The following is a 111,088-nucleotide window of genomic DNA, read 5'->3' as shown; positions in this document are numbered from 1 at the left end:
CACCGAGTCCGACCACGTGCGCACCATCGAGGCGAACTACCTCAACGACCTGGAGGGCCTGGGCGTCGACGGCTTCCGGATGGACGCGGCCAAGCACATCAACCAGGCCGACATGGCCACCATCCTCGCCAAGGTGAACAACACCCAGTGGGGCGGCCGGCCGTACGTCTTCCAGGAGGTGATGCCCGGCGGCACCGGCCAGTTGGCGATGTCGGCCTTCGAGGGCAACGGCAGCCTGATCGAGTTCGACTACGCCACCGACCTGAAGGCCCAGTTCACCGGCAACATCGCCAACCTCCGGACTTTCGGCCAGAGTTGGGGCCTTGAGCCGTCCGACAAGGCCAACGTCATGGTGACCAACCACGACACCGAGCGCAACGGCTCCACGCTGAACTACAAGAACGGCGCCACCTACGACCTGGCGACCGTCTTCGAACTCGCCTGGGGCTACGGCACTCCGCAGGTCTACTCCGGGTTCGACTTCGCCTCCTCGGACGACTCCCCGCCGGCCGACGCCAACGGCTACGTCACCAACACCGACTGCGCGCACGGCTGGACCTGCACCGACCGCGACCGGGGCATCGCCAACATGGTCGGCTGGCACAACGCCGCCCAGGGGCAGGCGGTGGCCGACTGGTACGACGACGGCAGCAACCTGATCGCCTTCAGCCGGGGCGGCAAGGCCTGGATCTCGATCAACAACGAGGGCGCGACCGCCACCCGGACCTTCGCCACCGGCCTGCCGGCCGGCACCTACTGCGACGTCATCCACGGCGACTACGCCAACGGCTCGTGCTCCGGCCCGACGGTCGCCGTGGACGGCAACGGCAACGCGACCGTCTCGGTCGCCGCGCAGGACGCGGTGGCGCTCTACGGCCGGGTCACCCAGGGTGGCGGCGGCACCGGCTCGCCGTCGCCGTCCGCCTCGCCGTCCCCGTCCGCCTCGCCTTCGTCCTCGCCGACCTCGTCCCCGTCCGCCTCGGCCCCGGCCGGCCAGGTGGCCGAGACCTTCACCGTGACCGGCGCGCCCACCAACGCCCCGCTCTACCTGGTGGGTTCGGTGCCGAGCCTGGGCAACTGGGCGCCCGGCGCGGCGATCCCGCTGACCCAGTCGGGCTCGACCTGGAGCACCACCGTCAACCTGCCGCAGTCCACCGCGATCCAGTACAAGTACGTCGAGGAGGACGCCAACGGCAACGTCACCTGGGAGCCCGGCGGCAACCACTCCGCGACCACCGGCTCGGGCGGCACGGCGACCCTGACCGACACCTACAACGGGTCGAGCAGCACCGTCGCGCAGACCTTCGACGAGAACGCCACCACCTGGTACGGCCAGAACGTCTACCTGACCGGCTCGATCGGCGCGCTCGGCAACTGGAACACCGCCGACGCCGTCCAACTCTCCTCGGCCGGCTACCCCGTCTGGTCGGGCACCGTGACCCTGCCGCCGAACACCGCCTTCGCGTACAAGTACTTCAAGAAGGACCCGGACGGCACCATCGAGTGGGAGAGCGGCGCCAACCGCACGGCCACCACCCCCGCCGCCGGAACGGCGACCCTGAACGACACCTGGAAGTGAGGCGCGCTCCCTGACACCGCGCGCCGCACCCCAGGCGGGCGGCGGACCCCACGGTCCGCCGCCCGCCCTGGCGTTCCAGCCTGCCTTCCACCTCGCCCATCCACCCCGGACGGCCGATTCCGGCCGTCTACTGGCATGTTCCCGCCATGTCGTGTTCCAGCACGGGAACAGGCCTTTCCCAGCGAGCTCCCAGACTCCACGCTGGTCGGCAACGCGGAACCACCGGGCCTCCCACACCTTCCGGTGGATCCGTCAAACCCCCACAACTCCCAGGGAGTTCCCCAGATGATCCACGCACGCCTCCGGGCCGCCGCCGCTGCCGCCGCGCTCGCCCTGGCCGCCTCCGCCGCGGCCGCCACCCCGGCGTTCGCGGCCCCGGCCGGCCACGCCTACGGCCCCGCCCACACCCACTCGCACGGCCACCGGTACGACGGCGGCGTCTGGGGCGGCTACGTCGCCACCGGCAGCAACTTCCAGTCCATCTCGGGCTCCTGGACCATGCCCCAGGTCACCTGCAACACCAGCAACGACCTGTTCGCCCCGTGGGTCGGCATCGACGGCTACGGCTCGCAGACCGTCGAGCAGACCGGTGTCCAGGTGGACTGCTCCAGCGGCTCGCCGGTCTACTCCGCCTGGTACGAGATGTACCCGGCCGACCCGCAGTACTGGAGCGACCCGGTCAGCGCCGGCGACAACTTCACCGGCTCGGTCACCACCGACGGTTCGGGCAACTACACCCTGACCCTGACCGACAACACCGCGGGCTGGAGCGAGAACACCCAGCAGAGCCTGAACGGCCAGAACGTCAGCGCCGAGGCGGTGATCGAGTCGCCGAGCCAGAGCTACCCGTCCTTCAACGAGCTGGACTTCACCGGCGTGACCGTCAACGGGCAGTCCTTCGACCAGTCCAGCCCGCAGGCCATCGACAGCGGCCAGTACACCGAGACCGCGCTGCAGGGCGGCTCCTTCTCCATCGTGCCGGCCGGCGGCGCCGGCTTCGCCCGGGCCCACGCCACCCGCCCGGCGAACATCCACTACTGACGGGCCTTCCGCTGACGGACCGCCGGCGACCGCGGCGGTCCTGACCCTCGATCGGCTGGCGCCGGGCCACCTGGGTGGGTCCGGCGCCAGCGCAACGGTGAAGAGCCGAGGACGAAGCGCGGTCTCAGCGCCGCGACCGCCCGCCGCTCCACCCGTGCAGCACCCCCCGCCCGACGAACACCATCGGGTCCTGCGGCGCCACCCGCTCGGCCCGCGCGATGTCCTGCCTGGCCTCGCCCGGCCGCCCCAGGGTCAGCAGGATGAGCGCCCGCTGGACCAGCGCGCCGGCCTCCTCGGGCGCCAGCTCCACCACCCGGCCGAGGTCCACCAGCGCCTCCTGCCCGCGCCCCATCCGGCTGAACGCCACCGCCCGGCCGAACAGCGCCCGGACGCTGGCGGGTTCCAGCCCGATCGCGGCCGTCAGGTCCGCGACCGCCTGCGCGTAGCGGCGCTCCGCCAAGTGCTGACGGCCCCTCAGGGTGTAGGCCAGCACCCGCCCGGCCGGGTCGTAGCCGGCCTGACTGATCAGCAGGCCGAGCACCCCGGGCCCCGGCTGGGCGGCCGCCTTGCGCAACCGCCGCCCCCAGGAGCGCAGGCCGGAGTCCGCACCGTCCTCCCCCGCCTGCACCACCAGCCGCACCCAGCAGCGCAGTTCGCCGGCGCCGTGGTCGGCCGCGTCCAGCACGGTGCGCAGCACCTCGGGCAGCGCCTGCCGGGCGTCGGCGCACAGCCGGTGGTAGGCCTCGCGCCGGCGCAGCTCCCGCCAGTGCGGGTCGGTCCACCAGCCGGGCTCCCAGCTGCCGCCCGCCGGCCGGTCCCGCTCCTCCAGCTCGGCCCGCTGCTCGGCGCAGTCGTCGGCCAGCCTGCTGTGCAGCTCCCACCAGCCGGCCGGCGAGGAGGTGCGCAGCAGGCCGAGCAGCACGGCCCGGGCCGGCTCCTGGTAGCGGAACCCGCCCGCGTGCTCGGTGACCAGCGGCAGCGCGGTCAGCCAGTCGAACTGGGCGCCCGGCTCCTCGCCGGTGAGGGTCCGCCAGGCCCGGTGGTCCAGCTCCCGGGGCACTGCGCAGGCGAGCAGCAGCGCCTGCCGGTCCGGGTCGGGCAGGGCCCGCAGCAGCCGGCCGACCACGGCGGCCACCGCGTCGCCGGCCGCCGGGTCGACGGCCGAGGCGCGGATCGCCAGCCCGGGCGCGGCGGCGGGGCCGGCACCGGCGGAGCTCGCGCCGACCACCGGTCCGCGCCGGTCGCCGCCCACCAGCACCAGCGCGCGCCCGCCGGCCGGTCCGGCCGCCGCGGGCGCCTCCCGCGCGCTGCGGGCCGCCGCGCCCAGCGTGGCCGCGAGCAGCGGCAGCCCGCCGGCCAGCCGCACCGCCTCGTCCGCGGCCTCCGGCTCCGGCACCCCGCGCCAGACCAGCAGCTGCCGCACCTCCTGCTCGGTCAGCGGGGCCAGCGGCAGTTCGGTGACCAGGTCGGCGCAGTCCCGCCAGCGCTCCGCGTCCAGCGGCTCCCGGCCGGCCAGCACCACCAGCACGTTGCCCGGCAGTTCGCCGTGCCGGCCGGTGATCAGCAGCTCGTGCAGCCAGCCGTCCAGGGCCGGTCCGAGCACCTGGTAGTCGTCCAGCAGCAACAGCAGCCAGGGGTGCTGCTCGGCGGCCTCGGCCAGGTCGTGCAGGAAGACCGGGGTCAGCTCGGCCGCGCCGCTGCGGGCCGGGACACTCACACCACCGCCCGCGCCACCGCCCGGTCCGGCGGTGAGTGCGGCGGCGGACTTCGCGACCTCGCCGTCCAGGTCGTGCCGGCGCAGCCGGTAGCGGGCGAGCTCGCGGTCGAAGCCGACCAGCGGCGAGCCCTGGACGGCGAACTGCTCGCCGATCGCCCGCATCGCCTCCAGCGGATCGGCCGCGTCGCCGTCCAGCCGGGCGGTCAGCGCGCCGGCCTGCCGGGCGGTCACCTCGAACCGGCGGGCCAGCGCGGTCTTGCCGAGTCCGCTGGCGCCGTGCAGCACGAACAGGAACTGTTCGGCCCCGGTGGGCGGTTGCCGTAGCGCCGCCCGGAACTGTTCGAGCTCCGCCCGCCGGCCGACGAATCCGTTCCGCCGGTGCCGGCGGATCAGCTCCTGCCGTGTTGGGATCCGCCCCGCCACCCCGTTCTCCCCCCGTCCCGGGGCCCCCTCAGCCCCCGTGGGTCACCATCCTGCCCGAAGGGGCCCCCGGGCGTCGCGGGTCGCGTCGCGGGTCAGGCGCGGGTGGCGTCGCCGGCTCGGCGCGGGTGGACGGGATCGGCGCGGTGCGCTGCCGCACGCCGGGGCTCCACCACCCGGGTGCGTCTCGCACTGCGAACACTACCCGTCGACAAGTGTTGCAGCATGCAATACTTCGATCCGTGGATAAACCTTATGAACCGACCAACGGACAAGCTGATCAGAGCCCTCCGCCCCCCACGGACCAGGAGATCCAGGCCCTCCAGACCGCGACCCGCGACCTGATCGGCGTCGCCCTGCGCAGCCTGGACCTGCTGGCCGGCGAGGTCTCCCTGCCCCAGTTCCGGCTGATGCTGGCGCTCGGCGACCTCGGCCGGGTGCCCTCCTCCCAGGTCGCCGAGGCGCTCGGCGTCGGCGCCTCCTCGGTGACCCGGCTCGCCGACAAGCTGCACGCCTCCGGCCACCTGACCCGCGGCACCGACGAGCACCACCGCAGCGTCGTCACCCTGGAACTGACCGAGCGCGGCCACCGGCTGGTCGACGAGGTGCTGGCCTGGCGCCACGACGAGCTCGGCCGGCTGCTCGCCACCCTGCCCGCCGGGCTGCGCGCCGCCACCGCCGAGGGCCTCACCCTGCTGCACCACGCCATCGGCGAGCGCACCGAACTGCTCGCCCAGCACGGGCCGGTGCCGCTGTGAGCGCGGCGGGCGGCAAGGCCGCGCACCGCGGCGCGCACCTGGGCGACTTCACCGTCACGCCCCGGATGCTGCTGATCGCCGGCTGGGCGCTGCTGGTCGGCGCGGCCGGCGCGGGCGCCTCCTGGCTGCTGCTGCGGCTGATCGCACTGGTCACCAACCTGGTCTTCTTCCAGCGGGTGAGCACCGAGATGACCGCGCCCGGCGGCCACCACCCGTGGTGGCTGATCCTCTTCGCGCCGGTCGCGGGCGGCCTGGTGATCGGCCTGATGGCCCGTTACGGCTCGGAGAAGATCCGCGGCCACGGCATGCCGGAGGCGATCGAGGCGATCCTCATCGGCGGCAGCAAGGTCGCGCCCCGGGTCGCCGGGCTCAAGCCGGTCTCGGCCGCGATCAGCATCGGCACCGGCGGACCGTTCGGGGCCGAGGGCCCGATCATCATGACCGGCGGCGCGATCGGCTCGATCCTCGCCCAGCTGCTCCGGCTCAGCGCGGACGAGCGCAAGACCCTGCTGGTCTCCGGCGCGGCGGCCGGCATGGCGGCCACCTTCAACTCGCCGATGGCCGCGGTGCTGCTCGCCGTCGAGCTGCTGCTCTTCGAGTGGCGGCCGCGCAGCTTCGTGCCGGTGGTCGCGGCGGTCTCGGTGGCCACCGTCTGCCGCGGCTACCTGCTCGGCAAGGCGCCGGTCTTCCCGGTGCCGACCGCCGGGATGCACCTGACCACCTCGGCCGAGGCGCTCTGCGTGGTCGCCGGGCTGACCGGCGGAGCGCTCGCGGTGGCGGCCACCTGGCTGGTCTACCGGGCCGAGGACGCCTTCGCCAAGCTGCCCTTCCACTGGATGTGGTGGCCCGCGATCGGCGGTCTGATCATCGGCCTCGGCGGTCTGGTCGAGCCGCGCGCCCTGGGCGTCGGCTACGACGTGATCGACCAGCTGCTCACCGGCCGGGCCACCACCTCGCTGATCATCGGCATCCTGGTGGTCAAGACGCTGATCTGGTCGCTCTCGCTCGGCTCCGGCACCTCGGGCGGCGTGCTCGCCCCGGTCTTCATGATCGGCGGCGCGCTGGGCGCGGCCGAGGGCCTGGTCCTCCCGCACGTGATGCCCGGCTTCTGGGCCATGATGGGCCTGGCCGCCGTGGTCGGCGGGGTGATGCGCTCGCCGCTCACCGGCGTGGTCTTCACCCTCGAACTCACCCACGCCTGGTCGGCCGGCCTGCCGCTGCTGATCTCCTCCACCTCGGCCTACGCACTCTCCGCCCTGCTGCTGAAGCGCTCGGTGCTGACCGAGAAGATCGCCCGCCGCGGCCTGCACCTGACGAGGGAGTACTCCACCGACCCGCTGGAGACCTTCTTCGTCGAGGAGGTGATGGACCGCCCGGCCGCCCTGCCGCTCCAGCGCACCGGCGAACTGCCCGCGGTCTTCGTCCGCCCCGACGACACGCTCCGCCAGGTCGCCTACCTCTTCGCCGAACAGGGCGTCACGGAGGCGGCCGTGCTGGCCCACCACCCGGCCGACCAGCCGATCGGCGTGATCACGCTGCCGCACCTGCTGCACGCGCGCCGGCACGACCTGACGGAGGAGCACCACCGGGAGCGGGTGCTGGGGTAGGGGTCAGCCGCGCTTCCAGGTCAGCTTGGCCCGGGGAGTGATGGCGATACCGAAGAAATTCTCCCTAGCAGGGCCCCCTCCCCGTCGACACCTCATCGTGCTCCGCGGCCGTGAGCGTGCGGTCCAACCGCAGCCACCCGCGCCGATGGGCGTCCTCGCCGTACTGGGAAGCGAGCACATGGCCCTGCGCATCGTCGTACTTCCGCAGGAGCGCCAGCGGATCGACCCTGCGGAGCTCGTCGACCAGCCACTCCACCCCCCGCTCCCCCGACTCCGCCCACGCCAACTCGTCCAACAGCAAAGGCAGCTCCGCCGTCCCACCGCACTCGGAGGGACGACGGAGCTTGCGGTTGAGCTCATCGATCAGCAGCTCGCGGTACCCGGTCAGCCCGGCCCGCCGGTCTGACACCGTGTCAACGCTCATCCGGCCATGCTAAGACCGAACTCCCGCCTCAGCCCATGATCTTGCCGATAACCTCGGCGCCCAGCCCGAGCCCCGTGGTCATCCCGACGCCCGAGGTCACCGAGACCACGTGCACGCCCTCCGCCGGCTCGGCGATCAGGAACGGCTCCGTGCCCGAGGCGTACACCCCGCGCCAGCGCTCCAGCACGGTGAGGCGCTCGACGCCCAGCAGGCCGGCGATCTCCCGCTGGACGGCCTCGTCCAGGTGCTCCTCGTCGAAGAACTCGGGCGTGGTGTCGTAGGCGTGGGTGTCGCCGATGGTCAGGGTGCCGTCGGGGCGCTGGGTGAACATCAGGTTGAGCCCGATGTCGATCAGCTCGCCCTGCTCCCGCGCCAGGCGCTCGCGCACGGCCGCCAGCGAGGGGCAGGCGGCGAAGCCGTTGTAGCGCAGCAGGGAGAAGCCGGTCTGCACGGCGGGCTCGATCACCCGGTCGCCGTGCGGGTTCGCCACCCGCTGCATCCGCAGCACGCAGCGGCGCACGGCGGCCTTCGCCGCGAGTTCCGGGAAGTGCCGGTCCACGTCGTGGCCGGTGGCCAGCAGCACGGTGCCGGCGTGCACCTCGCCCCGGCTGGTGCCGACCAGCCCGGTCTCGACCCGGTGCACGTTGGTGGCCCAGTGGAACCGCACGCCGCGCCCGGCCAGGTAGCGGGCGATCGCGGCGACGGCCTCGCGCTGGTCCACCCGCAGGTCCTCGGTGAGGTAGGCGCCGCCGACCACGCCGGGGCCGACCGGCACCTTCTCGGCCACCCCGGCCGGGTCGAGCAGCCGCACCTGCTCGGCGCCGCGCAGCTCGGCGAACTCGCGCAGCACGGCCAGCTCGTCCTCGGCGCGGGCGACCAGCACGGTGCCGGTGCGGGCGGCCCAGAAGCCGGCGTCGTGGCTCAGCCGCAGCCAGCGCTCGCGGGCGGCGAGCCCGTAGCGCAGGCCGTCGCCGTCGAGGCCGGTCGCGCAGGCGTGGCCGAAGTTGCGCACCGAGGCGCCGACGGCCCGGTCGTTGCGCTCGATCACCGCTACGCTCAGGCCGCGTTCGACCGCCTCGTAGGCGTGCGCGAGGCCGATGATCCCGGCTCCGACGACGACCAGGTCGGCCGAGTCCAGCGTCTTGCTCACGTCTCTCCCTTGCCCAGTTGTATGAACAACTTTGTCACGGGAAACATAGATCCCGCCAGGGGACCTGATGACGGCCGAGCAGTGAACACCGAGTGAACTGACCCCTACGTTCCGGTGGTTCGCCCACGCCCGCGGATTCGCCGGGCCGAGCCCACCGTACTTGCCGGTAGGTCTAAGGTTGCTGCAGCTACCAGGGGCAGGAGTTGACGGTATGACGGACGGTACGACGACAGGGTTCTTCGACTCGGTGGACGAGGTCACCGACCGGCTCGCCGCGGCCGGCTACCTGGCCTCCACCGCGGTCGCCACCACCGTCTTCCTGGCCGACCGGCTCGGCAAGCCGCTGCTGGTGGAGGGGCCGGCCGGGGTCGGCAAGACCGAACTGGCCAAGGCGGTGGCCGAGGTGGCCGGCGCCCGGCTGATCCGGCTGCAGTGCTACGAGGGCGTGGACGAGGCCCGCGCGCTCTACGAGTGGAACCACGCCAAGCAGTTGCTGCGGATCACGGCCGGCCGGGACGAGGGCTGGGAGCAGGCCCGCACCGACATCTTCAGCGAGGAGTTCCTGCTGCCGCGCCCGCTGCTCACCGCGATCCGCGGCAGCGAGCCGACCGTGCTGCTGATCGACGAGACCGACAAGGCCGACGTCGAGGTGGAGGGCCTGCTGCTGGAGGTGCTCAGCGACTTCCAGGTCACGGTGCCCGAGCTGGGCACCATCACCGCCGAGCGCCGCCCGTTCGTGGTGCTCACCTCCAACGCGACCCGGGAGCTGTCCGAGGCGCTGCGCCGGCGCTGTCTCTTCCTGCACCTGGACTTCCCGGACCAGGAGCTGGAGCAGCGGATCGTCCGGCTGCGGGTGCCGGGCCTGGAGGCGGCGCTGGCCGAGTCGGTGGTCAAGGTGGTGGCCGCGCTGCGGGCGATGGAGCTGCGCAAGCTGCCCTCGGTGGCGGAGACCATCGACTGGGCCCGCACCCTGCTGGCGCTCGGCGCCGGCAGCCTGGACGACGCCCTGGTCCGGGCCACCCTCGGGGTGCTGCTCAAGCACCAGGAGGACATCACCCGCGCCGCCGGGAAGCTGACCCTCAGTTGACCACCCAGCCAGGACTGACCCAGCGGCTCACCTCCTTCGTCCACGCGCTGCGGGCCAACGGCCTGCGGGTCGGGCCGAGCGAGACGGTGGACGCGGCGGCCGTGGCCGAGGTGCTCGGCCTGGCCCACCGGGAGCGGCTGCGCGAGGGGCTGGCGGCGGCGCTGCTGCGCGGCGAGCGGCAGCGCGCGGTCTTCGACGCCACCTTCGACCTCTACTTCCCGCTGCGGGTCGGCGCGTTCCCACTGCGGGAGGGCGAGCCGGAGCCCGGCGCCGCTCCGGCGGCCGACGCGGAGCAGCTGCGCGAGCGGCTGGCGGCGGCACTGGCCGCGGGCGATCAGGCCCGGCTGGCCCAGCTGGCGGGCGAGGCGGTGGGGCTGCTCGGCCAGTACGGCTCGACGCCGGGTTCGGACGGCTACTCGGCCGCGCAGACCCTGGACCGGCTGCGCCCGGAGATCCTGCTCGCCCGGGTGCTGGCGGCGCTGCGCGAGGGGCGCCCCGCGCCGGACTTCACCGACCGGCTGACGGCGGACGAGATCCGGCGCCGGATCCAGGAGTTCCGCGGCATGGTCGGCACCGAGGCCCGGCGCCGGGTGGCCGAGCTGCGCGGCACCGACCGGATCGCGCGGCGGGCGGTGGCGCCCACGATCGACCAGATCGACTTCCTGTACGCGGGACGGGACCAGCTGGCCGAGTTGCGCAAGGCCGTCCGCCCGCTGTCCCGCAAGCTCGCCACCCGGCTCGCGGCGCGCCGCCGCCGGGCCTCGCACGGCGAGATCGACCTGCGCCGCACGCTGCGCCGCTCGCTCTCCACCGGCGGGGTGCCGCTGCGCCCGGCCTACCGGCACCGCCGGCCCCAGCGGCCGGAGCTGGTGCTGCTCTGCGACGTCTCCGGCTCGGTGGCCGGCTTCGCCGACTTCACCATGCTGCTGGTGCAGGCGCTCAAGTCGGAGTTCAGCCGGGTGCGGGTGTTCGGCTTCGTCAACCGGATGGCGGAGGTGACCGACCTGGTCGGCCGCGACCCGGGCTCCACCGCCGAACGGATCCTGACCACCGCCCAGGTGATGGGCTACCACAGCAACTCCGACTACGGCACGGCGCTCGGCGAGTTCGCCGACCGCCACCTCGACGCGGTCGGCCCGCGCACCTCGGTGCTGGTCCTCGGCGACGCCCGCAACAACCACCGCGACCCCAACCTGGCCGCCCTGCGCGCGATCGCGCTGCGCGCCCGCCGGGTGTTCTGGCTCAACCCCGAGCCCCCCGACCTGTGGACCACCGGCGACTCCGCCGCCCTGCGCTACGCCTCGGTGGTGGAGATGCACCCCTGCCGCAACGCCCGCCAGCTGGGCACCCTGATCGAACGGCTGCTGCCGGTATGAGCACCCGTTTCCCGCTGCCGGCCTCGATCCTGCTGCTCCGGGCCCGCGGCGAGTGGCGGCACAGCACCGTCGACATCAAGGGCGGGCGGACCTGCGGCGGTCTGGGCGGCCTGCCCGCCGACGCCGGCCCGGAGCGGGCCAGGGCGGCCGCCGAGGCGATGCTCGCCGGGCTCGGCGAGGAGTTCTTCGGCGGCCCGCTGACCGTCGACTGGGCGCCGGGCGGGCTGACCGGCGAGGTGACGCCGGCTCAGCGGTAGTCCAGCTCGGCCAGCTCGCGGGCCAGCTTGCGCTGGAAGGCCGGCACCCGGGAGAGCACCGGCATCACCGTGTTGCGCACCGCCCGCTTCGGACCGGTGAAGGTGGCGACCCGGGTCATCCGGTCGGTGAAGGCCACCACCCGCTGGGCGACCGGGCGGCGCCGGGCCTCGTAGCCGTCCAGGGTGCCGGTGGCGAAGGCCCGGCCGAGCGCGTAGGCGTCCTGGATGCCGGTGTTCATGCCCTGCCCGCCGGCCGGGCTGTGCACGTGGGCCGCGTCGCCGGCCAGGAAGAGCCGCCCGGCCCGGTAGTGGTCGGCGACCCGGTGGTGCACCCGGAACCGCGAGGACCAGACCACCTCGTGCACCACCGCCTGCCCCGGCGCCCGCTCCTCCATCAGCCGGCGCACGTACGCGAGGTCCGGCTCGGCCGGCGCGTCGGCGACCACGGCCACCACCCGGTAGCGGCCGCCGGGCAGCGGCGCGACCACGAACACCCCGGCGTTGCCGAAGGCCAGCGCGACCTCCTCGGGCCCGGGCGCCCAGTCCATCCGCACGTCGGCCAGCACGAACGACTCCGCGTAGGTGGAGCCGGTGAAGCCGATCCCGGCCGCCTCGCGCACCGTGCTGTGCATCCCGTCGGTGCCGACCGCGTAGTCGGCCCGCAGCCGCTCGCCGGTGGCCATGGTGAGGGTGACCCCGTCGGCGTCCTGCACCGCGCCGACCACCTCGAACGGCCGGTGCACGTCGCCGCCGAGCGCCCGCAGCCGCTCCAGCAGCACGGCCTCGGTGTGGTCCTGCGGGGTGAGCAGGGCGAACGGGTAGGCGGTCGGCAGCTTGGCGAAGGAGACCCGGGCCAGCCGCCGGGCGCCGTCGCGGACCGCGAAGTGATCCAGCGTCAGGCCGCCGGCCACCAGCTGGTCGGCGGCGCCCAGCTCGGCCAGCACCTCCAGCGTGCGGGCGTGCACCACGGCGGCCCGCGAGGTGTTGGCGCCCTCGGCCAGCCGGTCCAGCAGGACGCAGTCGATGCCGGCCTCGGCCAGCGTGACCGCCAGGGTCAGGCCGGCCGGACCCGCGCCGACGACGGCGACGGTGGTGCGCTCGGGAAGTGCGGTGCCGGTCATGGTGGTGCCCCCTTCAATCGATGCCAACGCTTGTTGGCCAACGCTTGTTGACAATAGTGGCCCCGCCCCGACACCATGTCAACAAGCGTTGGCATAGGCTGATCCGCATGACCGACAGCACCGGGGACGCCCCCGCCCGCCGCTCCGCCGAGACCACCCGCGCCGCGATCCTGCGCAGCGCCCGCGACCGGTTCGCCGCCCACGGCTACGAGCGCACCACCATCCGCGCGGTCGCCGCCGACGCGCAGATCGACCCCTCGATGGTGATGCGCTACTTCGGCAGCAAGGAGCAGCTCTTCGACGCCGCCCTGACCGTCGACCTGCACCTGCCCGACCTGTCCGCGGTGCCGCCGGCCGAGCTGCCGGAGCTGATGGTCCGGCACTTCCTGCACCGCTGGGAGCACGCCCCGGCGGACGACGCGCTGCTGATGCTGCTGCGCTCCGGCGTCACCAACGAGAAGGCGGCCGCCCGGCTGCACGAGGTCTTCGCCCGCCAGGTGGCCCCGGCGCTGGTCGCCGCGGTCGGCCCGCAGGCCGCCGCCCGGGCCGGCGGCGTGGTCGCCGCGCAGCTGCTCGGCGTGGCCGTCACCCGCTACCTGCTCCGGCTGCCGGGCGTCGTCGCGCTCGAACCCGAGCAACTGGTCGCCGCCCTCGCCCCGGCCATCGCGGCCACCCTCGGCATCACTCCGAAATCCGGGTGACCCGGCGTCGGTGACCAGCCAGAATGCCGGAATGCTGAGCGATCACTGGCCCCCGCTGGGGCTGCGCCTGACCACGCCCCGGCTCGAACTGCGGCTGCCCACCGAGCCGCAGTTGGCCGCGCTCGCCGAGCTGGCCGCCGCGGGCGTGCACGAGCCCGACCGGATGCCGTTCATCAACACCTGGACCGACCTGCCGCCGACCGAGCGGGCCCGCTCCGTCGTCCAGCACCACTGGCTGCGCCGGGGCAACTGGACGCCGCAGGACTGGAGCCTCAACCTCGTGGTGCTGCGCGACGGCGAGGTGCTCGGGCTGCAGTCGCTCTGGGCCAGGGAGTTCGCGGTCAAGCGGGAGGTGCACAGCGGCTCCTGGCTCGGCCTGGCGCACCACGGCCAGGGCGTCGGCACCGAGATGCGGGCCGCCGTCCTGCACCTGGCCTTCGCCGGGCTCGGCGCGTTGACCGCCGGCTCCGGCTACCTGGACGGCAACGAGGGCTCGGCCGCCGTCTCGCGCCGGCTCGGCTACCGCCCGGACGGCACCGACCACTACGTGGTGCGCGGCGCCCGGGTGGCCAGCCACCGGCTGCGGCTGAGCCGCGAGGACTGGGAGGCGCACCGCAGCGTGCCGGTGGCGGTGGCCGGCCTGACGCCCTGTCTGCCGCTCTTCGGCCTGACCGGCCACGACGACTGACGCGTCGTCGCCACATCACCGTTCAGCCACGAGAGCTTTCGGGCGCCACGAACCCCTTCACCTCCGCTGCGGGACCGGTACCTTCGTCCGTGTCACCGACACGGCGGAGGGTGGGGGCATGGAGGCACTGGGGCCGCAGGACCCGCGGCAGGTCGGCGAGTACCGGCTGCTGCGACGGCTCGGGGCGGGCGGCATGGGCACGGTCTACCTGGGCCGCAACACCGGCGGGCGGACCGTCGCCGTCAAGGTGGTGCACGGCGAGTTCGCGCAGGACGAGGAGTTCCGCCGCCGGTTCCGCCAGGAGGTGCGGGCGGCCCGCACCGTCGGCGGCCGGTGGACGGCGCCGGTGCTGGACGCGGACACCGAGGGCCCGCTGCCCTGGGTGGCCACCGGCTACGTGGCCGGGCCCGCGCTCGGCCAGGCGGTGCGCGAGTTCGGCCCGCTGAACGGCGCGGCCGTGCGCACCCTGGGCGCCGGCCTGGCCGACGCGCTCGGCGCGGTGCACGGGCTCGGCCTGGTGCACCGGGACGTCAAGCCGTCCAACGTGATGCTGGCGCTGGACGGCCCCCGGCTGATCGACTTCGGCATCGCCCGCGCGATGGACGCCGCCGGCGCGCTCACCCAGTCCGGCTACGTGGTCGGCTCGCCCGGCTTCATGTCGCCCGAGCAGGCCCGCGGCGACCAGGCCGGCCCGCCCAGCGACGTCTTCTCGCTCGGCGCGGTGCTGGCCTTCGCGGCCACCGGCACCGCGCCGTTCGGCGAGGGGGTGAGCGCGGCGGTGCTGCTCTACCGAGTGCTCAACGAGACGCCCGAACTCGGCCCGCTGGAGGGCGACCTGCGCCGGCTGGTGCTGGACTGCCTGGCCAAGGAGCCCGCCGACCGGCCCACCCCAGCCGAACTGCGCGAGCGGCTGAACGGCGGCCCGCCCGGCACCATGATGCTCGGTCAGGTCGGCTGGCTGCCGCCGATGCTGGCCGAGTCGATGGGCCGGCTGGCGGCGCAGCTGCTGGAGCTGGACACCGATCCGCGACCGGCCGCGCCGCCGGTGCACGACGCCGTGCCGCCCGGCGCGTTCGGCCCGCCGACCCCGCCGACCCCGGTGCCCGCCCCGCCCGCCACGCCCCCGCTCGCGCCCCGGCCCTCGCCGTACAGCGAGCTGCCGGCCGCGCCGACCACCCCGGCCGGCTACAACCCGGGCCCGTACCAGCCGCCGAACCCCTACCAGCAGAACCCGTACCAACAGCAGCCGTACCAACAGCAGCCCTACCAACAGCCGTTCCCGTCCCCGGCCCCGACTCCGTACCCTCCGACCGCCGCCCCGGCGCCCGGCGGCAACCGCACCCGCACCGTGCTGATCGCGGCGGGCGCGGCCGTGGTGGTGGCCGGCGCCGCCGTGCTCGCCTACTACCTGACCGGCCACCACGCCGCCCCGCAGCCGGCGCCCCTCCCGACCCCGACTCCGAGCCCGGTGGTCACCAGTGACAGCCCCACGCCGCCGCCCAGCCCGTCCCCCGACGGCGCGCTGGCCGCCGGGTTCCCCGGCAACTGGACCGGCTCGATGACCATCACGCTGAACGGGCGCTCCGACCCGGTGACTTACCAGATCTCCCTGGTCCAGGGCGCGGTCGGCCAGGTGGTGGGCCAGTCCAGCACCACCTACCCCACCGAGAACACCATCTGCAACGGCGCCGACACCCTGGTCTCGGCCGACGACACCACCATGGTGCTCTCGGAGGCCGGCACCACCGGCACCTCGGGCTGCGGTTCGAACACCGCGCCCGACACGGTGACGCTGCGACTGAACTCCGATGGCACCCTGGAGATCAGTCAGGACGGGTTCACTCCCGCCGCCCTGACCCGCCAACAGTAGGAGGAGCCGGATGGACCTGCGAGAGAGCGCGGCCGCGCTGCAACCCGAACTGGCCGCCCTGCGCCGGGAACTGCACGCGGTGCCGGAGCTCGGCCTGCGCCTGCCGCGCACCCAGCGGCTGGTGCTCGACGCCTTGGCCGGCCTGCCGCTGGAGGTCACCACCGGCACGGCGCTGGACTCGGTGACCGCCGTGCTGCGCGGTGCGGGCGACGGACCGACGGTGCTGCTGCGCGGCGACATGGACGGGCTGCCGGTGCACGAGCGCCCGCTGCCCGGCGGCCCGGTCTCCGAGCTGACCGGGCAGATGCACGCCTGCGGCCACGACCTGCACACCGCGATCCTGGTCGGCGCGGCCCGGCTGCTGGCCGAGCGGCGGACCGAACTGCCGGGCGACGTGGTGCTGATGTTCCAGCCCGGCGAGGAGGGCCCGGGCGGGGCGGAGCCGATGATCGAGGAGGGCGTGCTGACCGCGGCGGGCCCGGACCGCCCGGTCGCCGCCGCCTACGCGCTGCACGTCTCGTCCGGGCTGCTGCCCAGCGGCGTGGTGGCGGTGCGCGACGGCGCGATGATGGCCGCCGCCGACCAGTTGCAGGTGGTGGTGCGCGGGCGCGGCGGCCACGGTTCGGCGCCGCACGCCGCGCTGGACCCGCTGCCGGCCGCCTGCGAGATGGTCACCGCGCTGCAGACGGCGGTGACCCGCTCCTTCTCGGTCTTCGACCCGGTGGTGGTCACCGTCGGCACCTTCCACTCCGGGGAGAAGGAGAACATCATCCCCGACACGGCCCGGTTCACCGCGACCGTGCGGTCCTTCTCCGGTACGGCCCAGGAGCGCGCCGCCGAGGTGCTGCCCCGGGTGGTGGAGGGGATCGCCGCCGCGCACGGGCTGACCGCGGAGGTCGAGTACGTCCGCGGCTACCCGGTCACCGCCAACCACCCGGCGCACGCCGCCAAGGTGGCCGGGACGGCCGCCGCGCTGCTCGGCGCCGACCGGGTGGTGGCGATGCCGGATCCGCTGGCCGGCGCGGAGGACTTCTCCTTCGTGCTGGAGCGGGTGCCGGGCGCGTACTTCTTCCTCGGCGCCCTGCACCCGGAGCGGGAGTTGGCCACCGCCGCCTACAACCACTCCCCCGAGGCCGTCTTCGACGAGTCGGTGCTGTCCGACGGCGCCGCGCTGCTCGCCGCCCTGGCACTGGCCCCGCAGCCGTAGGCACTCCAACCAGGGGATCAGCCCGCGGGATGCCGTCCACGGGCTGATTCGCGGCGCCCGGCCGATCACTAGCATCGGCCGGGTGCCCCGACCTCCCGCGCTCCGCGCCCGCCCCGACTTCCTCACCCTGCTCAGCTGGAGCGCGGTGCCCGTCTTCGCGCTGGTGCTGCTCGCCACCACGCTCTGGCGGGTCCGGCCCGCGCTCTTCGGCGACGACCGGTACCTGCGGGTCGGCCCGCTCCCCGGCCTGCTCCTCGCCGTGCTGCTGGCGCTGCCGCTGGGCTGGGCGGCCAAGCGCGCGGTCCCGGTGCTCGGGCTGCTGCTGGCCGAGACCCTGACGGCCCGGCTGCTGGGCGCCAAGCTCTGGCCGCTGCTGCTGGCCTGCGCCGTCCTGCTGTTCTACGTCGCCGCCGTCCGCCCCCGGCGCACCGCGGCCTGGTCGCTGGTCGCGGTGCTGGCCGGCTGGACCGCCGTGCAGCTGCTGCCGCCGGCCGAGTTCGCCGCCCGGGTGACCGGGCCGAGCGGCACCCTGGTGGTCGTGACGGCCTCCTGCTGGATCGCCGGCTCCTGGCTGCAGCTGCGCCAGGAGCACGCCGCGACCCTGCGCAGCCAGGCCGCCGAGCAGGCGGTGCAGGCCGAACGGCTGCGGATCGCCCGCGAGTTGCACGACCTGGTGGCGCACTCGATCGGCGCGGTGGCGATCCAGGCCGGCGCCGCCCGCCGGGTGATCGCCAACCGCCCGGCGGAGGCCGCCGAGGCGCTCGGCGCGATCGAGCAGACCAGCCGGGAGACCCTGGCGGGGCTGCGCCGGATGCTGGGCGCGCTGCGCCGGGCGGACGCCGACCCGGTGGCCGGCGCGCCCGCCCCGGGCCTGGCGGACGTCGAGCGGCTGGCCGCCGCGGCCGGCGAGAACGGGCTGCGGGTGGCGGTCTCCTGGCACGGCGAGCGCCGGCCGCTGGCCCCGGAGGTCGAGCTCTCGGCGTTCCGGATCATCCAGGAGGCGGTGACCAACACCATGCGCCACGCGCGGGCCGGACTCTGCACCGTCTCGGTCGACTTCACCGCGACCGAGCTGGCCGTCGAGGTGCTGGACGACGGGCGCGGCGGCGGCGGCGGGGTCGGCACCGGGTACGGCCTGATCGGCATGCGCGAGCGGGTCGGCCTGCTGCACGGCTCGCTCACCGCGGGCCCGCGCCCCGAGGGCGGCTTCCAGGTGGTCGCTAGGCTGCCGATATGACGATCCGTTTGCTGCTTGCCGACGACCAGCCGCTGGTCCGGGCCGGGCTGCGCCTGGTCACGGCGGACGCCGAGGACCTCGAAGTGGTCGGCGAGGCCGGCACCGGCACCGAGGCGGTCGAGCTGGCCGAGCGCACCGCGCCGGACGTCGTGCTGATGGACATCCGCATGCCACAGCTCGACGGCATCGAGGCGACCCGGCGGATCCGCGAGCGCACCGCGTCGAAGGTGCTGATGCTGACCACCTTCGACGAGGACGAGAACGTCTACGCGGCGCTGCGCGCCGGCGCGGCCGGCTTCCTGGTCAAGGACATGGTGCTGGACGACATCCTGGCCGCGATCCGGGTGGTGGCGGCCGGCGACGCGCTGCTCGCGCCGGCCGTCACCCGCCGGCTGATCGCCGAGTTCGCCGCCCGGACCCCGGGGGCGGCCCGCAACCGCGAGCTGGCCGCCGCGATCACCGAGCGCGAGCGCGAGGTGCTCACGCTGATCGGGCGCGGGCTGTCCAACGCGGAGATCGCCGAGCGGCTCTTCATCAGCGTCGCCACCGCGAAGAGCCACGTCGCCCGGCTGCTGACCAAGCTGGACGCCCGGGACCGGGTGCAGCTGGTGATCGAGGCCTACGAGTGCGGCCTGGTCTGACGACCGGTCAGGCCGGTTCCGCGGATCCGTCGTTGAGCTCGGCCAGCCGCCGCAGCTCGGGGCCGTACTCGGGGTCGGCGAGGGCCGCCGCGAACTGGGCGGTCAGGTAGGCCAGCGGGTTGCCGGTGTCGTACCAGCGGCCCCGGATGACCTGGCCGTAGACGGCGCGCTCGGCGGCGTAGGCGTTGATCGCGTCGGTCAGGTAGACCTCGCCGGTGCGGTGCTCGTACCAGCGGGCGGTCTGCCGGCGCAGCTCCTCGATCACCGCGGGGGTGATCACGTAGCCGCCGATCGCCGCGTAGTCGGAGGGCGCGGTGGCCGGGTCGGGCTTCTCCACCAGGCCGGTGATCCGCAGCAGCCCGCCGCCCAGGTCCTCCTTGACCACCGGCACGCCGTACCGCTGCGCCTCGGAGCGGTCCATCGGCATCAGCGCGAGCACCGGGCAGCTCGTCGCCTCGTAGGCCTTGATCAGCTGCTGGGCCCTGGGCACCTCGGCGACGAAGACGTCGTCCGGCCAGAGCACCAGCACCGGCTCGTCGCCCAGGTTGCGGGCGGCGTTCAGCACCGGGGTGCCGTTGCCGTAGGGGCCGTGCTGGTCGAGGTAGGTGATGTGGCCGGCCCGGGAGAGCTCGCCGACCTCCTCGACGGCGTCCGCGTAGGCCTCCTTGCCGGCCGCCCGCAGCTGGTCCACCAGGGCGGGGTTGGGCCGGAAGTGACGCTGGATCAGGTCCTTGTTGTCCGACACCACGATGGTGATGTCGGTGATCCCGGAGGCGATCAGCTCGCGCACGGTGTGCTCGATCACCGGCTTGTCGCCGACCGGCAGCATCTCCTTGGGGATGGCCTTGGTCAGCGGCAGCAGTCGGGACCCGAGACCGGCGGCCGGGATGACGGCCCGGCGGATGGTGGTGGTCATGTCCCGACGCTACCAGCGCCGTTGGGTCAGGCCGACCAGCTCCGGGAGCAGAGCACCAGGCGGTAGCCGTCGGGGTCGAGCACGGTGACCCCGAAGCGGTCCCAGTAGGGGTTGTGCGCGGGCACCCGGCGGCCGCCCGCGGCCTCCAGCCGCTGGACCAGGTGTTCGTCAACCGGGGCGCCGAGATAGACCACGAACAGGTCGTCCACCGTGGGGGTGGGTTCGAGCGGCTGCTCGGGGTCGCGGGTCAGCTCGAAGTGCCAGGCGCCGCCGGCCGGGCCGACCATCAGCAGGTCGTGCTCGCCGGACACCCGCTCCGAGGTGCGCCAGAGCACGTCCAGCCCGAGCCCCTCGACGTAGAAGCGCTCGGCGGCGGCCAAGTCCCTTGAGGGGCGGGCGATTCGGATCTGCATGCTGGATTCGATCATGCCGCGGACGCTACCCCACGGAACACCTCCCCTACCGAATATGTCTGGTACCGATGTACTCTGTGAGAGACAGACAGTCGGACGGACGAGCGAAGAGGGGGTGCCCGGGTGAACGCCGTGCTCGCCCTGCTCACCACCGAGCGGGCCAGGCCCGAGCCGGTCCGCCGCGCCCCCTGGGCCTGGCGGCTGGCGGTCGGCACGGTCTGCTTCGGCGCCTTCATGGGCCAGCTGGACGCCAGCATCGTGACCCTCACCTACCAGCCGCTGCGCACCGAGTTCCACTCCACCCCGGCCGCCGTCGAATGGGTCTCGCTCTCCTACCTGCTGACCCTGACCGCAATCCTGGTCCCGGTCGGCCGCCTGTCGGACGCGCGCGGGCGCAAGCTGATGTACCTCTACGGCTTCGCCGTCTTCACCATCGCCTCCGCCGCCTGCGGGCTGGCCCCCGGCCTGGCCGCGCTGGTGGTCTTCCGGGTGGTGCAGGCGGTGGGCGCCGCACTGATGCAGGCCAACAGCGTCGCCCTGGTCACCACCAGCGCGCCGCCCGGCCGGATGCGCGCCGCGCTCGGCATGCAGGCGGCCGGGCAGGCGCTCGGCCTGGCGCTCGGCCCGACCGTGGGCGGCGCGCTGGTCAGCGCGGTCGGCTGGCGCTGGGTGTTCGGCGTCAACGTGCCGATCGGCGTGCTGGCCCTGGTGGCCGGCCACTACCTGCTGCCGCGCACCCGGCAGTGCACCGGTGGCGGGCGGATCGACCTGCCCGGCGTGCTGCTGCTCGGCGGCTCCACCACGGCGGCGCTGCTCGCCCTCTCGGTCGCCTCCGGCCTGGGCCTGCCGATCTGGTCCGCCGCGCTGCTCGCGGTGGCCGCGGTCGGCGCCGGCTGGGCCTTCCTGCGCCGCCAGCGCGCCTGCGCCCGGCCGCTGCTCGACCTCGCGCTGCTGCGCGAGCGGCGGCTCGGCCCCGGGCTGCTCGGCGGGCTCTGCGGCTACCTGGTGCTGTTCGGCCCGCTGGTGCTGGTGCCGCTGGCGCTGGCCCGCACCGGCAGCACGCCGCTGGCCACCGGGCTGGTGCTGACCGCCCTGCCGCTCGGCTTCGCGCTCGCCGCGACCGGCGCCGAGCGGCTGCTGCCGGCCGGCTGGAGCGACGGGCGGCGCGGGCAGCTCGGCGCGGCCGGGTGCGTGCTGGCGCTCGCGCTGCTGGCGGCGCTGCCGATGCGGGCCGACCTGCTGCCGCTGCCGCTCGGCCTGCTGGGCCTGGCGCTCGGGATCTACGTGCCCGCGAACAACACCCAGGTGATGCGGGCCATCCCGACCTCCTCGGCGGGCACCGGCGGCGGCATGGTCAACATGACCCGGGGCCTGGGCACCGCGATCGGCGTGGCCGCCGTGACCCTCGCGATGCACCTGGCCCCCGGCACCGGCCCCACCGCCGCGGCCCTGACCCTGCTGGCCTTCGCCCTGCTCGCGCTGGCCACCACGCTGCGCCCGCCACGCTGACCTGCCGACCGGTCAGGCCCGGCCGGCCGCCTTCTGGGTCCGGCGGGCCAGCGAGTCGATCACCACGGCGGCCAGCAGCACGGCGCCGGTGATCATGAACTGGATGGCGTTGGACAGCCCCTCGATGTTCATCCCGGACTGGATCGATCCGATCACCAGCGCACCGAGCAGCGCCGACCAGGTGGAGCCGCGCCCGCCGAACAGGCTGGTGCCGCCGATCACCGCGGCCGCGATCGCGTTCATCAGCAGGTTGCCGCCGCCCGAGGTCTGACTGGCCGACTGGATCTGCGCGGCCAGGAAGAGCCCGCCGACCGCCGCCATGGTGGAGCAGATCATGAACACCGTCATCCGGGTCCACGGCACGCTGATGCCGGCCCGCCGGGCCCCCTCGATGTTGCCGCCGAGCGCGAAGACCTTGCGCCCGTAGGTGGTGCGCCGCAGCACGAACTCCAGCACCACGATGAACACCAGGAAGACCAGCAGCGCCAGCGGCAGCCCCTTGTACTGGTTCAGCGTGTACGCCGCCAGGTAGGCCACCACCGCCAGCAGCACCGTGCGCAGCGCGATGTCCGTCACCGGCCGGGACGGCACCCCGGCCCGGCGCCGCCGCCCGGCGTCCACCAGCGAGGCGCCGAGGAAGAGCGCGACCCCCGCCGTGGCCAGCCCGTAGGCGGCGACCTGCTGCCCGTAGATGGTGCTGTAGAGCCGCGAGACGATGTCCTTGCCGGACAGGTTGACCGTGCCGCTGGAGCCCAGCACCTGGAGCATCAGGCCGTTCCACCCCAGGTTGCCGGCCAGCGTCACCACGAAGGCCGGCACCCCGACCCGGGCGAAGAAGAACCCCTGCACCAGGCCGACGGCGGCGCCGCCCAGCACCGCGCAGAGCAGCGCGACCCACTGGTTGACCCCGTGGGTCACGTCCAGCACCGCGAAGATCGCCGCGCAGAGCCCGCTGACCGAGCCGACCGACAGGTCGATCTCGCCGAGCAGCAGCACGAAGACCACGCCGACCGCGATCAGGCCGGTGCCGACGATCTGCTGGGACAGGTTGGACAGGTTCTGCGCGGACAGGAAGCTGCTGTTCAGGCTGCCGAAGACGGCCCAGATCACGACCAGCGCGACGATCACCGGCAGCGAGCCAAGTTCGCCACTGCCGATCCGCCGGCGGAACTCCCCCAGGTAGCCCTTGACGCCCTCCTGCCGGACGATCAGCCGCGGGTCGACCACCGGCGTGGCCTCGGCCGCCACCGGCACCGGCGCGTTCACCCCGCCGGACGGCATCGAGTCCTCGGGCAGGTGCCGGCGCTGCTCCTCGTACCGCCCGTCCGGGCGGGGTTCCTCGCTGCTCATGCGGAGCCCTCCGTGCCACGGGCCTGACGGCGGGTCACGGCGTTGTCCGTGGCGCCGGTGATGGCCGAGATGATCTCTTCCTGGGTGGTGGAGCGCCGCTCGAAGACCCCGTTGTTGCGGCCCAGCCGCAGCACCGCGACCCGGTCCGCGACCGCCATCACGTCCGCCATGTTGTGGCTGATCAGGATCACTCCCAGACCCTGGTCGCGCAGCCGCTCCACCAGGTCGAGCACCTGCGCGGTCTGCTCCACGCCGAGGGCGGCGGTCGGCTCGTCCAGGATCACCACCTTGGGCGAGCCGATCAGCGAGCGGGCGATCGCCACCACCTGGCGCTGGCCGCCGGAGAGCGAGGCGATCGGGATCCGCACGCTGGGGATCCGGATCGACAGGGTCTCCAGCAGCGCCCGCGAGCGCTTCTCCATGGCCACCTCGTCGAGCACCCCGAACCGGGTCAGCTCCCGGCCCAGGAAGAGGTTGCCGACGACGTCGAGGTTGTCGCACAGCGCCAGGTCCTGGTAGACCGTGGCGATGCCCAACTGCTGGGCGTCCTGCGGCCGGTGGATCCCCACCGGCCGGCCCTCCCACTCGATCACACCCTCGTCCGGCTGGTTCACCCCGGCGATCGACTTCACCAGGGTGGACTTGCCGGCGCCGTTGTCGCCGACCAGCGCGAGCACCTCGCCGGAGTGCACCTCCAGCTCGATGCCGGTCAGCGCCTGGACGGCGCCGAACCGCTTGGAGACCCCGCGCAGGGCCAGTACCGGCTCGCCTGCCATGGCCACCGCCCCCTCTCGGTCAGCTCAGGCCGGCTGCGGCGCAGGCGCTGGCGTAGTCGGGGGTGCAGATCTGCTGCACCGAGTAGAGGCCGTCGGCCACCACGGTGGTCTTGATGTTGGACTTGGTGAGCACGGTCGGGGTGATCAGCACGGCCTTGACGGTGGTGCCGCTGCCGTTGGTCGCGGTGGTCGGCGCGATCGAGGCGGCCAGCGCCTTGCCCTCGGCCAGGGTGACCGCCATGGTGCCGGCGGTGTCCGCCTCCGGCTTGTAGGGCTTGTAGATCGACATCGTCTGGGTGTTCAACAGGATCCGCTGCACGGCGTCCAGTTGGGCGTCCTGGCCGGTCAGCGGCACGCTCAGGTTGGCGGACTTGAGCGCGGTGGCGATGCCCGCCGCCATGCCGTCGTTGGCCGAGTAGACGCCGACCACGTTGGCCGAGCCGATCGCGGTGATCGCCGCGCTGGCCTCCTGGTTGGCGTTGTTCGGGTCCCAGTTCGGGGTGTCGTACTCCTTGCCGATCTTCAGCTTGCCGTCGATCGCGCTGTGCGCGCCGGCCTTGAAGTCGGCGGCGTTGGGGTCGGTCGGCGAACCGTTGATCATGATGATCTGGCCACTGCCGGACTTGGCGCCGACCGCCGCGACCAGCGCCTGGCCCTGCAGCTCGCCGACCTTGTGGTTGTCGAAGGAGACGTAGGCGTCCACCGGGCCCTGGGCCAGCCGGTCGTAGGCGACCACCTTGACGCCCGCGTCGTGCGCCTTCTGCACCGAGGACTGGATCGCCTTGGCGTCCACCGCGTCCAGGATCAGCACCTGGTCGCCCTTGGTCAGGGCGGTGTCGACCTGGGTCTGCTGCTGGGTCGCGTCCTGGTTGGCGTTGTAGTAGTCGATGGTGGCGTTCGGGGCCAGCTGCTTGATCCGGGCCTCGATCAGCGGGCGGTCGAACTGCTCGTACCGGGTGGTCTTGGACTCCGGGAGCAGCAGGCCGATCTTCAGCGCGGCGGTCGAGCTGCTGGCGCCGGCCGAGCCTCCGGACGACTGCTTGGCGCTGCCGCAGGCGGCGCTGGCGAGGGCCAGCGCCGCCACCGTGGTCGCGAGCGCGGTTCGGCGCAGGGCCTTGTTCACGTGGTTCCTCCCGGTCCGGGTTCGCCCCCTTTCCGCCGAGTCTGCGAACCCGCGCCGCCGCACCACGAGGCGGACTGCGCCGAACGGGCCCGATTGCCCCCGTCCGGCCCAGTCGGGGGGCCGTCCGAGCACCTTGAGGCACCGTCAGGACCGCCGGACCGCGGGGTGCCGCTGAGCGCCCGTCAGCCGGCCAGCGCCCGAGCCGCCTTGTCCCAGTTGGCGTGCAGGGTGTCCAGGTAGCCCTTGGCCTGCGGGCCGACCGAGGTGCCGCGGGCGAAGGCGAGCATGTTGCCGGCCCCGGCGTTGTAGCCGAGCGCCAGCAGCTCGTCCCGGTCCAGCCCCGCGGCCGGGTGGGCGGGCAGCTGGGCGGCCAGGTCGTGCAGGAACCAGGCGGCGGCCTCGATCGCCAGGTCCGGGTCGTCGGGCAGCTCCTCCCACTGCCGGCCCGCGAAGTCCCGGCCGGCCTTGGTGTCGTCGAAGGCGGCCTTGTGCATGTTGGCGATGCCGAAGGCGGAGTCCGGCTTGAGCTTCTGCCAGGCCCGCTCGAAGGCCGGGTCGTGCGGCTTGTAGCTCTCGTTGTAGAGGATCGCCATCAGCAGCTGCGGGTCGATCCCGGCCTGCCCGGCCCGGGCCTTGACCTGGGCGGCGTACCGCGCGGGGTCGTAGGCGCCCGCGCCCGCCGACGGCAGCGGGGACACCGCGGCCCCGGCCGGGGGCGAGGCCGTGGCCGACGCCGAGGCCGATGCCGTGGCCCCCGGTTCGGCCCGGGTGCCGTCGTGCCGCACCGCGTGCACTACGAAGCCCAGCGCCAGCACCACGGCCACCCCGACCGCCGTCCGCCCGTTCCTGCCCACCGTCTCCACCCTCCGCCGCCGGCCGTCCTCCCCCGCCATCCTGCCCCGCGCGGCCGCCGGGCTCCCAGCACCTGCCGGACTAGAGTCGAAGATCACCGCCGAGTCCGCCTGGGGAACGCATGCCCGAGAGCACCGACCGCTACGTCTTCGACCGCGCGTGGGAGCGCGAGCACGAGCGGCTCGCCGCCCTGGAGGCGGTCTACGACCCCGGGACCACCGAGCGCCTGGCCGGGCTCGGCGTGGCGGCGGGCTGGCACTGCCTGGAGGTCGGCTGCGGGGCCGGCAGCATCGCCCGGTGGCTGGCCGACCGGGTCGGGGAGCGCGGGCGGGTGCTGGCGATCGACCTCGACCCGCGGTTCGCCGAAGGGCACGGCCGGGCCAACCTGGAGGTGCGGCGCCAGGACCTGCTGGCCGATCCGCTGCCGGCCGGCGCCTTCGACCTGGTGCACGCCCGGGCGGTGCTGGAGCACCTGCCGGACCGCGAGCGCGCGGTGCGGCGGCTGGCCGCGGCGGTCCGGCCGGGCGGCTGGCTGGTGCTGGAGGACTTCGACATCGAGGGCCCCGCGGTCGAGCTGATCGCCCGCTACTGGCCGGACGGGCAGCACGAGTTGGCCGAGCGGCTGTACCGGGCGCTGGAGGCCGCCTTCGGCCGGGCGGGGGCGGACCCGGGCTACGGGCGCCGGCTGCCCGACGCGCTGGCCGGGGCCGGCCTGACCGAGGTGGGCGCCCGGCTGCAGGCGCCGGTGCTGCCGGGCGGCACCCCGTTCCTGGCGCTGACCCTGCGTCAGCTGCGGGCGCCGCTGCTGGCCGGCGGCCTGGTCGAGGAGGCGGAGCTGGACCGGGCGGTCGAGCTGATCCAGCGCCAGGACGTGCGGTACGTGCCGAACGTCATGGTCACGGCGTGGGCGCGCAGGCCCGACTGAGCGTCACGGCCACGGTCACGGCATCGGCTCGTCGGCTCGACCGACCAGCTGCCGCTCGCAGGCCCGGGTGAGTTCGAGCACCCGCTTGACCAGCTCGGGCGCGCCGCCCGCGCTGCCGGTGGTGTAGGGGCTGTCCACGGTGTAGGCCTCGCGGACCAGGCGCAGGTGCCGGCCGCGGAAGACCACCATCGAGCGGAGCAGCTCGGCCACCGTGCGGCCGGTCAGCAGCAGTTGCGGCGAGGCCTCCTGACCGGCCGCCAGCAGGGCCCGGACCACCCGGGTGACCACCGACTCGGCGCCCTCGCGCTCGTGGTGGAGCCGGCTCCACTCGGGCAGGCCGTAGTCGAGCATCTCCCGGGTGAGCTCGGCGTAGGCCGGGTCGACCCGGTCGCTGCTCCAGAGCAGCTGGTCGACCAGGTGGAGCGGCACGTGGGCGGCGGCCGGCCCGTAGTACGAACGGTCGCCCACCCGGACGTCCTCGAAGTACGGCCGCAGCCGCGCCATGAAGAACCCGGCCGGCGCGACCTTGCCCGCCACCACGCCGATCTGCTCGGGCAGCACCTCGAAGTCCCGCACGGCCTGCCGCAGCACCCGGAAGTACTCGGGGGTGCCCGGGTCCGCGCCGTCGAGCTCGGCCAGCCCGAGCGCGGCGCGCTCGACGGCCACCGCGCCGAGCCGCACCGACTGGATCAGCACGTCCTCCTCGGGCGCCCCGAGGTACATCCGCTGCCGGTCGCCCCGCGGGTTCCAGGCGCCGTAGTGCAGCACGGTGTCCCGGGGCACCATCTCGGCGCGGGCGCCGAGGCGCCGCAGCACCGGCCCGGCGGCCGGCACCGCGCTGAGCGGTTCGACGCCGTGGCGCTTGAGCGAACCGAGGGTCATCCCCATGTCACGCATCGCGGCCAGCCGTTCGGCCGCGGACTCCAGCGGCGCCCGGTCCGCCGCCCCGGCCAGCGCCGCCAGCAGTTCGCCGAGCGGGCGCGGGTCCGCCCGCGCGTTGAGCGCGGGCAGCTCGGCGAGCAGCCGGTCGGCCCTCAACGGGTCGGCGGCGGCCACTTCGGCACAGAACCCGTCAGTCAGCCGCAGGGCTCCCACCTTCCTTGTCCACTGCCATGGTAGGCACGGCCCCGGTCCCCGGCCGGACGGTCCCGTCAGTAGACGTCCCGCACGTAGCGGTGCTCCTTGGCCAGGCGCTCCAGCTCGGCGCCCGCCTGTTCCGCCGTCAGACCGCCGTGCCGGGCGATGATCTCCCGCAGCGCCCGGTCCACGTCGCGGGCCATCCGCGCCGCGTCCCCGCACACGTACAGGTGGGCCCCGCCGCGCAGCCACTGCCAGAGCCGGGCGCCGTGCTCCCGCATCCGGTCCTGCACGTAGACCTTGGCCCGCTGGTCCCGGGAGAACGCCAGGTCCAGCCGGTCCAGCCGGCCGGCCGCCCGCAGCTCCTCCAGCTCCTCCCGGTAGTAGAAGTCGGTGGCGGCCCGCTGCTCGCCGAAGAAGAGCCAGTTCGGCCCGGTGTGCCCGAGTGCCTGCCGCTCCCGCAGGAAGCCGATGAACGGTGCCACGCCGGTGCCCGGGCCGACCATGATCATGGCCGTCGCCGGGTCCTCGGGCGGCCGGAAGTGCGGGCTGGCGCGGACGAACACCCGCACCGGGCCGTCCAGCGCCCGGTCGGCCAGGTAGCCGGAGCAGACGCCCGAGCGCTCGCCGTAGCGCACCACCGAGACCGTCAGGCTGACCGTCCCCGGGTCGGTGCGCGGGCTGGACGATATCGAGTAGAGCCGCGGCTGCAGCCGCTTGAGCACCGCCGTCCACTCCCCCGCCTCGGCCCGGACCGGGAGCGCGGCCACCACGTCCACCGCCTGCCGTCCCCAACTCCACTTCGCCAGCTCGTCCTTGTTGTCCGAGCGGAGCAGTCTTCGCAGCTCCCGGTCACCGCTGCGCTCGGCCACGAAGCGCAGCAGCTCCGGGGTGATCCGGGCGATCTCCAGCCGGCCGGCCAGCGCCTCGGCGAAGCTGGTGGCCTCGCCGCCCACGGTGACCGGCTCGCCGCCGCCGAGCTCGGTGACGGACAGCCACTCCTTGACCAGTTCGGGCGAGTTGACCGGCCAGACCCCTAGTGCGTCACCGGCCCGGTAGGCCAGCTCGCCGCCGCCGGTGGCGAAGCTGAACTGGCGCACCTCCTTGGTGGCACCGGGCAGGCTGAGCAGCCGGTTGCCGACCAGCTCGGTGGTGTAGGGGGCGTCCCTGGTGAAGCTCGGCGCGGGCGGGCCGGCCAACTCGGCCAGCACCGAGCGCAGCCAGCCCTCGGCGGTGTCCCGGTAGTCCGGTTCGCAGTCGGCGCGCGGCACCAGCCGGGTGCCGCCGAGCTCGGCCACCCGGGCGTCGAGGCGCCGGCCGTGCCCGCAGAAGTCCTGGTAGCTGGAGTCGCCGAAGGCCAGCACCGCGTAGCGCAGGCCGGCCAGCGAGCCCGGGGCGGCCGCCGCCAGTGCGGACCAGAAGGCGGCGCCGTTGTCGGGGGCCTCGCCGTCGCCGGTGCTGCTGCTCAGCAGCAGCACCGGCACCGCCGGGTCCAGGGCCTGCGGGGTGTGCTCGGCCATCGGGGCCAGCACCGGGCTCAGGCCCTCGGCGGTCAGCCGGGCGGCGCAGGCGGCGGCGAACTCCTCGGCGGTGCCGGTCTGCGAGGCCCAGAGCACCAGCACCCGCGCACCGGCCGGCCCGCCTGCCCGAGCCGGCTCGGTCGACTCGGCCGGCTCGACCGGATCGGCCGGCTCAACCGGCTCAACCGGCTCCACTCGCCGCGAGTAGAGGCCGGCCAGCAGCCCGTCCACCCAGCTGCGCTGCTCGACGGCCAGTGGCGCGCCGGGCGGCAGCACCGGCACCGCGCCGACCGGCGGCGCGGCCCGCAGGCCGGCCAGGAACCCGGCCAGGTACCGCTGTTCGTGCTCGCCGAACGCGGGCTGCGCGAGCGCCTGGCCGGCCAGCCCGAGCGTTCTGACGGCCAGCTCGACTGGATCTGATGCATCGTCAGCAACTCTCTCCGGTGCGGCGACCGGGGTAAGCGCCACCGCGCAGGCCTTCAGCTCGGGCTGGAAGGAGATCGGGTCGACCGCGTCGTTGGTCACCGCGTTGATGCTCAACTCCGCGCCGAACAGGTCGTTCCAGTGGAAGGGCGCGAAGCAGGTGCCCGGCCGCACCCGGTCGGCGACCACGGCGGGCAGCACGGCCCGGCCGCGCCGCGAGTCGATCGCCACCCGCCCGCCCTCGGCGATGCCGAGGCGCTCCGCGTCCACTGGGTGCAGCTCGACGAAGGGCCCCGGGTTGAGCCGGTTCAGCTTGGCCACCTTCCCGGTCTTGGTCAGGGTGTGCCACTGGTGCGCCAGTCGACCGGTGGTGAGGGTGAACGGGTAGTCCTCGTCCGGCAGTTCGGCCGGCGGCAGGTGCGGGCGGGGGAAGAAGACGGCCCGGCCGCCGGGGGTCGGGAAGGCCAGTCGGGGGCGGGTGCCGTCGGGACGGACCAGCAGGGTCTGGCTCACCCCGTCGTTCAGGTAGCGGATCGGGTTGCGGTCCGCGCCCGCCGGGTCCGCGCTCGGCCACTGCACCGGGCCGCGGCGCAGCCGCGGGTAGCCGATGCCGCGCAGGTCCCAGCCGGTGCGCGGGTTCCAGGCCCGGCGCAGCTCCTCGAAGACCTGCTCCGCGCTGTCGAAGTCGAAGCCCTCGGCGAACCCCATCGCCCGGGCCACCCGGGCGATCAACTCCCAGTCCGGCAGGGCCTGTCCGGCCGGCTCGACGGCCCGCCCGGCCAGCGTCAGGTTGCGCTCGCTGTTGACCATCACCCCTTCGCCCTCGGACCACGGCGCGGCCGGCAGCACCAGGTCCGCGTAGGCGTTGGTCTCGGTGTCGGGGTAGACGTCCTGGGTGACCACGAACTCGGCCGCGGTCAGGCCCGCGATCACGGTCGCGCGGTTCGGCACCGAGGCGACCGGGTTGGTGCAGATGATCCAGCAGGCCTTCACGCTGCCCTCGGCCAGCCGGCCGAACAGCTCCACCGTGCCCTGCCCCGTCCCGGTCCGGATGGTGCCGGGCGCCAGGCCCCACAGCTCCTCGCAGAACGCCCGGTCCGCCGGGTCCAGCACCGAGCGCTGGCCGGGCAGCCCGGGGCCCATGTAGCCCATCTCCCGGCCGCCCATCGCGTTGGGCTGGCCGGTCAGCGAGAACGGGCCGCTGCCCGGGCGGCAGATCGCCCCGGTGGCCAGGTGCAGGTTGACCAGCGCGTTGGTGTTCCAGGTGCCGTGGGTGCTCTGGTTCAGGCCCATGGTCCAGCAGCTCGTCCACTCCCCGGCCTCGCCGATCCACCGGGCCGCCCGGCGCAGGTCCTCCTCCGGCACCCCGGTCAGCTCGGCCACCGCGGCCGGCGGGTAGTCGGCCAGGAAGGGCGGCATCGCCTCCCAGCCCTCGGTGTGCTCGGCGATGAACTCCGGGTCGGTGTGCCCGTTCTCGACCAGCAGGTGGAGCAGGCCGTTGAGCAGCGCCAGGTCGGTGCCGGGCCGCAGTTGCAGGAAGAGGTCGGCCTTCTCGGCGGTGGCGGTGCGGCGCGGGTCCACCACGATCAGCTTGGCGCCGGCCTTCACCCGGTCCATCATCCGCAGGAAGAGGATCGGGTGGCAGTCGGCCATGTTGGCGCCGGTGACCAGGAAGAGGTCGGCCCGGTCGAAGTCCTGGTAGGAGCCGGGCGGGCCGTCGGCGCCCAGCGAGAGCTTGTAGCCGCTGCCCGCACTCGCCATGCAGAGCCGGGAGTTGGACTCGATCTGGTTGGTCCGCACGTAGCCCTTGGCCAGCTTGGTGATCAGGTACTGGGCCTCCAGGGTGAGTTGGCCGGAGACGTAGAAGGCCAGCGCGTCGGGCCCGTGCTCGTCCAGCAGCGCGCGCAGCCGCCGGCCGGTCTCGGCGATCGCCTCCTCGACGGCCACCGGCACCGGCGGCGCGCCGCGACCGGTGCGGCGCAGCGCGGTCTCCAGCCGGCCGCCGGCGGCCAGCAGGTCGGCGCTGGTGGCGCCCTTGGTGCAGAGCCGGCCGGCGTTGGTCGGGTGCTCCTTGTCGCCGGCCACCGCGAGCACGCCCGGCCGGCCGCTGCCGGGCAGCGGGCCGACCTCCAGCACCATGCCGCAGCCCACCCCGCAGTACGAGCAGGAGGTGCGCAGCCTCTTCGACGACGGTCGCGGTGCTGACACGCCCTGCCTCCCCGGGACGGGCGGCCGGTCCGGGCAGGCCGGCCGCCGACGGTTCTCTGATGCTTGTCCGCACCGTAGGAACCCGGTGTAACGCGCGCATGACGGAAGGTGGGACGCGCGCGTTACATCTCCCGCATCCGGCCCGCTGCGCGGGCGTCAGATCGGCGCCAGCTCGCAGGCGTGCACGAGGTAGTTCCCGAGCAGTCCGGTCCGGTCGCCGTTCTTGTGGGCCGCGACCCGGCCGACCAGCCCCTCGCCCCGGCGGTTGAGCCCCAGGGCGAGCTCCGGGCTGGCCACCCGGGCATCGGCCGTGGGCAGCTGCAGGTCGAGCGCGGCGCGCAGTTCGTAGTCGCTCCCGGCGGACGCCTCGGCGGTCACCGACGGTCCGTCACCGAGCGCCACGGTGATCCGACCTTCCGTCAGAATAGCGACTCGGATGGGGACTTGACCCTCGGATGTGAAGATCTGACCGGCCCACCGGCCTTCGGGCAGCGCCGGCGGCCGGGCCGGATCGGGCGGGAAGGGGGAGATCGTCCGGGGGTCGTAGCCGGGCACCAGCTCGGTCAGCAGGTGGTCCAGGATCGCGTCCCGGGCCGCCTTGTTGGTGCTGTTGCAGAGCACCCCGAGCGAGAGGTCCAGCTCCGGGACGGCGACCACCATGGCCGCCACCCCGCCCATGCCGCCGCCGTGGCTGCGCACCTGCGGGCCGGGGCCGGTGGAGATGATCCAGCCGAGGCCGTAACCGACGTGCTCGGTGATCGCCAGTGCCTCGCCGGCCGCGGCGGCGGTCTCCGGCCGGAGCAGCCCGGGCGCGCCGTGGCCGAACCGGGCCAGGTCGCCGGCGGTGGCCCAGGCCGCACCGGCGGCGGGCGTGCCCATGGTGCAGACCGGGTACCGTCGGCCGTCCGCCGTGTAGCGCTCGGCGGTCGGCGCGCTGCCGGGGTACGCGGCGCCGTAGAAGGTGTCGGTCATGCCGAGCGGCAGCAGCACCCGCTCGCGCAGGAAGTCGCCCAGCTCCCGGCCGGTGGCCCGCTCCAGCAGCGCGCCGAGCCGGCGGTAGCCGAGGTTGGAGTACTCGAAGCCGCTGCCGGGCTCGGCCAGCGGCTGCGCGTAGCGGTCCGGGTCGATCGGGCTCGGGGTGCTCGGGTCGTAGTGGAAGTCGTGGTAGCCGCGCAGGCCGCTGCGGTGCTGGAGCAGCTGACGCACCGTCGGCACCGGGCCGCCGCCCGGGCCGGGCGCCGGGTCGTCCAGGCCGAGCAGTCCGTCGTCGACGGCCAGGCAGACGCCGGTCGCAGTGATCGCCTTGCTGATCGAGGCCAGCGCGTAGGCGGTGCCGGGGGTCGCGGGTCGGCCGGTGGCCGTGTCGGCGAAGCCGTGCGCCTGTTCCAGCACGATCTCCCCGCCCCTGGCGACCGCGATCGAGACGGATGCGCACCCGTGCTCCGCCAGTTCCTCCGTACAGAAATCCGCCAGCCCGTCGAGCATGCCGGCTCCCTCCCCTGTCGCCGTCCGGTTCATGATCGCCAGGCTAGCCGGGCGGTTCCGCGGCCCGGTGAGCGGGACGTGCCGCCCGCGCCGGTTGAGGCCCGCGCGGCCGGGTAGGCGGCTCAGTGAGGTGACCTCTGATGAGCATCCCCTTCCCGTCCGACCCGGACGCGGCGCCGCCGCACCCGCCGATGCCGCCCGACCCGCTGCCCCCAGTGCCCGGCCCGCCGCCCCCGCACCCGCCGGTGCCGCCGCCCGACCCCTCCGAACCGGAGCCCGGCGGCCCGTCCGACCCCGAGCCGCCGGTGATCCGCTGAGGAGCCGAGCAGGGGCTGAGCCGACCGGTGGCTGAGCCGATCGGACGACGTGGCGTGCCGGAGCACGGCTGCGCCCGCGCGGCTGCCTAGCGTGGGAGCTCCCCGTCCGCGCGCACCCCGGAGCCGCACATGACCACGCCCCCGCTCACCGAGCTCACCGGCCGCTACGACATCGACCCGCACCACAGCAGGATCGGCTTCGTCGCCCGGCACGCGATGGTCACCAAGGTGCGCGGCCACTTCAAGGAGTTCGAGGGCAGCACGGTGATCGACGGCGCCGACCCCGCCAAGTCCTCCGCGACCGTGACCCTGAAGACCGCCAGCATCGACACCGGCGTCGAGCAGCGCGACAACCACCTGCGCACCAACGACTTCCTGGACGCGCCGGCCTTCCCGGAGATCGTCTTCCGGTCCACCGGCATCGAGGCGCGCGGCGGCAACGAGTACCGGCTGAACGGCGAGCTGACGGTCAAGGGCACCACCAAGCCGGTCAGCCTGGACGTGGAGTTCGACGGCACCGCCACCGATCCCTACGGCAACCAGCGGCTCGGCTTCGAGGGGAGCACCACGATCAGCCGCAAGGACTTCGGGGTCACCTGGAACGCCCCGCTGGAGGGCGGCGGCGTGCTGGTCGGCGACAAGATCACGCTGGAGTTCGACGTCTCGGCCATCCGGCGCAAGGACTGACCCGCCGACCGGACCGATCCGCCGGCCGGAGCGACCCGGCCGACGACGCGCAGCGGACGGTGGTTAGCATCGCTGGGTGTCCACACCGAACCGTCCGCTGCGCGTGCTCCGGGAGCTGCCCGCCCCGGTGCGCTGGCTCAGCCTGCCCGCGGTGCTGGCCGCATGCGCGGCGGCCGTGCTCTGGCCCGGCGACTACCAGCCGCCGACCACCGCGCCGGTGCCCGCCGCCGACGCGGTCGGCCCGTGCCTGGCACTGATGAAGCAGTTGCCGCAGCAGATCGAGGGCCACCCGCGGACCGACCCGTCCGCCTACGTGGCGGTCTGGGCCAGCTCGCCGCGCACCGTGCTGCGCTGCGGGGTGCCGCGCCCGGCCTCGCTGGACACCCACGGCAGCGAGCTGGGGCCGAACGTGGACGGCGTCCAGTGGTACATGGAGGGCGACGGCCACGGCGGCAACAAGTTCACCCTGACCCTGCACCAGCTGTACGTCGAGGTCGCCGTCCCCGAGGGCGCCACCCCCTACCCCGCCGATCCGCTGGCCCCCGTGTCGCCCGCCGTGCTGGCCACCATCCCGGACCTGAGCGGCGAGCTGAACAATCCGAGCGACTGAGGGCCCAGCGACTGACTGATGATCCGTCAGATCAGGTCAGCGGCCCGGTGATCGGCAGCACCACCTGGCACGGGATCGGCTGCGGGTGGGCCGGGTCCAGCGCGTTCAGCACGTCGGTGAGCGCGATCGGGTCGTAGGCGATCTCCACGTGCTCGGTGGCGTCCAGCGCGCACTGGTCCTGCACGGTGATGTCCGTGACGTCCGGACCGGCCGGCAGGAAGGCGTTGGTGTACGGGGTGACCACCTCGTCGTCGACGGTGGCGATCACCGTGTAGCGCACCCCGGGCACCGTCTCGCCGCCCGCGTTCAGCGCCGTCATGAACGGGCTGCCGATCTCCTGCTCGACGCAGGCCGGGCAGCCGACGGTACTCAGGAAGGCGTTGGCCGGCTCCAGCAGGCCCAGCTGGGTGCCGAGCGCGGTCAGGCCGTCCAGCGTGGTGCCCTGGTTGCTCGGGGCCAGGCCGATCAGCTGGTCCACCTTGGCCGCGCCGCCGAGGTTCTTCAGGTAGTAGCGCGGCATCATGCCGCCCTGCGAGTGGCCGACCAGGTCGACCTTGGCCGCGCCGGTGTGCGCCAGCACCTGGTCCACGAAGCCGGCCAGCGCGGCGGCGCCGTCCTCGATCGGCCCGGTGCCCTGGATCCACGCGCCGTCCGAGCCGCCGCCGTAGTTGAAGGTGTAGACGCAGTAGCCGTGGTCGGCCAGCAGCGGGGCGGCGGCGCGCCAGTTGTCGTTGCGGTTCTCGAAGGTGCCGTGCACCAGGACCACCGGGTCGGGGTGCGCCGCGCTCGGGCGGCAGGCCGGGTCGTCGGCGCCGGGCGGGGCCTGCTCCGGGGTGGTGAAGCCGGCCACGAAGCCGCTGCTCGCGTGGTAGTCGATCGGGTAGTCGTCGGCCGCGGCGGCCGGTCCGGCGGTGGCGGCCAGCAGGCCGGCCACGGCGGTGGCCGCCAGGGCCAGGCTGTGGTGGAGTCTCATCTTCCCAGTACCGTCCCTCGTCTGGAATTCCGATACCGGCCGTAGCGCAATTCGGGGGAATTACCGGCGGCCGGTGCCCGGGGATGCTAGGAGCGCTCTCGGAAGGGGGTCAACGGATCGCGCGGGACCTCGCGAAAACCCTCAACCGGGTGCCAGGAATTCCCTCGCCCGCAGCCGGTTCCTGTCACCGGCGCACGGGCCCCGCGGGTTCTCCCGAGCGGCCGTCAGATCTATTGACTGGCCAGTAACTTCGGGCTCATACTCCGGTCTTGTGAGGTCGGCAGCATTTCGTGACGGCCGGCCGCAGAAGAGCCGAATGGAGAGGGAGGGGCCGTTGACCGCGCCCCGGCAGACGCTGCCCAGTCAACTGGCCACCGAGCTCCGCCGGGAGAACCGGGCGATCGCCGCGGAGATCATCCGGGAGATTCGTGCACAGGTCCCGGAATTCTCCCGGCCATTGGCCGGAAAGTTCGGCGCGGGAATCCAGCAGGGCGTGGAGACGGCGCTGGAGGAATTCGCCGACCTGGTGGCCGGCGCCGAACCCGGCGGCCCGGAGCGGCTCAAGGTGTACCGGGCGCTGGGCCGCGGCGAGCTGACCGAGGGCCGCAGCCTGGACGCGCTGCAGGCCGCCTACCGGCTGGGCGCCCGGGTGGCCTGGCGGCGGTACGCCCGGGTGGTGCGCCGGGCCGGGGTCTCCACCGAGGTGGTCGCGGCGCTGGCCGAGGCGGTCTTCGCGCACATCGACGAGGTCGCCGCCGCCTCCGTGCAGGGCTACGTGGAGGCCCAGGCCGACCAGGCCGGCAGCCTCGGCCGGGCCCGGCTCCAGCTGCTCCACCTGCTGGTCGGCGGCGCCGAGCCGGCCGCGCTGGCGGCCGCCGCCGCCCGGGCCGACTGGCCGCTGCCGACCGAGCTGGTCTGCGTGGCGCTCGGGCCGGCGCAGCCGCAGCCGGGCGCGCCGGACGGACCGCTGGGGGCCGGCGGCGGGCGGGAGCGGCTGCCGGCCGCCGCGCTGGCCGACTTCGAGGCCGCCGAGCCGTTCCTGCTGCTGCCGGACCCGGCCGCGCTGCTCGACGACGAGCGGGTCCGCCAGGTGCTGCGCGGCCGGGGCGCGGTGATCGGCCCGGCCGTGCCGCTGGACGCCGCCGCCGACTCGCTGCGCTGGGCCCGCTCGGTGCGGGCCCGGCTGCCGCGGCCGGGCCCGGTCGAGCCGGTGGACTGCTCGGCCCGGCTGGCCGAGCTGCTGCTGATCGGCGACGAACCGCTGGTCCGGCTGGTCGGGGCGCGCCGGCTGGCACCGCTGGAGGGCCTGACGGCCAAGCAGGCCGAGCGGTTGGCCGCCACCCTGCTGGCCTGGCTGCAGGCCGGCCGGGGCAGCGCGCCCGAGGTGGCCGCCCGGCTCGGCGTGCACCCGCAGACCGCCCGGCAGCGGCTGCACCAGGTGCAGCGGCTGTTCGGCGCGGCGCTGAGCGATCCGGACGCGCGCTTCGAGCTGGAGGTGGCGCTGCGCTACCGGCGCCTCACCGACGGCCAGTCGGACTGACCCGGACCCCGGCCCGATCCGCGCGTCACCCTCATCCACGCGTCACCCCCGTCCGCGCGTCAGGCGGACTCCCGCACCACCAGTTCGGTGGCCAGCACCTGTTGGCGCCTGGCCCGCCCCGGTTCGGCGATCTCGTCCAGCAGTTGACGGGCCATCAGGCGGCCCATCCCCTCGATCGGCTGGCGCACGCTGGTCAGCGGCGGGTCGGTGTGCCGGGCCACGATCGAGTCGTCGAAGCCCACCAGGGCGACGTCCTGCGGCACCCGGCGCCCGGCGGCGCGCAGCACCTGGAGGGCGCCGGCCGCCATCACGTCGGAGGCGCAGAAGACCGCGTCCAGCTCCGGTGCCCGCGCCAGCAGTTCGGTCATCGCGGCGCGGCCGCCGCGCTCGGTGAAGTCGGCGTAGCCGACCAGCTCCTCGCGGAACGCCATGTCCTGCTCGGCCAACGCCTCCCGGTAGCCGGCCAGTCGGGCCTGCGCACCCTCCATGTCCAACGGGCCGGTGATGGTGGCGATCCGCTGGCAGCCGCGGCGCAGCAGGTGGCGCACGGCCATCCGGGCGCCGCCGGCGTTGTCCGCCGCGACGTAGCCGAGCGGTTCGTGCTCGCCGCGGCGCCCGGCCAGCACGGCCGGTATGCCCAGGTCCTCCAGCACGCCGGGCAGCGGGTCGTCGCGGTGCACCGCCACCAGCAGCACCCCGTCGACCCGTTGGGCCCGCAGGTAGGCCGAGAGCCGTTCGCGCTCGCGCTGGTCGCGCACCAGCACCAGCAGCAGTTGCATGTCGGTGTCGGCGAGTTCGGCCGACACCCCGCTGATGATGTCGGCGAAGTACGGCTCGGAGAACAGCCGGGTCTCGGCCTCCGGCACCACCAGGGCGATCGCGTCGGTGCGCGAGGTGACCAGGGTGCGGGCCGCCCGGTTGGGCACGTAGCCCAGCTCGGCCACCGCCCGCTCCACCGCCGCCCGGGCCCGCTCGCTGACCCGCGGCGAGCCGTTGATCACCCGGGAGACCGTGCCCCGGCCGACCCCGGCGAGCGCCGCGACCTCCTCCAGGGTCGGCCGGGCACCCGGCCCGCCCGCGGGTCGCTGTGCGCTGCTGCTCATCCCTCACCTCGTACGGTCGCGGTGGAACGGGGGCCATCATGACAGGCACTCATGAGCCGGCGGCTCCGGCCTCGAACAGCACCAGGGTGCCCCGACTGCCGGCCGCCACCCGGTGCTCGGTGCCCGCCGGGACGACGAACAACTCCCCGGCACGCACCGGGAGCTCACGGCCCGCCAGCTCCAGCAGCAGCTCCCCGTCGAGCACCAGCAGGGCCTCGGGCAGCTCGTGCACCTCCGGCGGCAGCGGCTCGCCCGACATCCGCAGCACCCGGATGCCCGCCCCGTCGACCCGGCCCACCTCGCTGGACACCCACTCCAGCGGCAGCCCGGCCGCCACCTCCCGCAGATCCACCACCTGCACGCTCGCTCCCCCGCCCTGTCCCGTTCCGCACGCCATCGATTTCCCAGGACGCTAGCCGATCCCCCGCCCGAGTTGGTTGACCGTTCGGCAAAATCCGCCCCATCCATCCCCCTCGGCCTACGCTGGCCCGATGGTGATCAACGGGTTCGGCCCCACCGAGTTCCAGCTGGTCCTGCTGCGGCGGATGGCCGACTTCCAGCCCGTACTGGTCGAGCGGGCGGTGCGCGAGCTGGGCGCCACCCGCGCCGAGCTGCGCGAGGCGAACAAGCGCTGGCAGGCGATGGTCCGCGCGCCCCGCTTCCCGCGCGGCCCCCGCCGCTACACCTCGGTGCTCGGCCCGCCCGCCGCCACCCTGCCCCGGCGGATCGGCGACCTCACCTGCACCGCGCCGCAGTGGGCGCTGCCGCTCTGGCCCGAGCTGCGGTTCGAGGTGCTGATCGGCCCGGGGCAGTCCGTGCTCAACGAGTGGCTGGTCCGCGCCCCGGGGTCGCCCGCGCCGGCCCTGCGCTCGCTCGCCGACCTCGCGCCGTGGAGCTGCGTGGTCGCCGACCTCGGCGCGGCCTTCCCGCCCGCCGTCCCCCGCGAGGGCAGCGCCCCGACCCGCTGGCAGCTGGACTTCACCGCTCCCGACGCCGCCGGGCACCCCACGGCGAGCACCGCCGACTTCACCTGGGGCCTGCTGCAGGAGGTCCGGCGCCGCCCCTACTGAACCGTGGTCCGCCGGTGCAGTTCGTCCCGCCCCAGCGGCGCCACCCGCACCGCCGGCACCGTGCACGCGTGCGCGCCCGCCACGGCGCCGTACCGCGCGCACCGCGCCAGCGGCTCACCGCTCAGCATCCCGTACAGGAACCCGGCCGCGTAGGCGTCCCCCGCCCCGTTGGAGTCCACCACCGGGGCGGGCGGCGCGACGGCCGGCTGGTGCCGCGGCTCGCCGTCCGCGGCCGTCAGCACCCGGCTCCCGTCGGCGCCCGCCGTCGCCACCACCACCTCGGCCCGCCCCTCCCGCAGGATCCGGCGCATCGTCGGCTCCGGGTCGCCGAGCGCCGCCGCCGACAGGAACACCACGTCGGCCGCCAGCGCGAACGGCTCGTGGTACGGGTTCACGCCGTCCCAGTCGTGCAGGTCGGTCGAGAGCGGCACCCCCAGCGCGATCAGCTCCGGCAGTGCCGCCGCGCACGGCCGGGTGATCGCCACGTGCACGTGCCGGCTGGCCCCGGCCAGCTCGCGCAGCACCGGCGCCGGGAAGCGGTCCTCCGCGGAGCCCCGGCTCGCGTCGTAGAGCGAGAGCCGGCGCCCGTCCGGGCCGACCAGGTTGACGGCCCGTCGGGTGCCGCGCGGCAGCGCGAAGGCGGTCAGCGGTATCCCGTGCGCCGCGTGCAACTCCCGTACCAGCGAGCCCTCGTGGTCCTCGCCGAGCAGGTCCAGGTGGTGCGTGCGCAGGCCGAGCGCGGCGAGCCCGAGGGCGACGAAGTCGCCGGTCTGCCCGGCCCGGGTGACCACCTCGGGCACCTGGTGGCTGTCCGCGAACGGCAGCGGCAGCTCCGGCACCGGGACGATGGTGTCCACGCCGGCCCCACCTAGCACCAGCACGTCGATCGGCTCTTGCAACATGTTTCCGCAACTTACCGCAAGGCCCGCCCCTGCAGTAGGGGCGGGCCTTGGGGTGGCCGTCGGACCGTCAGACCCGGGGCGGCGGCGTGCGCAGCAGGTCGCGCATCTCGGTGAGCAGCTCGACCTCGGTCAGCGGCTCCTCGGCCGGCGGCAGCCCGGCCTTGCGCCGCTTGCGCTCGGCCAGGTGGTTCAGCGGCGCCACCACGAAGAAGTAGAGCGCGGCCGCGATCAGCACGAAGGCGATCAGCGCGTTGATGAACGCGCCGTACCGGAAGGTGCTGTGGTTGACCGTGAAGGTCAGCGCGGAGAAGTCCTGCTTGCCGAAGATCGCGGCGATCAGCGGCGTCAGCAGGTCAGTGACCAGACTGGTGACCACCGCCACGAACGCCGCGCCCATCACGAACGCGACGGCCAGATCGACCACGTTCCCGCGCATGATGAACGCCTTGAACCCCTTGAGCATCACTGCCTCCTCGAAGTCGCCACCCCTCCAGGTTTCGGCCCCGGCGACCCCACGGCCCGTCGGAGCGGTCCGTCCGGGTGAGCCCGCTCCGCCGTTCGAGGCAACCCGTCTGAGGCCGCGTCAGCCGCCGCTCCACGGCGCGACCGCCGGGTACAGCGCCCAGGTGATCGCGAGGAACCCCGGGATCAGCAGGTGCACCAGCAGCGCGCCCTCCGCCGCGCAGCGCAGCCGCCGGGCCCGGGAGGCCAGGTACCCGGCGGCCATCAGCCCGATCCCGGCCCCCACTCCCACCAATAGCACCAGTACCACCGTCAGCTGCTCGGCCGCACTGCCGCCCAGGTCGCGCGCCCAGGCCACACCGAGCACCGAGCAGTCGACCGTCACCACCGCCGCGGCGCACAGCACCGCCCCCCGCAGTTCCCCCCTCCGCCGGGCAGCGGAGTCCCCGTGCTCCATCCCCCGTCCCCCTTCGCCGCCATTGGCTCAGGTCCAACGATCGGACCTGGCGCGGGCCGACAGCAATACCCGGATGCCAGGTGAATACCCGTCAATCGCCCGCACCGAACTGGCCGGTGGCCGGTGTACGGATCTGGACGGGGTACGGGCCCCGGACGGTCGACCGCTGTCATCGTCGTCGACAGGGCAAGGCAAGGAACAGCAAGGAACAGCAAGGAACAGCAAGGAACGGTCCCACTCGACGCACGATGAAGGAGAGTCAGCGATGAACAAGCACCTGAAGTCGGCGATCGCCGCGACGATGCTCGCCATGATCGCGGTGCTGGGTGTCACGGGCACGGCCAGCGCCGCCGCGCAGCGGCCGATGTGCCCGGCCGCCCAGGTCTGCGCCGAGTAGTCCCCGGCGCCGTCAGTAGGCCGGGCGGTGGGCCGAGCACCACGGGGGCGCTCGGCCCACCGCCCGGGTCACCGGTCCTCGGGGGCGTGGACCAGGCGGTAGAGCGCGGCGGCCGCCCGCCGGTGGCGCTCGGCCGCCGCCGGGTCGCCGTGGCACCGGGCGAGCAGGCCCAGGATGTGCTGCAGGCGGGCCTCCTCGTGGGCGTGGTACGAGGGGGACCAGAGCTCCACGGCCCGGGCGAGCTCGGTGTCGGCCGTCGGCAGGTCCTCGGAGTGCAGGGCCAGCCGGCCGAGCCGCAGGCGGGTCGAGGCCTCGGCCTCGGTGTGGTGGTACCGCTGTGCGATGGCGAGCGCGGCGCCGAGCCGCTGGTGAGCGGTGGCGTGGTCGCCCGCCGCGGTCGCGGCGTCGGCCCAGAGGTTGAGGGTGAGGGCCTCCTGCGCGCGGTCGGTGATGGCGCGCGCGGCGGCCAGCGCCTCGCCGAGCACCGCCTCGGCCGCGGGGTCGCCGCACCGCAGGTGCAGGCCGCCGAGGCCGGCCAGCGCGTAGGCGGCGCCGCGCTGGTCGCCGCCGGCCCGGCTGAGCTCCACCGCCTCACCGAGCACCTCGCGCGCCTCGGCGCCGCGGCCGAGGCAGAGCAGCGGCGCGGCGAGGTTGCCGAGCGCCATGGCGAGTCCGCGCGGCTCCTCGGCCTGCCGGTAGTACGCCACCGCCTGGGCGTAGGCCGCCGCCGCCTCGTCGTAGCGGCGCAGTTGGGACAGGGTGCGGCCGAGGATGTTGTGGCTGCTCGCCTTGGACCTGAACGGCCCGGTGCGGTCGACGAGTTCGACCGCGCGCTGGGCGTGGCCGAGTGCTTCGGCGGGGCGGCGGACGTTGAGGCAGTGCGCCGCGTAGGTCGCGTGCATCAACCGCTCGGCGGCCGGGTCGCCGAGCAGCAGCGCGGCGTCGAGTCCGGCCTCGGTGATCGCGAGTGCCTGCACCGGCCGGATCCGGTCCAGCGCGCCGGCCAGCAGGTAGCTGGTCTGCCAGGCGGCCGTCCGGTGCCCGTGACGGGTGATCAGGCGCAACATCGGGGCGAGGCCGTCCAGTTCGGCGCCGACGAAGGCGATGGCGCGGTCGCTCGGGGAGTCGGCCGGGTCGGTGTGGGGGAGCCGGGCTGCGCGGCCGCCGGCCGGCGGGGGCACGGCGGCGTTGCCGGGGCTGACCGCCGTGTTGATCGCGGCGGCGGTCAGCTGCAGCCAGTCGGCGAGTCGGCCGACGGCGGCTTCGCGTGCGGGGGCGAAGCCCGGTTCGGCGCAGAGTTCACCGGCGTAGCGGCGCACCAGGTCGTGCAGTCCGTACCGCCGGCCCGGCCGTTCGAGCAGCAGGTGCTCGTCCTGCAGCCGTTCCAGCAGGCCGCGTGCGGCCGCCTCGTCGATGCCGGCCAGCGCGGCGGCGGTGCACGGGGCGAAGTCCTCGCCGGGGTGCAGGCCGAGCGACCGGAACAGGTGGCGGGCCGGCGGTGCCAGCCCCTGGTAGGAGAGGTCCAGCGCCAGCCGCAGTGACCGGTCGCCGGCCCGGACCAGGTCCAGCGGGTCGGTGTCGAGCTGTGCGGCCAGTTCCGCCAGCGTCCAGGACGGCCGGCTGCGCAGCCGGGCCGACACCAGGGCGACGGCCAGCGGCAGCAACCCGCAGGCCCGCACGATCACTTCGGCGGCTGCGGGCTCGGCCGCGACCCGGTCCGCTCCGGCGATCCGGGCCAGCAGGGCGACCGCCTCGGCGGGGCTGAAGCCGCCGAGCAGCTGCACGGTGGCGCCGTCGAGTCCGGCCAGGCTGCGCCGGCTGGTGATCAGCACGACGCAGTCCGGGCCGGCCGGCAGCAGGTCGCGCACCTGCTGCTCGTTCGCGGCGTTGTCGAGCAGGACCAGGGCGTCGCGGTCGTGCAGGCGGTCCCGGAACATGGCCGCCCGGGCGTCCCGCCCGGGTGGGATCTGCGCTCCGGGGATGCCGAGTTGGCGCAGGAAGGCGTCGAGGACGGTGGCGGGGTCGGCCGGCGGCTGCTCGGGGTCGAAGCCGCGCAGGTCGGCGTAGAGCTGGGCGTCGGTGCAGCGCCCGGCGGCCACCAGGCGGTGTGCGGTGTGCACGGCGAGCCGGGTCTTGCCGATCCCGCCCATGCCCTCGATCACGCGGACCACGGCGGTGGCCGCGCGGTCGGCGCCGGGTTCGGTCACCGCCGCCAGGAGCTGGGCGAGTTCCCGCCGGCGGCCGGTGAAGGTGGCCAGGTCGCCGGGGAGTTGCCGCAGTACGCCGCTCGGTCCGCCGCGCTTCGCCTCGCTGTGCACCCGCACGCAGGCCGTCCGCCAGCGGGCGACGGCCGGCTCGTCGACGCCGAGGGCGCGGACCAGGGCGAGCACCAGGTCGAGGTCGAGGCGGCGCCGGCGGCGTTGGAAGAGGTCGGAGACGGTGGTGTGCGAGAGCGTCTGGGGCGGGCGCAGCCGCGGGCCGATCCGGGCGGCCAGGGTGCGGTAGGAGGGCTGGCCGGAGCAGATCCGCAACTGTCCGAGCAGGTCGATGAATTCGGGCAGGTCGGCCGCGCTCTCGGGATCCGGGTACGCCTCGCCCGATCTACCGGCCACCGCCGACCGCCCCCGCCCCGTGTCGCCTGGCATGATCCGATCAGTCTACGGAGTCCTCCCCCAGCACCTCCAGCGTCCCGGTCAGCCACTCCACCCAGTACTGCTCCAGCCCGATCCCCGCCCGCAGCACCCGGTGCTGGAGTGCCGGCCGCCGGTCCCCCGCCGCCAGCCGCTCGGCCGGGAAGTCGCGCCGCTCGATCTCCAGGTACTCCGCCAGCTGACGCTCGTGCAGTTCCAGGTGCCGGCGCAGCTCCTCCGCCAGCCCCCGCCCGCCGACGGCCGCCGCCGCGCGCAGCCGCAGCACCATCGGCTCGCGCACCGGCTTGGGGTCCTGCGCCTGCCCGACCCACTCCAGCAGGGCGGCCCGCCCGGCCGGCAGCACCTCGTACTCCTTGCGCCGGCCCCGGCTCGGCGGCTGCGGGCAGGACCGGATCAGGCCGGCCTGCTCCAGCCGGCCGAGCTCCCGGTAGATCTGCTGGTGGGTGGCCGGCCAGAAGAAGCCGATCGACTTGTCGAACCGCCGGGTCAACTCCAGCCCGGAGGAGGGCCGCTCCAACAGGGCGGTGAGGATCGCGTGCGGCAGTGACATGCGGGGATTCTATGGGCCGGGCGCAGCGCGGTACCCAGAACTGCCCGTTCGGGCCTTCCCGTCCGCGCACCGCGTTGCTACACAGGAGGCACCGGCCTCGGAGAAGGAACCGCCCACATGCACCGACACCGCCCGGCGCGCCCCGACGGCCGCGCAGCCCAACCGCCCCGCACCGCCGCCCCGCTGCCCCCGGCCGGTCTGCTGGCCCTGCAACGGCAGGCCGGGAACGCCGCCCTGGTCCGGTACGTCCAGCAGGCCCGGGAGGCCGAGCAGCACCAGCACGACGGCGCCTGCGGCCACCAGGTCCAGCGCGCCACCGCGCACGACGTGCTCGCCGGCGCGGGGCAGCCGCTCGCCGGGCCGCTGCGCACGGAGATGGAGAGCCGCCTCGGCGCCGACTTCTCCGACGTGCGCCTGCACACCGGCGGCACCGCCCAGCGCTCCGCCGCGGAGCTCGGCGCCCGCGCCTACACCAGCGGCAACCACGTGGTCCTCGGCGCCGGCGGCGCGGACAAGCACACCCTGGCCCACGAGCTCACCCACGTGATCCAGCAGCGCCGGGGTCCGGTCGCCGGCGCCGACAACGGGCAGGGCCTGGCCGTCTCCGACCCGGGCGACCGCTTCGAGCGGGCGGCCGAGGCCAACGCCCACCGGGTGATGAGCGGCCCGGTCCCCGAGCACCGGCCCGAGGTGCAGCGCGCCGCCGCGCCGAGCGCGGCCACCCCGGCCGTCCAGCGCTACACCGAGCGGCCGGACATCTCCCCGCAGGCCAGGCTCTCGCAGAACCACGGCATCCTGCTGCGGGACAGCACCGAGGCGTACGCCAGCGCGCAGGCCCTGGAGACCGCCAACCAGGCGCTGACGGCCGCCGAGGCCGCCCAGATCGTGCTGGAGGCCGGACCGGCGCTGGAGGCCGGGATCGCCGAGCGGGCCGGGGTCCAGGGCCTGCGCCGGGTGATCCCGGTCTACAAGCGGGCCGGACCGGGCCGGGAGCACGACCCGGTGAGGGGCGAGAGCCCGGAGCAGCGCGGCGACAAGCTGCGGGCCTACCAGGGCTCGCTGGTGGCGGTGTTGCGCGACATCGCCGCACTGGAGGCCGACCTCAAGGGCAAGCGGATCCAGAAGGGCGAGGTGCTCTCCCACCTGACCCGGCTCAGCATGCGCGTCATGGGGCAGGGCTGGCTGGAGGCCAACCAGCACGGCAAGGCGGTCTTCACCGACACCTCGAAGGCCGCCGAGAAGGCGCCGGCCGTCCTGCGGGACATGGTCCAGGCCTACTCCAGGAAGCTGAGCCAGGAGCTGGCCCCCGAACTGACCCTCGACCAGCTGATGATCACCCTCCCCAACGACTGCAAGCAGACCGCCTCGAAGCTCACCGGGCGCGACGCCAACGCGCTGAACAACGAGGCCGCGCTCGACCCCGAGATCGGCAGCAACTACTCGATCAGCTTCAACTCCAAGGGCTCCTGGGGCCAGCACTACGCCTCGGTGGTGATGAAGGACGGCGGCGACAACCTCACCTACGAGGCCGCCGCCAAGACCTACGTGCCGGTCCCGCAGGGCAAGACCGTCGGCTTCTTCGCCCTGTACGGCACGGCCCAGGAGCAGCAGTCGTTCCGCAGCCAGCTCCACCTGAGCCACCGGCGGCACTGCCTCTACAGCCTTCTCTCCATCCTGCACAACACCGAGCTCTACGATCCACCGGCCCGCGAGAGGGCGGTGCTGGAGACCGTCGGCGACCTCCGCGACCTCGGCTACCAGCCCCTCCAGGGCTGGGAGTTGCCGCAGGAGTACCGCCACCTGCTGCCCGAGCCGGACCGCGGCGCCGCGCAACCTGACGGAGCGACGGTGCCGCGGTTCGACGAACGGGGCAGGATGCTGCCCGAGTAGGCCTGACGCCGGATCAGAGCGCGGCGGCCAGCCGGGTGCCCTGGTCGATGGCGCGCTTGGCGTCGAGCTCGGCGGCCACGTCGGCGCCGCCGATCAGGTGCGGCTCGATGCCGTGCGCCTTCAGCCCGTCGACCAGGTCGCGGCGCGGCAGCTGGCCGGCGCAGAACACCACGGTGTCCACCGGGAGCAGCTGCGGCTCGCCGTCGATCAGCAGGTGCAGGCCCGCGTCGTCGATCTGCTGGTAGCCGACGCCGGCCACCATGGTGACGCCGCGGTGCTTGAGCTCGGTGCGGTGGATCCAGCCGGTGGTCTTGCCGAGGCCGGCGCCGACCTTGCTGGTCTTGCGCTGCAGCAGGTGCACGGTGCGCGGCGAGCGCGGCCGCTCGGGCCGCCGCAGGCCGCCGGGCGTGGTGTGCTCGGTGTCCACGCCCCACTGCTCGAAGAAGGCCGCGGCGTCCTGGCTGGCCCCGGTGCCGGGGTCGGTCAGGTACTCGGCCACGTCGAAGCCGATGCCGCCGGCGCCGATGATCGCGACCCGCTCGCCGACCGGCTTCTTGTCCCGCAGCACGTCCAGGTAGCTGAGCACGCTCGGGTGGTCGCCGCCGGGGATCTCCGGGTCGCGCGGGGTCACGCCGGTGGCGAGCACCACCTCGTCGAAGCCCTCGGCGGCGAGCTGATCGGCCGTCACCTCGGCGCCGAGCCGCAGCTCCACCTGACGCTGCGCCAGCTGGTGGCGGTAGTAGCGCAGGGTCTCGTTGAACTCCTCCTTGCCGGGCACCTGCCGGGCGATGTTCAGCTGGCCGCCGATCTGCTCGGCCGCGTCGAACAGCGTGACGGTGTGGCCGCGCTCGGCGGCGCTGACCGCGAAGGCCAGGCCGGCCGGGCCGGCGCCGACCACGCCGATCCGCTTGCGCAGCCGGGTCGGGGTGAGGGTCAGCTCGGTCTCGTGGCAGGCCCGGGGGTTGACCAGGCAGGAGGTGATCTTCATCGAGAAGGTGTGGTCCAGGCAGGCCTGGTTGCACCCGATGCAGGTGTTGACGGCCTCCGGCGTGCCGGCGGCCGCCTTGTTCACGAACTCCGGGTCGGCCAGCAGCGGGCGGGCCATCGACACCATGTCGGCGAAGCCGTCGGCGAGCAGCTGCTCGCCGAGCTCGGGGGTGTTGATCCGGTTGGTGGTGATCAGCGGGACGCCGACCGAGCCCATCAGCTTCTTGGTCACCCAGGCGAAGGCGCCGCGCGGCACCGAGGTGGCGATGGTCGGGATCCGCGCCTCGTGCCAGCCGATGCCGGTGTTGATCAGGGTGGCGCCGGCCGCCTCGACGGCCTTGGCGAGCTGGACCACCTCGGGCAGGGTGGAGCCGCCGGGCACCAGGTCCAGCATGGACAGCCGGTAGATGATGATGAAGTCGGTGCCGACCCGCTCGCGCACCCGGCGGACGATCTCGACCGGGAAGCGCATCCGGTTCTCGTAGCTGCCGCCCCAGGAGTCCTCGCGCTGGTTGGTCTGGGCCGCGATGAACTCGTTGATCAGGTAGCCCTCGGAGCCCATGATCTCGACGCCGTCGTAGCCGGCGCTGCGGGCCAGCTCGGCGGTGCGGGCGAAGTCCTCGATGGTCTGCTCGATCTGCTCCTCGGTGAGGGCGTTCGGCACGAACGGGCTGATCGGCGCCTGCAGCGCGCTCGGCGCGACCAGGTCGGCGTGGTAGGCGTAGCGGCCGAAGTGCAGGATCTGCAGGGCGATCCGGCCGCCCTCGGCGTGCACCGCCGAGGTGATCGTCCGGTGCTCGGCGGCCTCCTCCTCGGTGGTGAGCTTGGCGCCGCCCTCCCAGGGCCGGCCGGCCTCGTTGGGCGCGATGCCGCCGGTGACGATCAGGCCGACGCCGCCACGGGCGCGGGTCGCGTAGAACTCGGCCATCCGCTCGAAGCCGTGCTCCGCCTCTTCCAGGCCCACGTGCATGGAGCCCATCAGCACCCGGTTGGGCAGCGTGGTGAAGCCCAGGTCGAGGGGCTTGAGCAGGTGGGGGTAGGCGGTCATCGACACTCCTCGCGCAAGTTTGTTACTGCACAGTAGGCGCCGGGGCGCCTACTGTGCAACAAGTTTCACAAACCCGCCGGAGCGTCCGGTCAGCGCCCGGTCAGTGCCCCGCGGCCGCCATCGGCACCGCAGCGTCGGCCACCGGCGCCGCGGGCTGCCCGCCCTGCGCCGGCGCGCGGCCGACCAGCGCGAACACCAGCACCGCGCCGAGCAGCCCGAGCCCGCCGGAGACCAGGAACGCGTCCCGCAGGCCCACGGCGAACGCCTGGTGCACCAGCTCCGTCACCACCGCCCGCTGCGCCTGCGGGGCGTGGCCGATCACCGCGCCGGCCTGACCCGCCGTCAGCGCGTCCGCCGCCCGCTTGGCGTCCGGCAGCACCCCGCCGCGCAGCCGGTGCTCCAGCCCGGCCTGGAAGACCGCGCCCAGCACCGCGATGCCGAGCGCGTTGCCCAGCTGCCGGGCGGTGTTCAGCGCGCCGCCGGCCATCCCGCTGCGCCGCTGCGGCACGGCGGCCATCGCCGCGGCCGCCATCGCCGGGGTGGCCAGACCGACCCCGGCCCCGGCCACCGCCAGGCCCGGCACCAGCACCGGCCAGCTGGACCCGGGCCCGATCAGCGCCTGGAGCAGCGCGCCGACCGCGATCAGCAGCAGCCCGCCGCCGATGGTGAGCCGCGGCGAGGCCGCGTGCAGCCGCCGCCCCACCACCGCCGCCACCACGAAGGCCAGCGCGCTCATCGGCACCAGCCCGAGCCCGGCCGCCACCGGCCCGAGCCCGCGCACCGACTGCAGCCAGAGCGAGGTGTACACCAGGTACGAGAAGGCGGCCACGGAGAGCAGCATCCCGCCCGCCAGCACCCCGGTGAAGCCGGGGTTGCGCAGCAGCCCCAGGTCGAACATCGGGTTGCGGCCCTTCAGCTCGACCAGCACGAAGGCGAGCAGCGCGACCGCGCTGAGCGCGAACAGGCCCAGCGTGCTGGTGGAGCCCCAGCCGTCGGCCGCGCCCCGGATCAGCGCGTAGGTCAGCGCGCCGGCGGCCACCGTGAAGCTGACCAGGCCGGGCAGGTCCAGCCCACGGGCCTGCGGGTCGCGCGACTCGCGCACCGCGCGCAGCGTGACCAGCACGGCCACCACGCTGATCGGCAGGTTGATGAAGAAGATCCACCGCCAGCCCAGGTGCTCGGTCAGCAGACCGCCGACGATCGGCCCGGCGGCGGCCGCGGCGCCGTTCACCGCGCCCCAGACGCCGAACGCGATGCCGCGGTCCTTGCCCTGGTAGGAGGTGTTCAGCAGGGCCATGGTGGTGGCGAACATCGCCGCGCCGCCGATCCCCTGCACGCCTCGGAAGAGGATCAGCTCACCCCCGGTGCCGGCCAGTCCGCAGGCCAGCGAGGCGGCGGCGAAGAGCACCAGCCCGCCCAGGTATATCCGCCGCCGGCCGAACCGGTCGGCCAGCGAGCCGGCGCCGAGCAGCAGGGCCGCCAGCGCCAGCGCGTAGACGTCCAGCACCCACTGCAGGTCGGTGAAGCCGGTGTGCAGCCCCGTCGCCATGTCGGGCAGTGCCACGGTGACGATGGTGACGTCCACCAGCAGCATGAACGCCCCTAGGCTCACCGCGGTCAACGGCAGCCACTTGCGCATCTCTCGTTCTCCTACGTCTTTGTCCCGTCCGATCGGGACGACCGTGCCACCCGGGCGGCCGCGGACCGGCACCAGCACGCTCCCGGTGGCGGATTCCGATCTCCGGCACCCCTGGCATGATGGATTCCATGCCCATCACCCCACTGGATGACCTGGACCAGGCACTGGCGCAGGCGCTGATGATCAACGGCCGGGTGCCCTTCAACCGCCTCGCCGAGGTGCTGGAGGTCTCCGACCAGACGGTGATCCGGCGCTACCGGCGGCTGCACGGCGAGGGGCTGCTGCGGGTGATCGGGCGGCCGGTCGGCCACCGGGTCGGGCTGGTGGAGTCCTGGCTGCGGCTGCAGTGCTCGCCGGACGCCGCGCTCTCGGTGGCCGACGCGCTGGCCCGCCGCCCGGACATCTCCTGGGTGACCCTCAACTCCGGCGGCACCGAGGTGCAGTGCATCACCCGGGCGCGCAGCCGCGAGGAGCACGACGAGCTGCTGCTGCGCCAGCTGCCGCGCACCCGGCGGGTCGCCGGGATCACCGCGCACAGCGTGCTGCGCTCCTTCACCGGCGGCCCGCGGCACTGGCGCGGGCTGGACGTGCTGACGGGGCGCCAGCTCGCCGAGCTGACCGAGCCCCGGCCCGAGCGGGACGGCGAGCGGGTGCGGCTGGACGCGGCGGAGCTGGCGATGTTCGCCGTGCTGGCCCGCGACGGCCGGGCCGGCTACCCCGAGCTGGCCCGGGTCTCCGGGCTCTCCGAGTCCACCGCCCGCCGCCGGCTGGACCAGCTGCGCGAGCGCGGGGCCTGGTACCTGGACGTGGAGATCGACCCCCGGCTGCTCGGCTTCGAGACCCAGGCCACCCTGATGATCACCGTGGCCCCGGCCGGCCTGGCCGGCGCGGGCGCCGCGCTGGCCACCCACCCGCAGGTGCCGTTCGCCGCGGCGATCACCGGCTCGGCGAACCTGGTGGCGATCACCATCTGCCGGGACAACGACGCGCTCTACACCTACCTGACCGAGCAGATCGGCGCGCTCGACGGGGTGCAGCACGTCGAGGTGGTGCCGCAGCTGCGCTCGGTCAAGCGCGCGGGCATGTTGATGGACGGCGTGCGCCTGGTGGACCCGCCGGCCGCCTGACGGACCCTCGGCTCAGCGCCCGCGGTCGTCGTAGGCCTGCTGCGCCGCCTGCACCTCGGGCATCCGCTCCTCGACCAGCTCGATCACCGAGAACAGCCGGTCGGCCACCGCGCGGCCCAGGTCGGTGAGTTCGTAGTCCACCCGGGGCGGGTTGGTCGGCTGCGCCTCGCGGTGCACCATGCCGTCGCGCTCCAGCGAGTGCAGGGTCTGGGAGAGCATCTTCTCGCTCACTCCGTCGACCCGGCGTCGAAGTTCGTTGAAACGGCAACCTCCGTCGCGCAAGGCGACCAGAATGAGGATGCCCCACGCGTGCGCGACGGTTTTCAGCACTTTGCGGGACCCGCAGTCGCGGGCGAACACGTCGAAGGCGAGGTCGTCGTGGTCGGCCTCGGGGTCGGTGGCAGGTGCGGTGGCCATCCCACGAGTGTACGCCGAAACACGCAACCCGCCAGGAAGCGTCACCCATTCGGGTTGCGCTTTCGATATGACAGTGCTTTCCTTTTCACAGCAAGGACAGCGATCGATCGTCTTCAGGAGCACCTCTTGACCAGCCCTGTCATCTCCATCGCCTTCCACTCCGGCTTCGGCCACACCGAGGTCATCGCGGACGCCGTCCGCGCGGGTGCGGCGAGCACGGGCGCCACCGTCCACCTGATCAAGGTGGACGGGATCACCGACGAGCAGTGGGAGCTGCTGGACGGCTCGGACGCCATCATCTTCGGCACCCCCACCTACATGGGGAACGTCGCGGCCGCGTTCCAGGCCTTCGCCGAGGCCTCCTCCAAGCGCTGGTACACCCGCGCCTGGCAGGACAAGCTCGCCGCCGGCTTCACCAACTCCGGCAGCAAGAGCGGCGACAAGCTGCAGGCCCTGCAGGCGGTCTCGGTGCTCGCCGCCCAGCAGGGCATGCACTGGATCAACCTGGGCCTGCTGCCCGGTTGGAACAGCACCACCAGCAGCGACGACGAGCTGAACCGCCTCGGCTTCTCCCTCGGTGCGGCCGCCCAGAGCCCGGTGGACGCCGGCGCCGAGGCCGTCCACAAGTTCGACGTGGCCACCGCCGAGCACCTCGGCCGCCGGGTCGCCGAGCAGGCCGCGGTCTTCGTGGCCGGCAAGGCCGCCCTCGCCGGCTGATCACGGCAGCACGAGGAGCGGGCCGGGGCGACTGCCCCGGCCCGCTCCTCGTGCGCGGTGGATCAGAACACGATCAGCGACCGCCCGCCCCGCCCGGCGGCCATCCGCTCGAAGGCGTCCGGGATGTCGGCCAGCCCGATCCGGTCGGTGATCAGCGCCTCCAGGTCGAGCCGGCCGGCCAGCACGTGCTCGGCCAGCACCGGGATGTCCTTGGCCGGGTCGCTGTTGCCGTAGACGCAGGCGGACAGCGTGCGGGCGAAGGCGAACAGCTCCAGCGCGTTGAACGAGACCAGGTCGTCCTTGCCGCCGATGCCGACCACGGTGGTCTTGCCGCCGCGCCGGGTGCTCGACCAGGCGGCCCGCACCGTGCTGCCACGGCCGACGCACTCGATCGCGTGATCCGCGCCGTGACCGCCCGTCAGCTTGCGCACCGTGCGCGAGAGCTGGTCGTCGGCCAGGACGAACTCGGTGGCGCCGTGCCGGCGGGCCAGCTCCTCCTTCTCCGGCGAGACGTCCACCGCGATGATCGGGCCGGCGCCGGCGATCCGGGCCGCCTGGAGCACCGCGAGGCCCACCCCGCCCAGGCCCAGCACCAGCACCGACTCGCACGCGCGCACCCGGGCGGCGTTGTGCACCGCGCCGTAGCCGGTCAGCACCGCGCAGCCGAGCAACGCCGCCGAGGTCAGCGGCACCCCGGCGGGCACCGGCAGCAGCGCCCGCTCGGCGACCACGGTCTCCTCCGCGAAGGCCGCCACCCCGAGGCCCGGGTAGACCCCGGTGCCGTCGGCCAGCGTGGCGTAAGTCTGCCCGTAGGCCTCGCCGGCCCGCTCGCACAGCCACGGCTCACCCAGCCCGCACAGGTGGCAACTGCCGCAGGCCGGAGCCCAGTTCAGCACCACCGGGTCGCCCGGACGGACACTGTCGACACCCTCGCCGACCGCCGTCACGGTGCCCGCGCCCTCGTGGCCGAGCACCACCGGCGGCTGGACCCGGAGCACCCCGTTGGCGAGCGAGAGGTCGGAGTGGCAGACCCCGGCGGCGGCCAGCTTCACCCGGACCTGGCCGGGCCCGGGCTCGGGCAGTTCGATCTCGGCCAGTTCCAGCGGGGCGCCCACGGCGGTGAGCAGGGCAGCGCGAACCATGGTGTTCCTCACGGTGGTCGAATCAGCGGTGGTCATCCGGGTCATCCGGGTCTCAGAACTGCAGCGACTTGGTCTGCAGGAACTCCTCCAGCCCGTACCGGCCCAACTCCCGCCCGATGCCGGAGGACTTGTAGCCGCCGAACGGCGCCAGCGGGTTGAACCGCCCGCCGTTGATGTCCACCTGGCCGGTGTCCATCCGGCGGGCGAAGGCCACCGCGGTCTGCTCGTCGGCCGCCCAGACGCCGCCGGCCAGGCCGTACTCGGTGCCGTTGGCGATCTCCAGCGCGTGCTCCTCGTCGCGGTAGGCGATGATCGAGAGCACCGGGCCGAAGATCTCCTCCTGGGCCACCGTCATCTCCGGTGTCACGTCGGCCAGTACGGTCGGCAGCACGAAGTAGCCGGTCGGCAGCCCGTCCGGCGCGTCCGCCCCGCCGGCCGCCAGCCGGGCGCCCTGCTCGACGCCGGCGCGGATGTAGCCGCGCACCCGCTCGCGCTGCTTGGCGTTGACCACCGGGCCCATCCGGGTCTCCGGCGCGGTCGGGTCGCCGGGGTGGAACTTCTCGGCGGCCTTGGCGGCGATCGCCACCGCCTCCTCGTACTGGTCCTGGTGCACCAGCAGGCGGGTCCAGGCGGTGCAGGTCTGGCCGGTGTTGGTGAAGACGTTGGCGGCGTTCACGTTGACCGCGCGGGCCAGGTCCGCGCCCGGCAGCACCACGTTGGCCGACTTGCCGCCCAGCTCCAGCGCGACCTTCTTGACGCCCCGTCCGGCGGCCTCGGCGATCGACCGGCCGACCGCGGTGGAGCCGGTGAAGGAGACCAGGTCCACCCCGGGGTGCGCGGCGAGCGCGGCGCCGGCCTCGACGCCGGTGCCGGTGACCAGGTTGAAGACGCCGGGCGGGAAGCCAGCCGCGTCCACCACCTCGGCGAACAGCCGGGCCGTCAGCGGGGTGTCCTCGGCGGGCTTGAGCACCACGGTGCAGCCGGCCGCGAGCGCCGGCACCACCTTGGCGACCACCTGGTGCAGCGGGTAGTTCCACGGCGTGATCGCCGCCACCACGCCGGCCGGCTCGCTGTACACCGTGGAGTTGCCGACCTTCTCCTGGAACTCGTAGCCGGCCAGCAGCTCCAGGTAGCTGGAGGCGATGGCCACCGGCAGCCCGGCCTGCACCGCGGTGGCGAAGCCGATCGGGCTGCCGAGCTCGGCGACCACGGTGTCGGCGATCTCCGCCTGCCGGGCCGCCAGCCCGTCCCGCAGCCGGCCGAGCGGCGCCAGGCGCTCCTCCCGGGTGGTCAGGCCCCAGGCCCGGGCGGCCCGCCGGGCCGCGGCGACGGCGGCGTCCACGTCGGCGGCGGTGCCGGCCGCGACGGTCGCGATCACCTGCTCGGTGGCCGGGTTGCGCACCTCCAGCGCGCCGCCGCCGAGCGTCGGCCGCCAGCCGCCGTCGATGTACTGGTCCGCATGCTGCCGCACGGCCTGGTCGCTCACGGGCGTGTCCTTCCTCGCAACTGCTACCGGGGCGTAAACTACCAGCGCTAGTCAACGCCCCGATCCCCGCACGCGCAAGGACACCGCAGAGCCTACTGAGGGGTGACGTAGGCCCCCGAGATGCCACCGTCCACCAGGAAGGTGTTGGCGGTCATGAAGGAGGAGTCGTCACTGGCCAGGAAGGCCACCGCGGCGGCGATCTCCTCCGGCTCGGCGAACCGGCCCAGCGGCACGTGCACCAGCCGGCGGGCGGCCCGCTCCGGGTCCTTGGCGAACAGCTCCTGCAACAGCGGCGTGTTCACCGGCCCCGGGCAGAGCGCGTTGATCCGGATCCCCTCCCGGGCGAACTGCACGCCCAGCTCGCGCGACATCGACAGCACCCCGCCCTTGGAGGCGCTGTAGGAGATCTGCGAGGTGGCCGCGCCCATCACCGCGACGAACGAGGCGGTGTTGATGATCGACCCCTTGCCCTGCTGCTGCATGTACGGGATCGCGTGCTTGCAGCACAGGTAGACGCTGGTCAGGTTGACCTCCTGGACCCGCCGCCAGGCCTCCAGGCCGGTGGTCAGGATCGAGTCGTCCTCGGGCGGCGAGATGCCGGCGTTGTTGAAGGCGATGTCCAGGCTGCCGTAGGCGTCCACGGCGGCGCGGTACATCGCCTTCACCGACTCCTCGTCGGCCACGTCCACCTGCACGAACAGCCCGCCGACCTCGGCCGCGGCGGCCTTGCCGGAGCGCTCGTCCAGGTCGGCGCAGACCACCTTGGCGCCCTCGGCGGCCAGCCGCCGGGCGCTGGCCAGCCCGATCCCGCTGCCCGCTCCGGTGATCACGGCCACCCGGCCGTCCAGACGGTTCATCAGTTCTCCTCCTCGGTAGCGATGAAGACGTTCTTGGTCTCGGTGAAGGCCTGGAGCGCGTCGGGCCCCAGCTCCCGGCCGAGCCCGGACTGCTTGAACCCGCCGAACGGGGTCGAGTAGCGCACCGAGGAGTGCGAGTTGACGGAGAGGTTGCCCGCCTCCACCCCCCGCGCCACCCGCAGCGCCCGGCCCACGTCCCTGGTCCAGATCGAGCCGGACAGCCCGTAGTCGGTGGCGTTGGCGATCCGCACCGCCTCGGCCTCGTCCTCGAACGGCAGCACGGCGACCACCGGCCCGAAGACCTCCTCGGTCAGCACCCGCGAACCCGGCTGCGCCGTCAGCACGGTGGGCGGGAACCAGTAGCCCTTGCCCTCGGGTGCCGTGCCCTGGAACAGGATCGACGCACCTTCGAGGAAGCCGGCGACCCGCTCCCGGTGCGCGCCGGAGATCAGCGGCCCCATCTCGGTCCGCTCGTCCCGCGGGTCACCGACCCGCACCCCCTGCACGGCCGGCTCCAGCAGCGCCAGGAACTCCTCGTACACCGAGCGCTGCACCAGGATCCGCGAGCGCGCGCAGCAGTCCTGCCCGGCGTTGTCGAAGACGGCGTAGGGCGCGGTGGCCGCGGCCTTCGCCAGGTCGGCGTCGGCGAAGACGATGTTGGCGCTCTTGCCGCCGAGCTCCAGGGTGACCGGCTTGATCCGCTCGCCGCAGGCGGCCGCGATCTCGCTCCCGACCCGGGTGGAGCCGGTGAAGACCACCTTGCGCACGTCCGGGTGGGTGGCCAACCGCCGCCCCGCCACCGGCCCGTGGCCCGGCAGCACCTGCAGCACGCCCTCCGGCAGCCCGGCCCGCAGGGCGAGTTCGCCCAGCCGCAGCGCGGTCAGCGGGGTCGCCTCGGCCGGCTTGAGCACCACCGTGTTGCCGGCCGCCAGCGCGGGCGCCAGGCCCCAGGCGGCGATCGGCAGCGGGAAGTTCCACGGCACGATCACCCCCACCACGCCCAGCGGCTCCTGGAAGGTGAGGTCGATGCCGCCGGCCACCGGGATCTGCCGGCCGAACAGCCGCTCGGGGGCGGCCGCGTAGTACTCGATCACGTCGCGCGCGTTGCCGGCCTCCCAGCGCGCGTTGCCGATGGTGTGGCCGGCGTTGGCCACCTCCAGCTCGGCCAGGTGCTCCCGGTCGGCGTCCACGGCGGCGGCGAAGGCGCGCAGCAGCCGGGCCCGGTCGGCCGGGCTGACGGTGCGCCAGCCCTCGAACGCGGCCTTGGCCCTCGCCACGGCGGCGTCGGTCTCGGCCTCGCCCGCCATCGCCACCGTGGTGATCACCTCCTCGGTCGCCGGGTTGACCACCTCGAAGTCGTTCATTTCGCCTTCTCCTCAAGGGTGTTGACCAGTGCCTGGAACAGCCGCCGGTCCTGCTGGTCGGCCTCCGGGTGCCACTGCACGCCGAGCGCGAAGCCCGCACCCGGCAGCTCCAGCGCCTCGACCGTGCCGTCCTCGCTCCAGGCCACCGGGACCAGGCCGGCGCCCAGCCGGTCCACGGCCTGGTGGTGGTAGCAGAGCACCGGGGCGCGCTCGCCGAGGATCCCGGCGAGCCGCGAGCCGGCCGCGACCGCCACCTCGCGGGGCTGGTAGACGCCCGGCGCCTGCTGGTGGGCGCCCTCGCCGAGCCGGTCCGGCAGGTGCTGCTCCAGCGTGCCGCCGAGCGCCACGTTCAGCAGCTGCATGCCCCGGCAGATCGCCAGCACCGGCAACTCCCGCTCCAGCGCGGCCGTCAGCAGCCCGGTCTCCCAGCCGTCGCGCAGTTCGCGCGGCTCCCCGGTGCGCGGGTGCGGTTCGGCGCCGTAGCGGGCCGGATCGACGTCCGGCCCGCCGGCCAGCACCAGCGCGTCCAGCCGGTCCAGCAACCGCCCCGGTGCGCCGCCGGGTTGCGGCGGCAGCAGCACGGCGGTGGCGCCGGCCGCGCCGACCGCGGCCACGTAGGTCTGCGGGATCAGCGCGGCCGGCTGCTGCCAGACGCCCCAACTCGCCTGCTCCTGGTAGCCGGTGATGCCGATCAGCGGTGCGCCGGTCACAGCCGCTCGAATCCGCGCCGGCGCTCCCAGTCGGTCACCGCCGCCTCGAAGGCGGCCAGTTCGACCTGGCCGGCGTGCGCGTAGTGACTCACCACGTCCTTGCCGAAGGCCTGCGCGGCGGCCTCGCTGGCGGCGAAGGCGGCCACCGCCTCGCGCAGCGTGGCGGGCACCCGGGGCGCGTCGGAGGCGTACGCGTTCCCGGTGAACTCCGGTTCCAGTTCCAGCTGGTGCTCGACCCCGTGCAGCCCGGCGGCGATCAGCGCGGCCACCGCCAGGTACGGGTTGACGTCCCCGCCGGGCACCCGGTTCTCGAACCGCAGCGAGGGCCCGTGCCCGACCACCCGCAGCGCGCAGGTCCGGTTGTCCCGGCCCCAGGCGATCGCGGTCGGCGCGAAACTGCCCGGCACGTACCGCTTGTAGGAGTTGACGGTGGGCGCCAGCAGCAGCGCGAACTCGCCCAGGCAGGCGAGCTGGCCGGCCAGGAAGTGCTCCATGGTGCGGGAGAAGCCGTGCTGCCCGTCCCCGGCGAAGACCGCGGCGCCCTGCTCGTCGCGCAGACTCAGGTGCACGTGGCAGGAGTTGCCCTCGCGCTCGTCGAACTTGGCCATGAAGGTGAGGCTGACCCCGTCCTGGGCGGCGATCTCCTTGGCGCCGGTCTTGTAGACCACGTGGTTGTCGCAGGTGGTCAGCGCCTCGGCGTAGCGGAAGGCGATCTCGTGCTGGCCGAGGTTGCACTCGCCCTTGACCGACTCCACGGTGAGTCCGGCACCGGTCATGCCGTTGCGCAGCCGGCGCAGCAGCGGCTCGACCCGCGAGGTGCCCAGGATCGAGTAGTCCACGTTGTACTGGTTGGCCGGGGTGAGCTGCCGGTAGTCCTTCGACCAGGCCTGCTCGTAGCTGTCCTTGAAGAGGATGAACTCCAGCTCGGTGCCGACCTGGGCCTGCCAGCCGTAGGCGGCGAGCCGCTCCAGCTGGCGCAGCAGGATCTGCCGGGGCGAGACCGCCACCGGCGTGCCGTCCTGGTCGACCAGGTCGCACTGCACCATCGCGGTGGCCGGGTGCCAGGGCACCAGCCGCAGGGTGCTCAGGTCGGGCACCATCACCAGGTCGCCGTAGCCGTTCTCCCAGGAAGAGATCCGGTAGCCGTCAACGGTGTTCATCTCGACGTCCACCGCGAGCAGGTAGGAGCAGCCCTCGGCGGCGTGCGGCACCACCTCGGTGAGGAAGTGCTCGGCGGCCAGCCGCTTGCCCTGGAGGCGGCCCTGCATGTCGGTGACGCCGAGCACCACGGTGTCGATGGCGCCCTGCGCCACCATGCTGCGGAGCTGATCGAGGGTCAGCCGGGCGTTGGTCATCGCGGCTCCTGGTGCGTCGCGGACTCGGCGGTGCGCGGGCCGCGGAACCAGTGGCGGGCGGAGAGCAGCCACCAGGCCCCGGCGAAGCCCAGCACTGCGGCGATCGCGACGGAGGTGTAGTTGAAGTTCTTGACGGTGATCGGGCTGAGCGTCGGCAGCATGAAGAGCAGGGTGATCAGCGCGGTCCAGCCGACGGCGACGATGCCGATCGGCCGGCTCCACCGGCCCAGGTTCCAGGGCCCGGGCCGGAAGTCCCCGCCCTGGCGCAGCCGCAGCCAGACCGGGATCACGTAGGACAGGTAGAGGCCGATCACCGAGACGGAGGTGACGGCGGCGAAGGCGGTGGAGTTCCACAGCGCCGGCAGGCCGAGCAGGAAGGCGCCGCCGGTGCCCAGCCAGATGGCGTTGGTGGGGGTCTGGGTGCGCTTGTCGATCCGGTGCCACAGCCGCGAGCCGGGCAGTGCGCCGTCCCGCGAGAAGGCGTACACCATGCGGGAGTTGGCAGTGACCGAGGCCATCCCGCAGAAGAACTGGGCGCCGATCACGATGACCAGCAGCAGTTCCGCCCCGGTGCCGCCGAGGGCGTCCAGGAAGATCTGCGCGGGCGGCACGTTGGTCGCGGTGTTGACCTCGCCCGAGTAGTCCCGGATCGCGAAGGTCAGCCCCAGCAGCAGGATCCAGCCCGCCACGATGGAGACGGTGATCGAGTTGACGATGCCGCGCGGGCCGGAGCGGGCCGCGTCCCGGGTCTCCTCGGTCATGTGCGCCGAGGCGTCGTAGCCGGTCAGCGTGTACTGCGCGAGCAGCAGGCCGAGCAGCGCGACGTAGATCCCGGCGAACGGCCCGTGGAACCCGGTCTGGTTGACGAAGTGTCCGAAGACGAACCCGGCCGAGGCGTGGTGGTGCGGCAGCACCGCCAGCGCGCCGACGATCACCAGCACGCCGACCAGGTGCCACCAGACGCTGACCGTGTTGAGCACGGCCACCAGCCGCACCCCGAAGCTGTTCAGCAGCCCGTGCAGCAGCAGGATCACGGCGAAGATCGCCACGGTGTGCACGGGGGTGGCGGCGAAGCCCCAGCGCAGGTCGAGCAGGGCGTTGGTGAAGGTGGCGGCGCCGTAGTCGACGCTGGCGGTGACCGCGACCTGGCCCATGAAGTTGCACCAGCCGGTGGCCCAGGCCGCCGCCGGTGCGTTGTTCCGGGCCAGCTTGGCGGCCCAGTAGTAGAGCCCGCCGGCGGTGGGGTAGGCGGAGCAGATCTCCGCCATCGCCAGGCCCACGCACAGGGTCATCAGGCCGACCAGCGGCCAGCCCCAGATGATCAGGGCGGGGCCGCCGGTCACCATGCCGAAGCCGTAGAGGGTCAGGCAGCCGGAGAGGATCGAGACGACGGAGAAGGAGACGGCGAAATTGGAGAAGCCGGAGAGCGAGCGGGCCAGCTCCTGGGTGTAGCCCAGCTCGCTCAGCCGGCGTTCGTCGGCGGAAACCTCGGCGAGACCGGGCGGCAACACTGCCGCGCCAGAGTGCTCACCGAGAGCGTGGTCGGAGTCCATGCGCACCCCTTTGTGGGATCTCGGTGGGGGAGCCGAAACAACGTGCGCCCCAATGGCCCGCTTCCAGACCATTGACGTACCGCGCATGCTCCCGCCTGATCGACCGCCACGTCAAGGGGCGACCGGACCGGCGGCGCCGGACCGCCGGGAACGCCACCGGGCCCGAACCTCGCACCTGGGTACGATTCCCTGGTGGACATAGCTGGCGGCACTCCTCACCTCGACCGGCCGGGGCCGATGGACTGGCAGGCCGGTGCGATCTTCCGCCCGATCCGCAGCGGCAACGCCTTCGAGGAGACGGTCGAGCGGATCCTGGCCGCCGTCAAGCTCGGCGTCTTCGGCTACGGCGACCGGCTGCCCGCCGAGCGCGAACTGGCCGCCCGGCTCGGGATCAGCCGGGAGACCCTGCGCGAGGCGCTGCGCTCGCTGCAGGCCGCCGGCTGCGTGGAACCCCGGCGCGGCCGCTACGGCGGCACCTTCGTCACCTACCGGCCGCCGGCCCCCGACCTCGGCGAACTGCGCCGCGCCGTCCGGGACATGGGCGGCGAACTGGAGGACGCGCTGACCTACCGGCTGGTGCTGGAGACCGGTGCCGCCGAGCAGGCCGCCCGCCGCACCCTGTCCGAGGAGCAGCGCGACTACCTGGCCGACCGGCTGGCCGCCCTGGAGGCCGCCGATCCGGACGACTACCGCCGCCTGGACTCCCGCTTCCACCTCGCGATCGCCGAGCTGACCGGCTCCCCCTCGCTCGCCGCCGGCGTCGCGCAGAGCCGGATGCGGCTCAACGACCTGCTGAACGCGATCCCGTTCCTGGAGCGCAACATCGAGCACTCGGCCCACCAGCACCGGGCGATGGTCGACGCGATCCTGTCCGGCGACGTGTCGGGCGCCCGGCGCGCCACCGAGGAGCACCTGGAGGGCACCGCCGCGCTGCTGCGCGGCTTCCTCGGCTGACGAAGTGCGGCCGGCGGAGCGCGACCGGCCGGGCGCGACCGACCGAGCTCGGCTGACGCAGCGTCGGCTACCGGAGTGCCGGCTACCGTCCGAGCGTGTTCACCGTTCCGCTGTCCTTGTGGCTCGAACCGTCGCTCCCCCACACCGAGTTGCTCACATCGGCGGCCAGCCCCAGCACCAGGAAGACGATCAGCAGGGCGATCCCCCCGCCGCTCATCACCAGCGGGCGGGTGGCGGAGGCGGGCGGCTCGGCGGTGCGCTGGTCGCCGAACAGGCCCTTGGGGTAGGCCGAGGTGAGCATCAGTGCGTAGGCGGCGAACCGCATCCGGAAGCGCGCCACGGCGGCGGTGGCCTCGAAGACCGGGCGCGGCATCCGGCCGAGCACCAGGGTGATCAGCCAGAGGAAGAAGGCGAGCGCGATCCAGCCGGTGCCGAGCAGCCCGTTGATGATCGCCGCCGGGATCATCAGGATCAGGCGGAACAGCACCGCCAGGCGGTTCAGCCGCCCCGGCCGCACCTCGATCCGCACCGGGTAGGACTGCGGCGGGCGCAGCGCGAACGGCGGGTACTGGTCGACCAGCAGGCTCTGACTGGCCATCAGGCGGGTGTCGTAGCCCACGAACCCGGTCAGGAAGCGGGCGATCGGGGCGGGCAGGTGCGCGGTGAAGAGCGCGGCGAACCAGCCGACCACGACCGCGAAGAAGGCGGCGATCGAGAGCACCCAGAGCACGATGAAGTGCGGGATCAGGATCAGCCAGCGGAAGAACACGGTGAGCCGGCGCTGCCGCCCGGGTTCCGGTACGTCCAGCACCGGCAGGAACTCGACCGGCCCGACCTCGGCCGGCATCGTCCAACCGCCCGCTCCCTGCGCCATGGCGCACTCCTCACCGTGCCGTTTCGTCCGCCTACCACTGCTGTGCCACCGTCGCAGCATTGATCACCGAGCGCATCCGGGCAGGTCCGGAAGGGTTATCGGGCACCCCTGTAATCGGACTCCGAAATACCAATTGCTACGCTGTTCGAGTGCGACTGACCAAGGGGACCGACATCGCCCTGCGGATCGCCATGCGACTGGCGGTACTGCGGGACCAGGACCAGAACCCGACCACCCGCGAGGTGGCCGCCGCCGTGGACGTGCCGTACACGCACGCCGCGAAGGTGGTCAGCAGACTGCAGCACCTGGGGGTGGTCACCGCCCGCCGCGGCAACGGCGGGGGGCTGGAACTCACCCAGGCCGGACTGACCGGCTCGCTCGGCCAGCTGGTCAGGGACTTGGAAGGGGTCGGCGACCCGGTCGGCTGCGAGGACGACCCGCCGTGTCCGCTGCGGGCCGCCTGTCGGCTGCGCGGGGCGCTGCGCGCCGCCCAGGAGGCGTTCTTCGCCTCCCTGGACCCGCTGTCCGTCCAGGACCTGGTGGCCCCGCCGACCGGCCCGGTGCTGCTCGCACTGAGCCCGCGGCCGGCCGACTGACCCAGGGGCAGCGCCGCTGACCCGGCGTCAGCGCACAGTCAAATGCGAAGATCATCAACCAATTTGGAGCAAGGATGCTGTCCGCGCAGGCCGCAGCCACCGTTCGCGCCACCCTCACCGCCATCGGCGGCTCGATCGGGGAGATCACCCCGCTCTTCTACCGCCGGCTCTTCGCCGCCCACCCGGAGCTCGCCCGCGACCTCTTCAACCGGGGCAACCAGGCGGACGGCAGCCAGCAGCAGGCACTGGCCGGCTCGATCGTCGCCTTCGCCACCGTGCTGCTGGAGCGCCCCGAGGAGCGGCCGGACGCGATGCTCGCCCGGATCGCCCACAAGCACGCCTCGCTCGGGGTGCGCCCGGAGCAGTACCCGGTGGTCCGGGAGCACCTGTTCGCGGCGATCGTCGAGGTGCTCGGCGAGGCGGTCACCCCCGAGGTGGCGGCGGCCTGGGACGAGGTCTACTGGCTGATGGCCAACGCGCTGATCGCCATCGAGGCCCGGCTCTGCCAGGAGGCCGGTGTGCCGGTCGGCGAGGTCTGGCGCGAGTACCGGGTGGTCGGCCGGCGCGCGGAGACCGCCGAGGTGGTGACCTTCGAGGTCGAGCCGGCCGACGGCGGTCCCGCCCCGGCCCACCGCCCGGGCCAGTACGTCTCGGTCCAGGTCGAACTGGCCGACGGCGCCCGGCAGATCCGCCAGTACAGCCTCTCCGGCGCCTCGGCCGACACCCTCCGGTTCACCGTGAAGCGCGACGGCGAGGTCTCCCGGCACCTGTACGAGCGGGTCCCGGTCGGCGCCGCGGTGCGGGTCAGCCTGCCGTTCGGCGACGTCCACCTCGACGGGGCGGACGACGCGCCGGTGCTGCTGGTCTCCGCCGGGATCGGCTGCACCCCGATGATCGGCATCCTGAGCCACCTGGTCGAGGGCGACTCCAAGCGCCGGGTGATCGCGGCGCACGCCGACCGCTCCCCCGCCGACCACGCCTTCCGCGCCGAGCTGGGCCGGCTCACCGCCGCGCTGCCGAACGGCGAGGCGCACGTCTGGTACGAGCGGCCGGAGTCGGCCGAGTGGCCCGCCGACCGCACCGGGCTGATCGACCTGAGCGCCCTGGTGGTGCCGCCCGGCACCACCGCCTACCTGTGCGGCCCGCTGCCGTTCCTGCGCTTCACCCGCAGCCAGCTGATCGACGCCGGCCTGCCCGCCTCGGCCATCCACTACGAGGTCTTCGGCCCCGACCTGTGGCTCGCCCGCGCCTGACGCACCGTCGGACTCCGGGTCGGCCCCTCGGGGTCGGCCCGGGGCCCGGTCACTCGGGCAGCGACTCGCGGATCCGGCGGGACGGGGCGAAGGAGTACAGCTCCAGCACGGCCGGCGGGTCCACCAGCCCCGGACCGCCCGCCGCCACCCAGGCGGTGATGTCCCGCGCCGCGTCCGGGTCGTTGACGAAGCCCAGCCAGACCGGCCGCCCGCCGGCCCGGCGCCCCTCCCCCGAGGGCTGGATCACGATCACGTTGGCGCGGTCGCACGCGTCCAGGCAGCCCACCGGCCGCACCTGTGCGACGCCCGCCAGCGAGCTGCGCAGATCGGCCAGCTGGCCCGCGTGGTCCAGGCCCGGCACCTTCGGCGTCCCGCAGCAGCACCCCCGGCAGACCGTCACCGTGCAGCGCGGTGCCCCCGCGCCCTGCTTGGCCGCCTTGTCCCGCCGCCCCATCGACCCCGCTCCGTTCCCACCAGCCCGACCATCAGCTGATCAGTATGCCGTGGTGCCAGCCGGGGCCCGCCACCGTGCCACTACCTCCTGCGCCACCACCCACGCCGGGCCTTGCTCCAGAACCACCCCGCCGGCGGCCGGTCCGAGCGCCACGGCTCCGGCTCGGGCGGCTCGCGGCGCCAGCGCGCGGCCAGCATCCGGGCCCGCCCCGAGGGCTCCACCGCCGGCGCCGAGCGGACGAACGCCTCGTCCAGCTCGACCTCGTCCCAGTCGCCGCCGCCGTCCCCGGCAGGCCCCTCATCGGCACTCATCGACCCACCTCCACCAGGTCCAACGCGCGATGGAACCGCCGGAGTGCCCGATAACGATCCGTTCTGACTGCCAGCAGAACCAACTCTTGGACGTATCACTCGCGAGCCGCCAGAGTGGAACCCGAACCCAGGCCCACCCCTTCGACACCGGAGCACCCCATGGCCAGCTACCTCCTCGTCCCCGGCACCTACCACGGCGGCTGGTGGTTCGAGCCGGTCGCCGAGCGGCTGCGCGACCTGGGCCACCGGGTGGTCTCCCTGACCCTCACCGGCGTCGGCGAGCACAACCACCTGCTCGACGGCTCGGTCAACCTGGACACCCACATCGCCGACGTGGTGCGGGCGATCGACGAGGACCCGGCCGAGCCGGTGGTGCTGGTCGGCCACAGCTACGGCGGCATGCCGATCACCGGCGCCGCCGACCAGCGCCCCGAGCGGATCCGCTCGCTGGTCCACCTGGACGCCTTCGCCCCGCGCGACGGCGAGTCGGCCTTCGACATCAACCCCACCGCCTGGCGCGAGCGCATCGTCCAGGCTGCCGCGGGCAACGGCTTCGCGATGGTGCCGCCCGCCTTCCTGGCCGACCGCGACCCCCGCATCACCACCCACCCGCTCGCCTCCCAGCTCCAGCGGATCCGGCTGACCGGCGCGCACGAGAAGATCGAGCGCCGCACGTACCTGCACCTGAGCGGCTTCGAGGGCACCCCCTTCCGGGCCACCTGGGACCGGATCCGTCAGGACCCGTCCTGGACGGCACTGGAGCTGCCGGTCGGCCACGACATCATCCGCGACGCGCCCGACCAGCTGCTCGAACTCCTGCTCGCCCAGGCCGAGTAGACGGACCGTCAGCCGATGCTCTGCCGCACCCCGGTCCCGGCGGCGCGCCGCACCGCGTCCAGCACCCGGTGCAGCCGCAGCCCCTCGGCGAAGTCCGGCACCGTCCGCTCCCCGCTGCGCAGGTCGGCGGCGAGCCGGGCGTACAGCTGGCCGACGTGGAACCCCTCGTCCCCGGTGCGCGCCGGGTCGGCCGCGAAGTGCCGCGGCGGCAGGTCGAGTTCGACCAGCTCGCCGCCCACCTCGCGGCCGGCGCGCAGCCGCAGCGCACCCATCTGGATCCCGCCCGGCCCGGCCGGACCGGAGGACTCCAGCACCAGCACCCCTTCGCTGCCGACCAGTTCGATCCGGGTGCCGGCTCCCGCCGACCGCCCGTCGTGGATGTGCGCCGAGACCGCCGCGCCGTCGCCCAGCCGACCGTTGACCAGCACCTGGTCCGGACTGGTCACCGCGATCCGACGGGTGCCGTCCGCCGACAGGTACGAGCTCCGACGGATCGTCAGGTCGGCTTGCAGCGAGGCGAGTTCGCCGACGAGGTGCTGCACGGCGTCCAGCGTGTGGCCGCCCGCCACCTCCAGGGTGCCGGCGGCGCTGGCCCGGTCCAGGGTGTACAGCGCCCAGTCCGGCATCCGCTCGCCGGCCCCCTTGGCCCGCCCGGAGTAGACGGTCACCGAGCCCAGTTCGCCCAGGTACCCCTGTCCGATCAGCTCGCGCGCCTGGAGCAGCGCGGGCGCGTACCGCGCCTGGAGGCCGATCGCGGTCCGCACCCCGGCCGACTCGGCCGCGGCGACCAGGAGTTCGGCCTCCTCGGTGGTGCGGGCCAGCGGCCACTCGCAGTAGACGTGCTTGCCGGCCGCCAGCGCGGCGCCCACCAGCTCCAGGTGGGCCGGCACCTTGACCGTGACGACCACCAGATCGACCTCCGGGTGCTCGGCCAACTCCCGCGCGTCGGCGAAGGCGTGCGCGACCCCGAAGTGCTCGGCCGCCGCCCGCGCGCTCTCGATCCGGCTGGTGCCGACCGCCGTGATCTCGTACTCGGGCAGCGATCGCAGCGCCGGGATGTGCGCCCTGGCGGCCCACCCCTGCTGCGGATTGACGCCGACGATCCCCACCCGGATCCGCTGCTCGCCCATGACTCTCCCCCTCCAGTAAACGGACAGCTGCTGTCCGCTTCATCGACAGTAGCGAACCGGACAGCTCTGGTCCAGTTAGCGGTAGGCTCTCCCCCATGGACACGCTTTCGAGGGCCGTGGACCGGCTGCTCGTCGAGACGGCCGATCCGACGGGCCGTCAACCACGGGCGGACGCCCGGCGGAACGTGGAGCGGCTGGTGGCCGCCGCCCGGGCGGCGATCGCCGAGACCGGCGTGGAGGCCTCCGCCCACGAGATCGCCGCCCGGGCCGGCGTCGGCGTCGGCACCTTCTACCGGCGGGTCCCGTCCCGCGAGGCCCTGCTGCTCGCCGTGCTCGACGAAGTGCTGCTGGACATCTGCCGGGCCGCCGACCGGGCGCTGGAGCACCCCGACCCCTGGCAGGGCTTCTGCGAGTTCGCCGCCGCCTACGTGGGCCTGCGCGGCGAGAGTTGCGGCATCGGCGAGGCGCTCGGCGGCGCCTGCGGCGAGGCGCTCGACGCCACCCTGGCCGAACTGCGCGAACGTTTCCGCCTGCTGGTCGGCCGGGCGCAGGACGCGGGCCGGATCAGGGCCGATCTGGCCTGGCAGGACGTGCCGTTCCTGCTCGCCGCGGTCGCCACCGGCCCGCGCACCCTCGGCCTGACCGCCGACGAATCACAGTGGCGCCGCACTCTGCGGGTCCTGTTGGATGGCCTGCGAACCGCCGACCCCGTCCCGCTCACCGGAAGACATCCACGATGACCGGCACCTTGAGCGACGTCGAGCTCGCCGTCCGCGAATCCGTCGCCCTGCTCGCCCCGCACACCGGCGCCGACTGGTCGGTGCCCGCCGGGTCGCTGACCTGGAGCTGCCGGGAGACCGCCGCCCACATCGCGCACGACCTGCTCGCCTACGCGGGCCAGGTGACGGGCGCCGCGGGCGGCGGCTACCTGCCGTTCGACCTGACGGTCCACCAGGACGCCGACCCGGCCGAGCTGCTCCGGGTGATCACCGCCTGCGGCCGGCTGCTCGGCACCCAGCTCGCCGCCGCCGACCCGGCCGACCGCGCCTGGCACTGGGGCCCGACCGACCCGAGCGGCTTCGCCGCCATGGGCACCGCCGAAGTCCTGCTGCACACCACTGACATCGCCGGCGGGCTCGGCCTCGACTGGCGGCCGCCGGCCGGGCCCAGCGCCCGGGTGCTGGAGCGGCTCTTCCCGCAGGCGCCGGCCGGCGACCCGGTCGACGTGCTGCTCTGGCAGACCGGCCGGGGCGAGCTGCCGGGCCGGGAGCGGCTCACCTCCTGGGTCTGGAAGGCCGCCCTGAACGACTGAGCGCGGCGCCGAACGGCAGAACGGGTGCCGCCCGCTCCCGGTGGAGCGGGCGGCACCCGTTCGTCGACGCGGCGCCAGGCGACGTTCGTGTCAGGCGAGCTCGTGTCAGGCCTGGTTGTTGTCGTCCTGGGCCATCGCCAGGATGTCGTCGTAGCCGAAGCCGAGCCGGTTCATCGCCCGGATCGAGTCGGCCGGCTCACCGGTCTTCTGCGCCAGCTCCTGCACCTGGGCGTCGGTCAGCGTCGGCGCCGGGGTGCCCGGGAGCGCGCCGGGGCCGCCCGCGCCGCCCGAGCCGTCGGCGCTCTGCCGCATGCCGGCCATGGCGGTGAAGGCCTTCTCCAGGTCCTGCTCGGTCAGCTTGGTGGCGTTCGCGGGCGCCTGGACCGCCGGGGCGCTCTGGTCGAAGGCCAACTTCAGCGGCAGGTAGCTGGTGGACGGGGCCTTCGAGTCCAGCTGCGCCAGGTCGAAGGTGGCCGAGGCCAGCGAGCCGTTCTTGATGGCGAGTTCGGCGCTGACCGTCTTGTCCGGCACGTCCGAGGGAACACTGGTCGGGAAGCCGGCGGCGGCCTCCTTCGGCAGCTTGTCGGCCACCGGCTTGAAGGCCTTCAGCACGTCCTCGGCGAGCTTGCGCACGGACAGGCTGACCCGGATCTCGTCCGCGCCGTCCTTCTTGCCCAGCGACTCGAAGCTGAAGTCGCCGCTGAGCATGTTCTTCAGCGAGTTGAACGCGTCCTGCCCGGTCTTCGGGTCCACCGAGGGCACGGCGGAGGGCGCACCCGGCGCGGCCGACGCACCGGCCGCGGCCTTGGCGCCGAAGTCCTTGAGCGTCTGCGGGTCGAACTCGACCCAGCCGCCGTTCAGCGCGTCCTTGATCGGGCCGAGCTGGTCGCCCGCCTCGTCCAGGCCCTTGCGCATCTGGTCCGGGTCCTCGCCGGTCAGCTTCGCGACGGCCGTCAGGTCGCCGTGCAGGTAGGTGACCCCGCCGACCTGGCGGAGCTCCAGCAGCGCGGCACCGGTGCGGTCGGCGATCAGGTAGTCGGCCGTCAGCTGCTTCAGCTCGGCCTCGGCCTGGGGGTCCGGGGTGCTGCCGGCGGGCGCGTTGAGCGCCTTGACGTCCTTGAGCGGCTTGTCGGCGTGCAGCCCGACCGAGATCGACAGGCCGGCCAGCGCCTGGACCGCCTTCGGGTCCATCTTCTCGCCGGTCGCCTTGGTGTAGGCGGTCAGCTGGTCCGGAGTGACGTCCAGCGAGAGCTTGATCCCGAGGTCCTTGCTCTCGCCCAGCTTCTGGAAGGCCGCGGAGACCTTCTGAGCGGCGTTCAGCTCCTTGACGGTGCCGCAGGCCACCAGACCGCCCGCCAGCAGCGCAGCTCCGGTGGCGGTGACGAGGGTGGCGCGGGCGGCCCGCGCTATCGCGGTGTTGATGGTCCATCTCCCCTGTTGGCCGACCCGGCCTTTGCCAGGTCTTTAGATTCGCTGGGAGACAAGGTATCGCACCGTCATCACCGCTCCTTCACCAGGACCACCCGCAATCCCGCTATCCGCTCCGCCCAGCGCTCACCTTCGCCCGACTCCGCCCAGAGCTCGGCCAGTTCGGAGTCGGCGCCGCCGATCCGGTCCAGCGCCCGCACGGCGAGATCGACCAGATCGCCCCCGAGGCCGGGAATCTCCCCTTTTGGCCCGTACACCGGATTCACCGGTTCTCCACCTGGGCACCGCGCGGCGACCAGGGCCGCAGCGGCCACGCCGGCCGCACCCAGGTCGACCTCCAGGTACCCGGCCTCGGCCAGCACCGCGCGCAGCGCGGCCCGGACCAGGTCGGCGCGCTCGGCCAGCCCCGCGGTGTCCAGCCGGTCGGCGAAGTCGGCCGCGTCGTCGTTGTCGAAGGGGCCGAAGTCCCAGGTGCCCATTGCCGGTGCTCCTCGCTCTGTTCGAGTGATCACCGGCCATGCTGGCACCCGGGACTGACAGTCCCCCTGTTCAGAGCGCCCGGCGCGGCGCGTCGCCCGGCGGCTGTTCGAATACTCGGAAGCCGATCCCGGCCGCCCGCAGCCGCTCGGTCAGCGCCGGCCCCATGGCCACCGCCGGGGTCAGCTGACCGGCCGTCACCGGCAACTCGTCGAAGGCCAGGCAGAGCGCGGACTCGGCGAGGATCTTCGCGGTCTCGGAGTAGCCCGGGTCGCCGCCGCTCACCTCCGTGTACACCGTCGCCCCCGCCGCCTCGGCGACGAACCGCACGGTGAACCAGCTCTTGGCGCGCTGCTCGGCGCTCGGCCCCTCGCCCGGCGCGCGCAGCCGCCCGAGCGCCCGGCGCAGCGCCGGCAGCTGCGCGCCGAGCGCGAGCAGCCCGATCGCCGCGGTGCCGCCGAGCGCGACCGGCAGCCGGCGGACGGCCGCGTAGTGGCTGTAGCGGAAGTCGCGCCCGTACTCCGGCAGTGCGGCGGCCGACCGGCCGACCACCTGCGGATCGATGGTGGGCAGCGGCCAGGCCCAGGCCCGCGCCTCGGCGGACCGGTGCGGCCGGTCCGTCGAGGTGCTGATCCGCCGGCCGGCCGGGCGCTGCTCGGCGGCCCGGCGCTGCTTGCCGGCCGCCAGCGCCGCCCGCGGGCGGGAGAGCGCGGTGAGCGCGGAGTCGAAGGTGCCGCCCGAGGGGCTGCCACCGGCCCGGACGTAGCCGCGCACCCTGACCTTCGCTTCCTCGGTGGCCACCGGCAGTTGGGCCAGGGTGAACTGCACGCCCAGGTCGTGCGGCACCGAGTCGAAGCCGCAGGAGTGCACCAGCCGCGCGCCGGAGCGCTGCGCGCGCTCGTGGTGCAGCAGGTACATCCGGTCCACGAACTCGGGCTCGCCGGTCAGGTCCAGGTAGTCGGTGCCGGCCTCGGCGCAGGCGGCCACCAGCGGCTCGCCGTGCCGCAGGTACGGGCCGACGGTGGAGACCACCACCCGGGCCGATTCGGCCACCTCGCGCAGCGCGGCCCGGTCGCCGGCGTCCGCGGTGAGCAGCGGCAGGTCGGCCAGATCGGGGTGCGCGGCGGCGAGCTCCCGGCGGACGGCGGCGAGCCGCTGCGGGTTGCGGCCGGCCAGCGCCCACCGGGTTCCGGCCGGCGCGGCGGCGGCGAGGTACTCGGCGGTGAGCCGGCCGGTGAACCCGGTGGCGCCGAAGAGGACGAGGTCAAAGGGGCGTTCGGTGTCCATCGGGCTGATCCCTACTGGCCGGTAGTCGGAGCGGCCCACGCTAGGCGCGGGCCCGCGGGGGTGTCAACGAGCCACCAACCGGCCCTTCCGGCAGGTCCCTTGAGCCATGGTCAACAGTTCGCCAAATCTGCGAAGCGAGGCTTCCTGAACCCTTGCTGGGAGTTCCCCGGTGTTGTTTGATGAGCACCGGTCAAGCAGCTCCGGAAGCAGCCCCCCGGCTCCCCACGACGCCGGCCTCGGTACACCGGATCCAGCCGCTCGGCCCCGCTCGTGCGCGCCGCGCCGCCACTGCGACCCGGCGTTCACCGCTGCACGCCCGGCACCCCGGCGGGTCTCCCGCACCGACGACCTCGACGGACCCCGCCCCGCCGCGGCGCTCTCCGATGGCCCCACCCAACCCCACAAGGAGCACGGGATGCGCGACTCGCGCGAACACCGCACCACCAGCCGCCTGCGCCGCACCGCGGCCGTCGCCGCGCTGGCCGCCGCCGGCCTGGTCGCCGGCGCCACCACCAGCACCGCCGCCCCGACCGGCGCCGCGACCCCCAGCGACGTGCACCTGGTCAGGACGCACGGCCAGGTGATGCGGGTGGAGACCCACGGACGGCACGGCGTCATCCCGATGAAGGGCGCCAAGGGCAACGCCTTCCGGTCGGCCCGGCCCGCCGACGCCGGCAACCTCGCCTACGGCGGCGGTCCGGTGGAGCACCAGCCCACCGTTTACCTGGTGTTCTGGGGTAACCAGTGGGACAGTGACAGCAACGGCGTCCAGCAGTACCAGACCAACCTGTTCAGCGGCCTGGGCACCGGCCAGGACACCTGGTCCACCGTCACCTCGCAGTACACCGACAACACCGGCTCCGGCCCGAGCTTCAACGGCGCCGTGCTCGGCGGCACCTGGGTCGACGACTCCGCGGCCGCCCCCGGCTCCGCCGCGCAGAGCGACATCGCCGCCGAGGCCAACGTCGGCGCCCAGCACTTCGGCGTCTCCGGCCCCGACGTGCAGATCGTCGTGATGAGCCCGAGCGGCACCTCGCCCGACGGCTTCCCGAACAGCGGCTTCTGCGCCTGGCACGACTGGAACGGCAACGTGTCCTACACGAACATGCCGTACGTGCTCGACGCCGGCAGCAGCTGCGGCGCCGGCTCGGTCTCCAACCAGCTCGACGGCTTCAGCATCGTCGGCGGCCACGAGTACGCCGAGAGCATGACCGACCCGGAGCCGTCCAGCGGCTGGGTCGCCTCGGACGGCGAGGAGGACGGCGACCTGTGCGCCTGGCAGAACCTGGGCGACATCTCGCTGCCGACCGGCTCGTTCGCGATGCAGCCGACCTGGAGCAACTCGGCCGGCGGCTGCGCGATGTCCTCCTGACCGGTCGCTGACCGGCCATCCGGTCGGCCTCTCGACGGAGTGGACCCGCTCAGCCGCGGCGGCTCGTCCGGGTCCACTCCAGCAGCGCGTCCGCCGTCCAGGTCGTCACCACCCGCTCCGCCGGCACCCCCGCCTCGGCCGCGCGCAGGCACCCGTAGTCCTGCCAGGCCAGCTGGCCGGGCGCGTGCGCGTCGGTGTCCACCGCGAACAGGCACCCCGCCCGGACCGCCTCGCCCAGCAGCCGCAGCGGCGGATCCAGGCGCTCCGGACGGGAGTTGATCTCCACCGCGGTCCCGTGCTCCGCACACGCGGCGAACACCGCCGCGGCGTCGAAGGACGACTCCGGACGCGGCTTGCCGCCGCCCCGCACCCCGCCCTCCGCACCCAGCAGCCGCCCGGTGCAGTGGCCCAGCACGTCCACCAGCGGGTTGGCCACCGCCGCCAGCAGCCGGCGGGTCATCGGCCCGGCCGCCATCCGCAGCTTGGAGTGCACCGAGGCCACCACCACGTCCAACTCGGCCAGCAGCTCCGGCTCCTGGTCCAGCGAACCGTCCTCCAGGATGTCGCACTCGATCCCGGCCAGCAGTCGAAACGGCGCCAACTCCACCTTGAGTTCCGCCACTTGGGCCAGCTGCTCACGCAACCGGGCCGCGCTCAACCCGTGCGCCACCGTCAGCCGCGGCGAATGGTCCGTCAACACCGCCCACTCGTGGCCCAGTTCACGAGCGGTGCGGGCCATCACGGCGATCGGGCTGCCCCCGTCCGACCAGTTCGAGTGCAGGTGGCAGTCACCGCGCAGCGCCGCCCGCAGCTCGGCCGCCGCCCCCGAGAGCTCCGGCAGCACACCGGGCGCCCGCAACTCGGCCTCGGCCAGGTACTCCGGGATCTCCCCCGCCAGCGCCTGCGCCACCACCTTCGCCGTCACCGGCCCCACCCCGGGCAGCGCGGCCAGCCCCGCCTCCGTCCTGGGCAGCCCGGTGCGCGGGCGCAGCGCGTCCGCCGCGTTGCGGAAGGCCTGCACCCGGTAGGTCGAGGCCTGCTCGCGCTCCAGCAGGAAGGCGATCCGCTCCAGGGCCGCGATCGGGTCCATCGGCTCCATGCCGACATCATCGGCCACCCCGCCCGCGCGTCGCGGCCGACGCGCCGCGCGCGGTGCCACCATCGGTGCCATGCCCGATCCGACGGCCACCGTCACCGAGGTAGCCGGCCGCCGCCTGCGCCTCACCCACCTGGACCGCGTGCTCTACCCCGGCAGCGGCTTCACCAAGGCCGCGATGCTGCACTACTACACCCGGGTCGCGCCCGCCATGCTGCCACAGCTGATGGGGCGCCCGGCCAGCTTCCTGCGACTGCCGGAGGGGGTGGACGGCCAGCGCTTCTGGGCCAAGCGGGTACCGCCGGGTGCGCCCTCCTGGGTCCCGCGGCTCCAGGTGACCCATCGCCAGGAGACGATGCCCCAGGTGCTGGTGGACGACCTCCCCACCCTCCTGTGGGCCGCCAACCTGGGCTGCCTGGAGTTCCACGTCCCGCAGTGGCACACCGATCCGGCCCTGCACGACCGCCTGATCATCGACCTCGACCCCGGGGACGGCGTCGGCCTGCTGGAGTGCGCCGTCGTTGCCCTGACGGCCCGTCAACTCCTCGCGGACGACGGCCTGACGGCCTTTCCGAAGACCGCCGGCAGCAAGGGCCTGCACCTGAGCGTCCCCCTGCACCCCACCCCCGCCGAGGCGGCCGGCCGCTACGCCCGCGACCTGGCCCGCCGCCTGCGCGAGGCGCTGCCCACCCTGGTGGTCGACCAGATGGCCAAGGAACTGCGGCCCGGCCGGGTCTTCGTCGACTGGTCGCAGAACAACAGCGCCAAGACCACCGTCGCCGCCTACTCCCTGCGCGCCCGCCCGACCCCGTCCGTCTCCGCCCCGCTCACCTGGGCGGAACTGGCCGCCGCCCGCCGCCCCGCCGACCTCGTCCGCACCCCGGAAGCGGTCGCCACCCGCCTCGCCGCCGACGGCGACCCGCACGCGGCACTCGCCGACCCCGACACGGCGAAGGCGCTGCCCTAGCTAGGACACGGCGCGCAACCTGCGCCCCTTGCCACGCAGGGCCTCCACCAACTGCTCCCGGTTCATCGAGGACCGCCCGGGGATCTCCCGCTCGGTGGCGAGCCGGTACAGCTCGGCCTTGGTGAGGCCGTCCAGATCCGGCTCAGGAGTCCGCTCCTCCGCCTTCCCCGCTCCCTCCCCTTCCCCCGCCTGCTGCAGGCTCCGCTCCAGCACCGCCATCAGGTCCACCACGTTGGTCGACTCCGGCGCCGGCTCCGCAGTCACCACCTCCTTGCCCTCCAGCTTCGCCTCCACCAGCTCGCGCACCTGCGCGGTGTAGTCGTCGCGGTACGCCTCGGGGTCCCACTCGGTGCTCAGCGCCTCGATCAGCTGGCAGGCCACCGCCAGCTCCTTCCCGGACGGCTCGACGGCCTGCTCCGGCAGGTTGTCGATCTCCCGGTGCGGATCACGCACCTCGTCCGCGTAGTGCATGGTCTGCAGCACCAGCACATCGCCCTCCACCCGCACCGCCGCCAGGTACTGCTTGCCCCGCATCACGAACGTCGCCAGCCCGGCCCGGTTGGTCTCCGCCAGCGCCCGGTGCAGCAGCCCGTACACCTTCGCGTACTCCGCACCGCGCGGCCCCAGGTAGTACGTCTTGTCGAAGTAGATCGGGTCCACCTCGGCCAGGTCCACGAAGCCGCCGATCTCGATCGACTTGGACCGTCCGGGTGAGATCCGGTCCAACTCCTCGGGCTCCACCACCACGTACTCCCCCTCGGCCAGCTCGAACCCCTTCACGATGTCCCGGTACCCCACCTCCTCCCCCGTCCGCTCGTTCACCCGCTGGTTCCGCACCCGGTCCGACGTCCCCCGCTGCAACTGCCGGAAGTGCACCCCATGGTCCTCGGTCGCCGAGAACAACCCCACCGGCACCGCGACCAGCCCAAAACTCAACGTGCCCGTCCAAATCGGCCTGGCCATCGCCGCACCTCCGCTCCACACCCCGTCCCCCCATGGTGCGCCCCGTCAGGCCGCCCGGGCCCGCCGACCGGCCATCCAGACGTAGACCAGGATCCCCGCGAACAGGAACAGCACCCCCTGGTACACCGCCGCGTACCCCGCACCCGCGAGCAGCCAGAGCGAGAAGGCGAACGCGCCGAGCCCCAGGGCCGCGTCGCGTGCCAGGCGGCCGCGGCTGACGCGGTCGGCCTCGCCGCGGATGAGCCAGTAGAGCTGGGCGGCGGTGGAGAGGAGGTACGGCACGGTGGCGGTGAAGGAGGTGACCAGGACGAGGATCTCGAAGGCGCCCTTCGCGCCGGAGGCGAAGTTGAGGACGGTGAGCAGCGAGGCGAGGCCGACGCTGATCAGCACCCCGTAGACCGGGACGCCGCGGCGCTGGACGGCGAAGACGGACGGGAAGAGGCCGTCGCGGGCGGCCGCGTACGGGGCTTGGGCGGCGAGCAGGGTCCAGCCGTTGAGGGCGCCGGTCATCGAGACGAGGGCTGCGACGGCGATCGCGGTGCCGCCCCAGGAGCCGCCGAACATGGCGTCGACCGCGTCGGTGAACGGGGCGGTGGAGTGCACCAGTTGGGTGTGGGCGACGGTGCCGAAGACGGCGAGGGTGCCGAGCAGGTAGACGACGGCGGCGCCGACCGTGCCGAGCACGCTGGCCCGGCCGACGTTGCGTTCGGGGTCGCGGACCTCGCCGGCGCTCATCGCGGCGGACTCGACGCCGAGGTAGCTGAAGAGCAGGATCGCCGCCGAGGCCGACATACCACCGAGCCAGCCGCTGCCCGAGGCGTCGAACGGGCCGACTTTGGACGGGTCGAAGAAGAACAGCCCGCCGATGGCCACCAGTGCCAGCGGGATGAACTTGAGGACGGTGGAGACGACTTGGACCGCTCCCACGTACCGGGTGCCCGCCAGGTTCGCCAGCGCCGGGAGCCACTGCAGCACCAGCGCCGCGCCGATGGTCAGCGGCAGCGAGTGCTGGATCGGGAGCAGGACGTCGAGGTAGCCGACGGCCGCGACGGCCAGCGCGGCGTTGCTGACCCAGGTGGTGATCCAGTACGACCAGGCGGACAGGAACCCCGCGAAGTCGCCGAAGGCCTCCCGCGCGTAGACGTAGGGTCCGCCGGTGCGCGGGTTGCGGCGGGCGAGCTTGCCGAAGACCAGGGCGAGGGCGATCGCTCCCACGGTGAGGACGGCGAAGGCGAGCAGGCTGACGGTGCCGTAGGGCGCGACGGCCGCCGGGAGCATGAAGATGCCGCCGCCGATGATGTTGCCCATGACCAGCGCGGTGGCGGTCGGCAGGCCGAACCGGCGGACCGTGCGCCGAGCGGGTGCGGCTGCTTGGCGTGGGAGGACCGGGGTGGTCTGCATGGGGGTGGTGGGCCTTTCCTGGTACCGCGTCGGATCGGTGGCAATCGTCGCGTAACGGACAGCTGCCACAAAATCGCCAGGAATCATCCGTCATGCCTGGTCAGCGCCCGTAAGACTTGCGGCGAACGGGACTGGTGACGATCACTCGTCCGGTCCGGCAGCGGACGCGCACGCCAAGGTCCGCCGACTGTCCGGAAATGGCCGAAAGTTGTCCAACCACCTTTGTCGGCAAGCTTGTTACCGGCGAGTCATAAGCCCATTCTGAACCCATCTGGCATGGCCCGGGCAATCCCCACTCCCCCGGGCCGGCCGCTCTCCCCCACCGAACGACGGAGCAGGAGAAACCCCCCATGAGAACGAAGTCCCTCCTTTCGCGCGCCTCGATCGTGCTCGCCGCCGGCCTCGCCCTCGCCGGTCCGCTCGCGCCGCTCGCCTCGGCGGCCGACACCCCGGTGGACTACGCCTGCCAGGCAACCCCGCCGCTCGGCTCGGCGCAGAACTTCGACCTCCCGGCCGGCGTCAACGCCACCGCGCCCGCCTCGGTGGCGGCCGGCAGCCAGTTCAGCATCACGCTGGCGCCGGACGCGCTGACCGTGCCGAGCTCGGTCAGCGGGTACAGCGTGCAGTCGATCGGCGACATCCAACTCAGCATCCCCGTCCCGGCGAACGCCACGCTGAACAGCGAGTCGCTCTCCGGCGGCTCCGGGATCAGCCAGGCCGCCGTGTCTGTCAGCGGCAGCAACGTGGTGCTGACGGTGAACGACTCCCTGCCCGGCGGCAGCACCTTCACGCTGCCCGCCGTCACCCTGAACCTCACGGCGGGCGCGTCCGGCGGCACGGTGCAGACCACGCTCGGCGGCACCGGCTACAGCGACCCGGGCCTGACCTTCTCGGCGACCGTGCCGGTCGCGTTCTTCACGGTGAACGTGCCGACCGCCTGCTACCCGGCGGCCGCCACGGTGCTCAGCTCGACGACGATCGACTAGCGATCGACTAGCGATCGACTGGCGATCGGCGATCGGCAGTCACCGACCGGCAGTCACCGGTCAGCGCTCGGCCGGTGCGCGGTGCAGGCGGAAGGCGTCCGCGAGGACGGCCCGGGCCAGCACCCGCACCGGTCCGCGCGCCGCCACCCGTCCACTGGTGAGGACGAACTCGGTGGTGCCCAGGTCCGGCAGCGCCGCCTGCTGCGGCAGCTCGCGCAGGCCGGGCGGGATCAGGCTGCGGGCGTGCGGCACCATGCCGAGCCCGGCCAGCGCGGCGGCCCGCACGCCGGAGAGGCTGGTGCTGGTGCAGGCGATCCGCCACGGCCGCCCGTCCCGCTCGCAGGCCTCCAGCGCGCGGGCCCGGGTGAAGCTGGGCGGCGGGTAGACGATCAGCGGCAGCGGCTGCCCCGGATCCGCCCGGAGCTCCTCGGTGCGGAAGTCCTCGGCGCCGATCCAGACCAGCCGGTCCTCCCAGACCAGCTGTCCGGGCAGCTCCTCGCCCGGTGCCCGCTTGCCGAGCACCAGGTCGAGCCGCCCGTCGGCCAACTGCTCGTACAGCACGGCGCTCAGACCGACGGTGAGCTCCAGGTCCACCTGCGGGTTGCTGCGCCGGAACCCGCGCAGCACCTGCGGCAGCTCGGTGTGCACGAAGTCCTCCGAGGCGCCGAACCGGACCCGGCCGCGCACCTGGGTCCGGGCGAAGTAGCCGACCGCCTGCTCGTGGGCGTCCAGGATGCTGCGGGCGAAGCCGAGCATCGCCTCGCCCTCGCCGGTCAGCTGGACGGAGTGGGTGTCGCGCAGGAAGAGCCGGCGGTCGGCGGCCTCCTCCAGGCGGCGCACGTGCTGACTGACCGTCGACTGGCGCAGCCCGAGGCGCTCGGCGGCACGGGTGAAGCCGCCGGTTTGGGCGACGGCGAGGAAGGAGCGCAGGTGAACCGGGTCGAACACGCGCTCATTCTACTACGCTCATCACAAAATGTGATGACAGTCAGTGCGGCGAGCGGGATTCACAATCACCCAGGTGAGCGGCAGGCTGAGGGCATCCCCGGTCCGCCCGTCGCCACGGAGCACCCATGCCCCGAATACCCCTGCCCCGCCCCCGCGCCCTCCGGCTCCCCCGCCTCGACCCGTTCATCGCCTCCCTGCTCGCCACCATCGCCCTGGCCGCGCTGCTCCCGGCCCGCGGCGCGGCCGCACCGGCCGTCGCCACCGCGGCGGACGCGGCCGTCGCCGTGCTCTTCTTCCTCTACGGCGCCCGGCTCTCCGCCCGGGAGGCCCTGGAGGGGCTGAAGCAGTGGCGGCTGCACGGCGTGGTGGCCGCGGTGACCTTCGGACTCTTCCCGCTGCTCGGGGTGGCGGCGAGCCTGCTGGTCCCGGGGGTGCTCACCCCGCAGCTGTACCAGGGGCTGCTCTTCCTCACCCTGCTGCCCTCCACCGTGCAGTCCTCGATCGCCTTCACCTCGATCGCCCGCGGCAACACGGCGGCCGCGGTGTGCAGCGCGACCTTCTCCAGCCTGTTCGGCATCGTGCTGACGCCGCTGCTGGCCGCCTTCCTGCTGCACACCAAGGGCGGCGTCTCGGCGGGCACGGTGCTGCAGATCGCCGAGCAGCTGCTGCTGCCGTTCGCGGCGGGGCAGCTGACCCGGCGCTGGACGGCCGGGCCGATGCGCCGGCACCGCGCCGTGCTCGGACTGGTCGACCGGGGGTCGATCCTGCTGGTGGTCTACAGCGCGTTCGGCGCGGCCGTGGTCGGCGGGGTGTGGGGGATGCTCTCGCTGCCCCGGCTGGGAGCGCTCCTGCTGGTGGAGGCGGCGCTGCTGGCACTGGTGCTCGGCGCCACCCTGCTGCTCGGCCGGCGGCTGGGCTTCGCCCGCGCGGACGTGGTCGTCCTCGTCTTCTGCGGTTCGAAGAAGAGCCTGGCCAGCGGGGTGCCGATGGCCAGCGTGCTCTTCCCGGGCGCGGCGGCGGGGGCGCTGGTGCTGCCGCTGATGCTCTTCCACCAGGTGCAGTTGATGGTGTGCGCGGTGCTGGCCCGGCGCTGGGGTGCCCGGGCGGCGGCGGCCGAGCCGCAGGACGCCGCCCGGGTGCCCGCGCTGACCTGACGTGACGCCGTGGCAGGTGACGTATCGTCGGACCCGATGGCGACTCAGCTGACCGACGACCTCGGGCACCCCGTCCGGCTGCCGCGCCCGGTGGCCCGGGTGGTCTCGCTGGTGCCCTCCCTGACCGAGGCCGTCGCCGCCACCGCGCCGCAGCTCCTGGTCGGCGCGACCGACTGGTGCACGCACCCCGCCGACCTGCGGGTGACCCGGATCGGCGGGACCAAGAACCCGGACGTCCAGGCGGTCCGCGCGCTCGCCCCCGACCTGGTGATCGCCAACGAGGAGGAGAACCGCGCGCCCGACCTGGCGGCCCTGCGCGCCGCGGGCGTCCCGGTGTACGTCACCGAGGTCCACACCCTCGACCAGGCGCTCGACTCGCTGGACCGGCTGCTCACCCGGGCCTGCGGGCTGCCCCGCCCGGACTGGCTGGACGCGGCGGCCGCGGCGTGGGCCGGGCCGGAGCCGGCGGTGGCCGTGCGCACCGCCGTCGTCCCGATCTGGCGCCGCCCCTGGATGGTGCTCGGCCGTGACACCTTCGCCGGCGACCTGCTGCGCCGACTCGGCGTGCGCAACGCCTACGCGGACCACCCCGAGCGCTACCCCGCCGTCCCGCTGGCCGAGTTGCGGGATCGGGCAAGCGATCTGGTGGTGCTGCCCGACGAGCCGTACCGCTTCACCGCGGCGGACGGCCCGGAGGCGTTCCCCGGCGTCCCGGCCGCCTTGGTGAGCGGACGTCACCTCACCTGGTACGGGCCTTCACTGGTGACGGCCCCGTCCGTTCTACGCGCGCAACTCGCCGACTGCCAATTGCGGTGAATCCGGCCCATCGCCCTCCCCCAGACCGACGAATGAGGCTAGGCTAGCCTTCCTTAGGGTGCCCTTGCCTGTCGGCTCCGGCGCAGCCTTCCCCTGCCATGCGCCATCACGGCCGTCCTGGTCGGACGACGAGGCCCACTACGAGGACCAGTTCAAGGAACAGCCCGTGCCCGTACCCACCCCCGGCAGCGAGTCGGCGGAGCGCGCCGCCGCCTACTGCTGGCCGAGCCGCCCGACCTCCGGCGGCCGCCCCGACCACCGGGACGCACTCGACACCCAGGTGCGCCAAGCCCGCGAGCAGGCCGCCGCGCTCGGGCTCTCGCTCGGCGCGCAGCACGTCTTCACCGACACCAGACCGCCGAACTCGCCCGAGGAGGCGCCGGGTTGGACCGCGCTGCTGACGGCGCTGCGGCGCGGCGAGGCGAAGCACCTGCTGCTGCCGGACGGCGCCCGGCTCGACCGCCTGCCGTGCGCCTTCGCCGAGTTGCTCGCGCTCGCCGAGGAGCAGCGGATCCACCTGCACGGCCACCCGGCCGACCTGAACGACCCGGCGGTGCGCACCGCCGCGCTGCGCCGGGCCGAGCGCGCCTGCCAGGCGGCCCGGCAGGCCTCCACCCGGGCCCGAAAGGCGCACCGGCAGGCGGCGGCCGAAGGGCGCACGCACGGCGGCGGGTTGCGCAGGTTCGGCTACGCGCCGGGGATGACGGAGGTGATCGAGGCGGAGGCCGAGGTGGTCCGCGAGCTCTTCGCCCGCTTCCTGGCGGGTGATTCGCTGCGCTCCCTGGCGCTCGATCTGAACGACCGTCAGATCCCCACCGCCTACGGCAATCGCTGGACGGTGAGCGGGGTCGGCCGGCTGATCGAGGCACCCCGGTACGCGGGGCTGCGGGTGCAGGACGGCGGGGTGGTGCGCACGGCGGACGGCGGGTACGTGACGGCGGACTGGCCGCCGTGCGTCAGCGTCCAGGAGTGGGAGGCCGCCCAACAGGTGCGGGCCGACCGGGCGCAGGCCCAGGAGGCGGGCCGGCGGCCGCGGCGCGACTACCCGCTGACCTCGCTGCTGCGCTGCACCCGGTGCGAGCGGCACATGGTGGGCTCCGCGATCGGCGGCTACCCGACCTACGCCTGCACCTCCAACAGCAGCCTGGAGGCGGAGCACTGCTCGCGGCACATCGCCGCCGAGTCGCTGGAGAGCCATGTCGCGGAGCGGGCGATCGCCCTGCTCGAAGCGCTCGACGAGCCCGCGCTGGACGGTGTGCCGGTCGGCGAGGCGGCCCGGTTCGGTTGGTCCAGACTGAGTCCGACCCGCCGGGCCGCGGTCTTCCGGCACTTCTTCTCCTGCATCCGGATCGGGCCCTCCTCGACCAGCCGCAGCGTCTTCGACCCGACCCGGATCGAGCTGCTGCCCCGCCGGCCGTTCACCGACTAGCCGTCACCTCCTGGCGGTTCGCGCAGGGTGCGGAGTCTGCGCTGGTACTCCTCGTCGTCCAACTCCCCCCGCGCGTACCGCTCCGCCAGGATCCGCTCGGCCTCCTGGCCGGGTGGCCGAGCGGTCGGCGCCGGGCCGCCCCAGCTCCCGCCGCCGGGTGCGGCCAGCGGGTGGGCGCCGTGGCCGGCCCGCGAGCGCAGGGCCAGCACGATCAGCACCACCAGCAGCACCACCAGTAGCCCGAGGCCGACCGCGAACAGCCAGAACCCCGGTCCCCAACCGACGTGTCCACCGAAGTGGTGGTAGTGGCGAACGAACATCTCACGCCGCCTCTCCTCGACCGATCACCTTCCAGTGTGCGCTCCTGACCCTGAGACGGCTGCGCGTTCGTGCGCACAGCAGCATTGAACGCGCAGAAATGGACTGCTAGCCTCCCCCAGACGGCCCTCTCACCAAGTTCTCATGCTTGCTTGGCTGTCATGATCACCTCACCCTCGTGCCCCTGGAGGTGGCATGCGCACCCCGCCCCGCCGCTCCACCACTGCACCGCCCACCCCCGGCCGCTGGCCACTGGCCGCGCTGACCGCCGTACTCGCGGTGCTCTGCGCACTGCTCGGCGGCCAACTCCCCGCCCGGGCGGCCACGCCGTCCGCCGGCACCCTGGCCCTCAACGGCACCCACGAGGTCGACTGGCAGGGCCACAGCTACGCCAGCGGCTCCGTCCCCGACCCCTCGCACTGCCCGACGCAGGCCCAGGACCCGACCGGCCAGACCTGCGACCACTTCGACCTCACCGTCGACGTCCCGGCGAGCCACTGGGCCGACGACCCGGACGGCGGCGTGCCGGTCTCCATCAAGTGGCCCGATCCGACGATGGAGTTCGACCTCTACATCTACGACACCACCGGCCACGAGGTGGCCGAGGCCGCGATGGGCGCCGACCCCTCGGTCGCGGTGATCCCGAACGCCTCGGGCACCTACCACGTGCTGGTGGTCCCCTACTCGGTGACCAACTCCGGCTACACCGCCACCGCGACCATCCCGCAGGCCACCACGGTCGGCAAGGCCACCGCCATCAGCCGCGCGGCGGACGGGAGTTACGCGATCCAGGCGGGCAAGGCAGTGGCCCGGATCGACTTCACCAGCGCCGACGTGTTCCGGCTCCAGCTCGCCCCGGACGGCACCTTCACCGACCCCGGCGGCAAGGAGATGATCCCTGACCCGCCGTCAACCAGCAAGGACACCAGGCAGTTCGACCACGGCGACTACTGGGGCATCGGCACCAAGGACCTCACCCTGCGGGCCTACAAGAACCCGCTGCGGTTCGCCCTCTACCGCGCCGACAACCGCACCGTGGTCTGGCAGGAGACCCGCGGCCTGACCTGGACCGCCGACGCGATGCAGCAGACCCTGGCCCGCGGCCCGCAGGAGCAGTTCTTCGGCGCCGGCGAGCAGAACGGCAGCCTCTCGCACCGCGACCAGAGCGTGCACGTGGCCAACGACTACAACTGGAACGAGGGCGGCTACAACAACTCCCAGCCCTTCTACCTCTCCTCCAACGGCTACGGCGTCTTCCGCGACACCTTCGCCCCGGGCCTCTACGACTTCGGCGACCCGGTGCGCACCTCGGAGCAGGAGAGCCGGTTCGACGGCTGGTTCATGGCCAGCCCGGGCAAGCCGGACCTGAAGACGGTGATCGGCCAGTACACCGACCTGGTCGGCAAGCCGTTCATGCCGCCGGTCTACGGCCTGGAGCCGGGCGACTCGGACTGCTACCTGAACAACGCCAACCGCGGTCAGCGCCACACCCTGGACGCCCTCAAGGTGGCCGACGGCTACACCGCCAACCAGACCCCGCTCGGCTGGATGCTGGTCAACGACGGCTACGGCTGCGGCTACGAGAACCTCCAGCAGGTCGGCCAGGGCCTGCGCGACCACCACATGCAGCTCGGCCTGTGGACCTCCACCGGCCTGCCCAACCAGGGCCAGGAGGTCCAGGCGGGCGTGCGGGTGAGGAAGTTGGACGTCGGCTGGGTCGGCCCCGGCTACCAGTTCGCGCTGGACGGCTGCATGCAGGCCAAGCAGGGCATCGAGCAGAACAGCGACGCCCGCGGCTTCGTCTGGCTGCCGGTCTCCTGGGCCGGCGCGCAGCGCTGCGGCGTGCTCTGGAGCGGCGACCAGACCGGCACCTACGACTACGTGCGCTGGCAGATCCCGACCTACGCGGGCGCCACCATGTCCGGCATCGCCTACGACACCGGTGACGTCGGCGGGATCTTCGGCTCCGACCCCCGGGTGGAGACCCGGGACCTGGAGTGGAAGACCTTCATCCCGACGATCATGACCATGGACGGCTGGGCGGCCACCGACAAGCAGCCCTGGCAGTTCGGCGAGCCCTACACCTCGGTCAACAACAAGTACCTCCAGCTCAAGGAGCGGCTGCTGCCCTACCTCTACACGCTGGCCGCCCAGGCCCACCGGAGCGGTGTCGGCGCGGTCCGCCCGCTGGTGCTGGACTACCCGAACGACCCCAACACCTGGGGCGACGCGGCCAAGTACGAGTTCCTCAGCGGCGACGACTTCCTGGTCGCCCCGGTCTACGACTCCTCGAACACCCGCAACGGCATCTACCTGCCGGCCGGCACCTGGGTGGACTACTGGACCGGCAAGACCTACCAGGGCCCGACCACGATCAACGGCTACCAGGCCCCGCTCGACACCCTGCCGCTCTTCGTGAAGGCGGGTGCGGTCGTGCCGATGTGGCCGCAGGGCACGCTCTCCTGGCAGACCCGGGACACCTCGAAGCTGGACTACGACATCTACGCCCAGGGCGACTCGCAGTTCAGCCTCTACGAGGACGACGGCACCACCCGGGCCTACCAGCAGGGCGCCAGCGCCACCCAGCAGGTGACCGTCCGGGCGGCCGGCCAGGGCCACGGCGCCACCGAGATCACCGTCGGCCCGAGCGTCGGCTCCTACACCGGCAAGCCGGTCGCGCGGTCCTACGGGTTCAGCATCCACGTCGGCGCCGCACCGGCCGTGGTGCTGCTCGACCACCGGCCGCTCCCGGCCTCCGCCTGGAGCTGGGACCAGGCCACCGGGACGGTGCACCTGACCACCCCGGCCGAGTCCACCGGCAGCGGCTTCTCGCTGCTGCTCGCGGGCGCGGGCGGCCTGGGCCGCTGACCCGCCGAGGGCGCCCCCGCCACCGCTCCGGTGGCGGGGGCGCCCGACCCGCCCCGATGGGATGATCGGACCCATGGGCCCCGACCAGCGGTTCTCCCCGGAGCGGGCCGGCTCGCCGGCCGGCCCCGACCCGCTCGCCTTCCTCGACGACCGGGCCGCCGCACGCCTGCTGACCACCCTGACCGACCCCGCCGCACCGGCCGACCCGGGCACGCTGGCCACCGTGCTGGCCGACTACCGCCTGGTCCGGCAGGTGCTCGACCACGCGATGCTCGGCGTCGCGGTGTTCGACCGGCACCTGCGCTACCGCTACGTCAACCCGGTGCTCGCGGCGATCAACGGCGTGCCCGCCACCGACCACGTGGGCCGCCGGATCGGCGAGGTGGTGCCCGACATCGACGTGGCGGCGGCCGAGGCCACCCTGCGCACGGTGCTGGCCGACGGCCGGGCCCGGGCGCACACCGTGCGCGGCACCACCGCGGCCGGTCCGCCCGACGAACTCCGTTGGTGGCACAACGCCTTCCACCGCCTGGACGGCCGGGACGGGCGCCCGCTCGGCCTGGTGGCGATGGTCCTGGAGATCACCGAGGACCGCCGGATCCGCGAGGCGCTGGACCGCGCGAGCACCCGGCTGGCGCTGCTGGAGGAGGCCGCCACCCGGATCGGCACCACCCTGGACGTCGAACAGGCCGCCCAGGAGCTGGCCCGGCTGCTCGCGCCCCGGCTCGCCGAGATCGCCTCCGTGGACCTGATCGACCACCAACTCTCGCAGCACGAAGGCCTGCTGATGATGCGTCGGCTCGCGCTCAGCGGCACGCCCGAACTGATGCGGGCCGGCGGGCTGTTCGGCGCGGCAGGCACCGTGCAGCGGCCGCAGCCGGGCTCGGCGCTGGCCCGCTGCGTCGCCTCGACGGCGCCGGTGGTGCTCAACTTCGCGACGGACGAGGAGATCCGCGGCGCCGCCGCGCACGCCGACCGGCTCCCGCTCTACCGCAGCTTCGACCTGCACTCGGCGGTCTTCGTGCCGCTCACCGCCGGCGGCACGGTGCTCGGCGTGGTCTCACTGGGCCGCACCGGCGCCGCCCCCGGGTTCACCCCGGACGAGGTGGCGCTGATCGCCGAACTTGCCGAGCGGGCCGGCTCCGGGATCGGCAACGCCCAGCGCTACGCCCGCGAGCACGAGACCGCGCTGGCCCTGCAACGGGCCCTGCTCTCCGAGCCGATGTCCCCGCACCCCGACGTGGCCTGCGCGATCCGCTACCTGCCGGCCGGCGCCACGGCCGAGGTCGGCGGCGACTGGTACGACACGGTCGCGCTGCCCGGCGGACGGACCCTGCTGGTGGTGGGTGACGTGATGGGCCACGGCCTGGACGCGGCGGCCACCATGAGCGAGTACCGCTCGCTGATCCGCGCGCTCGCGCTGCAGCGCCGCTCCCCGAGCGGAATCCTCGACGAGGCCGCGCGGATCGTCGAGGCGCTGGCGCCGGAGCGGGTGGCGACCTGCGTGCTGGCCCTGCTCGATCCGCCGGCCGGCACCTGCACGCTGGCCAGCGCGGGCCACCTGCCCCCGCTGCTGCTCGGCCGGACCGGACCCGCCCGGCTGGTCCCGCCACCGGTGGGCCCGCCGCTGGGCGCGGGGCTTGGCGGCTACCGGTGCGTCACCGTGCCGTTCGACGCGGACAGCACCGTGCTGCTCTACACCGACGGGCTGGTGGAGCGGCGCGGCATCGACATCGAGGAGTGCCTCGCCGCGCTGTGCGCGCTCCCACTCGACCCGGCCGCTCCGCTGGAGCACCTGATCGACACCGCGCTCACCGGCCTGGCGGCCGGTCACGGCGAGGACGACGTGGCGGTGCTCGCCGCCCGCTGGAGCGGCACGGGGCCCACGTAAGAGATGAAAATGGCTCTTGCCTGTTACTCACGCATGCGCCAAGCTTTGTAACACCTGCCGACCGGGCAGGGTCCTTACCGGATCTCAGGGGGAGAGCCATGTCCAGCACCAAGACCACCAGCACCAGCACGACCGCCGGCACCGCGGCCGCCGACCGCGCCTACTGGGACGACTGGCAGCGCAGCTGGGACGCCCAGCAGGGCTGGTACCTCCCGGACCGCGAGGAGCGGTTCCGGGTGATGATCGACCTGGTCGAGGCCGTGGGCGGCCCGCACGCCCGGGTGCTCGACCTGGCCTGCGGCACCGGCAGCATCACCGAGCGGCTGCTCGCCCGGCTGCCCGGTGCGAGCAGCGTCGGCGTCGACCTGGACCTGGCCCTGCTCGCCATCGCCGAGGGCCACTTCGCCGGCGACGGCCGGTTCACCCTGGTCACCGCCGACCTGCGCGACCCCGACTGGGCCGCCGCGCTGCCCGAGGGCCCGTTCGACGCCGTGGTGACAGCCACCGCGCTGCACTGGCTGGCCACCGACGACCTGCTGCGGCTCTACCGCGACCTGGCCGGGCTGCTCCGCCCCGGCGGCGTCTTCCTCAACGCCGACCACTGCCCGCAGCCCGCCACCCCGCGGCTCAACGAGCTGGTGCGCACGGCCGAACAGCGGCGCCAGCAGGCCGAGTCGGCGGCCGGCGTGCTGAGCTGGGCCGAGTGGTGGCAGGCGGCGGCCGCGGACCCGCGGCTGGCCGAGGCGGTGGCCGCCCGCAGCGCCGTCTACCGCGACCACAAGGACGGCGACGTCCACACCACCGAGTGGCAGCTGGAGCAGCTGATCGCCGCCGGATTCGGCGAGGCGGGCCTGGCCTGGCGCTCCGTCACCGACGCGATGACGGCCGCCGTCCGCTGAGCCGCTGTCCGCTGAGCCGCCGTCACCGCCGCTCGCTGACCCGTCGTCCACTGACTTGCCGTCCGCTGACCCACCGTCCGCCGGCGCCCCATCAGCCGGCGGCCCGTCAGCCCAGCGCCCGGACCTCGGCCAGCACGTCCAGCAGCGGCGCCGGATCGGCCGCCTCGGGCCCCGTCACCGAGAGCCGGTCGACCACCCCGGCGTACCGGCGGTGCAGCTCCCGGGCGACGGCGGCCGGCTCGCCGGCCACCGCGAAGGCGTCGAAGACCTGATCGTCGATCAGGTCGCCCATCTCCGCCCAGCGCCCGCGCACCGACATCCGGTGCAGCTGCTCGTGCAGCTCGCCCCAGCCGTGCGCGTCCAGCACGGCCCGGTAGGCCGGCGTGGAGGCGTAGAAGGCGATCCGCTCCGCCACCCCGCGGCGGTTCGCGGCCAGCTCCTCCTCGGTGCGCCCGGTGGCGGTCAGCACGTTGCCCACCACCTCGAACGGGCGCCGCGTCCAGGCCGCCCCGGCCACCTCGGCCCCGGCCCGGGCGGCCCGCACCCGGGGCAGCACGCGCTCCGTCAGGTAGGCCACCGAGCCGAAGGGGTGGCAGATCAGGCCGTCGGCGACCGCGCCGGCGGCCTCGGTCATCAGCGGGCCGACGCCGGCCAGCAGGATCGGCGGGGTGCCCTGCGGCACCGGCCCGGGGGCGAAGGCCGGGGTCATCAGCGTGTGGGTGTAGAAGTCGCCCCGGAAGGACAGCCGTTCACCGGTCTGCCAGCTGTGCCAGATCGCCCGCACCGCCGCCACGTACTCGCGCATCCGGGCCGCCGGCCGGTCCCAGGGCATGCCGAACCGTCGGACCACGTGCGGCTTCACCTGGGAGCCGAGGCCCAGCACCGCGCGCCCGCCGGAGAGTTCGTGCAGTCCCCAGGCCTGGTAGGCGAGCGCCATCGGGGTGCGGGCGAAGGCGATCGCGACTCCGGTGGCCAGCTCGATCCGTTCGGTCCGGTCGGCCACCCGGACCAGCTGGAGGAACGGGTCGTGGGTGGTCTCCGACATGCTGAACCGGTCCAGACCACGGTGCTCCGCGGCGGCCGCCAACTCGGGCGCGCCGGTGGGCCGACCGGTCGCGGTGACGTCCAAACGCAGTTCGGTCATGTTTTTTCCTCCTCGGGACGGCGTTTCGTGAACCGAATACGAAACTGTATTCCGAGTCCTATTCACTGAATGCCGCAGCACCGCAAGTTCAACTTCGCATGGCCTCTGACCTGCGAATATCACGATGTAAGCAGTTCGTTAGTGTTCCCCGTTGACCTGCGTTAACCCACTCTGCTTTGCTTCAGCACCAGCAGGCGGTTGTGGTGATGGACAGTCAATTCCTGACCGAATCGATTCCGCCTCCACACGCAATGCGCTCGTCCTTTCCCCACAAGGGACCAGTCCGCGTTCCCACACGTGGACGGTCGGTTCACGAGAGAGGCTCCCACACCTCATGGGTCAGTCCCCCGCCCCGCGCCGCGCGAAGTTCGCGGCGCTGACCGGCATAGCGACGCTGTCGCTGGCCGCCGCCGGCCTGTCGATGATGGCCGCTCCGGCCCAGGCCGCTGCCGCTCCGGCCGCCACCTCGGGCCAGGCGCACCACAGTGCCGCCTTCGCCGGCTCGACGGTCAAGAACGAGTTCAACCCCTACAGCGCCTCGATCAACGCCAGCAAGGCCCCGGGCGTCAAGGCGTACGAGGCGCACCGCCGTTCCATCCTCGCCAACCAGGCCACCGCGGCCGCGACCGGCGCGGAGACCCTCTCCTACGGCGGCGGCGTCGACGGCATCGGCGTGCAGAGCGGCCACTCCAAGGTCTACCTGGTGTTCTACGGGACCCAGTGGGGTACCCAGACCACCGACGCCAACGGCAACGCCAAGTTCTCCGGCGACTCGGCCGGCGCGGCGGGTGCGACCCAGCAGATGTTCAAGGGCATCGGCACCAACAACGAGACCTGGTCGGCCGACCTGACCCAGTGGTGCGACGGCCCGAACGTGGCCTCCGGCGCCACCAGCTGCCCGGCGAACGCCAACTTCATCCCGTACCAGGCCGGCGGTGTGCTCTCCGGCGTCTGGTACGACAACTCGGCCGCCTCGCCGTCCGCCGCGACCGGCAACCAGCTGGCCCAGGAGGCCATCAACGCCGCCGGCCACTTCGGCAACACCACGGCCGCCGCGAACCGCGACGCGTACTACATCGTCCTGTCGCCGCACGGCACCGACCCGGACAACTACCAGGACCCGAACACCGGTTACTGCGCCTGGCACGACTGGAACGGCGACACCACCCTCACCGGCGGTGCGGCGAACTCGCCCTACGGCGACATCGCCTTCTCGAACCAGCCGTACAACATCGACCAGGGCGCCAACTGCGGCGTCGGCTTCGTCAACTCGCCCGGCACCCTCGACGGCTACACCATGACCCTGGGTCACGAGTGGCACGAGATGATGTCGGACCAGAACCCGGCGGGCGGCTGGACCAACCACACCGGTGACGCCACCTACAACGGCCAGGAGAACTCCGACGAGTGCGCCTGGCTGAAGCCCGGCACCACCGGCGGCGCGGCCATGGTCACCTTCGCCACCGGCACCTTCGCCGAGCAGGCGAGCTGGTCGAACGACACCAACGCGTGCTCGATCTCGCACCCGATCCTGAACCACGGCGGCGGCACCGGTGGCAACACCGTCACCGTCACCGGCCCGGGCAACCAGAGCGGCACCGTCGGCACCGCCGCCTCGCTGCAGATCAACGCCTCGGACTCGGCCTCCGGCCAGACCCTGACCTACGCGGCCACCGGCCTGCCGGCCGGCCTGTCGATCAACTCCTCGACCGGTCTGATCTCGGGCACCCCGACCGCCTCCGGCTCCTCCTCGGTGACCGTCACGGTGACCGACGGCACCGGCGCCACCGGCTCCACCAGCTTCACCTGGACCGAGGCCGGCGCGACCTCCTGCGCCAACCCGGGCCAGCTGCTCGGCAACGCGGGCTTCGAGTCCGGCTCCGCCTCGCCGTGGACCGCGACCTCCGGTGTGATCAACAGTGACACCACCAGCGAGCCGGCCCACAGCGGCAACTACGACGCCTGGCTCGACGGTTACGGCTCCGCCCACACCGACACCCTGGCCCAGACGGTCACCGTCCCGGCCGGCTGCAAGGCGAGCTTCTCCTTCTGGCTGCACATCGACACCGCCAAGACCGGCACCACGGCCGCCGACAAGCTGACCGTGACCGCCAACGGCACCACCGTGGCCAGCTTCTCCAACCTGAACGCCAACTCCGGCTACGTCCAGGAGACCTACGACCTCTCGGCCTACGCCGGCCAGAGCGTCACCCTGCAGTTCAAGGGCGTGGAGAACTCCTCCTCCGCCCAGACCAGCTTCGTGATCGACGACACCGCGCTGACCGCGAGCTGACGCTCAACCAGTGACGAACCGCAGGGCCGTGGCGATCGCCACGGCCCTGCGGCCTTTTCTCCACTGGCTCCCCCGGGGGCCGTCGGCGCGATGTCTGTCAGGGCGGCGCACCGACAACCCCTGGGCGGGTGGGTCGGCCGACCCTCAGCGGCCTCCCACTCCCGCCACCGGTCAAGATCCGGTGCGCTCAGCGTCGGGCGCGACCGATAGCCGATCTTCACCTCGGCGGGACACCGCAGATGCTAGAACATTAATCATCACAAGTCACCACTGATTCTGTTGGAACTTGTTTGACGCCGCTGCGCTCCCCCGCACCCGCCCCCACCCGCGCTATGGTCCCCTGGCAGGCAACGCCCCTAGGGAGCAGTGGACATGACGATCCCCCTGGTCGACCTCACCGGTAAGAGCTGCCTGGTCACCGGCGCCGCCAGCGGAATCGGGAGGGCCACCGCCACCCTCCTCGCGCGGCTCGGCGCCCGGGTGCTCGCCACCGACGTCAACGCGGCGGGCCTGGCCGCGCTGCACCGGGAGCTCGCCCAGACCGGCCTCAGCACCGCCACCGCCGACGTCACCGACCCCGAGGACGTCCGCCGCGCCGTCGCCACCGCCGTCCAGCGGCACGGCAGGCTCGACGTCGCCGTCGCCAACGCCGGTGTCCTGCCGCTCTCCGACGTGCTGGAGACCACGCCCGAGGACTGGGACCACGTCATGGCCGTGGACGGCAAGGGCATGTTCCTCACCTGCAAGTACGCGATCGAGGCGATGCGGCGGACCGGCGGCGGCGCCATCGTCTGCGTCTCGTCGATCTCCGGCCTGGCCGGCCAGGCCCGCCAAGCCGCCTACGGCCCGGCCAAGTTCGTCGCCTCCGGACTCACCGTGCACCTCGCCGTCGAATGGGCGGCCCAGGGCATCCGGGTCAACGCCGTCGCCCCGGGCACCATCACCACCGAGCGGGTGCGCGCCCTGGCGGACGAACCCGGCGGGCCCGAGTACCTCACCGAGATGGCGGCCGCCCACCCGCTGGGCCGGCTCGGCGCGCCGGAGGAAGTCGCCCGCGCGATCGCCTTCCTCGCCTCCGACGCCGCCTCCTTCATCACCGGCGCGGTGCTCCCGGTGGACGGCGGCTACCTGGCCCGCTGAAGCCGCCGGCCCACCAGGTAGAGCTCGCAGCCCAGGCAGTACCCGAACGCCGCGTTCAGGAACGCGGCCGCCAACGCCAGCCCGCCGGCCGCGAACCCCAGCCACGGCAGGCCGCCCGCGAACCCGGCCACCCCCACCAGCGCGAACCCCAGCCCCACCACCTGGGCGAACCGCGGCGGCCGCGGGTCCTCCAGCTCGCCGGGCGGTCCCAACCGCGGCCGGACCAGGCGCCGGTACAGCCACCCGTACGGCGAGCGCCCCGCCACCCCGAGCGCGAACACCGCCGCCTGCGCGGCCAGCAGCCACCCGCTACCGGTCACCAGCACCGCCGCGAGCAGCACGGAGGTGAGCGCGGCGGCGAAGCGCGGCCCGCGCGGATCGATCAGCCCGAGGTCCATCCGCCGACCCTAACGACCGCTCAGCCCCCGGCGCCCGGCCCGCCGCACGACTGCCATCAGGCGTAACACCCCCGTCACACCCGCCCACCACACTGGGGCGGTGACCACCACCGGCACCGCCGTCTGCGCCCTGGTGCTCGTGCTGGCGAGCCTGTTCGGCTGGCGGCGCGCCGCCCGCGACGGCCGCCTGCGCACCGCCGACCGCCGCACCCGGCTGACCCCCGAGGAGCTCGGCGCCCCGCTCGGCGAACGCGCCACCCTGGTGCAGTTCTCCACCGAGCACTGCGGGCCCTGCCGCCCGACCCGCCGGCTGCTCGGCGAGGTGGCCACCGCCGTCCCGGGCGTGGCCCACATCGACCTGGACGCCGACCGGGCACCGGCCCTGGTCCACCGGCTGAACGTGCTGCGCACCCCGACGGTGCTGGTGCTCGACCCGGCGGGCGTGCTGCTGCACCGCAGCACCGGGGTGCCGCGCCGCGCCGAGCTGCTGACCGCCCTCGGCGCCGACTGACCCGAGCCCCCGTCAGCCCGACCTGCCGTCAACCCGACCTGCCGTCAACCCACGACGCCGTCAGACGCTACGCACCGTCAGGGCCCTTGCCCTCCGCCGCCCGCTCGGCCGCCCGGACCTCCGCCTCGACCTCGGCCGCCGGACGGCGGACCAGCCGGCCCCCGTGCGCGGCGGCCAGCGCGTCCGCCGGCGCCGGGTCGTGCTCGTGCACGTCGACGATCAGCATCGCGTGCCCCTCCGCCAGGTCCCGGCTGTAGACCAGCAGGCCCTCGGCGCCCTCCTGGAACTGCTTCAGCTCGGCCGCGCCGCCGATCACCGTGCCCGCGGTCCAGCCCAGCAGCACGCCGATCGGACCGCCGAACAGCCCGAGCAGCCCGCCCAGCAGCCCGGTCGCCACGGTGGGCCGGCCGGCGCCGCGCACCCAGCTCTCGGGCGTGTCGAGGAGCCCCTCGGCCGACCGGGTGAGCACGGCGGCCTGCCGCACCCCGGGCAGTTCCTTCGCCTCCTCGAACGCGGCGTCGGCCGCCGCCCGACCGTCGAAGGTGATGAAGAGCATCGTGTTGGTCGCCTCGGCCATGGCCCGACAGTACGGCGCGCGGTGTGCACCGGGGGCGCGCGACACGCCTCACCGATTCGGTCCGCGTCATGGTGGTGACGGGCCCGGGAGCGGACAATCGGCGCATGTCGCTGCGTACCGCGCTCTCGCATCCCGTCCGGTACGGCGCGCTGGGCGCCGGCATGCTGCCGGTGGCGGCGTTCCCGGCGCTCGACCTGGAGTGGCTGGCCTGGGTCGCCCTGGTGCCCGGGCTGCTGCTGATGCAGCGCGCGCCGCGGGCCCGGGAGGCGGTGGTGCGCGGCTGGTGGTTCGGCGCCGGTTTCGTGCTGGCCGCGATGTACTGGCTGATCCCCACCGTCGGGCCGGGCCTGCTGCTGATCGCGGTGCTCTTCGGCGCGCTGCAGGGCGCGCTGGGCCTGGCGGTCTGGTCGCTGCTGCGGCCCCCGATCACGGCGCGCCGGGCGCTGGCGGCCCTGGTCACCGTGCCGGCGGTCTGGGTGGTCTCCGAGTTCGCCCGCTCCTGGCAGGCACTCGGCGGTCCGTGGGCGCTGCTCGGCGCCACCCAGTGGCGCCGGCCGACCCAGCTGGCGCTGGCCTCGCTGGGCGGGATCTGGCTGGTCAGCGCGGCGGTGGTGGCGGTGAACACGGCGGTGCTGATCGCGCTGCTGGCCGACCGCACGGTGCTGCGGGCCGGCGTGCTCGGCGCGGGCGGGGCGGTGCTGGCGGCCGGCCCGCTGGTCTTCGCCCTCGGCACCGCCCCGCCGACCGTCCGCACCGCCACCGTCGCCCTGGTGCAGCCCGGCGAGACCCCGGCCGGCGACGCCCGGCTGGACGCGGACACCGCGATCACCCGCGCCCTGTCCGGCACACCCGACCTGGTGGTCTGGGGCGAGTCCAGCATCACCACCGACCTGTCCCGGGACGCCGCCACGCTCGCCCGGCTGCGCGCCCTGTCCGCCACCGCCGGCACCGACCTGCTGGTCAACGAGGACGCCCGCAAGGCCGACGGCACCATCTCCAAGGACGCCGTGCTGATCGACCCGACCGGCATCCGGGGCCGCTACGCCAAGATGCGCCTGGTGCCGTTCGGCGAGTACATCCCGTTCCGCGACGAGCTGGGCTGGCTGACCCGGATCAGCAAGGCCGCCGACGAGAACCGCACCCCCGGCAAGTCGTTCCACCTCTTCCAGCCGCCCGACCGCACCGGCCGCCCGCTGCCCACCGGCGTGCTGATCTGCTTCGAGTCGGCCTTCCCCGACCTGTCCAGGACCGCCGCCCGCCAGGGCGCCCAGCTGCTGGTCTACCAGTCGGCCACCTCGACCTTCCAGGACACCTGGGCCCCGGACCAGCACGCCTCCCTCGCGGCGGTCCGGGCCGCCGAGACCGGACGCCCGGCGGTCCAGGCGGCGCTGACCGGCGACTCGGTCGCCTTCGACGCCCAGGGCCGGCAGCTCGCCCGGCTGGACACCGCCCACCGGGGCGCCCTGACCGTCCGGCTCGCCCTGCCCGCCCCCGGCTACCGGACCTGGTACGACCGGGTGGGTGACGTGGTGCCCTGGACGGCGCTCGCCACCACCCTCGTGGCGGCCGCCCTCGGCCTGCGCGCGGCCCGCCGCCGCCCGCCGGCCGAACTGCCCGAGCCCGCCGAGCAGCCGACCGCCGCCCGCTGACCCCGGGTCAGGGGGTCTTCCTGGCCCGGCTCGGCTGCACCCGGGGCGGCTCGCCCGGCGCCTTCGGGTGGTCCGGCGGATAAGGCAGCTCGCCGAGCCCGTGGTCGCGCTCCTGACGCTCCGCCAGCTCCAGCACCGACTCCAGCCCGAACACCTCGTCACCCTGCTCCGCGTTCGGGTCGCCGACCTCGGCCAGGCGCACCGGCACCGTGCGCAGCGTGAAGTCCAGCGGGGTCACCTCGTCCAGCTCCACCCAGTGCAGCGGGGTGGAGACGGTGGCCTGCGGGCGGGCCCGCAGCGAGTAGGCGGAGGCGATGGTGCGGTCCCGGGCCATCTGGTTGTAGTCGACGAAGACCTTGACCCCGCGCTCCTCCTTCCACCAGTTGGTGGTCACCTGATCGGGCATCCGGTGCTCCAGCGCCCGCCCCAGCGCGATCGCGCAGCGGCGCACCTCGGCGAAGGTCCACTGCGGCCGGATCGGCACGTACACGTGCAGGCCGCGCCCGCCGGAGGTCTTCGGCCAGCCGCGCAGCCCGTGCTCGGCCAGCACCTCGCGCAGCTGGTGGGCGGCGCGCACCGCGTCGGTGAAGTCGGTGCCGGGCTGCGGGTCGAGGTCGATCCGCAGCTCGTCGGGGTGGTCGGTGTCGTCCCGCCGCACCGGCCAGGGGTGGAAGGTGAGGCATCCGAGGTTCGCGGCCCAGAGCACGGCGGCCGGCTCGGTGGGGCAGATCTCGTCGGCGTACCGCCCGCTGGGGAAGGAGATCCGCGCGGTCGGCAGCCACTCGGGCGTGTTCTTCGGCGCCCGCTTCTGGTAGAAGGACTCGCCCTCGACCCCGTCCACGAACCGCTGCAGCGTGGTCGGCCGGTCGCGCAGCCCGCGCAGCACCGCCTCGGCCACCGCCTGGTAGTAGACCGCCACGTCCAACTTCGTGTACCCGGGCTCCGGGTAGTACACCTTGCCCGGATTGGACACCTTGACCAGTCGCCCCCCGGCTTCCAGTTCCACCGATTCCGCCATGCCCACAAGCTAAGGCCTACCGGCGGCTGGGGGGTGGAAGAAGGAGCGGTGTCCGGGCCGAGTCTGGGCGGCGCCGACGAGGGAGTCCATGCGGAGCATCGGCGACTGAGGAGAAGCCGTCCAGGCGAGAGTCCGGGCGCCGCGACGCCGCCCCCCAACCGCCGGTAGGCCTGTGCCGCCGCGCTGCGGCGCGCGCGGGCTTGACGCACCATCAGTGGCATGGACCTTCCCGTGCTGCCGCCGGTCCAGCCGATGCTGGCCAAGGCGGTCACCGCGATCCCCGAGGGCATGCACTACGAGGCCAAGTGGGACGGCTTCCGCGCGATCGTGTTCCGTGACGGCGAGGAGGTCGAGGTCGCCAGCCGCACCGGCAAGTCGCTGGCCCGCTACTTCCCCGAGCTGCTGGACGCCTTCCGGGCCGAGCTGCCGCAGCGCTGCGTGCTGGACGGCGAGATCGTGCTGGCGCACGACGGCCGGCTGCACTTCGAGGAGCTCCAGGAGCGGATCCACCCGGCCGCCTCCCGGGTGCGCAAGCTGGCGGCGGAGAGCCCGGCGAGCTTCATCGCCTTCGACCTGCTGGCCCTCGGTGACCGGGCGCTCATGGAGAGCCCGCTGGGCGAGCGGCGGGCGGCGCTGACCGCCGCGCTGGCCGGCGCCGGCCCGTGGGTGCACCTGGCGCCGGCCACCACCGACCGGGCGCTGGCCGAGGTCTGGTTCACCCGGTTCGAGGGCGCGGGGCTGGACGGGGTGGTGGCCAAACCGCTGGACCAGCCGTACCGGCCGGGGGTCCGCTCGATGTTCAAGATCAAGCACGGCCGGACCGCCGACTGCGTGCTGGCCGGCTACCGGGACCACAAGGACGGGCAGGGCGTCGGCTCACTGCTGCTGGGCCTGTACGACGCGGCCGGCGTGCTCCAGCACGTGGGCGTCTGCTCCTCCTTCACCGCCGCCCGCCGCCGCGAGCTGGCCGAGGAACTGGCCCCGCTGCGGATGGCCGACCCGGCCGGCCACCCGTGGGCCGCCTGGACCGACGAGGCCGCGCACGAGGCCGGCCGGCTGCCCGGCGCACCCAGCCGGTGGAGCGGCGGCAAGGACGCCCAGTGGGTCGCGCTCCGCCCTGAGCGGGTCTGCGAGGTCGCGTACGATCACATGGAAGGCACGCGGTTCCGACACACCACCCGCTTCCAGCGCTGGCGCCCGGACCGCTCCCCGACGAGCTGCGACTACACCCAGCTGGAGGAGCCGGTCGGCTACGACCTGGCCGAGCTGCTGGAGACCGGAAGCTGACCGCCGACCCGGACAGCAGGTGAGCGAGATGGACCTCTCCCGGAGGGAACTGCGCGAGATCCGGCGGATCGAGAGCCGCCTGGCCGCCGAGAACCCCGAGCTGGCCCGCCGCTTCGAGCAGTGGCGGCGCAGCCGCGACCGGGTCGCCGAGGCGGCCGCGCTGGCGGCCGGCCGCAACCCCGACCAGGGCCCGGCCACCCGGCTGCGGCGCCTGTGGCGCGAGGTCCTGCGGGGCCGGATCCCGCTGCCCTGACCACCGCCGGCCACCCGGTTGGCCGCTGAGATCCGCCCGCCCGACCTGCGGTTTTGGCACCATCGGTAGCAGGGGCGCTGCGGACCCGAGAGGTGAGTGCGGATGTCCACCGACGCGATCGTGCTGCTGAAGCAGGAGCACAAGGAGCTGCTGCGGCTCTTCAAGGCGTACCACGCGGCGGATCCGGGCGACCGGGCGGGCCGCGCCGACCTGGCCCAGCACATCGTGCACGACCTCACCATCCACTCGTACCTGGTGGACGAGGTGCTCAACCCGGTGGTCGTCGAGCTGCTGCACGACCCCGCGCACCCGGCCGTGCTCGGCTTCCAGGACCACCGGGCGATCGACCGGCTCTGCGAGGAGGTGGCCGACCGGGGCCCGGCGGACCCGGGCTTCGAGGGCGGCATGGCGGAGCTGCTGACGGCGGCGGTGCGGCAGATGGAGCGCGAGGAGCGGGACTGGTTCCCGCTGCTGCGGGCCGCGCTGCGCCGCAAGGACCTGCAGGACATCGGCCTGCGGCTGCTGGCCGTGCGGGAGACCGCGCCGCGGCATCCGCCCGGGCCGGTTTCCGGTGCCTCCTCCGGGGCACCGGGATAGCGGGGGCGACGTTGCGAGCATCCGAGACCGATCGACAGCAACCGACAGCAGCGGAGGCACCCGCCATGCGATTGACCGCCAACCCGGACGGCGCCGAGGGCGTCGCGGCGACCGAACTGACCGCCGAGCGCCTGCTGCACGAGCTGGAGCAGCTGCACCGCACCCGGCACGAGACCTTCCTCTACGGGTCCGACGACGCCCTGCGCCGGCACACCGAGCGCTCCACCGAGCTGGAGGCCGAGTACCTGCGCCGGTACCCGACCCGGCTGGTGACGGCGGGCCGAACCCGGTCCGGCGCCCGGGCCCGGGAGACCGCGGCCCGGATCGAGGCGACGCCGAGCTGAGGCCCCCGATGACCGAGGACGCGCGGGTGCGCCGGGAGCGGGGGCGCGAGCTGCTGCGGCTCTACCCGGAGGCGGTCGCCTCGTTCGGCCGGCGGGTCGAGGAGGTGGCCCGCAACCAGTGGGCGGTGGCGACGGCCGACGGCTCGGTGCGCGAGCTGGTCGAGCGGCTGACCGCCGCGCAGGCGCGGGTGCCGGAGCTGCTGGGCGGCGGCGCGGTGCCAGCGACCGGGGACCCGTCGGCGGACTGGTCGCAGGCGGCCGACGCGGCCCGGGCGGCCTTCGCCGCGCCGGGCGCGCTGGACCGGGAGATCGGCTCGGCCGACTTCTGCGGCCCGGCGGTGGAGTACTGCGCGCAGCTCACGGTGCAGCTCACCGTGGCCACCTGGGACTTGGCACACGCCACCTGCCAGGACGGGCGGCTGGCGCCGGAGCTGGTGGCGTTCGCCCTGCACCGGGTCGCCCCCGAGCAGGGGGCGGGCGGCGACCCGCAGCGCCGGCTGCTCGACCTGCTGGGCCGGCCGACCGGGCCGAAGCCCTCCCCCGACCCCGAGGTGCACGGCTGAACCGCCCTGCCTGAGCCGCCGTCAACACCCCGCGTGCCCCGGGCTCGGAAGCCGGGCGGAAGTCCGCTATCGTCACCGCTCTCAAGATGCAGACGCCCTGGTGGGGGCCGCCGTCCGGCGGCCCCCACCAGGGCGCGTACGCACCATCGTTTCAGGGAGCAACCACACGTGCAGCACCGACTCCGCCGGATCCTCCCGGCGCTGACGGCGGCCGGCATAGCCGCCGCCGCTCCGCTCGCCCTCGCGGGCACCGCCCAGGCCCATGACGTGAACAGCTGCGACGACGCGCAGATCTCCTACTCGGTCGACAACGGCAAGAGCTGGACCACCGACGACCAGTTCGGCAAGCCGGTCCAGCAGATCCTGGTCAAGCTCACCGGCGACGTCGGCCAGGGCTGCGACTACCCGATCTCGCTGGCCGCCTACGACACCCAGGGCCCCAGCTGGCCCAGCTCGGGCGTGCAGACCCTGGCGGGCTGGGCCACCGGCACGCTGAACAGCAAGAACTCCCGGATCACCCTCGACGTGACGGGTTCCCTCGCTTCGGGCTGCTACGGCCAGATCGACCTGTACAACAGCAGCCGGAAGTTCGCGGGCGCCGACGCGCCGCACTACCCCAAGGGCGTCTTCGGGCAGGACACCGACCAGCCGCTGATCGCGCACTGGAACGGTGGCGACCACGACTGCACCCCCGCCCCGGCCCCGAGCCAGAGCACCCCGGCGGGCAACCCCAGCACGCCCGCGGGCAACCCGAGCACCCCGGCCGGCAACCCGACCACCCCGGGTACCGCCCAGCCCTCGGCCAGCACCGCGACCACCGCGCCGGCCGGCACCACGGGCCCGTCGACCAAGCCCTCGGCGAGCACCCCGGCCGGCGGCGCGCCGACGGCCTCGGCCTCGGCCTCCCCGAGCGCCTCGGCCACGCCGTCCGGCTCGACCAGCACCGCGGCTCCGGTCGGCTCGCCGGTCGTCAAGCCGGTCTCCACCACCCCGACCAAGCTGGCCTTCACCGGCACCAACGGCAGCGCGCTGACCGAGGTCGCGATCGGCGGTGCGGTGCTGCTGGCCGTCGGCGCCGGCGCGATCGTGGTCGCCCGCCGCCGCTCGGCCGGCACCCGCTGACCCGGGAGCCGTGACGGGAGCGCCCGTGCCGCCCACGGCGGCACGGGCGCTCCCGCGTTCCCGGCTCAATGGGTGCCGCGCACCTCCAGGCCGGCGAGCAGGGCGGCGGTCGCGGCGGCGACGGCGGCCACCGCCTGGTCGAACACCTCCCGGTTGTGCGCGGCCGGGGCACGGAAGCCGGACACCTTGCGGACGTACTGCAGGGCGGCCGCGTGGATGTCCTCCTCCGTCACCTCGGGCTCCATCGGCGGACGCAGGGTCTTGATGCTTCGGCACATGCGTCCAGTCTGGCACCGGTGACTCGCGCGCCCCGGGCCCCCGGGCGAGCATGAGGGCATGCTGCTGGCCGAACTCGCCCGGACCTCCCGCGAGGTCGCCGCCACCTCCGCCCGCTCCCGCAAGACCGCACTGCTCGCCGAGCTGTTCCGGGGCACCGCGCCCGCCGAGGCACCGGTGGTGATCACCTACCTGGCCGGGCGGCTGCCGCAGCGCCGGATCGGGGTCGGCTGGAGCAGCCTGGCCGAGCCCGTGCCGCCCGCCGGCGCGCCGACCCTGACGGTCGCTCAGGTGGACGCGGCGCTCACCGAGCTGGGCGCGGTGCACGGCGCCGGGGCGCAGGCCGGGCGGCGCGAGCTGGTCGAGCGGCTGCTCAGCCGGGCCACCGCCGAGGAGCAGGAGTTCCTGGTCCGGCTGATCGGCGGCGAGGTCCGCCAGGGCGCGCTGGACGCGGTCGCGGTGGACGCGCTGGCCGAAGCCGCCGGTGCGCCGGCGGCCGAGGTCCGCCGGGCGGTGATGCTCGGCGGCTCGCTCGGCGCCGTCGCCGAGCGCCTGCTGGCCGACGGTCCGGCGGCCCTGGCCGGGTTCCGGCTCACCGTGGGCCGGCCGGTGCTGCCGATGCTCGCGCACACCGCGAAGTCGGTCGGGGAGGCGCTGGACCGGCTCGGACCGTGCGTGCTGGACGAGAAGCTGGACGGCATCCGGATCCAGGTGCACCGGGACGGGCCGGTGGTGCGGGTCTTCACCCGGACCCTGGACGAGATCACCGCGCGGCTGCCCGAGGTGGTCGCCGCCGCGCTGGCGCTGCCCGCCGAGCGGGTGGTGCTGGACGGCGAACTGGTCGCGCTGGACCCGCGGGGCCGGCCCCGCCCGTTCCAGCAGACCGCCGGGCGGGTCGGCTCCCGGCTGGACGTGCCCGGGGCCAGCGGGGCGCTGCCGCTCACCCCGGTCTTCTTCGACCTGCTCGCGCTGGACGGCCGCGACCTGCTGGAGCTGCCCACCGCCGAGCGGCACGCCGAGCTGGCCCGACTGGTGCCGGCCCGGCTGCTGGTGCGCCGCCGGGTGCTGGCCGCCGGGGAGTCGGCCGCCGCCGAGGAGTTCGCCGCGGCGGCGCTGGCGCGGGGTCAGGAGGGGGTGGTCGCCAAGGCGCTGGACGCGCCCTACACGGCGGGCCGCCGGGGCACCGCCTGGTTGAAGGTCAAGCCGGTGCACACCCTGGACCTGGTGGTGCTGGGTGCCGAGTGGGGCCACGGCCGGCGGGCCGGGCGCCTGTCCAACCTGCACCTGGGCGCCCGGGAGCCGGACGGCTCGTTCGCCATGCTCGGCAAGACCTTCAAGGGCCTGACCGACCGGCTGCTGGACTGGCAGACGGAGCGGCTGCGCGAGCTGGCGGTGGAGCAGCCGGCGTGGGGCGTGCTGGTGCGCCCCGAGCTGGTGGTGGAGATCGCCTTCGACGGCGTGCAGCGGTCCAGCCGGTACCCGGCCGGGGTGACCCTGCGGTTCGCCCGGGTGCTGCGCTACCGGGCGGACAAGTCGGCGGCGGAGGCGGACACGGTGGCCGCGGTCCGGGAGTTCCTGCCACCCGAGGGGAATACCTGAGCAGTCAGGTACTGTTCACTCAGGTAACACTGCGTGCGGAACACGGCACGTGCCTATCGAGAGGACCACCCGATGTCCACCATCGCCGTCATCGGTGCCAACGGCACCATCGGAAGCCGCATCGTCCGCGAGGCCCTGGAGCGCGGCCACCAGGTCACCGCCGTGGTCCGCAACCCGGCCAGCGTCACCGAGCAGCACCCCAACCTCACCGTGACCACCGGCGATGTGCTGGACCCGGCCTCGGTGGCCGGGGCGGCCACCGGCCACCAGGTGCTGGTCAGCGCGGTCGGCGGCGACGCGGCCAACATCAGCTCCGCCGCCCGCTCCGTGGTCGCCGGCCTGCGACTGCTGGGCGAGGAGGCGCCGCGGCTGATCCAGGTCGGCGGCGCCGGCTCGCTGCGCACCCCCGACGGCAGCCAGGTCTGGGACGCGCCCGGCTTCCCCGACTGGCTGCTCCCGATCGCCCACGCGCACGGCGACGCGCTCGACCACCTGCGCACCGTCACCGACGTGACCTGGACCTCGTTCAGCCCGGCCGGCACCATCGCGCCCGGCGAGCGCACCGGCAGCTACCGCACCGACCGCGAGGACCTGGTGGTCGACGCCGAGGGCGCCAGCCGGATCAGCACCGAGGACTACGCGGCCGCCCTGGTCGACGAGATCGAGGACCCGGCCCACCTGGGCGAGCGGTTCACGGTCGGCTACTGACGGCACCGGCAGCTGGTACGGTCCCCCGATGACCCAGCCCGCACCGAGCCCCGAGCACCCGGTCGAGGATCCGCGCATCCAGGCGGTCGGCGTGCTGCTCAACACCTCCGCCCTGCTGGAGCGGTTCCTCGGCGCGGCGATCCAGCGCGAGGCCGGGATCAGCCACTCCGTCTTCGAGGTCCTGCTGATCCTGTCCGGCCACCCCGGGGGCGCCCCGGTCGGGCGGCTCTGCGAACAGCTGGTGCTGACCAGCGGCGGGGCCACCCGGCTGGTGGACCGGATGGTGGAGGCCGGGCTGGTCACCCGGGAGCCGTCCGCCGAGGACCGCCGGGTGCAGCTGGTCCTGCTCACCGAGCAGGGCGAACGGACCCTGCGCCGCGCGGCGGCGGCGCACACCAGGGAGCTGGACCGGGTGCTGGCCGACGCGCTCGCCCCCGGGCAGGCCGCCGCCATGGTCGAGGGCCTGGACCTGCTGGGCCGTCGGCTGCGCGAGGAGCTCCCCCCGCTGCGCTGACGGGCCGCCTACTGACGGTGCGTCAGCTGCCGTGGCGCCGGCGCAGCCGGCCCGACCAGTGCGGTTCGACGGCGGCCCAACCGGCCGCCCAGTACCGCTCGGTGCGCCGGCGCAGCACCCGCCCGTGCAGCCAGTGGAGCGCGAGCCCGAGCAGGCTGAGCGCCAACCAGCCGCCCGCGCCGGTGCCCAGGGCGAGCAGCACCGACTCGGCGGCGCCCCGCGGGGCGTCGGCGAGCCGGCCGGCGTCGTCCACCCAGACCGGCACGGTGCTGCCGGTCTGCGCCGGGGTCGGCAGGTCGAAGCGCCGCTCGACGGTGTGCCCGGCCGGGTAGGTCCAGCGCACGGTGACCAGTTCACCGGAGCGGAAGCGGGTGGCCACGGCGGTGGCGTCCTGGTGGACCGGGCCGAGCACCTCGGCCGGCACCCGGTGCCGCTGGGCGGCCTCGGCCCTGGCCCGCAGCGGGGCCGCGGCCACGCCCCGGCCGGCCAGCGCGCAGCCGGTCAGCAGTGCGCCCAACAGGCCTATCAGGAGCAGCAGTCGGGCCCGGGTGCGGGCCCGGTCCAGTGGACGCCAGAGCGGTCCGCCGTGCCCGAAGGCCCCGCGCAGCAGGATGCCCATCGCATGGTCGGGCGAGGGGTCGGGACGCACGCCCTCTCCTCCCCTCCGACACGCGACGACCCCCAGACGATAACCCAGCCGTCCGCCCGCCCTTCAAGGGGTTTCCGGTCAACCCTCGGTGCCGGCCAGGTACATGCCGAAGGCCGCCCCCTGGAGGTCCCGCAGCACCGCGATCCGCGGGCCCTGCGGCACGTCCACCGGACCCATCACCCGCTCCGCGCCGTGGCCGACCGCCTTGTTCAGCATGGCGTCCACGTCGGAGACCGCGAAGTACGGCAGCCAGTGCGGCCGGGTGCCCGCCGGGTGGTGCTCGTCGATCCGGGCCATGCCGCCGAAGTCGGCGCCGCCCAGGCCCCACTGGGTGTAGTGCTCGCTCGCGTCGACGCTCCAGCCGAACACCTTCGGGTAGAAGGCGGTGCAGGCGGCCACGTCCCGGGTGTGCAGTTCCACCCAGCCCAGCGAGTTGGGCTCGTTGAGCACCGCGGCGCCCGCGAACTCCCGTGCCTGCCACAGGCCGAAGGGCGCACCCGAGGGGTCGGCGACCACGGCGGACCGGCCCAGCACGGAGACCTCCGCCGGCTCCCGCCGCACGGTGCCGCCGGCCACCCGCACCCTGGCCACGGTCTCGTCCACCGAGTCCACCAGGAACGAGGGCAGCCAGGCCGGCGCCCCGCCCTCCCCCAGCCCCGGGAGCAGCGCCGCCACCGGACCGGCCGACTGCGACAGCACGGTGCGGTCGCCGATCGCCGCGCGCGGTTCGGCCCCGGCCCGCCAACCGAACAGGCCGGTGTAGAAGTTGGTGGCCGACGGCACGTCGGTGGTGGCCAGCTCCACCCAGCAGGGCCCGTTGGTGACCAGTTCGTCGTTCTGCACGCTTGTGGACTCTAACCGCCGACCCCGGGCGCGCCCGGCGGCGCGCGGCTCACTCCCGGAATTCACCCGCCGCACGCCCCAACCGCCCGGCCAGCCCGGCCAGGTGGCGGGCCAGCTCCGGCGGCTCCAGGACGGTGAACTCGCAGTCCAGCCCGAGCAGCTTCAACGCCAGCCAGTCCACCGTGTCGGCCTCGGTGCGGGCCCGGCAGCTGCGCTCGTCCACCGGCTCCAGCTCGACCGGCGCGGCCCCGAGCCGCCGGCGCGCCTCCTCGATCGGCAGGTGCAGCAGCAGCACGGCGCGCACCGCCTCCCGGTGCAGCCGCAGGCTCTGCGCCACGTAGGCCGCCGCGTCCGGCGTCGGCAGCTCGCGCGGCGGCACCCGCACGCCGGTGGTGACCGGCTCGGTCAGCCGGTCCACCCGGAAGATCCGCCAGTCGTCCCGGTCGTTGTCGAAGGCCACCAGGTACCAGCGGCGGCCGGCGGCGACCAGCCGGTGCGGCTCGACCAGCCGGCGGCTGCGCGCGCCGTCGCCCGCCCGGTAGGCGAACCGCAGCCGCTCCCGGGCCGTCACCGCGGCGGCCAGCGCCGTGAGCACGTCCGGATCGACCGCCGGCCCGCCGCCGGGCAGCAGTTCGGTGGCCGCCGAGAAGGTGCTCACCCGGTGCCGCAGCCTGGCCGGCAGCACCTGCTCCAGCTTCGCCAGCGCCCGCACCGAGGCCTCCTCCACCCCGCCGACCGCGCTGCCCGCCGCCCCGCGCAGGCCGACCGCGATCGCCACCGCCTCCTCGTCGTCCAGCAGCAGCGGGGGCATCGCCTTGCCGGCCGCCAGCCGGTAGCCGCCGACCGCGCCCCGGCTGGCCCGCACCGGGTAGCCGAGCTCGCGCAGCCGGTCCACGTCGCGGCGGATGGTGCGCACGGTGACGCCCAGGCGCTCGGCCAGCTCGCTGCCCGGCCACTCGCGCGGGGTCTGCAGCAGGGAGAGCAGGGTGAGCAGTCGGGCGGGCGTGTCGGTCATGCCTCCAGGATCGCGGACAACTAGGACAGGATCTGTCCTCATGGCCGGATAGCTTCGTCCTCGACGACAACGACGGACCGAGCCGAGGGGCTGACGATGACCACCGCACCTGCCGACACACCGCCGCGCGACCGGGCGATACCGCGGGGGGCCGACGCGCCGTCACCCGCCGACCGGCGGCGCTGGATCGCGCTGGCGATCGTGATGATGGCCTCCTTCATGGACCTGGTGGACGTCACCATCGTCAACATCGCCGTGCCGAGCATCCAGCACGGCCTGGGCGCCTCGTTCAGCGCCGTGCAGTGGGTCACCGGGGGCTACGCGCTGGCCTTCGCGATCGGGCTGATCACCGGCGGGCGGCTCGGCGACATCCACGGCCGCAAGCGGATCTTCCTGATCGGCATGACCGGCTTCACCCTCGCCTCGGCGCTGTGCGGACTGGCCACCGACCCGGCCATGCTGGTCGCCACCCGGGTGCTGCAGGGCGCCACCGCGGCGCTGATGGTGCCCCAGGTGCTGGCGATCATCCACGCCTCCTTCCCGGCGCACGAGCGCGGCAAGGTGTTCGGCATGTTCGGCGCGATGGTCGGCCTCGGCGCGGTGAGCGGGCCGCTGCTCGGCGCGCTGCTCACCGAGTGGAACCCGGGCGGGCTCGAATGGCGCCCGATCTTCCTGATCAACCTGCCGGTGGGCATCGCCGGGCTGCTGCTCGGCCGGCGGTTCATCGACGAGTCCCGGGCCGCCCGCAGCCTGCGGCTCGACCTGGTCGGCATGGGGCTCGGCGCGCTCGGCCTGCTGATGCTGCTCTACCCGCTCACCCAGGGGCGCGAGGCGCACTGGCCGGTCTGGGGCTTCGTCTCGATGGGCCTGAGCGTGCCGGTGCTGGCGGGCTTCGTCCGCTGGGAGAAGGCCAAGGCCCGGCGCGACGGGTCGCCGCTGGTGGAGCTCGCGCTGTTCCGGGTCCGCAGCTTCGCCGCCGGGCTCGCGGTGCAGCTGGTCTTCGGCGTGGTGCTGGGCATCTTCTTCCTGATCTGGACCCTCTACATGCAGCTCGGGCTGGGCTGGAGCCCGCTGCGGGCCGGGCTCACCGGGGTGCCGTTCTCGATCGCGGTCTCGATCGCGGCCGGGCTCTCGGTGCAGAAGCTGGTGCCGCGGTTCGGCCGCAAGGTGCTGCAGGCGGGCGCGCTGGTGATGGTCGCCGGCATGCTGCTCTACGTCTGGGAGGAGCACCGGTACGGCAGCGGGATCCAGCCCTGGCAGATGGCCCTGCCGCTGGTGGTGCTCGGGCTCGGCATGGGGCTGATCGTGGCGCCGCTGACCGACGCGGTGCTGGCCGAAGTGCCCAAGGAGCACGCCGGCTCGGCCTCCGGGCTGGTGAACACCACCCAGCAGCTGGGCAACGCGCTCGGGCTCGGGCTGGTCTCGGTGGTGTTCTTCCCGGTCGTCGACGCGGCCCGGCCGGGCACCGCGCCGGGCCTGGTCTTCGGGCACGCCTTCGGGCACGCGCTGGGCTGGCTCGCGGTGGGACTGGCGGTGGTGCTGGCCCTGATGTCCGCGCTGCCGCGCCGGGCCGCCGGCCACTCGGCGCCGACCGGGTGAGGCGGTGGGCCCGGGCCCGCGAATCCGCGTGATACCCCTGCGCCTGGCGCGGCGTCTTCTATGGCGACGGCCGACCGCAGCGCACAACCACGGGGGATCCCAGATGCAAGAGGTGCACAGCTTCGAGGAGTTCGCCTCCTCACGGGCTCGCAGGCTCTTCCAGGTCGGGTACCTGATGTGCGGGGACTGGCACCAGGCGCAGGATCTCGTGCAGACCGCCCTCGGCAGGCTCTACGCCTCCTGGGGGCGGCTGCAGCGCCAGGTCCCGGCCGCCGGGCTGGACGCCTACGCCCGCAAGGTGCTGCTCAACTGCTACCTGTCGCACCGTCGGCTGCGCCGCTCCGGCGAGCTGACAGTCGGTGAGCTGCCGGAGACGGCGCAGGCCGGTGACGGCGCCGCGGCGGAGCTGCGGCTGACGCTGCTCCAGGCGCTGCGTCAACTGCCGCCGCGCAACCGGGCGGCCGTGGTGCTGCGGTACCTGGAGGACTACAGCGTCGACGCCGTGGCCGAGATGCTGAACACCACTCCGAGCGCCGTCAAGAGTCTGAACACGCGGTCCCTGGCCCGGTTGCGCGAGCTGCTGGGCGACGACCGCGAACTGCTGTTCCGCGACTGAGCCGACGAGACCACGAGGGGTCCCACCATGAGCCTTGACGAGGACGACCTGACCAGGATGCTCCAGGAGAGCGTCGAAGACCTGCAGCCGCCGGTGCCGGCCATGCTCACCGAGGCCGGCCGGTCCGGCCGCCGCCGGATCCGGGTGCGCCGCACCCTGCAGGCGGCCGGGGCCGCGACGACGGTGGCCGCGCTGGTCGCCGTCGGCACGCTGGTCGGCCACGGCTCGGGCAGCGGCACGGGCGTGCAGGCCGCCGCGGCGTCCAGCCCGCGCGCCTCGGTGGGCGCGGTCTCCAGCCCGACCGCCGCGCCCACGACCGCCACCGGCCTGGTGGGTGCCGCCGGCTCGGCAGGCACCGCACCGACGGCCGGTGCCGCGTCGCCGACCGCCGACCTGACCTGGCAGGCCACCCTGAAGATCCTCTCCGACCTGCTGCCCCCGGGCGCCAAGCTGGCCGACCTGGATCCGGTGATGACCCGGTCCGGCGACCACTACAGCGAGCTCCAGGTGGAGTACGACGACGGCGCCGGGGCCTCCACCGTCTCGCTGACCATGCAGCCGACCCCCACGAGCGGAATGATCGGCGCGGTCACCGACTGCACCAACTTCTCCGCCACCGACGAGGGGCCGCGCAAGCCGGGCTACGAGCCCGCCGCCTGCCGGCTGACCCAGCTGCCCGACGGGAGCAAGGTGCTCAGCATCACCCACGGCGTGGACGCGGTCGGCTACTACGACAACAGCGTCAGGCTGACCCGGCCGAACGGCGACTACGTCCAGATCCAGGTGGGCAACGGGACCCTCGGCCCACTCCAGCCCACCCACCCGGGCTCGAACATCACCGTCACCCGCGACAAGCCGCCGCTGGACGCCGCCGCCCTGGCCG

106 protein-coding genes (2 of these 106 running past the window's edge) are annotated in these 111,088 nt (G+C 74.1%); 55 read left to right on the top strand and 51 right to left on the bottom strand.

All coding sequences use genetic code 11. The features are described 5' to 3' along the window. Positions 1–1,579, top strand: the 3' portion of a protein-coding gene (locus FHX73_RS25915) for a carbohydrate-binding module family 20 domain-containing protein (RefSeq protein WP_145907517.1). The gene continues 623 nt to the left of window position 1, outside the view; only the last 1,579 of its 2,202 coding nucleotides appear in the window; its start codon lies off the left edge, out of view; it ends in the stop codon at positions 1,577–1,579. A 285-nt stretch (positions 1,580–1,864) separates the two neighbouring features. Continuing rightward, on the top strand, positions 1,865–2,620 hold the full coding sequence (locus FHX73_RS25910) for a G1 family glutamic endopeptidase (RefSeq protein ID WP_145907514.1): 756 nt from the start codon (positions 1,865–1,867) through the stop codon (positions 2,618–2,620). Positions 2,621–2,744: 124 nt separating this feature from the next. Here FHX73_RS25910 and FHX73_RS25905 read toward each other — a convergent pair whose 3' ends face one another. Next, positions 2,745–4,760, bottom strand: a complete 2,016-nt coding sequence (locus FHX73_RS25905; protein WP_145907511.1) for an ATP-binding protein — start codon at positions 4,758–4,760, stop codon at positions 2,745–2,747. 239 nt (positions 4,761–4,999) lie between these two features. Here FHX73_RS25905 and FHX73_RS25900 point away from each other — a divergent pair, with 239 nt between their 5' ends. Continuing rightward, complete coding sequence (locus tag FHX73_RS25900; protein WP_145907508.1) at positions 5,000–5,515, top strand: MarR family winged helix-turn-helix transcriptional regulator; 516 nt, start codon at positions 5,000–5,002, stop codon at positions 5,513–5,515. Further along, positions 5,512–7,122 carry a chloride channel protein gene (locus FHX73_RS25895; protein WP_246213717.1) on the top strand — a complete coding sequence of 537 codons (1,611 nt, stop codon included), beginning with the start codon at positions 5,512–5,514 and terminating at the stop codon, positions 7,120–7,122. Before FHX73_RS25900 ends, FHX73_RS25895 begins: the two co-directional genes overlap by 4 nt. A 64-nt stretch (positions 7,123–7,186) precedes the next feature. Here the strand turns inward: FHX73_RS25895 and FHX73_RS25890 are convergent, their stop codons facing one another. Further along, positions 7,187–7,546: a hypothetical protein gene (locus tag FHX73_RS25890; protein ID WP_145907505.1), complete on the bottom strand. Its 360-nt coding sequence runs from the start codon at positions 7,544–7,546 to the stop codon at positions 7,187–7,189. A gap of 28 nt (positions 7,547–7,574) precedes the next feature. Beyond that, the gene (locus FHX73_RS25885) at positions 7,575–8,696 is read right to left on the bottom strand and encodes a TIGR03364 family FAD-dependent oxidoreductase (protein WP_246213716.1); all 1,122 of its coding nucleotides are present in this window, start codon (positions 8,694–8,696) and stop codon (positions 7,575–7,577) included. A 211-nt stretch (positions 8,697–8,907) separates the two neighbouring features. Between FHX73_RS25885 and FHX73_RS25880 the strand changes: the two genes are divergently transcribed. Genes FHX73_RS25880 through FHX73_RS25870 form a run of 3 tightly spaced genes read left to right on the top strand, consistent with a single transcriptional unit; the run spans position 8,908 to position 11,416 of the window. Then, complete coding sequence (locus tag FHX73_RS25880) at positions 8,908–9,783, top strand: AAA family ATPase (RefSeq protein WP_145907502.1); 876 nt, start codon at positions 8,908–8,910, stop codon at positions 9,781–9,783. Then, on the top strand, positions 9,780–11,159 hold the full coding sequence (locus FHX73_RS25875) for a VWA domain-containing protein (protein WP_145907500.1): 1,380 nt from the start codon (positions 9,780–9,782) through the stop codon (positions 11,157–11,159). The genes FHX73_RS25880 and FHX73_RS25875 overlap by 4 nt, the downstream gene beginning before the upstream one ends. Beyond that, complete coding sequence (locus FHX73_RS25870; protein ID WP_145907497.1) at positions 11,156–11,416, top strand: hypothetical protein; 261 nt, start codon at positions 11,156–11,158, stop codon at positions 11,414–11,416. The genes FHX73_RS25875 and FHX73_RS25870 overlap by 4 nt, the downstream gene beginning before the upstream one ends. Here the strand turns inward: FHX73_RS25870 and FHX73_RS25865 are convergent. Continuing rightward, positions 11,407–12,537, bottom strand: a complete 1,131-nt coding sequence (locus FHX73_RS25865) for an FAD-dependent oxidoreductase (protein WP_145907495.1) — start codon at positions 12,535–12,537, stop codon at positions 11,407–11,409. The two genes, FHX73_RS25870 and FHX73_RS25865, sit on opposite strands and share 10 nt — an antisense overlap. A 107-nt stretch (positions 12,538–12,644) precedes the next feature. On the opposite strand from FHX73_RS25865, the gene FHX73_RS25860 reads away from it, so the two are divergent. The 6 genes from FHX73_RS25860 (at position 12,645) to FHX73_RS25835 (ending at position 18,881) form a co-directional block, all read left to right on the top strand. Beyond that, positions 12,645–13,238, top strand: a complete 594-nt coding sequence (locus FHX73_RS25860; RefSeq protein ID WP_145907492.1) for a TetR/AcrR family transcriptional regulator — start codon at positions 12,645–12,647, stop codon at positions 13,236–13,238. A gap of 31 nt (positions 13,239–13,269) precedes the next feature. Beyond that, positions 13,270–13,926 carry a GNAT family N-acetyltransferase gene (locus tag FHX73_RS25855; RefSeq protein WP_145907489.1) on the top strand — a complete coding sequence of 219 codons (657 nt, stop codon included), beginning with the start codon at positions 13,270–13,272 and terminating at the stop codon, positions 13,924–13,926. A 118-nt stretch (positions 13,927–14,044) separates the two neighbouring features. Beyond that, positions 14,045–15,796: a serine/threonine-protein kinase gene (locus FHX73_RS25850; protein WP_246213715.1), complete on the top strand. Its 1,752-nt coding sequence runs from the start codon at positions 14,045–14,047 to the stop codon at positions 15,794–15,796. 10 nt (positions 15,797–15,806) lie between these two features. Then, the gene (locus tag FHX73_RS25845; protein WP_145907486.1) at positions 15,807–17,003 is read left to right on the top strand and encodes a M20 metallopeptidase family protein; all 1,197 of its coding nucleotides are present in this window, start codon (positions 15,807–15,809) and stop codon (positions 17,001–17,003) included. 82 nt (positions 17,004–17,085) lie between these two features. Continuing rightward, entirely contained in the window at positions 17,086–18,240 is a 1,155-nt protein-coding gene (locus FHX73_RS25840) for a sensor histidine kinase (RefSeq protein WP_145907482.1), read from the top strand. Then, entirely contained in the window at positions 18,237–18,881 is a 645-nt protein-coding gene (locus FHX73_RS25835) for a response regulator (RefSeq protein ID WP_145907479.1), read from the top strand. Before FHX73_RS25840 ends, FHX73_RS25835 begins: the two co-directional genes overlap by 4 nt. 7 nt (positions 18,882–18,888) lie before the next feature. Here FHX73_RS25835 and FHX73_RS25830 read toward each other — a convergent pair whose 3' ends face one another. Together FHX73_RS25830 and FHX73_RS25825 are read right to left on the bottom strand one after the other, a co-directional pair. Then, positions 18,889–19,797: a UTP--glucose-1-phosphate uridylyltransferase gene (locus FHX73_RS25830; RefSeq protein WP_145907477.1), complete on the bottom strand. Its 909-nt coding sequence runs from the start codon at positions 19,795–19,797 to the stop codon at positions 18,889–18,891. 26 nt (positions 19,798–19,823) lie between these two features. Continuing rightward, complete coding sequence (locus tag FHX73_RS25825) at positions 19,824–20,225, bottom strand: VOC family protein (protein ID WP_145907475.1); 402 nt, start codon at positions 20,223–20,225, stop codon at positions 19,824–19,826. 108 nt (positions 20,226–20,333) lie between these two features. Between FHX73_RS25825 and FHX73_RS25820 the strand changes: the two genes are divergently transcribed. Beyond that, positions 20,334–21,719, top strand: a complete 1,386-nt coding sequence (locus FHX73_RS25820; protein ID WP_281292703.1) for an MFS transporter — start codon at positions 20,334–20,336, stop codon at positions 21,717–21,719. Between the two features lie 12 nt (positions 21,720–21,731). Here the strand turns inward: FHX73_RS25820 and FHX73_RS25815 are convergent, their stop codons facing one another. The 4 genes from FHX73_RS25815 to FHX73_RS25800 form a co-directional block, all read right to left on the bottom strand. Then, positions 21,732–23,000, bottom strand: a complete 1,269-nt coding sequence (locus FHX73_RS25815) for a sugar ABC transporter permease (RefSeq protein WP_145908529.1) — start codon at positions 22,998–23,000, stop codon at positions 21,732–21,734. 65 nt (positions 23,001–23,065) lie between these two features. Continuing rightward, entirely contained in the window at positions 23,066–23,845 is a 780-nt protein-coding gene (locus FHX73_RS25810; RefSeq protein ID WP_145907472.1) for an ATP-binding cassette domain-containing protein, read from the bottom strand. A 19-nt stretch (positions 23,846–23,864) separates the two neighbouring features. After that, positions 23,865–24,968: a sugar ABC transporter substrate-binding protein gene (locus tag FHX73_RS25805; protein ID WP_145907470.1), complete on the bottom strand. Its 1,104-nt coding sequence runs from the start codon at positions 24,966–24,968 to the stop codon at positions 23,865–23,867. A gap of 182 nt (positions 24,969–25,150) precedes the next feature. Beyond that, positions 25,151–25,822: a transglycosylase SLT domain-containing protein gene (locus FHX73_RS25800; RefSeq protein ID WP_425461423.1), complete on the bottom strand. Its 672-nt coding sequence runs from the start codon at positions 25,820–25,822 to the stop codon at positions 25,151–25,153. A 119-nt stretch (positions 25,823–25,941) separates the two neighbouring features. On the opposite strand from FHX73_RS25800, the gene FHX73_RS25795 reads away from it, so the two are divergent. After that, the gene (locus FHX73_RS25795) at positions 25,942–26,745 is read left to right on the top strand and encodes a methyltransferase domain-containing protein (RefSeq protein WP_145907464.1); all 804 of its coding nucleotides are present in this window, start codon (positions 25,942–25,944) and stop codon (positions 26,743–26,745) included. Between the two features lie 15 nt (positions 26,746–26,760). On the opposite strand, the gene FHX73_RS25790 is transcribed toward FHX73_RS25795, so the two are convergent. The 3 genes from FHX73_RS25790 to FHX73_RS25780 form a co-directional block, all read right to left on the bottom strand. Beyond that, positions 26,761–27,840: a monodechloroaminopyrrolnitrin synthase PrnB family protein gene (locus FHX73_RS25790; RefSeq protein WP_145907461.1), complete on the bottom strand. Its 1,080-nt coding sequence runs from the start codon at positions 27,838–27,840 to the stop codon at positions 26,761–26,763. Between the two features lie 56 nt (positions 27,841–27,896). Beyond that, positions 27,897–31,973, bottom strand: coding sequence for a bifunctional nitrate reductase/sulfite reductase flavoprotein subunit alpha (locus FHX73_RS25785; RefSeq protein WP_281292702.1), 4,077 nt, complete (start codon positions 31,971–31,973; stop codon positions 27,897–27,899). Between the two features lie 156 nt (positions 31,974–32,129). Further along, entirely contained in the window at positions 32,130–33,458 is a 1,329-nt protein-coding gene (locus FHX73_RS25780) for a serine hydrolase domain-containing protein (protein WP_246213714.1), read from the bottom strand. A gap of 140 nt (positions 33,459–33,598) precedes the next feature. Here FHX73_RS25780 and FHX73_RS44905 point away from each other — a divergent pair, with 140 nt between their 5' ends. The 3 genes from FHX73_RS44905 to FHX73_RS25770 all read left to right on the top strand — a co-directional run bounded on the left by FHX73_RS44905 (position 33,599) and on the right by FHX73_RS25770 (position 35,072). Next, positions 33,599–33,775, top strand: coding sequence for a hypothetical protein (locus tag FHX73_RS44905; protein WP_170305026.1), 177 nt, complete (start codon positions 33,599–33,601; stop codon positions 33,773–33,775). A 129-nt stretch (positions 33,776–33,904) separates the two neighbouring features. Next, positions 33,905–34,462 carry a YceI family protein gene (locus FHX73_RS25775; protein WP_145907456.1) on the top strand — a complete coding sequence of 186 codons (558 nt, stop codon included), beginning with the start codon at positions 33,905–33,907 and terminating at the stop codon, positions 34,460–34,462. 76 nt (positions 34,463–34,538) lie between these two features. Next, a complete protein-coding gene (locus tag FHX73_RS25770) occupies positions 34,539–35,072 on the top strand; it encodes a DUF3515 domain-containing protein (RefSeq protein WP_145907453.1) in 534 nt (177 codons plus the stop codon). Between the two features lie 31 nt (positions 35,073–35,103). On the opposite strand, the gene FHX73_RS25765 is transcribed toward FHX73_RS25770, so the two are convergent. Next, complete coding sequence (locus tag FHX73_RS25765; RefSeq protein WP_145907451.1) at positions 35,104–36,045, bottom strand: esterase/lipase family protein; 942 nt, start codon at positions 36,043–36,045, stop codon at positions 35,104–35,106. A 334-nt stretch (positions 36,046–36,379) separates the two neighbouring features. Between FHX73_RS25765 and FHX73_RS25760 the strand changes: the two genes are divergently transcribed. After that, entirely contained in the window at positions 36,380–37,585 is a 1,206-nt protein-coding gene (locus FHX73_RS25760; protein WP_246213713.1) for a PucR-like N-terminal domain-containing protein, read from the top strand. A 59-nt stretch (positions 37,586–37,644) separates the two neighbouring features. Here FHX73_RS25760 and FHX73_RS25755 read toward each other — a convergent pair whose 3' ends face one another. Together FHX73_RS25755 and FHX73_RS25750 are read right to left on the bottom strand one after the other, a co-directional pair. Further along, a complete protein-coding gene (locus FHX73_RS25755) occupies positions 37,645–38,688 on the bottom strand; it encodes a LacI family DNA-binding transcriptional regulator (RefSeq protein WP_145907444.1) in 1,044 nt (347 codons plus the stop codon). 49 nt (positions 38,689–38,737) lie between these two features. Continuing rightward, positions 38,738–39,049, bottom strand: coding sequence for a cupin domain-containing protein (locus tag FHX73_RS25750; protein ID WP_246213712.1), 312 nt, complete (start codon positions 39,047–39,049; stop codon positions 38,738–38,740). Positions 39,050–39,179: 130 nt separating this feature from the next. Here FHX73_RS25750 and FHX73_RS25745 point away from each other — a divergent pair, with 130 nt between their 5' ends. Further along, positions 39,180–39,758, top strand: coding sequence for a hypothetical protein (locus tag FHX73_RS25745; protein ID WP_145907440.1), 579 nt, complete (start codon positions 39,180–39,182; stop codon positions 39,756–39,758). Here FHX73_RS25745 and FHX73_RS25740 read toward each other — a convergent pair. From FHX73_RS25740 to FHX73_RS25730, 3 genes are all read right to left on the bottom strand, one after another. Beyond that, positions 39,752–40,660: a PfkB family carbohydrate kinase gene (locus tag FHX73_RS25740; protein ID WP_145907438.1), complete on the bottom strand. Its 909-nt coding sequence runs from the start codon at positions 40,658–40,660 to the stop codon at positions 39,752–39,754. The two genes, FHX73_RS25745 and FHX73_RS25740, sit on opposite strands and share 7 nt — an antisense overlap. A 67-nt stretch (positions 40,661–40,727) precedes the next feature. Then, on the bottom strand, positions 40,728–41,123 hold the full coding sequence (mscL, locus tag FHX73_RS25735) for a large conductance mechanosensitive channel protein MscL (protein ID WP_145907434.1): 396 nt from the start codon (positions 41,121–41,123) through the stop codon (positions 40,728–40,730). A gap of 120 nt (positions 41,124–41,243) precedes the next feature. Continuing rightward, the gene (locus tag FHX73_RS25730; RefSeq protein ID WP_145907431.1) at positions 41,244–41,579 is read right to left on the bottom strand and encodes a hypothetical protein; all 336 of its coding nucleotides are present in this window, start codon (positions 41,577–41,579) and stop codon (positions 41,244–41,246) included. A 265-nt stretch (positions 41,580–41,844) separates the two neighbouring features. On the opposite strand from FHX73_RS25730, the gene FHX73_RS47305 reads away from it, so the two are divergent. After that, on the top strand, positions 41,845–41,976 hold the full coding sequence (locus FHX73_RS47305; protein WP_281292701.1) for a hypothetical protein: 132 nt from the start codon (positions 41,845–41,847) through the stop codon (positions 41,974–41,976). 68 nt (positions 41,977–42,044) lie between these two features. Here the strand turns inward: FHX73_RS47305 and FHX73_RS25725 are convergent, their stop codons facing one another. Both FHX73_RS25725 and FHX73_RS25720 read right to left on the bottom strand, forming a co-directional pair. Then, positions 42,045–44,588, bottom strand: coding sequence for an ATP-binding protein (locus FHX73_RS25725; protein ID WP_170305025.1), 2,544 nt, complete (start codon positions 44,586–44,588; stop codon positions 42,045–42,047). 40 nt (positions 44,589–44,628) lie between these two features. Continuing rightward, positions 44,629–45,177, bottom strand: coding sequence for a PadR family transcriptional regulator (locus tag FHX73_RS25720; protein ID WP_145907425.1), 549 nt, complete (start codon positions 45,175–45,177; stop codon positions 44,629–44,631). 117 nt (positions 45,178–45,294) lie between these two features. Here FHX73_RS25720 and FHX73_RS25715 point away from each other — a divergent pair, with 117 nt between their 5' ends. Then, positions 45,295–47,067 carry an eCIS core domain-containing protein gene (locus tag FHX73_RS25715; protein ID WP_145907422.1) on the top strand — a complete coding sequence of 591 codons (1,773 nt, stop codon included), beginning with the start codon at positions 45,295–45,297 and terminating at the stop codon, positions 47,065–47,067. Positions 47,068–47,080: 13 nt separating this feature from the next. On the opposite strand, the gene FHX73_RS25710 is transcribed toward FHX73_RS25715, so the two are convergent. Both FHX73_RS25710 and FHX73_RS25705 read right to left on the bottom strand, forming a co-directional pair. After that, positions 47,081–49,102, bottom strand: coding sequence for an NADPH-dependent 2,4-dienoyl-CoA reductase (locus FHX73_RS25710; RefSeq protein WP_145907418.1), 2,022 nt, complete (start codon positions 49,100–49,102; stop codon positions 47,081–47,083). Between the two features lie 100 nt (positions 49,103–49,202). Continuing rightward, entirely contained in the window at positions 49,203–50,741 is a 1,539-nt protein-coding gene (locus FHX73_RS25705) for an MFS transporter (RefSeq protein ID WP_145907415.1), read from the bottom strand. A gap of 128 nt (positions 50,742–50,869) precedes the next feature. On the opposite strand from FHX73_RS25705, the gene FHX73_RS25700 reads away from it, so the two are divergent. Continuing rightward, positions 50,870–51,868 (top strand): Lrp/AsnC family transcriptional regulator, encoded by a 999-nt coding sequence (locus FHX73_RS25700; RefSeq protein ID WP_145907412.1) that lies wholly within the window; start codon positions 50,870–50,872, stop codon positions 51,866–51,868. Between the two features lie 12 nt (positions 51,869–51,880). Here FHX73_RS25700 and FHX73_RS25695 read toward each other — a convergent pair whose 3' ends face one another. Further along, positions 51,881–52,285: a winged helix-turn-helix transcriptional regulator gene (locus FHX73_RS25695; RefSeq protein ID WP_145907409.1), complete on the bottom strand. Its 405-nt coding sequence runs from the start codon at positions 52,283–52,285 to the stop codon at positions 51,881–51,883. Between the two features lie 126 nt (positions 52,286–52,411). Here FHX73_RS25695 and FHX73_RS25690 point away from each other — a divergent pair, with 126 nt between their 5' ends. Next, complete coding sequence (locus FHX73_RS25690; RefSeq protein ID WP_145907406.1) at positions 52,412–53,002, top strand: flavodoxin family protein; 591 nt, start codon at positions 52,412–52,414, stop codon at positions 53,000–53,002. 62 nt (positions 53,003–53,064) lie between these two features. On the opposite strand, the gene FHX73_RS25685 is transcribed toward FHX73_RS25690, so the two are convergent. The 7 genes from FHX73_RS25685 to FHX73_RS25655 form a co-directional block, all read right to left on the bottom strand. Further along, positions 53,065–54,144 carry a Zn-dependent alcohol dehydrogenase gene (locus FHX73_RS25685; RefSeq protein ID WP_145907402.1) on the bottom strand — a complete coding sequence of 360 codons (1,080 nt, stop codon included), beginning with the start codon at positions 54,142–54,144 and terminating at the stop codon, positions 53,065–53,067. Positions 54,145–54,196: 52 nt separating this feature from the next. Continuing rightward, positions 54,197–55,615 carry an aldehyde dehydrogenase family protein gene (locus FHX73_RS25680; RefSeq protein WP_145908527.1) on the bottom strand — a complete coding sequence of 473 codons (1,419 nt, stop codon included), beginning with the start codon at positions 55,613–55,615 and terminating at the stop codon, positions 54,197–54,199. A 107-nt stretch (positions 55,616–55,722) separates the two neighbouring features. After that, the gene (locus FHX73_RS25675) at positions 55,723–56,487 is read right to left on the bottom strand and encodes a 3-oxoacyl-ACP reductase (protein ID WP_145907399.1); all 765 of its coding nucleotides are present in this window, start codon (positions 56,485–56,487) and stop codon (positions 55,723–55,725) included. Beyond that, positions 56,487–57,851 carry an aldehyde dehydrogenase family protein gene (locus FHX73_RS25670; RefSeq protein ID WP_145907396.1) on the bottom strand — a complete coding sequence of 455 codons (1,365 nt, stop codon included), beginning with the start codon at positions 57,849–57,851 and terminating at the stop codon, positions 56,487–56,489. The genes FHX73_RS25675 and FHX73_RS25670 overlap by 1 nt, the downstream gene beginning before the upstream one ends. Next, the gene (locus FHX73_RS25665; RefSeq protein ID WP_211786253.1) at positions 57,848–58,561 is read right to left on the bottom strand and encodes a gamma-glutamyl-gamma-aminobutyrate hydrolase family protein; all 714 of its coding nucleotides are present in this window, start codon (positions 58,559–58,561) and stop codon (positions 57,848–57,850) included. The genes FHX73_RS25670 and FHX73_RS25665 overlap by 4 nt, the downstream gene beginning before the upstream one ends. After that, positions 58,558–59,916 carry a glutamine synthetase family protein gene (locus FHX73_RS25660; protein ID WP_145907393.1) on the bottom strand — a complete coding sequence of 453 codons (1,359 nt, stop codon included), beginning with the start codon at positions 59,914–59,916 and terminating at the stop codon, positions 58,558–58,560. The genes FHX73_RS25665 and FHX73_RS25660 overlap by 4 nt, the downstream gene beginning before the upstream one ends. Next, the gene (locus FHX73_RS25655) at positions 59,913–61,469 is read right to left on the bottom strand and encodes an amino acid permease (RefSeq protein WP_145907390.1); all 1,557 of its coding nucleotides are present in this window, start codon (positions 61,467–61,469) and stop codon (positions 59,913–59,915) included. The genes FHX73_RS25660 and FHX73_RS25655 overlap by 4 nt, the downstream gene beginning before the upstream one ends. Positions 61,470–61,661: 192 nt before the next feature. Here FHX73_RS25655 and FHX73_RS25650 point away from each other — a divergent pair, with 192 nt between their 5' ends. Further along, the gene (locus FHX73_RS25650; protein WP_246213711.1) at positions 61,662–62,423 is read left to right on the top strand and encodes a FadR/GntR family transcriptional regulator; all 762 of its coding nucleotides are present in this window, start codon (positions 61,662–61,664) and stop codon (positions 62,421–62,423) included. A gap of 82 nt (positions 62,424–62,505) precedes the next feature. Here FHX73_RS25650 and FHX73_RS25645 read toward each other — a convergent pair whose 3' ends face one another. Further along, on the bottom strand, positions 62,506–63,297 hold the full coding sequence (locus FHX73_RS25645) for a DUF4389 domain-containing protein (protein ID WP_246213710.1): 792 nt from the start codon (positions 63,295–63,297) through the stop codon (positions 62,506–62,508). Between the two features lie 149 nt (positions 63,298–63,446). Between FHX73_RS25645 and FHX73_RS25640 the strand changes: the two genes are divergently transcribed. Together FHX73_RS25640 and FHX73_RS25635 are read left to right on the top strand one after the other, a co-directional pair. Next, the gene (locus FHX73_RS25640) at positions 63,447–63,893 is read left to right on the top strand and encodes an RrF2 family transcriptional regulator (protein WP_145907387.1); all 447 of its coding nucleotides are present in this window, start codon (positions 63,447–63,449) and stop codon (positions 63,891–63,893) included. 74 nt (positions 63,894–63,967) lie between these two features. After that, a complete protein-coding gene (locus FHX73_RS25635) occupies positions 63,968–65,146 on the top strand; it encodes a globin domain-containing protein (RefSeq protein ID WP_145907384.1) in 1,179 nt (392 codons plus the stop codon). A 49-nt stretch (positions 65,147–65,195) separates the two neighbouring features. On the opposite strand, the gene FHX73_RS25630 is transcribed toward FHX73_RS25635, so the two are convergent. Then, positions 65,196–65,600 (bottom strand): (2Fe-2S) ferredoxin domain-containing protein, encoded by a 405-nt coding sequence (locus FHX73_RS25630; protein ID WP_145907381.1) that lies wholly within the window; start codon positions 65,598–65,600, stop codon positions 65,196–65,198. A gap of 80 nt (positions 65,601–65,680) precedes the next feature. Next, positions 65,681–65,911, bottom strand: a complete 231-nt coding sequence (locus FHX73_RS25625) for an SGM_3592 family protein (protein ID WP_145907378.1) — start codon at positions 65,909–65,911, stop codon at positions 65,681–65,683. A 159-nt stretch (positions 65,912–66,070) separates the two neighbouring features. Between FHX73_RS25625 and FHX73_RS25620 the strand changes: the two genes are divergently transcribed. Then, positions 66,071–66,748, top strand: coding sequence for an alpha/beta fold hydrolase (locus FHX73_RS25620; RefSeq protein WP_145907376.1), 678 nt, complete (start codon positions 66,071–66,073; stop codon positions 66,746–66,748). Positions 66,749–66,756: 8 nt separating this feature from the next. Here FHX73_RS25620 and FHX73_RS25615 read toward each other — a convergent pair whose 3' ends face one another. Then, positions 66,757–67,878 carry a Gfo/Idh/MocA family protein gene (locus tag FHX73_RS25615; RefSeq protein WP_145907373.1) on the bottom strand — a complete coding sequence of 374 codons (1,122 nt, stop codon included), beginning with the start codon at positions 67,876–67,878 and terminating at the stop codon, positions 66,757–66,759. Positions 67,879–67,973: 95 nt separating this feature from the next. Here FHX73_RS25615 and FHX73_RS25610 point away from each other — a divergent pair, with 95 nt between their 5' ends. Together FHX73_RS25610 and FHX73_RS25605 are read left to right on the top strand one after the other, a co-directional pair. Next, entirely contained in the window at positions 67,974–68,618 is a 645-nt protein-coding gene (locus FHX73_RS25610) for a TetR/AcrR family transcriptional regulator (protein ID WP_145907370.1), read from the top strand. After that, on the top strand, positions 68,615–69,190 hold the full coding sequence (locus FHX73_RS25605) for a maleylpyruvate isomerase N-terminal domain-containing protein (RefSeq protein ID WP_145907367.1): 576 nt from the start codon (positions 68,615–68,617) through the stop codon (positions 69,188–69,190). The genes FHX73_RS25610 and FHX73_RS25605 overlap by 4 nt, the downstream gene beginning before the upstream one ends. 105 nt (positions 69,191–69,295) lie before the next feature. On the opposite strand, the gene FHX73_RS25600 is transcribed toward FHX73_RS25605, so the two are convergent. The 3 genes from FHX73_RS25600 to FHX73_RS25590 form a co-directional block, all read right to left on the bottom strand. Further along, positions 69,296–70,534, bottom strand: a complete 1,239-nt coding sequence (locus FHX73_RS25600) for a hypothetical protein (RefSeq protein ID WP_145907364.1) — start codon at positions 70,532–70,534, stop codon at positions 69,296–69,298. Between the two features lie 155 nt (positions 70,535–70,689). Beyond that, positions 70,690–71,097: a DUF4259 domain-containing protein gene (locus tag FHX73_RS25595; RefSeq protein ID WP_145907360.1), complete on the bottom strand. Its 408-nt coding sequence runs from the start codon at positions 71,095–71,097 to the stop codon at positions 70,690–70,692. A gap of 70 nt (positions 71,098–71,167) precedes the next feature. Further along, a complete protein-coding gene (locus FHX73_RS25590; RefSeq protein WP_145907357.1) occupies positions 71,168–72,382 on the bottom strand; it encodes a saccharopine dehydrogenase family protein in 1,215 nt (404 codons plus the stop codon). A 415-nt stretch (positions 72,383–72,797) separates the two neighbouring features. Here FHX73_RS25590 and FHX73_RS25585 point away from each other — a divergent pair, with 415 nt between their 5' ends. After that, the gene (locus tag FHX73_RS25585; RefSeq protein WP_145907354.1) at positions 72,798–73,754 is read left to right on the top strand and encodes a hypothetical protein; all 957 of its coding nucleotides are present in this window, start codon (positions 72,798–72,800) and stop codon (positions 73,752–73,754) included. 49 nt (positions 73,755–73,803) lie between these two features. Here FHX73_RS25585 and FHX73_RS25580 read toward each other — a convergent pair whose 3' ends face one another. Continuing rightward, a complete protein-coding gene (locus tag FHX73_RS25580) occupies positions 73,804–74,844 on the bottom strand; it encodes a PHP domain-containing protein (RefSeq protein ID WP_145908523.1) in 1,041 nt (346 codons plus the stop codon). 79 nt (positions 74,845–74,923) lie between these two features. On the opposite strand from FHX73_RS25580, the gene ligD (FHX73_RS25575) reads away from it, so the two are divergent. Then, entirely contained in the window at positions 74,924–75,817 is an 894-nt protein-coding gene (ligD, locus tag FHX73_RS25575) for a non-homologous end-joining DNA ligase (RefSeq protein ID WP_145907353.1), read from the top strand. On the opposite strand, the gene ku is transcribed toward ligD (FHX73_RS25575), so the two are convergent. Together ku and FHX73_RS25565 are read right to left on the bottom strand one after the other, a co-directional pair. Further along, positions 75,818–76,780 carry a non-homologous end joining protein Ku gene (ku, locus tag FHX73_RS25570; protein ID WP_145907351.1) on the bottom strand — a complete coding sequence of 321 codons (963 nt, stop codon included), beginning with the start codon at positions 76,778–76,780 and terminating at the stop codon, positions 75,818–75,820. It abuts the gene before it with no gap. A gap of 45 nt (positions 76,781–76,825) precedes the next feature. After that, complete coding sequence (locus FHX73_RS25565) at positions 76,826–78,181, bottom strand: amino acid permease (protein ID WP_145907350.1); 1,356 nt, start codon at positions 78,179–78,181, stop codon at positions 76,826–76,828. Between the two features lie 350 nt (positions 78,182–78,531). Between FHX73_RS25565 and FHX73_RS25560 the strand changes: the two genes are divergently transcribed. After that, positions 78,532–79,167 carry a cyclodehydratase gene (locus FHX73_RS25560; protein WP_145907348.1) on the top strand — a complete coding sequence of 212 codons (636 nt, stop codon included), beginning with the start codon at positions 78,532–78,534 and terminating at the stop codon, positions 79,165–79,167. A gap of 60 nt (positions 79,168–79,227) precedes the next feature. Here the strand turns inward: FHX73_RS25560 and FHX73_RS25555 are convergent, their stop codons facing one another. Then, positions 79,228–80,115 carry a LysR substrate-binding domain-containing protein gene (locus FHX73_RS25555; protein ID WP_145907346.1) on the bottom strand — a complete coding sequence of 296 codons (888 nt, stop codon included), beginning with the start codon at positions 80,113–80,115 and terminating at the stop codon, positions 79,228–79,230. A gap of 125 nt (positions 80,116–80,240) precedes the next feature. On the opposite strand from FHX73_RS25555, the gene FHX73_RS25550 reads away from it, so the two are divergent. From FHX73_RS25550 to FHX73_RS25540, 3 genes are all read left to right on the top strand, one after another. Beyond that, positions 80,241–81,269 (top strand): bile acid:sodium symporter family protein, encoded by a 1,029-nt coding sequence (locus tag FHX73_RS25550; protein ID WP_145907344.1) that lies wholly within the window; start codon positions 80,241–80,243, stop codon positions 81,267–81,269. A 36-nt stretch (positions 81,270–81,305) separates the two neighbouring features. Then, the gene (locus tag FHX73_RS25545; RefSeq protein WP_145907342.1) at positions 81,306–82,085 is read left to right on the top strand and encodes a helical backbone metal receptor; all 780 of its coding nucleotides are present in this window, start codon (positions 81,306–81,308) and stop codon (positions 82,083–82,085) included. Positions 82,086–82,251: 166 nt separating this feature from the next. Further along, positions 82,252–83,514 (top strand): recombinase family protein, encoded by a 1,263-nt coding sequence (locus FHX73_RS25540; RefSeq protein ID WP_170305024.1) that lies wholly within the window; start codon positions 82,252–82,254, stop codon positions 83,512–83,514. On the opposite strand, the gene FHX73_RS25535 is transcribed toward FHX73_RS25540, so the two are convergent. After that, positions 83,511–83,834: an SHOCT domain-containing protein gene (locus FHX73_RS25535; protein WP_145907339.1), complete on the bottom strand. Its 324-nt coding sequence runs from the start codon at positions 83,832–83,834 to the stop codon at positions 83,511–83,513. The genes FHX73_RS25540 and FHX73_RS25535 overlap by 4 nt on opposite strands. A gap of 193 nt (positions 83,835–84,027) precedes the next feature. Here FHX73_RS25535 and FHX73_RS25530 point away from each other — a divergent pair, with 193 nt between their 5' ends. The 3 genes from FHX73_RS25530 to FHX73_RS25520 all read left to right on the top strand — a co-directional run bounded on the left by FHX73_RS25530 (position 84,028) and on the right by FHX73_RS25520 (position 89,490). Then, positions 84,028–86,700, top strand: a complete 2,673-nt coding sequence (locus FHX73_RS25530; RefSeq protein WP_342795318.1) for a glycoside hydrolase family 31 protein — start codon at positions 84,028–84,030, stop codon at positions 86,698–86,700. 73 nt (positions 86,701–86,773) lie between these two features. Then, positions 86,774–88,591 carry a SpoIIE family protein phosphatase gene (locus FHX73_RS25525; RefSeq protein ID WP_170305023.1) on the top strand — a complete coding sequence of 606 codons (1,818 nt, stop codon included), beginning with the start codon at positions 86,774–86,776 and terminating at the stop codon, positions 88,589–88,591. 98 nt (positions 88,592–88,689) lie between these two features. Beyond that, the gene (locus tag FHX73_RS25520) at positions 88,690–89,490 is read left to right on the top strand and encodes a class I SAM-dependent methyltransferase (RefSeq protein ID WP_145907336.1); all 801 of its coding nucleotides are present in this window, start codon (positions 88,690–88,692) and stop codon (positions 89,488–89,490) included. 106 nt (positions 89,491–89,596) lie between these two features. Here FHX73_RS25520 and FHX73_RS25515 read toward each other — a convergent pair whose 3' ends face one another. Further along, the gene (locus FHX73_RS25515) at positions 89,597–90,634 is read right to left on the bottom strand and encodes a TIGR03617 family F420-dependent LLM class oxidoreductase (protein WP_246213709.1); all 1,038 of its coding nucleotides are present in this window, start codon (positions 90,632–90,634) and stop codon (positions 89,597–89,599) included. Positions 90,635–90,968: 334 nt separating this feature from the next. Here FHX73_RS25515 and FHX73_RS25510 point away from each other — a divergent pair, with 334 nt between their 5' ends. Both FHX73_RS25510 and FHX73_RS25505 read left to right on the top strand, forming a co-directional pair. Next, on the top strand, positions 90,969–92,927 hold the full coding sequence (locus FHX73_RS25510; protein WP_145907334.1) for a putative Ig domain-containing protein: 1,959 nt from the start codon (positions 90,969–90,971) through the stop codon (positions 92,925–92,927). 372 nt (positions 92,928–93,299) lie between these two features. After that, positions 93,300–94,067 (top strand): SDR family NAD(P)-dependent oxidoreductase, encoded by a 768-nt coding sequence (locus tag FHX73_RS25505; RefSeq protein ID WP_145907332.1) that lies wholly within the window; start codon positions 93,300–93,302, stop codon positions 94,065–94,067. Here FHX73_RS25505 and FHX73_RS25500 read toward each other — a convergent pair. Then, positions 94,052–94,465 carry a DUF4395 domain-containing protein gene (locus FHX73_RS25500; RefSeq protein ID WP_145907331.1) on the bottom strand — a complete coding sequence of 138 codons (414 nt, stop codon included), beginning with the start codon at positions 94,463–94,465 and terminating at the stop codon, positions 94,052–94,054. The two genes, FHX73_RS25505 and FHX73_RS25500, sit on opposite strands and share 16 nt — an antisense overlap. A gap of 100 nt (positions 94,466–94,565) precedes the next feature. Here FHX73_RS25500 and FHX73_RS25495 point away from each other — a divergent pair, with 100 nt between their 5' ends. Beyond that, positions 94,566–94,976: a thioredoxin family protein gene (locus FHX73_RS25495; RefSeq protein WP_145907329.1), complete on the top strand. Its 411-nt coding sequence runs from the start codon at positions 94,566–94,568 to the stop codon at positions 94,974–94,976. 67 nt (positions 94,977–95,043) lie between these two features. Here FHX73_RS25495 and FHX73_RS25490 read toward each other — a convergent pair whose 3' ends face one another. Then, positions 95,044–95,553 (bottom strand): histidine kinase, encoded by a 510-nt coding sequence (locus FHX73_RS25490; RefSeq protein ID WP_145907327.1) that lies wholly within the window; start codon positions 95,551–95,553, stop codon positions 95,044–95,046. A 104-nt stretch (positions 95,554–95,657) separates the two neighbouring features. Here FHX73_RS25490 and lnt point away from each other — a divergent pair, with 104 nt between their 5' ends. Further along, positions 95,658–97,202 (top strand): apolipoprotein N-acyltransferase, encoded by a 1,545-nt coding sequence (gene lnt / locus FHX73_RS25485; RefSeq protein WP_246213708.1) that lies wholly within the window; start codon positions 95,658–95,660, stop codon positions 97,200–97,202. A gap of 7 nt (positions 97,203–97,209) precedes the next feature. On the opposite strand, the gene ligD (FHX73_RS25480) is transcribed toward lnt, so the two are convergent. After that, on the bottom strand, positions 97,210–98,220 hold the full coding sequence (gene ligD, locus FHX73_RS25480; protein ID WP_145907325.1) for a non-homologous end-joining DNA ligase: 1,011 nt from the start codon (positions 98,218–98,220) through the stop codon (positions 97,210–97,212). 219 nt (positions 98,221–98,439) lie between these two features. On the opposite strand from ligD (FHX73_RS25480), the gene FHX73_RS25475 reads away from it, so the two are divergent. From FHX73_RS25475 to FHX73_RS25450, 6 genes are all read left to right on the top strand, one after another. Then, positions 98,440–99,507 (top strand): ATP-dependent DNA ligase, encoded by a 1,068-nt coding sequence (locus FHX73_RS25475; protein WP_145907322.1) that lies wholly within the window; start codon positions 98,440–98,442, stop codon positions 99,505–99,507. A gap of 28 nt (positions 99,508–99,535) precedes the next feature. Continuing rightward, positions 99,536–99,760: a DUF3040 domain-containing protein gene (locus tag FHX73_RS25470; RefSeq protein WP_145907321.1), complete on the top strand. Its 225-nt coding sequence runs from the start codon at positions 99,536–99,538 to the stop codon at positions 99,758–99,760. A gap of 102 nt (positions 99,761–99,862) precedes the next feature. After that, positions 99,863–100,357, top strand: a complete 495-nt coding sequence (locus FHX73_RS25465; RefSeq protein ID WP_145907319.1) for a hemerythrin domain-containing protein — start codon at positions 99,863–99,865, stop codon at positions 100,355–100,357. A 65-nt stretch (positions 100,358–100,422) separates the two neighbouring features. Beyond that, positions 100,423–100,701, top strand: coding sequence for a DUF6158 family protein (locus tag FHX73_RS25460; RefSeq protein ID WP_246213707.1), 279 nt, complete (start codon positions 100,423–100,425; stop codon positions 100,699–100,701). A gap of 8 nt (positions 100,702–100,709) precedes the next feature. Beyond that, a complete protein-coding gene (locus FHX73_RS25455) occupies positions 100,710–101,264 on the top strand; it encodes a DinB family protein (protein ID WP_145907316.1) in 555 nt (184 codons plus the stop codon). Positions 101,265–101,432: 168 nt separating this feature from the next. Further along, the gene (locus FHX73_RS25450; RefSeq protein ID WP_145907314.1) at positions 101,433–102,386 is read left to right on the top strand and encodes a hypothetical protein; all 954 of its coding nucleotides are present in this window, start codon (positions 101,433–101,435) and stop codon (positions 102,384–102,386) included. A 65-nt stretch (positions 102,387–102,451) separates the two neighbouring features. Here FHX73_RS25450 and FHX73_RS25445 read toward each other — a convergent pair whose 3' ends face one another. After that, positions 102,452–102,664: a DUF2277 domain-containing protein gene (locus FHX73_RS25445; RefSeq protein ID WP_145907312.1), complete on the bottom strand. Its 213-nt coding sequence runs from the start codon at positions 102,662–102,664 to the stop codon at positions 102,452–102,454. 58 nt (positions 102,665–102,722) lie between these two features. Here FHX73_RS25445 and FHX73_RS25440 point away from each other — a divergent pair, with 58 nt between their 5' ends. The 3 genes from FHX73_RS25440 (at position 102,723) to FHX73_RS47300 (ending at position 105,483) form a co-directional block, all read left to right on the top strand. After that, complete coding sequence (locus FHX73_RS25440; RefSeq protein WP_145907310.1) at positions 102,723–104,261, top strand: ATP-dependent DNA ligase; 1,539 nt, start codon at positions 102,723–102,725, stop codon at positions 104,259–104,261. Between the two features lie 72 nt (positions 104,262–104,333). Beyond that, complete coding sequence (locus FHX73_RS25435; RefSeq protein WP_145907308.1) at positions 104,334–104,969, top strand: NAD(P)-dependent oxidoreductase; 636 nt, start codon at positions 104,334–104,336, stop codon at positions 104,967–104,969. Positions 104,970–104,997: 28 nt separating this feature from the next. Next, positions 104,998–105,483, top strand: a complete 486-nt coding sequence (locus FHX73_RS47300; RefSeq protein ID WP_145907306.1) for a MarR family winged helix-turn-helix transcriptional regulator — start codon at positions 104,998–105,000, stop codon at positions 105,481–105,483. Positions 105,484–105,505: 22 nt separating this feature from the next. On the opposite strand, the gene FHX73_RS25425 is transcribed toward FHX73_RS47300, so the two are convergent. The 3 genes from FHX73_RS25425 to FHX73_RS25415 all read right to left on the bottom strand — a co-directional run bounded on the left by FHX73_RS25425 (position 105,506) and on the right by FHX73_RS25415 (position 107,990). Continuing rightward, the gene (locus FHX73_RS25425) at positions 105,506–106,132 is read right to left on the bottom strand and encodes an Rv1733c family protein (protein WP_145907304.1); all 627 of its coding nucleotides are present in this window, start codon (positions 106,130–106,132) and stop codon (positions 105,506–105,508) included. A gap of 78 nt (positions 106,133–106,210) precedes the next feature. Beyond that, positions 106,211–106,975, bottom strand: coding sequence for a VOC family protein (locus FHX73_RS25420; RefSeq protein WP_145907301.1), 765 nt, complete (start codon positions 106,973–106,975; stop codon positions 106,211–106,213). Positions 106,976–107,024: 49 nt separating this feature from the next. After that, entirely contained in the window at positions 107,025–107,990 is a 966-nt protein-coding gene (locus FHX73_RS25415) for a helix-turn-helix transcriptional regulator (RefSeq protein WP_145907299.1), read from the bottom strand. 96 nt (positions 107,991–108,086) lie between these two features. Between FHX73_RS25415 and FHX73_RS25410 the strand changes: the two genes are divergently transcribed. From FHX73_RS25410 to FHX73_RS25400, 3 genes are all read left to right on the top strand, one after another. After that, positions 108,087–109,589, top strand: coding sequence for an MFS transporter (locus FHX73_RS25410; RefSeq protein WP_145907297.1), 1,503 nt, complete (start codon positions 108,087–108,089; stop codon positions 109,587–109,589). A gap of 103 nt (positions 109,590–109,692) precedes the next feature. Then, positions 109,693–110,205 (top strand): SigE family RNA polymerase sigma factor, encoded by a 513-nt coding sequence (locus FHX73_RS25405; protein WP_145907295.1) that lies wholly within the window; start codon positions 109,693–109,695, stop codon positions 110,203–110,205. Between the two features lie 27 nt (positions 110,206–110,232). After that, positions 110,233–111,088 carry the 5' portion of a hypothetical protein gene (locus FHX73_RS25400; RefSeq protein WP_145907292.1) on the top strand. 131 nt of this gene lie beyond the right edge of the window, so 856 of the gene's 987 nt are visible here — the first part of the coding sequence; its start codon is at positions 110,233–110,235; its stop codon lies off the right edge, out of view.

Origin of the sequence: Kitasatospora viridis (assembly GCF_007829815.1) — a bacterium.
GTDB lineage: Bacteria > Actinomycetota > Actinomycetes > Streptomycetales > Streptomycetaceae > Kitasatospora > Kitasatospora viridis.
This window is presented reverse-complemented; position numbering and strand designations above follow the sequence as displayed.

Excerpts from the sequence above, each read along its gene's own strand:
- FHX73_RS25910 (WP_145907514.1), top strand. The coding sequence starts at position 1,865 with ATGATCCACGCACGCCTCCGGGCCGCCGCCGCTGCCGCCGCGCTCGCC.
- FHX73_RS25890 (WP_145907505.1), bottom strand. The coding sequence starts at position 7,546 with ATGAGCGTTGACACGGTGTCAGACCGGCGGGCCGGGCTGACCGGGTAC.
- FHX73_RS25880 (WP_145907502.1), top strand. The coding sequence starts at position 8,908 with ATGACGGACGGTACGACGACAGGGTTCTTCGACTCGGTGGACGAGGTC.
- FHX73_RS25870 (WP_145907497.1), top strand. The coding sequence starts at position 11,156 with ATGAGCACCCGTTTCCCGCTGCCGGCCTCGATCCTGCTGCTCCGGGCC.
- FHX73_RS25865 (WP_145907495.1), bottom strand. The coding sequence starts at position 12,537 with ATGACCGGCACCGCACTTCCCGAGCGCACCACCGTCGCCGTCGTCGGC.
- FHX73_RS25860 (WP_145907492.1), top strand. The coding sequence starts at position 12,645 with ATGACCGACAGCACCGGGGACGCCCCCGCCCGCCGCTCCGCCGAGACC.
- FHX73_RS25855 (WP_145907489.1), top strand. The coding sequence starts at position 13,270 with ATGCTGAGCGATCACTGGCCCCCGCTGGGGCTGCGCCTGACCACGCCC.
- FHX73_RS25850 (WP_246213715.1), top strand. The coding sequence starts at position 14,045 with ATGGAGGCACTGGGGCCGCAGGACCCGCGGCAGGTCGGCGAGTACCGG.
- FHX73_RS25845 (WP_145907486.1), top strand. The coding sequence starts at position 15,807 with ATGGACCTGCGAGAGAGCGCGGCCGCGCTGCAACCCGAACTGGCCGCC.
- FHX73_RS25835 (WP_145907479.1), top strand. The coding sequence starts at position 18,237 with ATGACGATCCGTTTGCTGCTTGCCGACGACCAGCCGCTGGTCCGGGCC.
- FHX73_RS25830 (WP_145907477.1), bottom strand. The coding sequence starts at position 19,797 with ATGACCACCACCATCCGCCGGGCCGTCATCCCGGCCGCCGGTCTCGGG.
- FHX73_RS25825 (WP_145907475.1), bottom strand. The coding sequence starts at position 20,225 with ATGATCGAATCCAGCATGCAGATCCGAATCGCCCGCCCCTCAAGGGAC.
- FHX73_RS25815 (WP_145908529.1), bottom strand. The coding sequence starts at position 23,000 with ATGCCGTCCGGCGGGGTGAACGCGCCGGTGCCGGTGGCGGCCGAGGCC.
- FHX73_RS25810 (WP_145907472.1), bottom strand. The coding sequence starts at position 23,845 with ATGGCAGGCGAGCCGGTACTGGCCCTGCGCGGGGTCTCCAAGCGGTTC.
- FHX73_RS25795 (WP_145907464.1), top strand. The coding sequence starts at position 25,942 with ATGCCCGAGAGCACCGACCGCTACGTCTTCGACCGCGCGTGGGAGCGC.
- FHX73_RS25780 (WP_246213714.1), bottom strand. The coding sequence starts at position 33,458 with ATGCTCGACGGGCTGGCGGATTTCTGTACGGAGGAACTGGCGGAGCAC.
- FHX73_RS44905 (WP_170305026.1), top strand. The coding sequence starts at position 33,599 with ATGAGCATCCCCTTCCCGTCCGACCCGGACGCGGCGCCGCCGCACCCG.
- FHX73_RS25775 (WP_145907456.1), top strand. The coding sequence starts at position 33,905 with ATGACCACGCCCCCGCTCACCGAGCTCACCGGCCGCTACGACATCGAC.
- FHX73_RS25765 (WP_145907451.1), bottom strand. The coding sequence starts at position 36,045 with ATGAGACTCCACCACAGCCTGGCCCTGGCGGCCACCGCCGTGGCCGGC.
- FHX73_RS25755 (WP_145907444.1), bottom strand. The coding sequence starts at position 38,688 with ATGAGCAGCAGCGCACAGCGACCCGCGGGCGGGCCGGGTGCCCGGCCG.
- FHX73_RS25745 (WP_145907440.1), top strand. The coding sequence starts at position 39,180 with ATGGTGATCAACGGGTTCGGCCCCACCGAGTTCCAGCTGGTCCTGCTG.
- FHX73_RS25740 (WP_145907438.1), bottom strand. The coding sequence starts at position 40,660 with ATGTTGCAAGAGCCGATCGACGTGCTGGTGCTAGGTGGGGCCGGCGTG.
- mscL (WP_145907434.1), bottom strand. The coding sequence starts at position 41,123 with ATGCTCAAGGGGTTCAAGGCGTTCATCATGCGCGGGAACGTGGTCGAT.
- FHX73_RS25730 (WP_145907431.1), bottom strand. The coding sequence starts at position 41,579 with ATGGAGCACGGGGACTCCGCTGCCCGGCGGAGGGGGGAACTGCGGGGG.
- FHX73_RS47305 (WP_281292701.1), top strand. The coding sequence starts at position 41,845 with ATGAACAAGCACCTGAAGTCGGCGATCGCCGCGACGATGCTCGCCATG.
- FHX73_RS25720 (WP_145907425.1), bottom strand. The coding sequence starts at position 45,177 with ATGTCACTGCCGCACGCGATCCTCACCGCCCTGTTGGAGCGGCCCTCC.
- FHX73_RS25715 (WP_145907422.1), top strand. The coding sequence starts at position 45,295 with ATGCACCGACACCGCCCGGCGCGCCCCGACGGCCGCGCAGCCCAACCG.
- FHX73_RS25710 (WP_145907418.1), bottom strand. The coding sequence starts at position 49,102 with ATGACCGCCTACCCCCACCTGCTCAAGCCCCTCGACCTGGGCTTCACC.
- FHX73_RS25705 (WP_145907415.1), bottom strand. The coding sequence starts at position 50,741 with ATGCGCAAGTGGCTGCCGTTGACCGCGGTGAGCCTAGGGGCGTTCATG.
- FHX73_RS25700 (WP_145907412.1), top strand. The coding sequence starts at position 50,870 with ATGCCCATCACCCCACTGGATGACCTGGACCAGGCACTGGCGCAGGCG.
- FHX73_RS25695 (WP_145907409.1), bottom strand. The coding sequence starts at position 52,285 with ATGGCCACCGCACCTGCCACCGACCCCGAGGCCGACCACGACGACCTC.
- FHX73_RS25685 (WP_145907402.1), bottom strand. The coding sequence starts at position 54,144 with ATGGTTCGCGCTGCCCTGCTCACCGCCGTGGGCGCCCCGCTGGAACTG.
- FHX73_RS25675 (WP_145907399.1), bottom strand. The coding sequence starts at position 56,487 with ATGAACCGTCTGGACGGCCGGGTGGCCGTGATCACCGGAGCGGGCAGC.
- FHX73_RS25670 (WP_145907396.1), bottom strand. The coding sequence starts at position 57,851 with ATGAACGACTTCGAGGTGGTCAACCCGGCGACCGAGGAGGTGATCACC.
- FHX73_RS25660 (WP_145907393.1), bottom strand. The coding sequence starts at position 59,916 with ATGACCAACGCCCGGCTGACCCTCGATCAGCTCCGCAGCATGGTGGCG.
- FHX73_RS25655 (WP_145907390.1), bottom strand. The coding sequence starts at position 61,469 with ATGGACTCCGACCACGCTCTCGGTGAGCACTCTGGCGCGGCAGTGTTG.
- FHX73_RS25645 (WP_246213710.1), bottom strand. The coding sequence starts at position 63,297 with ATGGCGCAGGGAGCGGGCGGTTGGACGATGCCGGCCGAGGTCGGGCCG.
- FHX73_RS25635 (WP_145907384.1), top strand. The coding sequence starts at position 63,968 with ATGCTGTCCGCGCAGGCCGCAGCCACCGTTCGCGCCACCCTCACCGCC.
- FHX73_RS25630 (WP_145907381.1), bottom strand. The coding sequence starts at position 65,600 with ATGGGGCGGCGGGACAAGGCGGCCAAGCAGGGCGCGGGGGCACCGCGC.
- FHX73_RS25625 (WP_145907378.1), bottom strand. The coding sequence starts at position 65,911 with ATGAGTGCCGATGAGGGGCCTGCCGGGGACGGCGGCGGCGACTGGGAC.
- FHX73_RS25620 (WP_145907376.1), top strand. The coding sequence starts at position 66,071 with ATGGCCAGCTACCTCCTCGTCCCCGGCACCTACCACGGCGGCTGGTGG.
- FHX73_RS25615 (WP_145907373.1), bottom strand. The coding sequence starts at position 67,878 with ATGGGCGAGCAGCGGATCCGGGTGGGGATCGTCGGCGTCAATCCGCAG.
- FHX73_RS25610 (WP_145907370.1), top strand. The coding sequence starts at position 67,974 with ATGGACACGCTTTCGAGGGCCGTGGACCGGCTGCTCGTCGAGACGGCC.
- FHX73_RS25605 (WP_145907367.1), top strand. The coding sequence starts at position 68,615 with ATGACCGGCACCTTGAGCGACGTCGAGCTCGCCGTCCGCGAATCCGTC.
- FHX73_RS25595 (WP_145907360.1), bottom strand. The coding sequence starts at position 71,097 with ATGGGCACCTGGGACTTCGGCCCCTTCGACAACGACGACGCGGCCGAC.
- FHX73_RS25590 (WP_145907357.1), bottom strand. The coding sequence starts at position 72,382 with ATGGACACCGAACGCCCCTTTGACCTCGTCCTCTTCGGCGCCACCGGG.
- FHX73_RS25585 (WP_145907354.1), top strand. The coding sequence starts at position 72,798 with ATGCGCGACTCGCGCGAACACCGCACCACCAGCCGCCTGCGCCGCACC.
- FHX73_RS25580 (WP_145908523.1), bottom strand. The coding sequence starts at position 74,844 with ATGGACCCGATCGCGGCCCTGGAGCGGATCGCCTTCCTGCTGGAGCGC.
- ligD (WP_145907353.1), top strand. The coding sequence starts at position 74,924 with ATGCCCGATCCGACGGCCACCGTCACCGAGGTAGCCGGCCGCCGCCTG.
- ku (WP_145907351.1), bottom strand. The coding sequence starts at position 76,780 with ATGGCCAGGCCGATTTGGACGGGCACGTTGAGTTTTGGGCTGGTCGCG.
- FHX73_RS25565 (WP_145907350.1), bottom strand. The coding sequence starts at position 78,181 with ATGCAGACCACCCCGGTCCTCCCACGCCAAGCAGCCGCACCCGCTCGG.
- FHX73_RS25560 (WP_145907348.1), top strand. The coding sequence starts at position 78,532 with ATGAGAACGAAGTCCCTCCTTTCGCGCGCCTCGATCGTGCTCGCCGCC.
- FHX73_RS25550 (WP_145907344.1), top strand. The coding sequence starts at position 80,241 with ATGCCCCGAATACCCCTGCCCCGCCCCCGCGCCCTCCGGCTCCCCCGC.
- FHX73_RS25545 (WP_145907342.1), top strand. The coding sequence starts at position 81,306 with ATGGCGACTCAGCTGACCGACGACCTCGGGCACCCCGTCCGGCTGCCG.
- FHX73_RS25535 (WP_145907339.1), bottom strand. The coding sequence starts at position 83,834 with ATGTTCGTTCGCCACTACCACCACTTCGGTGGACACGTCGGTTGGGGA.
- FHX73_RS25530 (WP_342795318.1), top strand. The coding sequence starts at position 84,028 with ATGCGCACCCCGCCCCGCCGCTCCACCACTGCACCGCCCACCCCCGGC.
- FHX73_RS25525 (WP_170305023.1), top strand. The coding sequence starts at position 86,774 with ATGGGCCCCGACCAGCGGTTCTCCCCGGAGCGGGCCGGCTCGCCGGCC.
- FHX73_RS25520 (WP_145907336.1), top strand. The coding sequence starts at position 88,690 with ATGTCCAGCACCAAGACCACCAGCACCAGCACGACCGCCGGCACCGCG.
- FHX73_RS25515 (WP_246213709.1), bottom strand. The coding sequence starts at position 90,634 with ATGACCGAACTGCGTTTGGACGTCACCGCGACCGGTCGGCCCACCGGC.
- FHX73_RS25510 (WP_145907334.1), top strand. The coding sequence starts at position 90,969 with ATGGGTCAGTCCCCCGCCCCGCGCCGCGCGAAGTTCGCGGCGCTGACC.
- FHX73_RS25505 (WP_145907332.1), top strand. The coding sequence starts at position 93,300 with ATGACGATCCCCCTGGTCGACCTCACCGGTAAGAGCTGCCTGGTCACC.
- FHX73_RS25500 (WP_145907331.1), bottom strand. The coding sequence starts at position 94,465 with ATGGACCTCGGGCTGATCGATCCGCGCGGGCCGCGCTTCGCCGCCGCG.
- FHX73_RS25490 (WP_145907327.1), bottom strand. The coding sequence starts at position 95,553 with ATGGCCGAGGCGACCAACACGATGCTCTTCATCACCTTCGACGGTCGG.
- lnt (WP_246213708.1), top strand. The coding sequence starts at position 95,658 with ATGTCGCTGCGTACCGCGCTCTCGCATCCCGTCCGGTACGGCGCGCTG.
- ligD (WP_145907325.1), bottom strand. The coding sequence starts at position 98,220 with ATGGCGGAATCGGTGGAACTGGAAGCCGGGGGGCGACTGGTCAAGGTG.
- FHX73_RS25475 (WP_145907322.1), top strand. The coding sequence starts at position 98,440 with ATGGACCTTCCCGTGCTGCCGCCGGTCCAGCCGATGCTGGCCAAGGCG.
- FHX73_RS25470 (WP_145907321.1), top strand. The coding sequence starts at position 99,536 with ATGGACCTCTCCCGGAGGGAACTGCGCGAGATCCGGCGGATCGAGAGC.
- FHX73_RS25465 (WP_145907319.1), top strand. The coding sequence starts at position 99,863 with ATGTCCACCGACGCGATCGTGCTGCTGAAGCAGGAGCACAAGGAGCTG.
- FHX73_RS25460 (WP_246213707.1), top strand. The coding sequence starts at position 100,423 with ATGCGATTGACCGCCAACCCGGACGGCGCCGAGGGCGTCGCGGCGACC.
- FHX73_RS25455 (WP_145907316.1), top strand. The coding sequence starts at position 100,710 with ATGACCGAGGACGCGCGGGTGCGCCGGGAGCGGGGGCGCGAGCTGCTG.
- FHX73_RS25445 (WP_145907312.1), bottom strand. The coding sequence starts at position 102,664 with ATGTGCCGAAGCATCAAGACCCTGCGTCCGCCGATGGAGCCCGAGGTG.
- FHX73_RS25440 (WP_145907310.1), top strand. The coding sequence starts at position 102,723 with ATGCTGCTGGCCGAACTCGCCCGGACCTCCCGCGAGGTCGCCGCCACC.
- FHX73_RS25435 (WP_145907308.1), top strand. The coding sequence starts at position 104,334 with ATGTCCACCATCGCCGTCATCGGTGCCAACGGCACCATCGGAAGCCGC.
- FHX73_RS47300 (WP_145907306.1), top strand. The coding sequence starts at position 104,998 with ATGACCCAGCCCGCACCGAGCCCCGAGCACCCGGTCGAGGATCCGCGC.
- FHX73_RS25415 (WP_145907299.1), bottom strand. The coding sequence starts at position 107,990 with ATGACCGACACGCCCGCCCGACTGCTCACCCTGCTCTCCCTGCTGCAG.
- FHX73_RS25410 (WP_145907297.1), top strand. The coding sequence starts at position 108,087 with ATGACCACCGCACCTGCCGACACACCGCCGCGCGACCGGGCGATACCG.
- FHX73_RS25405 (WP_145907295.1), top strand. The coding sequence starts at position 109,693 with ATGCAAGAGGTGCACAGCTTCGAGGAGTTCGCCTCCTCACGGGCTCGC.